We start from the raw sequence: 115,343 nt of genomic DNA, 5'->3' as shown, positions 1-115,343 counted from the left end.
AAATTCGTCGGGTTCCGATTTCATAAGCCAGTAGTTCATCTTGTTTCCTTTACTCATAGTTGCCGTTAAGCGCTTCAATACCGCTGAGTTTATCTGAATTTTGTCGAATACCCCAGTTCGTCACCCATATCAGATATTGTGAGTTTGATTAAGTTTCCGTTCAGATAACGTGGCTTAGCCTGTTGACAGCAATCTTATTTGGTATGCCTTATGCAAATTTTCGTTTCTAAGGCAAAGCGTCAAATTCGATCTCGGTTTGTGACTGGTGTCGTACAAGTTGTGGCAGCAGAGGCAACCAAAACCTGTGAGGTGTGTTATGGGGACTTCAACAATGACATCCGATTGTGGCTTATACACTAAATATCTTAAGGATTTTACGGCGGGTGATGTGATCTTAAGTCATGAGCGAATGCTGGAATTTATTAATGACCTGACAACGCAAGGTTGGTTATTGGCTAATTTCACTTGGGACTATTGGTATAACAACAGTTACTTAGTCGATAAACCTGCCTATATTCGTGATGCGAGCATCGCACAATGTAAGTTGCTGCTAACCGCCATGACGCGACTCGAGGTTTTTAGCCCCGGCGTGTTAGAAAATATGCGTCGCCAAGGGGTGTTACTGGCCATTGTTGAGCGGTTACAAAGCTTAAATGTGCCTAAGTCGAGTGCTCATTTTGAGTTTATCAGCCGTTAGCACTGGGCTTTAATGGATTGTTATCTAATAGTTTGTCTTACTCTTTAGTCTAATAAAGTGCTTTTTTACTTGTGACATGATCCGTGGATTGGTTAGTTTGGACCTCGCTAACCATAATAATAAATGCACGGAGGCCTTAATGTCAGTTCCTACAAGCCAAGTTATAAGCCCGCTCAACGTTAGCGAGTTTAGAGGCGAGTCATCACCGAAACTCGTTGAGAAGACCATAGGTCAATATCTTGATGAGATTGCGGCAACGTATCCCGACCAATTAGCTGTCGTCGTACACCATCAACATATCCGCTGGAATTACCGCCAATATCTTGCCCAAATCGATGCGCTCGCCACAGGACTATTAAAACTCGGCATTAAGTCTGGTGATAGGGTAGGGATTTGGTCGCCTAACAATATCGAGTGGTGTTTAACTCAATATGCGACCGCTAAAATTGGCGCCATCATGGTGTGTATTAATCCTGCGTATCGTCCTGAAGAGTTGCAATATGCGCTGAGTAACGTGGGGTGCCGCGCGGTAATTTGTGCCGACAAGTTTAAATCCAGTAATTACCTCGAAATGTTATACGAATTAGCGCCTGAGCTAACTTCTTGCCCTGCGGGTCAACTACAGGCGAAGGCCGTTCCTGAGCTCGAGTTTGTGATCCGTATGGGCGCTGAAAAATCCGTCGGCATGTTGAATTTTGATGACCTGCTCGTCGATGTGACCGCCGATGACAAGGCGGCACTCGAGAGTATCGGCAATGCATTAAGCCCGTATGATGCGATTAATATCCAGTTTACCTCTGGCACGACGGGTAGCCCAAAAGGTGCGACCTTATCCCACCATAACATTTTGAATAATGGTTATTTAGTCGCAGAGGCGATGAAGTTTACCTGTCACGATAAACTCTGTATTCCTGTGCCCTTATATCATTGCTTTGGCATGGTGCTCGGCAGTTTAGTTTGCTTAGCCAAAGGCGCCGCGGCTGTGTTCCCCGGCGAATCCTTCGATCCCTTGACGACATTGCAAGTAGTTGAACAAGAGCGGTGCACCGCTTTACATGGCGTACCGACCATGTTTATTGCCGAGCTTGAGCATCCTGAATTTACGCGTTTTGATTTGAGTTCTTTACGAACCGGCGTGATGGCGGGGGCTACTTGCCCAGAAGAAGTGATGCGCCGAGTACAAAATCTCATGTATATGAAGGAAGTACTAATTGGTTATGGTCAGACTGAGTGCAGTCCGCTCAATCATATTACCGAAATCGATTCGCCGGTTGAGAAACGGGTGCTTACCGTCGGCCGGGCTTTACCTCATACCGAAGTGAAAATAGTCGATGAATTTGGTGAAGTGTTACCAATTAATCAACCCGGTGAAGTCTGTAGTCGGGGATATTGCATAATGCAGTGCTATTGGAACGATCCCGAAAAAACGGCGGCGACCATAGACAGTGCGGGTTGGCTACATTCGGGCGATATCGGCCAAATGGATGAGCAAGGTTATGTGCAAATTGTGGGTCGCATTAAAGATATGATCATTCGTGGTGGCGAGAATATCTATCCCCGTGAGATTGAAGAGAAACTTTACACCCATAAAGATGTGCAGGATGCGGCTGTCTTTGGCGTTCAAAGCGATAAATACGGCGAGGAAGTGTGTGCTTGGATCAAAGTCCGCTCAGGAGGCGCGATTACAGAGGCAGATATTCGTCATTTTCTCACCGAGAAGTTCGCCTACTTTAAAGTGCCGCGCTACATCAAGTTTGTGGATCAGTATCCAATGACAGTGACGGGAAAAATTCAGAAATTCAAAATGCGCGAGCTGATGTATCAAGAGTTATATGAAGATATTAATGCTTAAGTGATGTGATTTTGCGAGTGCGCTTTTTTGACTTTCAAGCCGCGCAATGCGGCTTGAATTTTATTCTATCTAGCTATTTCGGTTAGCAGATAAACGAACAAGCTAATTGGCTAATGAAAAAGTCGGCGAGTCATACCATCAAGCCAAGCTGCACTTTGAGTTAGCTTTCGCTGCTAATATCATTATTCTAATTGTAATAAAACTTCACTTCCCCGCTGTGGCTTGATAGCTATACTAAAACTAGTCATAAAATCTAACCAGTCATAAAATCTCGGCAGATAAAAACGAAAGCGTTAAGTTGTCGATGATGTAGTCGTAAATCCATGCAGGCAAAGGAGTACTAAATGGTTCGATGGCGTTCAATGCTCCTTGTGTATTGTCTTTCCTTTATGGGATTAAGCGAAGCTAAAGCGGACACCTTAATGCTCACTTCTTTACTTTGGCCGCCTTATTCAGGAGAGCAATTAACGGAGCAGGGTGCCAGTATTGCCGTGGTACGGGCGGCGCTGAACGTTATGGGACATCAATTAGACGTGGATTTCTATCCGTGGAGCCGCGCTGTCAAACTTACGACTATGCCGAACTCTGACTACATAGGTTATTTTCCTGAATACTATGTAGAAACTGAAAAGTTTATCTTTTCAAAACCGATTGGCGAAAGTCCATTGGGGCTGGTGGAGCAAAAGTCCCATCCAGTAAGTTGGAATTATATTGAAGATCTTAATCGCTATACCTTAGGTGTGGTGAAAGATTATGTGAATACTCAGGCCTTAGATCGCATGATCGTTTCCGGTGTTCAGCGGACTGAAGCTGTGACTTCGGATGAGCATAATGTCAAAAAAGTTGCCGCGGGTCGGATTGATGCCGCGGTGATTGATGTCAACGTTTTGCACTATTTACTCAAGCAAAAGCCCTTACAGCCGCTGGCGACAAAGTTGCAAATCAATCGGCAAATTTTGGCGAATAAGCAGCTCTATATCGCGTTTCGTAATACAGAAGAGGGACGGCGTTGGCGAGATATTGTTGACCAAGGTTTAGCGCAGGTTGACGTAGAAACCATCATTGGAGAGCTACTTTATCGTGAAGATTAATGTAGGGTTTTAGGATAGTTTATTCTTTGTTTTACTCGCTATTTTTCCGCTTATTTCCCCGTAAAGTCACTTCTGATATGCAGTTTGTCATCATTTTGTCTTTGTTCACTATTAGTATCACTTTAACGGCATGAGTTGTTCTCTCATTTTATTGATTAAGGTGACATGAAGAAACTTCCTTTTGAGCTTCCATTTGAGTTAGATACGCTGCAGCAACTCATTGATACTCATCATCTTAAGTTGGATTATCAGATCCTTGCCGACATTCCATTCCGCCAAGAGCATTTCCCCCTTTACAGTGTTGAGTTAGGTGGTACAGATACGCCTTGTCCGACAGTACTCTTTGTGGGTGGCGTGCATGGGGTTGAACGTATTGGATCTCAAGTTATTTTGGCATTGTTAAACAGTTTATTGCAGCGGCTTGTTTGGGATAAACACCTACAACAGATGCTAACGGGCCTGCGGTTAGCTTTTGTACCTGTAGTGAATCCTGTTGGGTTATTCATGGGAACGCGGGGCAATGGTAATCAAGTGGATTTGATGCGTAACGCTCCGATAGAATCCCGTGAAAAAGTGTCCTTTATGGTGGGAGGACAGCGTATATCGTCACGGCTGCCCTGGTATCGCGGTATTGGGGGAATGGAGCTGGAAACTGCGGGCTTAGTGGCCTATGTACAACAACTGTTGAGTCGCAGCACAAGTTTGATTTCGCTCGATGCCCACTCGGGATTTGGCTTGAGTGATCATATCTGGTTCCCCTACGCCCATACCAGTACCGCCTTCGAAAATGCCAATTATATTTTTCATCTAAAACAATTATTTGAACAGAGTTATCCCCATCACGGCCATTATCGGTTGGCGCCGCAGAGCCAGTTTTATCGCACTCATGGTGATATTTGGGATTATCTCTATCGCCAGCACCAAGTGGCTGATCCTTCTGCTCAGGTGCCATTTTTACCTTTGACATTAGAGATGGGATCTTGGGCATGGATAAAGAAGAATCCTAGACAAATATTTAATTTTGCTGGCTTTTTTAATCCACAAAAAACACATCGTCACCACAGGATTTTACGCAGGCATACAGTACTCATGCAATTTATGATGGAAGCGGCCTATGCCCAATCGTTAGAGCAGTTAACACCTGAACGTTTGACTGAGCTGACAGAGTGCGCACGGCATTATTGGTATCGGGAGTCTCAGTCATGACAACTTGGGTGTTATTAAGGGGATTAATGCGTGATCAGCGCCATTGGAATGGTTTCGATCAGCGTCTGCGACAAAAGGGATTGCGAGTGCTGACACCGGATCTTCCGGGCAATGGGACGCTATCCCACGAATTAAGTCCGCTTAAGATTGCCGATTATGCCCATGCCGTGTGGCAGCAATTGGATGAGCAGGCACAGGAAGGGGAGACTATTTATCTCCTCGGCTTGTCTATGGGCGGTATGTTGGCGCTGGAAATGGCATGCCAGCGACCTTGGCAGATAAGGCATGCCTTTGTATTAAACAGCAGTGCGGCGAATTTATCGTATTGGTATCAAAGATTTAATCCGCTGAATGCATTGAAGGCTTTTTTCATGCGTGCTCGGGGTAACGCTTTACATCCAATCGAGTCGACTATAGTGCGTTTAACCAGTTTTCGTCATCGGCGAGACCGAGATTTAATTGTCAAGTGGAGTGAGTTTCGCCGCGATACCACACCAAGTAGACGCAATGTATGGCGACAACTTTGGGCGGCTTTTCAATACCAATGTCCATTGACAGTGGAAGTACCGATAACTGTGCTCTGCGGTGACCGTGATGCGCTGGTGAGTATGGCATCGAGTAAGGCGTTAGCACGGCATTTTTACACCGATTTGATTGTACTTGCGTATTGTGGTCACGATGTCGCTATAGATGCACCCGCAAAACTGGCGCATTATCTGTTGGACATTGTGGGGGCGACTAAGCCGCAAGTGCAGTTTTCTGTGGATAGTGAGCCTGCCAATACTCAATATGATTGCAACGATTTATTGGAGGAAGAAATAGCCTTAAACGAAGCGATATTTGCTGTATGGGATGACAAAGCGCTATCCACTCTTGAAACCAAATAATCGAGAGTGAATAGCGCAGTTAACACATTGTCTTATTAAGCTTTAGCCACTACGGTTTGGCCTATCGGTGTGAGGCTGAGTAAAGCTAACTTAAGATGTTGTATCCCAAAGGGAATACCGATAATCGTCACAAAACAGGCTAAGGCGTGGACCAAATGCCCTATGGCTAACCAGATCCCAAACAGTAAGAACCAAATGATATTTCCTACCATGCCTAATGCACCTGTGCCTAAGTCGTCACGTCCAGTTAAGTGGCGACGGTTCATTTGTTCTTGGCCGAAGGGCCAAAAGGTCATTTCGCCGATAACAAAACAGGCGCGGCCGAAGGGAATACCAATGATACTGATAAAACACAGGATACCTGCGAGCCACCAAGCGAGTCCCATTACAAATCCGCCGAGTACAAACCAAGCTATGTTGAATATTAAGCGTAATACAGCCATTGAAAACTCCTTATGTTTACCCTGTTAGCCTTTATCGTTAGCTTCGATAAATTGAATATATGTCAATGTCTAAGCGATAACTATGCCAACTATTTAAATTATTCATAATCAATGTGTTAATTATATGTATTCGAGATTCATGTGTCATTTTCACTAGTTTTTCGCCAAATTGATAATTTCTTAAGGGCGTAACAGGAAGGGCGGAGTTACACTAGCCATCCCTTAACTGGTTTAAAAACCAGATAATTTAATTGTTTGAGTCGCTTGATGTTTGCAAATTCCCCTGTTGATACGTTTGCCTTTGCTGGCAGAGACATATTCCTAAAACGTGATGATTTACTGCATCCGGCGTTTAGTGGCAATAAAGCTCGCAAATTCGGCTATTTTTTAGATCATGAGTTTGCAGGCATCAGCAAGGTGATAGGTCATGGCTCGCCATTAGCTAACTCACTGTATTCATTGTCAACATTAGCGAAGATGAAAGGCTGGCAATGTGATTTTTATGTAGATCATATTGCCAGTCAAGTGGTTAAACATCCTACGGGCAATTACGCTGCCGCTTTAGCGAATGGCGCTAATATTATCGATTTAAGTGTGTTAATAGCACAAAAGCAGGCGTGCACTCAGTCGCAATCTGAACCTCACGTTTTGTCAAATCTTAATGCTAGGCCTGACCCTACAGCGCAAGTGGGCGATGTGCGACTGAGTTGCCAAGATTATATCGAGGCTCAAGTACTCGTGAATGAGCCGACGGCGCTTTTTATCCCTGAGGGGGGTCGTTGTGCTTACGCCGAATACGGGGTTAATAGATTGGCGCAAGAGATAGTACAGTTTGCGAAGGCGAATGGATTGGTTGATTTAACGGTGTTTTTACCTTCGGGGACGGGAACGACTGCGTTATTTTTAAATCAGTATTTTATCCGTCAGCAAACGGATATTCGCGTCGTGACTTGTGCCGTTGTCGGTGGCGATGATTATTTGCGCTTGCAATTTTCCTTACTTAATTCCAATACCAGTGAGCATCCACAGATTGTTAATGTCGGCAAGAAATATCATTTTGGTAAACTTTATCCGGAATTTTATGCCATGTGGCAGCGGGTCTGCGCCTCAGGCGTGCAGTTTGAATTACTCTACGATCCCTTAGGTTTTATTGTGCTTGAGGAATATTTACAAGGCGGAGGCTCTCGTCCAGTGATGTATATTCACCAAGGTGGCTTACTCGGGAACGAGACCATGTTGCCACGTTATCAGCGTAAATTTGGGCGAAGTGGCTCATCCTGCGCCTCTGATCATTGACTTAGTGACGCTAAGACATAATATGTTTGAAGCTGTGTAATGCTAAGTTAAGCTGATGATTTGGAACGATGGGGAATATCAATGACTGAAGCGGAATATCTCGCCAATTACGATCCTAAGGTTTTTAAGGCTCAGCTACTGACAGTGGATGCCGTATTGTTTACCTATCACGATCAGCAACTTAAAGTACTCTTAGTACAACGCTCAAATCATCCATTTTTAGGTTTATGGGGATTACCTGGAGGGTTTATCGATGAAAATTGCGACCAATCCCTTGAGCAAACTGTATTACGTAAACTGCATGAGAAAACCGCGGTAGTGCCACCTTATATTGAGCAGCTATGCACTGTGGGTAATCGTGGTCGCGATGTAAGAGGCTGGTCTGTGACTGTGTGTTATACCGCCTTGATGAGTTATCAAGCTTGCCAAATTCAGATTGATTCAGTGAGTGATGTTAAGTGGTGGCCATTAGCGGATGTGTTGCAGATGCCCTTGGCGTTTGATCATTTGCAGTTAATCGAGCAAGCGCGGGAACGCTTAACACAAAAAGCCTTATATTCTTTAGTGCCAGGATTTGCACTGTCTGAACCTTTTACCTTGCCAGAATTGCAGCATGTACATGAGGTTTTACTGGGCAAGCCTATCCAAGGTAAATCTTTTCGTCGGCGGGTTGAACAGGCTGATTTATTGATCGATACGGGATTAAAGCGCACCGAACGTGGTCGTCCTGCTAATTTATACCGCTTGAAACCCAATACCGCATCGTATCGCTTCTTAAGAAATTTAGAATGTTGATCACAGTGAATATGGATTTAAGCAAGATATTCGCCTTGCTCAATATGAGTAACGGTGACTGCTTATGCCTTATTCATGGTGACTTTGAATCAGTAAAGACTGTTTTATTGCTGATTTTGCCCTAATGTCTCCGGTTCTTGTATTACTCGATACCCATATTGTAGCTTCTTAGTTGTCTTTCCCACTAATAGTGTCTAAAAGACACTATATGCCATTTAAGCATAACATTTCAGGTTGCTCCGTTTGAAATAGTCTAAAAATCAACTTTACACAATAATGTCTTTAAGACACTATTCTTCATGTAGACAACAAGGGCGCCGTCAATTTCGGCAATCGTGCCACAGACAGGAGGTTACTATGTCTCAACGTATTCAGACGTCTCAAGATGCTTCTCACGCTCAACGCTTGCAAGCTGATTTTTATCGGTTACCCGCAGCTAGAGATGAGACTCACTACCGCTTATTTCAATTTGGTGCGGGGGAAAACCATGTTCAACTACTGGTTCCTCCAGCGAAACGAGTAACGATCTTTTTCAGTTATCGGGGCGATCATTCCATCATGCAGCTCTTGTTGTTAACTGATGCATTGCGTCGCAGTGGTGCCGAGCAAATTGATCTGTTATTGCCTTATATGCCGGGCGCTCGCCAAGATAGGGTGTGTAATGCCGGTGAGGCCTTGTCGGTAAAAGTCTATGCTAGCCTAATTAATCAGCAGCAATATGCTTCGGTCACTGTATTTGACCCTCACAGCGATGTCACCGCAGCATTGTTAGACCGAGTTCAGGTAATAGATAACCACAGTTTTGTCGCAGCGATCGCAGCCCAATTAACGGGGGAGCTAGTGTTAGTCTCGCCCGATGCGGGGGCGAATAAAAAAGTATTCGGCTTAGCTAAAGCGTTACAGGGAATGCCGGTGATCAGGGCCGATAAACATCGTGATGTGGTCAATGGGCATATTATCGCTACCGAAGTGTTCTGTGATGACTTATCGGGTAAAACCTGCTTAATCGTTGACGACATTTGCGCGGGTGGCAGAACCTTTATTGAACTTGCCATCAAATTAAAGCAAAAGGGTGCCCAAAGCGTTATTTTGATCGTGTCACATTATGAAGATAAGGCCAGCGAGTTGGTACTGCGAGAGTCGGGCATAGACAGATTATTTTGTACCGATAGTTTAGGTGTCCCCACACATATTTCGAGCGAGTTCTGTCATTGCCATGCTGTTTTGAGTTATATGAATCATTAAGGAAAATATTATGTACTTGAATCCTGTTACCGCCATTGATGGCTACAAAGTCGACCACCGTCGTCAATATCCCGATAATACTCAGGTGATTTTTAGTAACCTGACTGCCCGTAAATCCCGTCGTGGTTACACTGACCAAATGGTGTTTTTTGGCTTGCAATATTTTATCAAGCATTTCTTGATTGACAGTTGGAACCGTGATTTCTTTCAACAACCCAAAGATCAGGTCATTCGTCAATTCTCCCGCCGTATCAATAACTATCTCGGGCCGAATAATGTTGGCACTCAGCATATTGAGGAGTTGCATGATTTAGGCTATTTACCAATTAAAATTATGGCATTACCTGAAGGCTCAGTGTATCCATTAAAAGTGCCTTGCTTGATTTTGTACAATACCGATGAGCGGTTCTTTTGGTTGACCAATTATCTCGAAACCATCCTTTCCGCTAATGTGTGGGGTATGTGTACCAGTGCCACTACCGCGCTGCAATACCGCAAAATATTTGAGACTTATGCGTTAGAAACCGATGGTGACATCGCGTTTGTTGATTGGCAGGGTCACGATTTTAGTTTCCGTGGCATGTATGGTGCGGAGGCCGCGATCATGAGCGGCGCCGCACATTTACTCAGTTTTACTGGGACTGATACCATACCCGCCATTGATTTTCTTGAGCAATATTACTGTGCCGATAGTGATAAAGAACTTGTCGGTGGCAGTGTGCCTGCAACGGAGCACAGCGTGATGTGCGCGGGTGGCATGGAGAATGAATTAGAGACGTTCCGACGTTTGATTGAAGATATTTACCCAACGGGCATTGTCAGCATTGTTTCAGATTCTTGGGATTTTTGGCAGGTGATGACAGAATTCACCTTAGCGTTAAAAGACCGCATTCTTGCCCGCGATGGCAAAGTGGTGTTTAGGCCTGATACGGGTTGCCCTGTGAAAATCATTTGTGGCGATCCACAAGCACCAATCGGGAGTCCTGAATATAAAGGCGCTATTGAGTGTCTGTGGGACGTCTTTAGGGGTAGCACAACTGCCAAAGGTTACAAAGCGCTGAATAGCCATGTTGGACTGATCTATGGCGATTCAATCACCATTGAACGTGCTGAAGCCATTTGTGCTGGCTTAAAGGCCAAAGGTTTTGCGTCAACCAATATTGTGTTTGGGATAGGCAGTTTTACCTATCAACACGTGACCCGAGATACTGACGGTTATGCCGTGAAAGCGACCTTTGCGAAAGTTGATGGTAAAGACAGAGAAATATTTAAAGATCCTAAAACTGATGATGGCACTAAAAAATCCGCTAAGGGTTTAGTAGCGGTATTTAAAGATGAGCAGGGTCAATTTTATCTTAAAGATCAAGCCAGCTGGCAAGATGTCAACAATTGCGAGTTTGTTCCCGTATTTGCCGATGGTGAACTATTAACGGAATATTCTTTAGCAGATATTCGCGCAAGGTTGGCAGAGTCTAGAAGTTGAGCCTATCGATTTATGATTTTTAACGGCTATCGACAATAGCGAAGATAAAACTGGCAATGTGATTTCTATTAGGGTCATATTGTCAGTTAAGTTTTGAATTTATTTTAAGTCGCGTAAGTAAAACGCCCCATAAATAGTCAAATGCAAATACAAGCGATTAAGACAGTAACTGGTTCCGTTTAAGAATTTTATAGGTACGACGGCCAATGTTTTCGAGGTTTTTTAAATCTTTTAGGCTAGGCGCCACCTCACTAAATTGCCAATAACTGATTTCGGCATCTAACATTTCCAGCATTTTCTTCGAACAACCTAAACATTGTCCCTGGCACAGTTGTGCTTCTTCTAAATTGAATGGAATAGTCTCTTTGATCTGGTTTATCAAGGTTTGCATGGCAATTTGAGTATTGGGTTTTGGCATAGATGATGTGCTGAACAGTATTCATGTGTATGAATATTAGCGGATGCTGCAATGGAAAGAGGTGATCTAACGCTGGATTTGACTCATTTGGTTCGGCAGGTATCTGTGTGAGAGAGATACAGCCTGAACCAAATGTGCTCGTCATAATGACGTAAAAAAGGATAGCGTGTTCGTGACATTCGGCTATCAGTCTACTTAAGTGCTCGGTACTGCGAAGATAATGGAAACCGATTAAATACACTTGAGTAAACGGGTACTGCGGTATTAATTTTTAACTTATCGTTTTACTTACTTTTTGACTTATTTGTTCGCGGACAATAACCATTTCATAAAGCTGATGGCTTCTGTACGTTTAGAAAAAGTCTGTCTGTTTTTACCTTGACGATCGGTAAAAGCAATTGAGGTTTTATTTACTGAGATTGAATCTACAGGGAAGTTCACTGTAATTTCATGTCCATTAATTTTGTATGACATATGCCACACTCCTTTTTGTTAATTCACCCATAGGTGAGATAGTTGTAACTATAAAATATCCTTAGCAATTGTGCGAAAGATTCGTTCTATTGAGTATCGAGGTTACCCCATCTTTGATTCATTAATCAAGAGATGCTTAATCGATAAATATTTCATGTTGTCGATTACGTCAATGGAATAACTCGATTCAACCAGTTGACCATAGCTTAATGACAATACTATGACAACAAGGAGAACGGTAAGTTCACAGACATAACCACATGATTTTAGTGATATCGAATGATTGAGCTTATGGGGTTTTGCTTGTAGTAGGCTTTCTTTATGAGGACCGAACTCTGATTGCTAAATATCAGGCTGGGTTAAAAAGGTAAACAACAAGGTGTATCTCAAAACGACGTGCAGTATATCAATAAAAATGGCTTATGCAAGTTTAATTTTTATTCGATGTCATTATTTATTTGCTAATGTTGAATTAAAGTGTATTTTTCGTGGCTATTTACTTGATTTAAAGAGGTATAGTTAGGTCTGTTTATGGGTTGTTTTTTATTTTTGTGGTAATTGACTAAGGTTAATATTGCCGTTTTATAGGTAAATGTTATAAAAAATCCCACTAAAATAGGTCATTTTAATGGGATTAATCGTAGTCAGTTATGTAATGGACTCATTAAACTGAATTTATAAATGAATCTATGCGTTTGCTGTTGTTTAAAAACTCAGTCAAAAGGTTTAATAAATCAGTTCACCTATGGGATTGAGTAGCTTACTCAGACCTTTGGTAAAATGCAGCGGTGCATCTAATACTGTGTAGCATAAGCAACCGTTAATGGTTTTCGGTGAGTGATGATGTTGGCCGTCAAGCACGATAAAATCACCTGGCACATAGTCACCATTAAGATCGGAAAACTCTCCGGCTAGCAATAGTGTTAGTTCATAACCTTTATGGGTATGTTGGGGGATTTCACCTTGGGCATCTATATGCAATAGGCTAGCGCGGGTGTTCGTTTCGTCGACATCAAAACGCATGCGACTGACTTTGCCTAATATTTGCCATGGACGGGCCAAATGCTGACGAAACACCGATGGCACAGTGTAATGCTGTTGCTTTATGTCGACATCGATAGGGGCGTTATTAGGCACATTTGTCGCTGCCGGTTGAGCCATGATTTGCGCCATCATAGCGTTAATGTCCAATGCCGATTCTTGATTGTCGCCAGAGTGTTGCACCTCAACATACTCTCTGTGCATCAACTCTTCGCCCGTATCATTTGCAGCATGACCGCCATCAGGATTTAATGCTAAATTTGCAGCTTGTTCTGTGAATAGGGCAAGCTGCTCTCGACAAGTCTCACATAGGTCGCAGTGTGCGGATATTGCTATCGCCATTGATAAAGGTAAGTTCCCATTGGCATGGCTGACGAGTAATTCTTGTTGAGGATGATGCTTAATCATTGTGTGTCTCCAAGAAGCTTTTCAACTTTTCTAGCCCTAATCTTAAACGGGACTTTATGGTCCCTATCGGTACCTTTAGGGCATCGGCTAGCTCTTGTTGAGTGAGTTCTTGCATGTAAATGCCTTGCACAACTTGTCTTTGTGCTATGGGAAGGGCATCAAGATGTTGGAGTAATTTAGCCGTCAACTTGTGATCAGTGAGTGTGTCCTGAGCCATGGTCGCATCACACAGCGGCCAAATATCATCACCGAAAGTATCTTCTCTATTGTGTTGTACCCGTCTAAGCATATCGAAACATTGATTACGCATGATGGTAAACACCCAAGTTGTCACTGACCCTTTTTCTGCATTATATAGATGAGCCTTAGTCCAAACGCTGGTCATGGTTTCTTGTACTAAATCCATCGCCAACCCTTGTTGATTCAGTCTTTGTAAACCAAAGGCTCGGATCTTGGGCATGAAATGCTGAAATAAGTGACCAAAGGCGGCTCTGTCTCGGTTGTCTGCTACTTGTAGCATAAACGTGATTAAAGCATCCGCTTGAGGCTCGCAGGTTTGGGAAGCTGGAATTTCGTTATCCATAGCCGAATTAGTCAGAGACGTGATTGGGACATGATACCGAGTTTGCCTGCTTTGTGATTGAATATTTTCCATTATTTTCGCTCTTATCCCAGTCGTGAGTGCTGAGTGTGATATCAGTAACGACAAAATTGAGAAGTGTGTTGCACTTCTGAGCCCAGTTTTGCTGTCAAACTTTCAATCAATACGAAGTGGCTTAAATAAAGGATCATTCACAGCATTATTTAATGACGGCCCGCAATAGATCTCGGGTCATAATATGATCTAAGGCATTAATGCAGGTGTACTTTTCGGATGCTTGTACGGGTAATATTTCTAGCCAGCGCTGGCAGACCCAAGCGATATCATCGAACTGTTCTGTTTGGTAGTGCTTGAGATGTTGCGGATATTCCTTAAGAATGTTTTGTAACATTTGACTCAAGTAACGTTCATCGGTCGCAATACGTACAGCAGGCCAATTGTCGATTAAACTGACGTCTCCGCGTTTTAAACCATCGGCTTCGACACTGATTTTATCAAGTTTAAAGCGTTTAGAACCTTGAATACTGATCCCTAATAGTCCGTCTGGTAAGGTTTCAAAATCAATAATATGCACTAAGGTGCCTATGGGCTGAATGGTTTTACCATCCTCTTCAAGCATACATAAGCCAAAGCCTTGGCCTGACTTTAATGATTCGGCGACCAAGCGCTTATATCTAGGTTCAAATACCCGCAGTTGTGTGTAACCTTCGGGCAATAAACAAATGGGTAATGGAAAAAGAGGTAATTTCATCGTGGCCTCTGGTGAACTTATGTTCCTATCATTACGTACCATAATGGCAGTTCGATCAGTAAAATTATCAACAGTAGTTTACCCATAGTGAGAGGATGGCATGAAATTAAATCCATTTGAGAAAAAGATCGTTCAGCATCCATTACGTTTTTGGTTACAAAATCATCTCGAAGCGCCCTTATTGACCTCTATGATGCCAAAACCTATGGCTTTGTGCGAACGCGCATTAGAAATAGGTTGTGGGTTTGGTAACGGCATTCAGTTGATCCGCGAACATTTTGGCGCGGGACATATCACGGCCGTGGATATCGACCCTGACATGGTTGCCTCCGCACAATCCCGCTGGCAATCTCGGCCGCAAGGGTTAAAAGGGCTGAGTTTCTCGGTTGCTGATGCAACATGTTTACCCTTTGGCGATGGCGAGTTTGATATTGTGTTTGATTTTGCCGTATTCCATCATATTCCAGAGTGGCAAGCGGCCATTAAGGAAGTTGCAAGGGTGCTGAAACCGAACGGATACTTTGTGATAGAGGATTTATATCGTGCCGCAATTTGTAATCCATTGAGCCGGCGCTTATTTGAGCATCCACAGCAGAATCGCTTTAATCATAGTGATTTGTTAACGGTATTGCGCCAGCTGGGATTTAAGATTGTCCGCGATAGAAATGCCTTTAATCTTGCGGGTATGGTGCTCGCCCAGAAAATATTGCGTTAACACTAAGACCAAATATTAGCAATGTCGCGTATTATCTGAAAATATAAGCTTAGGGATGCAGATATCTGAGATGCGCTAAACGAAGTTTATGGCCGAACTTTGCGAGAGTGGTTGTAATTTTTAGATAAAATAGACTCTCGGCATGGTTCTTCATGGGAGTTTACCGCTATAATTTGAGCTAATCCGTCGCATGTGGGGAAAGGATTTTCCTCAAGAGTAGAGAAGCAGCATTATGGCAAACGTACTTGCAACCGTAGATCAGCGTACCAAACTCGTTGGTGAGAACCGACTTGAGTTGTTGCTCTTTAGCATTAATTCCACGCAGTTATTTGCCATTAACGTCTTTAAAGTCAAAGAAGTTGTCAAGCTTCCTCCCTTGAATGCGATGCCGGGTAGTCATCCGCATATTTCTGGTGTTGCTAATATTCGTGGGATTTCTATCCCCGTGATTGATTTACGTTCGGCCATAGGGTTTAAGCCCGTGCCGCCTAACGAAGATGCCAATATGATCATCACGGAATACAACCGCAGTGTGCAGGGTTTCTTAGTCGGTAAGGTTGAACACATTATCAACATGACTTGGAGCGATATTATGCCGCCGCCGAAAACGGCTGGACGTAATAATTATCTAACGGCAATTACTCGCATAGAGCATCAAGGTCAGTCGCAGTTAGTGTCTATTATCGACGTAGAAAAAGTCTTGGCGGAGATCATTCACTACGATATCCGTTTATCAGAAGGTGTACTCGACGAAACCTTAGTCCATGAAATGCCTGGCAGAAAAATCCTGATTGTGGATGATTCGTCGACCGCCAGACGTCAAGTGCGTGAAACGTTAGGCCAACTGGGTATCGAAATTATTGAGGCATCTGATGGCTTACAAGCGCTGACGTTATTGCAGAAATGGCGTGATGAAGGTAAACAAGTTGCCAAAGAATTATTGATGATGATTACCGATGCCGAAATGCCCGAAATGGACGGTTATAAGCTCACTTCTGAAGTGCGTAGCGATAAAGCTATGTCGGATTTATTCATCACCTTAAATACTTCGTTGAGTGGCAGTTTTAACCATGCCATGGTTGAAAAAGTGGGCTGTGATAAGTTTATTTCTAAGTTCCAACCGGATTTGCTGGTGGAAGTGGTGCAAGAAAGATTAAGACAAGTGATCAATCACTGATCGCATTTTGAGATTCGAACTATCGGTGATTGACCTTGAGTCGATCATCGGTAGGTTTAGTGTTTTTAAGGAACGCTTTAATAACAGTTTTTAATACGGTCTTTGAATCACATTCTTTCAACTGCTACTTTTTTAACTGCTTTGCTGCAAACATCTGCCAACCCACTACCTATAACTCGCTCGATTATAACGCTAATTCGGCTGCTACATCTTGTAACACTTGGCGTTTCATTTCTTTGGCGGCGGCAATATGGATACGGGCGAGCCTTAAGGCATAGTTGAATCTTGCTCGGCCGACGAGGCGCACCAGTTCGGCAAAAAACTGTGGATCTAAGGTGAATTGCGTCGAGTAGTACTGGATTGCAGCATTAACTGAGTTAAAGGTCACGCCATCAAATTCGAAACCTGCGTTATAACCTTGGTCGTCAATTTCTTCGCCCTCTAAAACCAGTGGCCAGCCGGGTGCGTTGATACGGTCTCGTGCAATTTGGTACATCATCCAAGCACTTTTCTTAAAGCCTTCAAACACTTTGCAGGAAAATTCAGACTCGGCCAGTTCTTCTTCGGTCCAATTAATCCCAATCGCGAGGTGTTTCGCATAAATACGCATTAGTGCATCTTTGACGGCCATACGACAATCCCAAATGGAGCTAAGAGTATGTTGTTTGGCTAATCGCAAACATTCGCTGCAGGCGGGCACAGCTAACGAAGCATGTGGTGTATGTGTGTGTGCGATATATTCGAAGTGTTGATGGCTCGGTTCGCCACAAAACCAGCAAGTATGGCGTTTGTCGAAGGGAATATCGATAAGCGGAATAGCAGACATCAAGGAATGAGCACCTCAGTCCTTGATGTCATCAATGGCATACTGAAGCGATTAAACTTCTTCAACATCAACCAAATCTTTTGCTAAAACAATCGGATCAAGTTCAAGACAATCTTCATCGGTTTGCCAATCAACACCGATTAATACACCATCGTCGTTTAGATCTGAGACCCAATATTCTAGAAATTCTTCTAATGAAATAGAAACGGGTTGATAGTCGTGCCATTCGTCGCTGCAATGGGATTTTGCAGTAGTTTCATTTGACCATAATGGCATCACATCTGTATCTTCAAATTCTGAAGAATCACAAACGACCCAGCCTTCGCCAGTTTCATCCATTAGACCCCAAAGCGTCTGATGTTGTTTTACATTTTTGATAAAGCCAGCCAAAGCCGCATTGATTTCAGTCATGATAGGTCTCTTTGATGTGTGCTGTTAACTTATCCATTATACGGTAACGTGCTGCGATACCAAGGGATTCTTTGTTAAGATTTTTTTTGTGTTGGATAACTGAGCAATAAGCCTATGCCGCAAGGTATTTATGGCGATAAGGATTGTGTTACGTGTCACTATGGGTCAGGATTATTGGTAATGAGTCGCCTTGGTACAGGCTGTTTTACTGACTAAATGTGGCTCAGATAGGGGCTTTACGTGGCGGGGAAACGTGTCTTCTATGCTTTTGGCCGTTAAAGGTGTTTTGGATTCTAACCTTTAACTCGTTATGCCAAGGCGAATATCTCTCTAGGGCAATTCCCTCTTGAAGACGGAATATTGTCGTGTTTAGCCACAACAGTGTGATTACTGTGTCATTGTTGTGAGATCAAATATTGGAGTTGTTGATTTGATTAAAATTAAAGGGTTAACTTATCTGTTTGCGAGTATTGCCGCCTGTGTCAGTCTGAGTGCCTGTTCAAGTGCGCCAACGGCGAGTGCTAACGCAACCAGCACTAATGCAAGTGGCATTGCTGCTGAAGTCAATCAAATGCCCGATATCAGTGCTAGCGTACAATCTAATGCAGAGGCGTTTCCAATGTGCTTGACTGGACTGCAAGCGCGAGCACGTGCAGAAGGCCTGTCAGAGGCGACGATAAACTCTACCATTGCGAACTTGAAATTTGTCCCTCGAGTGATTGAGTTGGACCAACAGCAACCCGAATTCAGCCAGACATTTGATAATTATTTCAGTAAGCGCGCGACCGAATGGCGGGTCAATGAAGGCCGCCGTTTACTGCAAAAGCACAGTGTCTTACTTAATCAATTAGCGCAAAAATACGGCGTCCCACCGCAATATATCTTGTCTTTTTGGGGACTGGAAACAAACTACGGCTCCTATAAAGGCAAAATGTCGGTATTGAATTCGCTGGCGACTTTGGCCTGTGAGCCACGCCGTAGCAATTATTTCACCATAGAGCTGATGCAAGCCTTAAAACTGAAAGAAAAGTATCAGTTCGATGATGACACTATGGTGGGATCATGGGCTGGTGCTATGGGACATACGCAATTTATGCCTTCTGCGTATGCCAAATATGCGGTCGATGGTGATGGGGATGGTAAGGCCGATTTATGGAATAGCACTACAGATGCGCTCACTTCTGCCGCGAACTTTTTGCAGCACTTAGGTTGGCAGCGTAATCAGCGTTGGGGGCGTGAAGTCTTGTTGCCAAAGGATTTTAGTTACAGTCATTTAGGCGCGAAACAGCCCTTGTCGTTATCTGAATGGGCTGCGCTCAATGTAACGCAGTCGAATGGGCAACCTTTGCCTGCCGTCGATATTCAAGCTGCGCTGTATTTGCCTGCGGGACACACAGGCCCAGCCTTTTTAGGTTATGAGAATTTTAATGTGATCATGCGTTGGAATCGCTCCGAATTTTATGCCATTACGGTTGGGCACTTAGCCGATCGTATTAATGGTGGACAACCCTTGACGGTCAGTCCGCCTGAGCAACCACGCTTAAGCCGCGAGCAAGTAAAGCAACTGCAAACAAAACTGAACGAGGCTGGATTTGATGTTGGTAAGCCTGATGGTGTGTTGGGACGTAACTCTATGGCAGGGTTGCAAGCCTTTCAACGTAACAAACAGATGATTGCCGATGGCTTCCCAAGCCCAGAGGTGTTTACTGCTTTAGGACTATCACTTTAGTCACTGTAGCCACTGTAGCCAAAGAGCGCTCGCTGCAGGTTTTGAGTGCTTTGAGGCCGGATAAAAAAGTGGAGTGAAAAGCGCAGTTTTGTTAAGCTCGGCCCACAATTGAAATCGAAGAAAATCAAAGGATATTCGATGAGCATTAAAGACGATATGGTTGTGCAGTTTAACTACACACTGCGCGACGAGAAAGGTGAAGTGATCGAGACGAACGAAGGTCGCGATCCGATTGCCTATTTACACGGTCATGACAACATGATGCCAGGTGTAGAAAACGCGATAAATGGTAAGGCCATAGGTGAAAAGTTCACTGTGACTTTGCCTGCTGCTGAAACCTACGGTGAGCGTGTAGCGGATGCTGACGCACATCAACGTGTGTCAGTTAAGCACTTATTAGGCGCGACTGTGTGGAAACCAGGCATGACAGCAGTGGTTAATACCGACCAAGGTCAGCGCCAAGTGACTATCGTTAAAATGGGTAAGTTTATGGCGACTGTGGATGTAAACCATCCATTAGCCGGCCGCGAACTGACATTTGATATCGAAGTCGTTGGTGCCCGTGACGCGAGTGATGAAGAAATCGCCCACGGCCATGCCCATGGCGCTGGTGGTCATCACCACTAATCTTTAGGCTTCGGGTTCGGCTTCGAACTTGGCTTCTATTTGACTCAATGTGAGATGAGTATAAGTTCAGTATGAGTTGAATGAATCGAGGCTAAAGATTAAATAGCAAAAGCCCAAACCTAGGTTTGGGCTTTTTGTTTTTATGGTGCTAATGGCTTAATGATTGTCGCAACCGCTAATGGCTCCTTATCTCGCTAATGGCTATGTTCATGCTCGAGTGGTTTGTCGGCAAACATCATATCTAGGCTTGCTTGGGTTTGGGGATGATAGCCGCTGCGAGCCCTGAGATAGACGCTTTTGGTCCAGTCGTATTTATCTGAGCTTGCTAGCTTTTGATATAAAGGCACGATTAAGCGCATGCGGCCAATATGGGTTAAGTGTTGTTTTAATGCGGGTAGTACTGCGTAATAGCCGTTGTCTAGGGCGAGTGAATACCATGCGAAAGCAATTTCACTGTTGCCAGTGCCCGTAAAATGGAACGCCTTATCTAGCTCGGCAAGTTTGGTTTGATCTAGATTGATCCTTGGCATTTCATTGATGAATCTTAACCACTGGTGGACTGTCCAAGTGCTGGTTTTCAACTCGCTTGCACTGAGTTTACCCTCGAGCCAAGTTTGTCTTTGAGCATCAATATCATCGAAGGCATGGGAATTAGGCGGCACAAGAAATGACGGTAAACCTTGACCTTCAATCCAAGTATCCACTTCGCCTTCACTGACAAGATGGGGATATTTGTTTAATAGATTCAAAGATAAATATTCACGGAATTGCGCCGTAGTAATACTCTGAAATGCAAAATGATCGAAGTAGCTTTTTACAAAAGTGTCGAAGCGTTCACGGCCAAATTTTTGCTCTAAAAATATTAAGAACAACTGGCCTTTTACATAAGGGACACCGCTGAAGGCTTCGTCGGGCGAACGTTTACCGAGATTGAGATGTAGCACTGAATCGGCAGGAGTAAGTTCTGCAAGCTCGGCAAGCAATTCAGAGTAGCCGATGGTTTGCTCCATCAGCGCTCGGTCACGACCATAGAGATCTTCCATGATGCGGTTCTCAACATAGGTCGTAAAACCTTCATTAAGCCAGAGATCGCGCCAAGTGGCGTTGGTCACTAAATTACCCGACCACGAGTGCGCAAGTTCGTGGGCGATGAGGCTCACTAAGCTTTTATCACCCGCGATCACTGTGGGTGTAATAAAAGACAAACGCGGGTTTTCCATGCCGCCAAAGGGGAAACTTGGTGGCAAGATAAGCAAGTCATAACGTCCCCAAGGGTAATCGCCATAACGTTTAGCCGCGATTTTGATCATTTCTGGCGTGTCGGCAAATTCTTTGCTCGCTTTGTCGAGGATCTCTGGCTCAGCCCAAATGCCCGAGATGTTATCTAAGGGAGCAAACTTTAAATGTCCTGCCGCAATAGCAATCAAATAAGCTGGAATAGCCTGCGACATAGTGAATTGGGTCTGAGTGCTCGACAGGGTTTTGCGATCGGCACTCATGACCACAGTGATGGCTTTATCGGCCGTAATCGTTGCGCTATAGGTTTGGCGAACGGCTGGCGTATCTTGCAGTGGGATCCAACTGCGGGCGTGAATCGCCTGACTTTGACTGAACATAAAAGGCAACTGTTTACCTTGGGTTTGCTCAGGGGTTAACCATTGAATACCAGACGGATTATTCGACGTGTGATAATTGATTTTGACCTTTTGACTATTTTCATCAGCAAGTTTGATGGTCAGCGCGGCGCCTTTTACAGCGTCCGCTTTGGCTAACGTGAATGGCATGCTTTGCCATTTTCCCGCTGTATTTAAAGCACTTACGCTGTTAATCGTCAGATCTCGAGTATCTAAGATGAGTTCTTTCCCCACCTTATGCCAAGCTAAATCGAGGGTGGCTTCACCGGATAAGCGGTTTTGCTTAAAATCGACGGTAAGGGCTAGTTCCAAATGACTCACGCTGACTTCAGTGTAATTGGCGTAGGTCAGTGCATCTTGGTTCTGCTGCGTATCAGCTTGTACAACAGTGGCAGTAGGCTCAGTGGTTAAGGTATTTGGAGTGCTATTGGCATAAGCGCAGGGAAGTAGTTGCAGGGCAAAGACTAGGGTGCTGCAAAGGACGGTTCGGCGAAGTGAAAGCATTATTTATAGTAGCCTAATGATGAAGTATGTTAGTTCGAGTTTGGGGTGATAAGACCATCAATTCAGCTTGGTTTTCTGTTAACCCACTCTATATAGCACAAAAGATATAGCGCAAAAGTTTACCTGATAATTCACTGGATTTGTTATCTCACTGTTAGCTCAAATGTAATCAAACTTTAATGGCTTGGATGCTGGTCAGGAAATGCCATCGGTAAAAGAGCACAAGTTTGCTATGATGACGGCGTTTTCACATAGGGCGGTTATCATAATGGTGTTAGATTTTTCGCAGGGTAAGTTAATCGTTACTGAGTTTGAGGTTCAAGTGCGCCTCAACGTTGCCAGTATCGTACTGCAAGCGAGTGCTGAGGATATCGGCTTGAGACGTCAGCCTCCTATGCTGATCGCCGATGGTGGCGGTGTACGTTGGAGCTTAGTATTGGACTCAAATGCTCAGTTACGTGCGATTCAAGATGTGCTGGGCATGGATGCTGAATAACCTGTGCCCGAGTGGTGATGAGTGTTTAACGTATAGATTTATCATCATTTTTTAGTTGATGAGTGTTTAATATCGAATTGGGAATTTTTAGTATGTCAGTTTCTCTTGAGCGTATTGTTGTCGAACCTAAGACTCCTGCTACGGCTGTGGTTATTTGGTTACATGGATTAGGGGATTCGGGGGCCGGATTTGCTCCCGTAGTGCCTGCATTAGGCTTACCTGCAGATCATGCTATTCGATTTATTTTTCCCCATGCACCAGAGCAAGCCGTGACCATTAATGGTGGCTACATTATGCGCGCTTGGTACGATATTAAAAGCATGGATTTGCATGACAGAGCCGATATGCAAGGCGTGCTTGAGTCGGAGAAAATGGTTGCCGCATTAATTAATGAACAAATCGCGGCGGGTATTGCGAGCCAACGTATCGTATTAGCGGGATTCAGTCAGGGTGGAGTCATGAGTTTATTCTCTGGACTGCGTTTCCCTGAGCCACTTGCAGGGATTATGGCGTTGTCTTGCTATTTACCGACGGGTGATGTGTTACCCGCTGAATTAAGCGCGGCGAATCGCAATACACCCATATTACAGCAACACGGTCTACAGGATGATGTTGTACCATTTTCCGCTGGAATGTTAGCAAAAGAAGCCTTAACTGCGGGCGGCTATCATGTTACGTGGCAAACTTATCCAATGCCTCATTCTGTCATTCCTGAACAATTGAAAGCGATTTCTAAATGGTTATTACAGCGATTTGAAATGTAGATAAGTCTAATTGCTGATAAAAACAGCATGCGGTAAGTTGAAATTTACCCATGCTTGTTTTTTTAAAGGAACAATCGCGATGTTTTTTCATATTTCCTAAGTTATTTATAACAAACGATTAAAATCCATTTATTCCATTTTTATTTTGTATTCTCTAAATATATAAAAATCAGTCATTCAGCTTATTTTTTTATATGAAACAAATCCTTCTTAAAATGCCCGCCAAATTTCATATAAATGTCAAGTTTTTAATAAAAATGACACAATTTATCTTTATTATTTGCTATTATCCGTGACGCTGAACTTGATGGAGTTCACGGCAATCTTTCTATGATAAAATAATTAAAATCAAGGGGTTGATGTAATGAGACATATGCTTATTAAAGGATTAGTTGCAACTGCTGTTCTCGCTGCACTTGCGGGTTGTAATAATAGTGATGACGATAAAGTTCCAACAACGTGTGCTGAAGCGGGAAGTGCTTGTAAAACGTTTACCGTTTTACATACCAATGACAACCATGGCCGTTTCTGGGAAAACAGTGATGGTGAATACGGTTTAGCCGCTCAGAAAACTCTGGTTGATCAAATTCGTGCAGAAGTGAGTAAGAATGGCAGTCAAACCTTATTATTATCTGGTGGTGATATTAATACGGGTGTACCAGAATCTGATCTTCAAGATGCCATACCAGACTTTACGGGCATGAATAAAATTGGTTACGACGCCATGGCTGTTGGTAACCATGAGTTTGACAATCCGTTATCAGTACTTGATATGCAGCGTCGCCTTGCTGAATTCCCTATGTTAGCGGCGAACATTTACCGTAAAAATGCCGATGGTACTCTTGGTGAGCGTTACTTTGATGCCTATAAAGTATTTGACGTTAATGGTCTTAAAGTTGCTGTTATTGGTTTAACGACAGAAGACACTGCTAAGATTGGTAACCCAGAATACATTAGCGATCTAACATTCACCGATCCCAAGGTGGAAGTTGCTAAAGTGATTAAAGAAATTAAAGATGCCAAAGCGGCAGATATCATTTTCGCTACCACGCACATGGGTCATTACGCGGATGGTAAAAATGGTAGTAATGCCCCTGGCGATGTAGCTATGGCTCGCGCATTGAAAGAAGGGGATTTACAAGTTGTTATCGGTGGTCATTCACAGAATCCAGTGTGTATGGAACCGGGAACTGACAACAAAGCTTATGCAGCCTTTAAGCCTGGTGATGCATGTGCACCTGATAAACAAAATGGCACTTGGATCATGCAAGCCCATGAATGGGGTAAATATGTTGGCCGTGCAGATTTTGAATACTTTAACGGTGAACTCCATCTAGCGAGCTACAAGCTTGTCCCTGTGAATATGCGCAAACTGGATGATGCTGGTAAGAAAACTGCTGACTTAGCAGGCACTAAAATTGAACCGGATTCAGAGTTAAAAGAGCTGCTTTCTTACTATCAAGAGAAAGGTCAAGCTAAGTTAGACGAAGTCATTGCGACAACGGATGCCCTGTTAGATGGTGAGCGTGCAAACGTGCGTAATAAGCAAACTAACTTAGGCCGTATGTTAGCGATGGCACAAAGTGCTAAAGTGACTGCTGATTTTGGTGTAATGAACTCCGGCGGTGTACGTGCATCTATCCAACCAGGCAACATTAGTTACCGTGACGTGCTGACTGTTCAGCCATTTGGTAATATGGTTACCCTTAACGAAATGACGGGTACTGAAGTTGCGGTTTATTTAGGCGCAGTCGGCAGTCTTCAAGTTGGTTCTGGTGGTTATGCACAAATCACTGGTGTGAAAATGACCATTGACTGTGTGGCTAAAACAGCCAACATCAGCGACATTGGCGGCAAGGATTTTAGCCCAACAGCCACTTATAAGTTCACTGTACCTAGCTTTAATGCTGCGGGTGGTGACGGTTATCCTAAACTAACCAGCCCAATTCAAACGGGTTTTGTTGATGCTGATTTACTCTATTCTTTCTTGAAAGAGAAACAAGTGATTAAAGCTGCTGACTACAATCCTGTAGGCGATATTGTTTATGAGAACTCAAAAAGTGTTGAAGGTTGCCAACTTTAAGTAATCAATCATTACTCAGTGTTTCAATATTAATGCCACTCAAATGAGTGGCATTTTTTATGGTTAATTAATATTGAACTAAGTGTAAATTAATATTCAGCGTTTTATTTGGGATACACTTTGATTCATTTGAGGCGTGAGTTTCTCGGTGTTCTTTTGGTTAACAATTGAGATTTATTGTATCAAATTAAATATTTAATATATTCAACTGGCCTGTATTGCTTAACCCCATGATGTATATCCGGATATCTTATATTTAAGTTGATTTATTTTGTGTCAATTTGTTTTAATTTGAGATTAATTGTTTTTAATGGTTGACTTAGATGTTGCGCATTAACATTATCACTACGGCGAAACAAAGTTCGCTTGCCAAATATAAAAATAACAAACAAAGGGTTTTATTTACCTCAAGGAGAGATTAATGCGCTATTTAAGTTTAACGGCCAAAGCCGTTCGTACTAGTTTAATTACAGTGGCGACAAGCAGTGTGGTTTTTTCTGGAATAGGCTTTTCTGCAGCGGTAAATGCAGCAGAAGAAAATGCGAAAGTTGAACGCATTGAAGTGACGGGTTCTCGTATTAAACAAGTTGATATGGAAACTGTTTCACCCGTGACTGTCATTAATGCTGCGGATATTGCCATGACGGGTGAAAAAACCGTTGCTGACGTATTGAATAACTCTGCGATAAACAGCTTTGGTTCTTGGCGTGGTATTTCTGGCTATGGATCAGGAGCAAGCTCAACCAGTGATGTCAATTTACGTGGTTTAGGAGCGTCTGCGACATTAGTGTTATTAGATGGACGCCGTATGCCGGGCACGAGTTCGAGCTCTGGCTCTGTGGCCGATACATCTTCTATCCCTATGGCTATCGTGGAGCGTATTGAAATCCTGCGCGATGGCGCCTCGGCAGTATATGGTTCCGATGCGGTTGCGGGTGTGATAAACATTATCACTAAGAAAGAGTTTGAAGGGTTTCAGCTTGATTACAGTACTGAGCAACCAAGCGTGGAAGGAGGCGATGCCAACCGTTTATCACTTGCAACGGGCTTTAATACTGATAAAGGCAATATCACGCTAACCTATGAATATTATGATACTAAAGCGGTAATGGATCGTGATATTTGGCGAATGGACGATTCAAGTTATAATGCATATAGTGGATATAGCTCAGTACCAAACGGTAAATATGGACCAGGCAATGGTAGCTGGTATAGTAATTCAGATATATGTGAAAAAACGGAAAATACCATAGACTCAGGTGATGGTCGTTGTTTATATAATCATGGTAATGTCACTAAGTTATTTGGCGATCAAACTCGTAATTCGCTGTTATCTAATTTCTCCTATGAGATTTCAGAGAATATAAAATTCCGAGGTCGTGCTTCTGCTTCATTAGCAGAAACTGAAACCCGTTATGCGGGTACGCCAGTATCAACGAATACCCCTGTGATGAGTGCCGATAATAAGTTTAATCCAGTTGGCGAAGAATTAGTGATTTCTATGCGAGGCGCGCAACTTGGCGAGCGAGATACATTAACTGAAACCAACAACTTTGATATTCTAGGTGGCTTTGTTGGTACAATAGATTCAGGGAATGGTATCGACTGGGAATTAAATGCCCAGCACGCAACATCGACGACAAATAGTTTTAATTATAATTTACTGAACGACGATATTATTCAGCAAGAAATTGATTCAGAACAATATGATATTTTCAATACCTCTGGAATGAGTTATGAGCAGTGGGATCAACAGATGACAGATCTGTATCGTAAAGCAGCGCATACTGGGGTTTATCAGGGCAAATTTGAAAGTACTCAATTGGATGGTCTTGCTTCGACCTTACTGCTCGATGACGGTGATCTTTCGGTCGCTATGGTCGGTGGTCTTGAATATGAAATGATCAAGTTTAAGCAAACCAGTGATCCAGAATCGGCCGCGGGTATTATCTCCGGCGGTTCGGGGGGTGATGATGTGGATGCCACACGTGACCGTAGCGCCGCTTATTTGGAACTCCAAGTAGGCTTACCTGCCAATGTTGAGTTTTCTGCCGCAGTACGTTATGAGCGCTATGAGCAGGAAGGAACTCTCACAGGGCCTCAGGGGGAAGTCGTTAATTCATCGACCTTCGATGCCGTGGTGCCTAAGTTTGGTTTAAGCTGGCGTCCTATAGACACATTATTACTGCGTGCTAGCTATGGTGACTCATTCCGCGCGCCGAATATGAGCGAAATGTTCTCGTCTCAATCCTTGAGTTTTGAGAAGGGTGTTGATTCTTTATGGTGTAATGAACCTGGTAACGTGGATGCCATATATTGCGCGACTAATAATCAACATAAAACCTGGTATGGAGGAAATCCAGATCTAGAGGCAGAAGAGGGCAACTCGTTAACCTTTGGCGGCGTTTGGAATGTCACTGACGCATGGAACTTGGAGTTATCTTATTACTCAATCACCTATGACAACAAAATTGAGTCAATTGATGTGGATGATATCCTGCGTGATGAAATCAAGAATGGTTCTTCTCCCTATGTGACGCGCGGTCCAGATGGCAAGATTGAATATATTGAAGCCGGAGTTCGTAACTTAGCTACAGTTGAGACCTCAGGTATCGATTTTGTTACGGCTTATAACTTAGAAACAGGCTTTGGGGATTTCAATTTCAAACTGGATTTAACTCATGTGCTTGATTTTAAAAAGCAGGACAACGCTGAAGCAGACATGATCGACTACGCAGGGTCGACTGACTCGCCCGATTGGCGCGGTAACTTTGCGACCAGTTGGAAATACGATGATTTCTCTGCCGCATGGACAGTTGTTTATATTGGTAGTCAATCAGCAAGTTATTTCAATGAGTTAGAAGAAACCGACCGTTATGTTGATTACGATAATTACTTTAAACATAACATTCAGTTTGGTTATACCCATGCTTATAACGGCTCTATCACAGTAGGGGTGAATAATGTGTTTGATGCTGAAACACCAAACTATTACACCTACGCCGATTATCGCGATGTGAATGTGGGTTTATATGATGTGTTAGGTAGAACGTATTACCTGAGAATAAACCAGAAGTTTTAGGTTGTCCGCCCTCCCTGGATAACTCAAACCTCCGCTTGCGGAGGTTTTTTTGCTTATAAGGCAGTTTACTGGATGTCGAATGAGCGCTATCAATGCGTGAGGCGCAGTTCGTGGCGGTGTTCATGCTGATAATGCTCGGCGCAGGAGGTGCAGCGTTGTTCGGTGGGATCTTGGCTTAAGCGTTCGCTTTCAATTTCTGCCTCACAATCCGAGCAAAGACCGTAGAGACCTAAGTCGAGCTGGCAAAAGGCGGCATCAAGTTTATTTAATCGGCAAAATAGTGGGTGTTCAGCCAGTGGTGTCTGAGCCAATTTATCAATTAATTCTGCCAGACTCAGGCTAGCGTAATGCTCCCCTATGGCTTCGAGGAACAGAGGGAGCGCGCCGATTTCTTTCCTTAGATTAGCTTCAAGCTCTGACAATTCATGTCTGATATGGGTGGTGCTCACGTAAAATCGCCTATTTCATTTGACTCTAGGCGTCCAGTCTAATAGTTCCACTATCAACGACTATGATAAAGATCAAGTATCTGCCACATTTTCGGTTTTTTAGCCGTTAAAAATCGAAAAAGTACTTCATTCTTATCGCATTATATGTGCTACGGCAAAAGCCCTTTTATCACACATATCGTCGCGATTATTCGTCGCATAAGTTCCGTTGCGCCGTTTCTAATACGCGGACTATTTCTTCCGTTGTTTTAAAGACTCGCAGTTCCCTAAACAAGGTATCGGCTTCGGGATATTGACGGTTGAGATAGGTGAACCACTGTTTGATCCGGGCTGGATAATAGTCACTCTTACGGCTATTGAGTTCCCTTTGGGTATAACTGAGCATGAGCCCTAAGGTTTGCGCCCAAGTATAAGGAGTGGCTCCTGTCTTGATAGTATCAGCCAAGTTCGGCAATGAAATTGCCCCGCGGCCGATCATGATACTGTCGCAGCCCGTGACTTCGATACAACGCTTAGCATCGTCACTGTTCCAAATTTCACCGTTGGCGATCACCGGGATCGGCAAACGTTTGCGCACTTCGGTGATGTATTCCCAGTAGGCTGGCGGTCTGTAACCGTCGACTTTACTGCGCGCATGGATGGCAAGTTCAGTTGCACCGGCTTCATACACTGCAATGGCGTTTTCCATAAACAGTGACTTATCTTCGTAGCCCAAACGTATTTTGGCCGTTACGGCATGCTCTTTTGGTACTGCTTGACGCATGGCTTTGACAATATCGTGCACACTCTCAGGATATTGCAATAATACGGCGCCACCTTTACTGCGGTTAACAATTTTTGCTGGACAGCCAAAGTTTGCATCAACACCGTGTGAGCCTAGCTCAATGGCACGCAGGGCATTTTCGCCCATACATTGGGGTTCTTGACCAAGCAATTGTACTCGTACTGGCGTACCTGAAGGGGTGTTGCCGTTGTTGAGCAGTTCAGGACACAGTTTGAGAAAGACCTTTTCAGGCAGCAGTTGGTCTACCACTCGCACAAATTCGGTGACGAGCAAATCGTAGGGATTGATGGTCGATAGGATGTCACGCATCAAAGCGTCTACTACGCCTTCCATTGGAGCCAAAATCACACGCACTGCAGTAAACCCATATCTGTTGCAAAGGGCGAGCATTCTACCTTATCAGCTCTAAGTTACAAAGTGGCCTTGTGAAGGAGGATGAATAGGTACGCCAATAAATAAAATCCAAGCTAAACTGATTGTCCTAGCAGGATATTTTGACCATTTCTGTGACTTAGTGATATTTTTTGCAATAGAATCGAAATAAGGCAGGTCTTTTGCTGTAAGCCAGCTACTTAAACTGTTGTTGGTCATTATTACTCAATAAACAAGAAGGGATTATTTATGAATTCAGTTAAAAAAACAGCAGTTGCAGTCGCGTTAGGTTCAGTTGTGATGAGTTCAGCTTTTGCTGTCAATGCACAAACTAACCCATTTGGTTTTGAAGCTATGGATGCGGGCTATCAAATTGTCGGCTCAGAAGGCAAATGTGGTGAAGCCAAATGCGGCGCAGACATGAAGAAAGCCGCCGCTGAAAAAGCCAAAGAAGGTAAGTGTGGTGAGGCTAAATGCGGTGCTGAGATGAAAAAAGCGGCTGCAGATAAAGCTCATGAGGGGAAATGTGGCGAAGCGAAATGCGGTGCTGACATGAAGAAAGCCGCTGATAAGGCCCATGAAGGTAAGTGTGGTGAAGCGAAATGTGGCGCTGATATGAAGAAAACCGCCGAAAAAGTGGATGCTAAAGTCGAAGCCGTTAAAAAAGAAGTGAAGTAAAGCGGGTTTGTTTTATCCCTGCAGTTATTGGGATAATTGAGCCTAAAGAGGCCAGCCAGCGCTGGTCTCTTGTGTTTTATTCTTAAGCGATTACAGGTTAGCGTTCGTGAGGTTCTATGAATGATCAAAAAAATACGGCACAGGTAGGGCTGGGATTAAGACGAGAAATGCTCAGTGAATTTTGTTTACAGGTGCCTGATGCTATTCATTTTTTTGAAGTGGCGCCTGAGAATTGGATGACCTTAGGTGGTAAATTTGGCCGCCAATTTCGTGAGTTGACTGAGCAACATACTTTCTACTGCCACGGTTTGAGTTTATCCATTGGTAGCCCTGAACCTTTAGATCTCGCGTTTATAAAAAATATCAAAACCTTTATGGATTTACACCAAATCCAAGTCTATTCCGAACATTTAAGTTATTGCTCAGGGCAAGGTCACTTATATGATTTAATGCCTATCCCTTTTACCTGCGCTGCGGTGAAGCATGTGGCGGCGCGGGTCAAGCAAGTAGAAGATATTCTAGAGCGGCCGCTTATTTTAGAAAATGTGTCTTTTTATGCCGCTCCAGGTGCGCAAATGACAGAACTTGAATTCGTTAATGCCGTGCTGCAAGAAGCCGATTGTAAACTGCTACTAGATGTGAACAACATCTATGTGAACTCGATAAACCATCAATACGATGCCGATGCCTTTTTACAGGCCATGCCGACAGAGCGCATCGCTTATCTGCATATTGCTGGGCACTACAAACAAGCTGAAGATCTGCTCATTGATACCCATGGCGCAGCCATTAACGATCCCGTCTGGACATTATTACAGCGCTGTTATGCTTTGCATGGGGTAAAACCGACTTTGCTTGAGCGTGACTTTAATTTGCCGACAACCGCTGAATTGTTGCTCGAGATAAATCAAATTCACGGTTATCAAATGGCGGCGTCCAGCTCCCATGCTCAAAATAGCGCTCATGCCGTAAAGAGGAGCGCCTAATGGATTTTAAGCAAGTGCAGCAATCCTTTATCGATTATATCCGCGATCCCTCTTCGCCATTGCCCGCGGATACTGATGTCCGGCGTATGCAGGTTTACCGCGAGTTATTTTTTAATAATGTGCTGGGATTTGTGTCGAACGGCTTTCCCGTGCTTAAAAGTTTGTATTCTGAGGAGGAATGGCTGACTTTGGTGCAACGTTTTTTCAGTCAACATGATTGCCAATCGCCCATTTTTATCGATATCGCGGGTGAGTTTTTAGATTTTTTACAGCAGGAATATCAGCCCACGGCAAATGATCCTGTTTTTATGCTCGAATTAGCGCACTATGAATGGCTAGAGTTGGCCGTTGCGGTCGCACAGGCGAGTGAGGATGAATCTCAACTCAGCTCAGCGCAAATGTCGACGCAGGCTTTATGTTTGTCGCAGACGGCGAGGGTGGCGCAGTATCATTTTGAGGTGCAGCACATTCGTCAGGATTATCGTCCGCAGCAACAACTCGATACGCCAGTGTTTTTTTGTCTCTATCAAGATGCCGATTGCGAAGTGTGCTTCTTACAGTTAAATCCCTTAAGCGCACAGGTGCTGGCATTTCTTCAAGCCCAAGGCCAAGCGGGTTTTAAAGAGATAGTTGATTGGTTAACAATCACTTACCCTCAAATGGCGCCAGAGATTATTGAGCAAGGTTGTATGCAGTTACTCGAGCAATTAGCGGCCAAAGGGATAGTGCGCGGACGTCAGTCTTAAGGTTGGGATTATTGCCGAAATAAATGTAATAACCCTACATTTAGAGGGTTTTTATTAATTTGACAAACCGCTACAATGTCGGCCGTTTTGTGATCTCAATCACTGTACGATTCCTGCGCACTTATACTTGCACATACTAGAGGAGCTGTAATGAGTAGTCAGCCGTTCAAAGACCCATTTAATTTTTTGTATTTTATTGGTTTTATTTTAGTTTTACTGTTGCCGACTCTGCCAGCAAGTCTGTCTTGGTTAAAGCATTTAGGTTTAATTTAAGCGAGCGTTAATCTCTAGCGCGTAGCCTATTGGCCACTCTTCGAGTGGCTTTTGTTTTTCCGATAAAGGGCATTTAAACCTATGGTATTAAAGCGCGGATTATTTTTACTGTTAGGCTTAACCGCTTTAGTCTTAGGTTTAGTCGGTATCGTGCTACCGATATTGCCGACCGTGCCTTTTATCTTGCTTGCTGCCTTCTGCTTTGCCCGCTCGAGTGAACGTTTACACCATTGGTTGATGACACATCCCTGGTTTGCCGATGCCTTAACCCAGTGGCAAGAGCAGCGAGCAATGCGTACGGGATTGAAACGCAAAGCCATGATAGTTAGCGCACTCAGTTTTAGTGTCAGTATTATTGTGGTCCCCATCCTTTGGGTAAAAGGTCTGCTGTTTGTCATGGCATTGGTCCTACTTTGGTATCTTAAAGGTATACCTGAAATAGAGGGATGATTGAGTGATTGAATGGGCTCAAGTGCTGTGACTGAAAGTTTAGTCGTGTTCTTGTTGAGGCTATTTAACTGAGTGCCAACAGGGTTTGATCTAAGGCACAAATTGATAACCTTTCCATCACTTGTGCATTGTGATTGTTGCAACTAAAACTAAAGCGGCATAAGCTTTGTCCGACTTTCGACAATGCGTCCACCCAGTGTGGACGTTTTGTTTTATACCGCCACCGCTAGGTTGGTGAATTGATTAAGTAACTTATTAAGCAAATATGATGGCTATGAATACAGAAACCTTATCCTTGATAAAGCAAAGCATTAAAACGATTCCTAATTATCCTAAGGAAGGGATTTTATTTCGAGATGTCACCAGTTTGCTTGAGAATGCAGCAGCCTATAAAGCGACCATCGACTTGTTAGTTGAACATTATCGTGGTCAAGGCTTTACCAAAATTGTGGGCACTGAAGCCCGTGGTTTCTTATTTGGTGCACCGTTGGCTTTAGAATTGGGTATCGGTTTTGTACCTGTGCGTAAACCCGGTAAATTGCCGCGTGCAACCATCAGCCAAAGCTATGAACTAGAATACGGTCACGATAGCCTAGAAATTCATACTGATGCGATTAGCGCAAATGACAAAGTGCTCGTTGTTGACGATTTACTCGCCACTGGCGGTACTATCGAAGCAACCGTTAAACTCATTCGCCAACTCGGCGGTGAAGTTAAACATGCGGCCTTTGTGATCTCATTACCTGATTTAGGCGGTGAAGCCCGTTTAACCGCATTAGGGCTTGAGTTGGTTAAACTTTGTGAGTTTGAAGGCGAATAAATCTGCAGCTAAAGGCGCCTTGGGATAGTTTGATGGCATGTCAAATCATGGCATGTTATCTTTCAAAGTTCTCGGGGCGCATGCTCCCGCTTTTGTATCACATACTCTGGGGAGTTCCATGTCATATCAGGTGTTAGCCAGAAAATGGCGCCCTGCCACATTTGATCAAATGGTTGGCCAAAGCCATGTTTTGCATGCCTTGACCAATGCGTTAAGCCAGCAGCGCTTACACCATGCTTACCTGTTTACGGGAACACGCGGTGTCGGTAAAACCAGTTTAGCGCGACTCTTTGCCAAAGGCTTAAACTGTGAACAAGGTGTGACAGCGACTCCCTGCGGTGTTTGCGGCAGTTGTATGGAAATCGCCCAAGGTCGTTTTGTCGATTTGATTGAAGTCGATGCCGCATCTCGCACTAAGGTCGATGATACCCGTGAGCTGTTAGACAATGTGCAGTATCGTCCGACCCGTGGCCGTTTTAAGGTTTATCTCATCGACGAAGTGCACATGCTGTCGCGCAGCAGTTTTAACGCACTGCTAAAAACCTTAGAAGAACCCCCCGAGCACGTTAAATTTCTTTTGGCGACAACCGATCCACAGAAACTGCCCGTGACTGTGTTATCCCGTTGTTTGCAATTCAATTTAAAAAGCCTTACCCAAGGCGAAATTGGCACTCAGCTCAATCATATCTTGACCCAAGAGCAGTTTCCCTTTGATGCTGAAGCCTTAAAGCTTCTTGCCAAAGCCGCCAATGGCAGTATGCGTGATGCCTTGAGTTTGACCGATCAAGCGATCGCCTTTGGTGGCGGCAATGTGATGCTCACTCAAGTGCAAACTATGCTGGGCAGTATTGATGAGCAGCATGTAGTTGCCTTGCTTAAAGCCTTAACCGATGCCGATATTGGTGTGTTAATGCATACCTGTGCCCAAGTGCTCGCGTACGGCGCAGATGCCCAAGAAGTGCTACGCAGTTTACTTGAGTTGTTACATCAAATTACCTTGACCCAATTTGCCCCCGCTTGCGCGCAGCAATCCTTGTATAGCGCACAAATTCGCGCCTTTGCCGAACAGCTTAAGCCGGAACAAGTGCAGCTTTATTATCAGATTTTATTAACCGGCCGCAAAGACTTACCCCATGCACCGGATCCTAAATCGGGTCTTGAGATGGCGCTATTACGCGCTGTGGCGTTTGTGCCGGAAAAGCCAGTAAAGCGCTGGCAGCCTGATGCTGTCGCTGAGATCAGTTTACCCGCAGGGCAAATGCCAGTTGCGGCAACTGCTGCAGCGCAAGCTCTTGATGTAAATGAACAACAGTTTGCTGAAACACATACTGCTGAATCACATACAGCTGAAAAAAAAACAGCATTAATTGAGCCTGCCGATACCGCAGAGCAGGCACTTGATGCTGAGCTCGAAGCGGATGCGGCATTAATTGTCGAACAGGCGGTGATTCTAAGTCAGGCGCAGAGTCAGGGATTTAACGCTGGCAGCTTAAACGTTGAGATAGTGAATGCTGAGGTCGAGCCACAAACTCAAACAGTATCAACCGCTCAAGCGTCTCTTATACACACTTCAGAATCTGTTGCTGGTATCGAGGTATCGGTCGCTAGTATTGATACTCAGAATATTCAAGGAATTGAATTAGTCACAACAGCTTCCGAACCGAGTCTAGTGAATACGGCAGAGCCTGAAACTGCTGTCAATTCAACAGTTGTTGAGTGTGGTGACAGTGTAGATAAAGCTCTTTTTGATAAAGACCTTGCTGCAGAGAACATCTTCGATAACAACATCGATAACAACGCGTTTGAGCTAGGGCATGATGCTAATCGCATTCATGGAAATGAAGCTGAGCATTCATATTCAGCGATGGAGGATTATGCCCTAGAGTCAGCTCCACTTGATTCCTATCAAGACGTTTATGCTGATTTTTCCTCTGGCGCTTATAATGATGATAACTTTAACCATGGCTTTGATTCGAAAGAGGCTATAAATTCTGTTGATGTTCAAAGTTCTGTAGGTGTTTCAAACGCTGCAGGCATGCAAGCTTCTGCTGATCGTCAGTCAGCACCTGTGGCTCAAGTCTTCACTCAATCACAGACCTCAGTATCAGATTCAATACAAGAGCAAGCGCTACAACAAGCCGCTTCTGCATCCTTAGCCGATGATGATATTCTCTCAGCTGTGTTGGCGGCGCGGGATTCACTGTTATCGGATCTTGACGCCTTAAGTGCTAAGGACGGTGATGAAAAAAAGTCGTCATTGGACTCAAAACTTAAGACGCCAAACACTAAATCACATGGTGTAACCTTACCTAAATCGGTTACTAAAATTGAAGCGAGTCAGCCAAGTGTGGCATTTTCTGTTGATCCAGCATCTGATTTAGACCCTGATTTAGCGATAGATTTTGATGATGACTTCGACTTAGATCTTGAGCCTATCGATTTGCACCAAGCAGTATCTTCAGTCGTCATCTCAACTGGAATTGTCTCTGAGAAGCCTGTCAAACCGTCCGCTGCAGATGATCGTCCGCCTTGGGAGGCAGCGCCTGAAGCTGAATCTATCGAAGTGACGCAAGTCGATAGCAATAAGACTGACAGTGTTCAGCCGGTGAGCGCGCAAGCTGCTGATATAAAGAATGTTCAAGCCAGTCATGCTCAAGAGCTTTTAGGCGTGAGTTACGCACCTAATCATGCACAAGATGACACTCTATCCCTGAGTGACGGGCAGGTCGCAGCATCAAGTTTGAAGTCGGAAATACTTCAAAATCAGGCTGTACGTCAAGAAGAAATACCCGCCTCAGAGTTTGCTTTGGCTAGCACAACAGCACTGACAAATGCGTCAAATACAGTGGAACACACGCAGGAGACACAAGTCGCGCTCAGTTCGACTCAACCTATTAGCGGTCATCCATTAGATTTACATTGGTACAAGTTGATGGCGAGCTTAGAGATCGGCGGGCGAGTGCGGCAACTGGCGGTTAATTCTGTCTGCCAAACCTTGAGCGATCCTTTGCCGTTGCTGCTTAAACCAAACCAGAAGCATCTAGCGGCCGATGTTGCCATAGTGCAGCTTGAGCAAGCCTTAACTACCGCGCTCGGGAACCCAAGACGGGTACAAGTGGTCATAGGAATCGATGAACAGCGGGAAACGCCCTTAGAGTTACGTAAGCGTTTCCACCAAGAGTTGCTGCAACAAGCGCATCAATCATTGATTCATGATGACAATGTGCAATGGTTGATCCAACGTATGGGCGCCGAACTCGATGCCGATAGTCTAGTATATCCGCCAGAGTTGTTGAATTTACGCAGTCAGCAAATACAAGCGTTACCTGAGTTAACTGAGGCTGCGAGTTAGCCATTATTGGCGAGTCTTTGGGTAAAATTTTCATCGTTAATTTGTAACGCTGTGGTTTAAATTTAGGCTTCGAGTGCATATTTATAGTGATGCTGCTGAGAAACTCTGCATCGAGATCATAAGTTTATTAACAAGATAACGGCATTGATTGCCAATCCCATTTATTTAAGTAAGATTAGCCGCGTTAATGCTTGCGACTAACCCTAATAGAAGAGAAATGACTATGTTTGGAAAAGGCGGTATGGGCAATTTGATGAAACAGGCCCAGATGATGCAAGAAAAAATGGCCAAAATGCAGGAAGAAATCGCCCGTATGGAAATGGTGGGTGAATCTGGTGCTGGTTTGGTGAAAGTGACTATGACAGGCGCGCACACAGTGCGTAAAGTCGAAATCGACCCAAGTCTGATGGAAGACGACAAAGAAATGCTGGAAGATTTGATTGCTGCGGCCTGTAATGACGCTGCTCGTCGAATCGAAGAAAACCAAAAAACTAAAATGGCCGAAGTCACTGGTGGTATGCAATTACCTCCAGGCATGAAAATGCCATTTTAATTGAGATAGCCGATGAAATTTAGTCCACTGTTAGATGAGTTAATTCAGTCCCTGCGTTGTTTACCTGGGGTTGGGCCTAAATCGGCGCAACGTATGGCGTTTCAGTTACTCGAGCGTGACAGAAAAGCAGGGCTTAAATTAGCCAGTGCGCTGTCCAGTGCTATGAGTGACGTCGGTCATTGTCAGTCTTGCCGAACCTACACTGAAGAAACCCTCTGTCCGATTTGTGCTAGCCATAAACGCGGCACGTCTTCCACCATCTGTGTGGTGGAAACGCCGGCCGATGTGTTAGCCATTGAGGCGGGTGGACATTTCACTGGTCGCTACTTTGTGCTTTTAGGTCATTTATCGCCACTCGATGGCGTGGGGCCAGAAGAGTTAGGCTTAGCGTTACTCGAGCGCCACTTGGCTTCGGGTGATGTTGCCGAGTTGATTTTAGCGACCAATCCGACGGTAGAAGGCGAGGCCACAGCGCATTTTATTGCTGATATGGCCAGACGCCATAAGGTGATGATCAGTCGCATCGCCCACGGCGTACCCGTTGGTGGAGAGCTTGAATACGTGGATAGCACAACGTTAGCCTTGTCATTTAATGGTCGTTTACCGCTCTAATTAAACAGTTTATATTAGATCCATACTATTGATTGTATTGGATTAATTGAAGGTTGAAGTATTCAACTCGATTATCACCTTAGTGCCTGAATCTTATAAACCCGCCAAGATCCTATCTTGAGCGGGTTTTTATTTGCCCAGAGTTGCAACCTAGGTGTTGAGGCTGGGTTATGGAGACAGGGCGGTGGTTGATTCAATTCCTATATTGATTGATATCTATATAAAATCCAGGTTTATCAATAGTTTTTTAAATTTCATACTTGTCTTATGTGAACTTCATCCGTAAAGTCGGTTTAATAATAATCGGGTTGAGTTGCATAATCACAGTGATCCACAGCATGCCTAAGTCAATTCGTTGGGCTTAGACCTGTGTGCTTAGCTTTGTGTACGTTGAATTGGTCACGTCTTTTTTATTTGAAAACCAGGGAGGGGACTCATTGGGAAATATTACGATTAGGCATGCAGAGAAGAGTGACGCTGCAGCCATTCAAGCAGTATATGCCTGTCCAAATGCCTATGCCGGCACCTTGCAATTACCTTTGCCATCGACCGATAAATGGGAGGCGCGTCTTGCAGCAACATCGAATCATGTTCATCGTTATGTCGCAGAGATTGAAGGTGAAATTGTCGGTGAGTTGGGTTTTGAAGTGTATGAGCAACCTCGCCGTAGGCATGTTGCCTCCTTTGGTATGGGTGTAAAAGACAGTTGGCAAGGCCGCGGTATAGGCAGTGCCTTGATTAACGCGATGCTTGAGCTTACCGATAAATGGATGAATATAAAACGAATTGAATTAACGGTTTATACCGATAATCATGCCGCCATTGGTCTATATAAAAAGTTTGGCTTTGTAATGGAAGGTGAGTCGAAGGATTTTGCTTTTAGAAATGGTGAGTTTGTCAGTGTGTATCATATGGCGCGGTTAAAATAACATGCTGATCTCTATGTATTTTATCTATTGCTTAAGGCTCTCACTCTAAGTACTAACTTTAAGAATTTGCTCTAAGCGCTGAATTTAAGAACTTACTTCAAGATCTCACTTTACGAACCGAGGTCTTGGAATAGCATTAAGCGCTCATTTTCAGAGTTCGCTTTAGGTGCTAAGTGTATGTCTATCCTAACTTTTAAGGATAAAAATGGGACTCATTTTATTGCCGCTGCTGATACTTTGGTTGGGTGTCGGTATTTATGCCATACGTATCGGCTATCAAGTATTGGCTGGGGCTTCTCAATTAAGCTATGCACTCAGTGTTTGCACTCTCGCTATAGTGGCATTACTGCTTTATCTCTATTTCGGTTTCGCTCAATTTAAGGAAAATAAAGCGTTGTGGGCGTTCGAAATTCCGATGTTTTTTGCTGCAAATAAGCTCGCTTTTGGCGTCATGATCCTTGGTCTGTTGCTGCACTGGTTCGGTCAAGGTGTTCTCACTTCCGCTTATTTGAAACCTCTACCTTTCATCATGATTTTCACCGTTTCCTTTGGTGCTATGGCAGGAGTCATATTGTCCGACACCTTCATGGCGAAATTTGAAATCCAAAAAACGCATTGATGTCAGCTAATCAGTTTAAATCTTATTTTGGACGCTGTTGTTGAAGATGATTTGAACTGATGGCTTTCATCGGTTGTTTATAGGTCGTTGAATCCGATGAGCGCTACCATGGTGATCTGGTTAGGATTTTACAGAGGGTTATTACGAATTTTAGATACAAAAAAACCAGCTTGTGCTGGTTATTTTCTCTTTAATAAAGAGAAGTGGTTGCGGGAGCCGGATTTGAACCGACGACCTTCGGGTTATGAGCCCGACGAGCTACCATGCTGCTCCATCCCGCGTCCGATTGTTGTTAATAACTGTTTTAATTCTGTCATCAAAGAATTGGTTGCGGAAGCCGGATTGCTAATGTTAAATCAGCGACTACCTTCGCCTGTTGTTTATAAGGAGTTGAGCCCGATAAGCTGTTTCTCTTTATAAACACATATAGAAAGTGGTTGCGGGAGCCGGATTTGAACCGACGACCTTCGGGTTATGAGCCCGACGAGCTACCATGCTGCTCCATCCCGCGTCCGATTATTGCTGTTAATAACTGTTTTAATTCTGTCATCTAAGAATTGGTTGCGGAAGCCGGATTGCTAATGTTAAATCAGCGACTACCTTCGCCTGTTGTTTATAAGTAGTTGAGCCTGATAAGCTGTTTCTCTTTATAAACACATATAAAAAGTGGTTGCGGGAGCCGGATTTGAACCGACGACCTTCGGGTTATGAGCCCGACGAGCTACCATGCTGCTCCATCCCGCGTCCGATTGTTGCTGTTAATAACTATTTTAATTCTGTCATCTAAGAATTGGTTGCTGGAGTCGTATTTTAACTGACTACCTTCGCCTGTTGTTTATAAGGAGTTGGGCCCGATAAGCTGTTTCTCGTTATAAACACATATAGAAAGTGGTTGCGGGAGCCGGATTTGAACCGACGACCTTCGGGTTATGAGCCCGACGAGCTACCATGCTGCTCCATCCCGCGTCCGATATCTATCTGTATTACTTTACTATTTTGCTTTTAAATGGTTGCGGGAGCAGGATTTGAACCTACGACCTTCGGGTTATGAGCCCGACGAGCTACCATGCTGCTCCATCCCGCGTCCGTCTTCAAAGCGGGGCAGACTATAACGGCAGCGCCTTGGCATTGCAAGGACGAAGATCGAAAAAGGTGGTGAACGCTTAAATATAAAGCGGAGTGGGGGGCTTTCATACAATTTAAACATAAGTTAGGGATTTTTCGTTGATTATCTTAAGTCGAGGATGAGACTAAATGGGGTTTCGACTAATAACTGTTTATCTTTTATGTATTCGAGCAGGTATAATGTCGCTTTGATTTTGACTGCGTACTGATTATCCCATGCTTAATTTTTTTGCCGCCGCCCCTAAGGGCTTTGAATATAGCTTAGCCCAAGAGCTGACAGAATTTGGTGCGACTGAAGTAAAAGAGAGTGTTGCTGGTGTGTATTTCACTGCCCCCTTAGCTTTAGCGTATCGGATTACTTTATGGACACGTTTAGCCAGCCGTATCGTGTTGGTTATCTATAAAGGTAGCTGCGAGTCGGCAGAGCAACTTTATAATGCCGCCTATTGTGTCGATTGGCCGGCGCATTTTTCCAATAAAAGCACTTTTAGTATCGATTTTCATGGTACGGGTGGTTTTATCAATAATACCCAGTTCGGCGCACTCAAGATTAAAGACGCGGTTGTGGATAGATTCCGGGACGATGACGTTGAGCGCCCAAATGTGTCACGCGTCGATGCTGACTTTAAAGTTGATGCCCATTTTCGTAATGGCGTAATCACGATTGCGATGAACTTCTCTGGTCCATCACTGCATCAACGTGGCTATCGTTCTACTACTGGTGAAGCACCACTGAAAGAAAACTTAGCCGCCAACATGTTAGTACGCAGTGGCTGGCAAGCAGCGCCTTCGACCTTGCTCGATCCTTTCTGTGGTAGTGGAACTGTGCTGATTGAAGCGGCTTTAATGGCGGCCGATATTGCCCCAGGCTTACAGCGTAGCCGTTTTGGGTTTGAACATTGGCGTCGTCATGATAAAGCTGTGTGGCAAGAAATCGTTGAAAAAGCGAAAGCGCGTGCCTCATTAGGCGTGAAACGTTGCGAGATTAAATTCTACGGCTCAGATATCGATTCTCGCTTAGTTGCGTTAGCCAAACGTAATGCCGAAAATGCCGGTGTACTCGAGTTAATTGAGTTTCAAGTTGCAGATGCGTTGACGATAACACCGCCTGCAGAAAGTGGATATTTGATCACTAACCCACCTTATGGTGAACGTTTAGGCAATGTGTCTGAGTTATTGCAGCTTTACTATCAGCTAGGCGACAAGTTTAAGAAAGAATTTGGCGGCTGGAAAGTGGCCATGCTGTGTAGTGATATCGAGCTGGTATCATCACTTAAGCTTAAAGCCGACAAACAGATGAAGATGTTCAACGGCGCCCTAGAATGTGCCTTTAACATTTATACCTTGCATGCGACCAGTACACGTCGCGATACACCAGTGCTGCCAGACGGCGTCGACATTGCCGATATCGCCCCTGCTTTTGCTAACCGCATTAAGAAAAATGCCAAGTTATTAGAGAAATGGGCCAAGAAAGAAGGCATCGACAGCTATCGTATTTATGATGCCGACATTCCTGAATATAACGTCGCAGTAGATAAATACTTAGATTACGTGATTATTCAAGAATATATGGCGCCAGCAACTATACCTGAAGCCGTAACCAAGCGTCGTTTAAGCGATGTTTTGTTAGCACTGCCGTCGGCCATTGGTATCAATCCGAATAAGATGATCATGAAGACGCGTGAGCGTCAAAAGGGCACGAGTCAGTATCAAAAGCTGGATGAGCGTAAGTTAGAGCTTATCACTACCGAATATGGCGCTAAGTTCAAACTGAACTTAACCGGTTATTTGGATACAGGTTTATTCCTCGATCACAGATTGACACGCCGTTTAGTCGGTCAAAAATCTAAGGGACGCCGGGTACTTAACCTGTTCTCTTACACAGGTTCTGCTTCTGTGCATGCGGCGCTTGGTGGGGCTAAATCGGTGACGACGGTGGATATGTCAAATACCTATATTGCTTGGGCGAAGGACAACTTTGCACTCAATGGACTGCAAGGTAAGCAGTATGAGTTTGTTCAATCTGACTGCATGCAGTGGATCCGTGATTGCCGTGAAAAGTACGATCTGATTTTTATCGATCCGCCGACCTTCTCAAATTCTAAGCGTATGGAAGATTCATTCGATGTGCAGAGAGACCATGTGAACTTACTGGCATCCTTAGTGAAACTGCTCAGCCCAACAGGCGAGCTAGTGTTCTCTAATAATAAACGTAAGTTTAAGATGGACATAGAGGCACTGACAAAGATGAACATTAATGTGAAGAACATTGATGACGTGACTTTGCCTATGGACTACAAACGTAATCCACATATCCATAATACCTGGCTTATCACCCATGCCTGAGTTGACTCAAGCAGAATTAGATAACAGGCATTATCTGCTATATCACACAGAGGGATGTCATCTGTGTGAACTGGCCGCGGCCTTACTGGACGCGGCTGACATTGGCTATCGGGCCATAGATATTTGTGACGATGAATACCTCGCGCAGCGTTATGGCGTATCGATCCCTGTGCTTAAAGCTTGGGATGGTAGAGAATTACATTGGCCATTTAACGCAACGCAATTACAAGAGTTTACAGGAGCTTAGTTTGAGTCTGGTTCGTATCAATAGTGGCTCTTTAGCCTATGGTTACACTCCGTTGTTACAAAAAGCGGATTTTACTATTCAACGCGGTGAGCGCGTGTGTATTGTTGGCCGTAATGGTGCTGGCAAGTCGAGTTTATTAAAAGTGTTATCTGGTGATGTACTGCTGGATGAAGGCGAATTCAACATCGCTGGTAATGTGACCGTTAGCCGTCTACAACAAGATCCGCCAAAGGCTGAGCAAGGCACGGTATACGCTTATATTGCTGCGGGATTAAAGGAAGTGGGCGAGGCGCTTGAGCGTTATCATCAACTGTCCCACGATGTGGCCCATGCCGATCCTGAGCAAATGGATCGTATGCTGAATGAAATGCAAGGTCTGCAAGAAACCTTAGACCACTATAATGGATGGCAGCTAGATTCTCGCATCCAACAAAACTGCGAATTATTAGGACTCGATCCTGACAAATCCTTGAGCGAGTTATCGGGTGGTTGGCAGCGTAAAGTGGCGTTAGCCAGAGCACTGGTGAGCGAGCCAGATCTGTTGTTACTTGATGAACCGACCAACCATTTAGACATAGACACTATCGAGTGGCTTGAAAAGTTTTTACTCGATTATCAAGGCGCTATCGTCTTTATCAGCCACGATAGGGGCTTTATTGCCCGTATGGCGACGCGGATTGTCGATTTAGACCGTGGTGTGGTGACCTCATGGCCGGGCAACTATCAAATGTATCTTGATGGTAAGCAAGAATGGTTGCGCGTCGAAGCCGAGAAAAATGCCTTGTTTGACAAGCGTCTCGCCGATGAAGAAGTATGGATCCGTCAAGGTGTTAAAGCCAGACGTACCCGTAACGAAGGTCGAGTTCGCGCACTTAAGGCTTTACGTGAAGAGCGAAGTGAACGTCTGAATCGTCAAGGCAATGCTAAAATGGCAGTATCGGATACTGAACGTTCTGGTAAGTTAGTCTTTGATGTGACCGATCTTAACTTCAATCTGCCCGATAAAAATCTGGTTAAAAACTTTAATACGACGGTTATCCGTGGTGACCGTATTGCGCTGATTGGGCCAAACGGTTGTGGTAAATCAACCTTGATCAAGCTGTTAATCGAGAAGCTGCAACCGCAATCGGGCGAAATTAAAGTCGGTACTAAGCTCGAAATCGCTTATTTCGACCAATATCGTGAAGCGTTAGATCCTGAGCAAACCGTTGAAGATAACGTTGGTGAAGGTAAAAAGACCATCACGATCAATGGTCAAGACCGCCACATTTTAAGTTATTTGCAGGACTTCTTGTTCTCGCCTATGCGCGCCAGAACGCCAGTGAAAGCGCTGTCGGGTGGTGAGAAGAACCGTTTGTTATTGGCTAAGTTATTAATTCGCCCTGCAAACTTAATCATTCTCGATGAGCCAACTAACGATCTTGATATTGAGACCTTAGAATTGCTAGAGTCGTTGCTCACTGAATACCAAGGTACGTTATTGCTAGTGAGCCATGACAGGGCATTTATCGACAATACTGTGACCAGTAGCTGGTGGTATGCGGGTAATGGCCATTGGAGCGAGTATGTAGGTGGTTATCAAGATGCTGTGAACCAAGGGGCAAAGTTTTATTCTGAGGAACCTAGTTCACAAAAGGTGGTCGAAGCTCCTGCGGTTGAAACTAAACCCGTCGAAGTTAAAACTGCAGAACCAGTGAAAGCGGTAAAAAAACTGTCGTATAAGCTACAGCGTGAGTTAGAGTCGCTACCTAATGTGATGGAGCAATTGGAGGCAGAAATTCTCGCATTGCAGACCACTATTGGACATTCAGACTTTTATAGTCAGGCGCAGGATAAAGTCAATCAGGTATTGAGTCAGTTGGCTGATAAAGAAAAGCAATTGGAAGTTTGCTTCGAGCGTTGGGAAGAGCTTGAGTCACTGAAGTAAACCAATAATAAAAATGGGAATAGAATTAATGAAGTCAAAGTTGGATAAAGCCCTTTCCTTGGTTGCCTTAGGTGTCCTTGGTGTATTAAACAGTGCCCATGCTGCACCTGTCTACGAGATTGTTAATCTTGATGATTATGATCTGCCACTTTCTGATAGCTTCAAAGGAACTCGTAATGGTTATGCGTTAGGTGTTAACGCCAACGACGAGTTAGTCGGTATCATCAAAGGTAAGAAAAAACTTAGCACATCAGATGTGGAAGGTGGGGTTATTGATATAGAAGATGGTATAGCCAAAGAGGAAACTATCACCTATTCAATCACTTCGGCGATTATTGCCAATAACTTTGCCTTTATAGCGGCGCAAAATGGTGCCGATGGTGCATGGAAGACAACCTTTGATAGTATCAATGGCACTACGCCACCGAGTGATACTTCGGTTGTTAACTCAGTCGATACTTTTTATTACGGCATCAATGATGCGGGCGTGAGAGTGGGCAGCATGACTGCGCCTGAAAAGAAAACAGAAAACACTGCAACTACTGATGTTACTGATGATTATTGGTATTACCGCGACTATGAGTTCCGCGGTGTTGTAAAAGTGGGCAGCACTGAAATTCCATTAGTTCCTCCCTACACGCAATTTGTTAATGCTGATAAGACTAAAACCGCAGAGTTAGGTGGATGGTCTGCTGCTACAGCTATTAATAATAATAACTTAGTGACCGGTTACGCCAGTACTGCTATCAGTAAATATGGTAGTGATCGTGTTAATTATTGTTTAGGCTCGGATAATACTTTGCCGTTGGATATTTGTGTACAACGTGAGCAATATCCGAATACGACGGGTACGCGTAACATTCAGTACCAGACGCGTGCCTATGTATGGCAAATCGACAATAATATTGCTACGGGAATTGAGTTGCCTTTAGGGTTAACGCCTAAAGCTGATAACACTTTAACCTTTACTGCTCAGGCGCTCGGCGTGAATGATAACGGTGTGGTTGTTGGTCGTTCGCACGTTTATCGTAATAACAATACAGATAAGTTACACCAAGATGCGGCTTATTGGGCTAAGGATGTCGAAGGTAATTATAAATACCACTGGATCCCAATGGGCGAATCGATTTCAAGTTCCATTGCCTATGACATCAACGATAGTGGTATTCTTGTCGGTAGTTATCGTAGCTATATTCAAGGTTATTTGCGCGACAAGTTTTTCTATTTTGATACTAATACACCTGATGTTGGCTATGTAACCCCTAATGATTTTGCCTCAACGGCAACGGATCTTTCGAGTAAACCCAAGGATATTAACAATAAAGGTCAAGTCGTAGGTTATATAGAAACCACCTATGATAAGGAAAAACCACGTCCTAAGGCGGGCTTCCTGTATGAGAAATCTACCGGTGAATTTAGTAACCTTAACAACCTGTTGACCTGTGAATCTAAGGGCTATGAAAAGGGCTCTGATGGCAATTGGACCCGTCATAAGGTTGAATTTACGGATGGTACTGGTAAAGTACTGACTTATGACAGTGATATTCTCGTTGTTGAAGCGACCAGCATTAATGAAGATGGCACCATCGTGGGGACTGCCTTTATTCGTAAGCCTTCTTTCCAGTTAGACTCTAATGGTAATATTATTGTTGGTGAGAATGGTGTACCACTATTTGAACTCAGTGGTAATGGTAACCCTGTAACGGCTTATGTTCCACGTATGGTTGTACTTAAACCGGCTACCAGTGGTGAAGCTTGTACTGTTGAAGATAGCACCGATACCGGTAATTTTGAGCGTTCTGGTGCGGCAACGTTAGCTTGGTTATTTGCTTTGCCATTGGTGTGGTTCCGTCGTCGAATTCGTTAAGTTTTAAGCTTCAATTCAGACTAAAAAAATCGAGGCGAAATGCCTCGATTTTTTTTCGCTAGGATCTCAATAGTTTAATAAATAGTCAGTATAATAGCCGATTTTTTGATTGATCTTGGCGTCAAAAAGCACTATTTCTATGGGTGAAGCTTTTGCTTCTATTTTATGTAGAACAGAGGACGCTTGCATGAAAAGACAAAAACGAGATCGTTTAGACAGAGCTTTTTCAAAAGGATTCCAAGCTGGGGTTGGTGGACGCTCTAAGGAGCTCTGTCCATATGCAAATCTTGATTCGCGATCGCAGTGGTTAGGCGGTTGGCGTGAAGGTGTGGATGGCCGAGTTAATGGGCTATTTAATAAATAATTGAGTTTTACTCATTAATTAAATAGCCCAGAACAAGCAAAGTAATGCAGCATATTGCCCTCAGATGAGGGCATTTTTATATCTGTAGTACTGATATCTTCAGTGTATTGGAGTAAGACTGATCAGAATGTAGACGTATCGCTAAAGACACCGACTTTAAGATCGGTTGCACTGTAGATTTGACGGCCATCAACTTCAAGGATTGCATCGGCAATACCCATCACCAGTTTACGGTGAATAGTACGCTTGATATTGAGTTTATAAGTGACTTTCTTAGCGCCTGGTAATACTTGACCAGTAAACTTTACTTCACCTACACCCAGAGCACGTCCTTTGCCTTCTGCGCCTTCCCAGCCTAAATAGAAGCCAACGAGTTGCCACATGGCATCAAGCCCTAAACAGCCAGGCATTACCGGGTCGGTAATAAAGTGGCAGTCAAAAAACCATAAGTTTGGATTAATATCGAGTTCAGCGACAATTTCACCTTTGCCAAACTCACCGCCATTATCATTGATAGTAACGATTCTATCTATCATCAGCATGTTATCGACAGGCAGACGAGGTGAGTTTGGACCAAATAATTTCCCATGGCCACAGGCGATGAGTTCTTCTTTATTGAAACTGTTTGCTTTGTTCATTGTTTTACTACTCCAGCAATAAGAGCCGCCAAGATTAGCGAACACGTGTAAGCTAAACAACTCCGATCAGCTAATTAGCGGCGAAAAAATCCCAATTTTGCGAGTAATCTCGTGATTATGCCGATTTCCTCCTCGCCATTTCCTGCGAGCTTGTCTAATCGTTCCTGCACAAGGCCGTATAATGAATCATGTGGAAAATCATTATCTTCATCGGCTACACCCGCAGGCATTTGCATTAATAGCTCAACAGCTTGGTCCATATGCTCGATTGCATAGAGGTGAAATAAGCCTTTGCCTACAGCTGTAATCACTTTGGGATTGAGGTTAAGCTGTAACACGTTCGATTTGGGCATGATGACGCCTTGTTCTCCCGTGAGACCACGACGTTCACACAGATTAAAAAAGCCTTCAATTTTCTCGTTGATGCCACCAATCGCTTGCACATTACCAAATTGATCCAATGCACCAGTTATTGCCAGTGACTGAATAATGGGTTGTTCAGCAATCGCTGACATCAAACAGCAGTATTCGGCGAGTGATGCGCTATCACCATCAATTTCTTGATAGGATTGCTCGAAAACGATATTGGCATTTAGGTGTAATGGTGCATCTCGCCCAAAGATACGGTACAAGCAGGCAGAAAGGATCATCATTCCTTTGGCATGTATATTGCCACCAAGTTCAGATTTTCTTTCGATATCGGCGACTTCACCATCACCATAGTGAACAGATGCCGTGATCCGCGCAGGCTCACCATAACTGTAATCGATTGCATCAATGACAGTTAATCCATTGATCTGACCAACCATAGCACCCGAAGTTGGCAGATTTATGAAGTTGTCATCGAAGCTTTGACCTGAATACTCTTCCGAGCTGTTATGACGATAGTTGGCTTGGGCTAACGCGAGCTCAATACTGCTCGCATTGATACTCGGTTTACCACAATAGGCTTTAGCTTGTACCATCAGTTGGGCAAACTCGAGCATAGACAAACTGAGGCGGCGCTGATGTTCGGTTAACCGTGCACTATAACGAAAAAGTGGCGCTAGGCTTGATTGTTCTAAAGTGACCTCGACACTTTGTGCAACCGCTTGCAACCATGCGACGTATTGTGATTCTGTATAACGGACCAAGTCGATTTCGCTAGCGAGTTCTGCTAGTAGGGTAAAGTGACGTTGAAATTGCCAATCCTCAGTTCTGACTTGGCTATAAATCATTCCTGCACCGATAAGGACAATTTTACAATTGAGCGGGATAGGACTTAAGTTATTGCTAATCTGATACGCTTTATGGGTGAGGATTTGCATCACTAATTCCCATAAACCTTCACGTTTCCACAGTGACTCGGCGCAAATAAATACATAATGACATTCGGCCAGAGCACCAGCTTGATACTGACTTGTTGTTCCTGTTTGTGCCATACGGCCAATGAGGTCTACACGGCGAATATTGCCACTGAGGTAGCGATAGCGAGTCGTTTTTTCGGCAATACTGATCTGATTTTCTAGTGGTTTCTCTGATTGCCACTGAAATGTTACCGCTTTATCAGTCGGGCGTGTTGCCACTAAATAAGCTGGAGATAACGGCGCTAGGCTATCAATACAGGCTTGGATCATTAATTGGCGGTCAATGCTCGGGAAATCAGCCAGATACAAGTGCTGATCGACAATAGCTTGGTGGAGTTTAAACGCATCCACAGCACGCTCTTGTCCTAAGAGTAATGCGCTTAGATTGTCAGCCGTTTCGGGAAGGGTTGGCAGGCTAAATTCAGGTGCGAGTGAAGACGTGGGTATCAAGAGTGAATTCATATAAGCATTTACCGTGAAAAGTTGCAGTGATTTTACCATACCAAGGCGACAAGTCTCTCACTGTATAGGTGTTTTTACGTCTGTTTACTCGATTATTCGTTGAAACTGGCCATGTATTTGTTGTAAAAAACATCGGGGTGAACATAAGTTGAGCATTTGACTCGATATTTAAAAATTGAGGTTTACAAGTTAGCGGTATACTTATATTATTTTTGGCGTTCGGAGGGGTGGCAGAGTGGTTTAATGCACCGGTCTTGAAAACCGGCGTGGGTTTATAGCCCACCCAGGGTTCAAATCCCTGCTCCTCCGCCATTTTTAGTCAAAAAGCCGCTAAGCAATTAGCGGCCTTTTGCATTTATACAGTTTGAACCCTTGGGTTCCTGATTTGAAGCGCAGCTCCTGCGCCATATTCACGAGAAAGGCCATCAGTAATGATGGCCTTTTTTGTTTGTGCTATTTCCGCTCTTAGGTTTTGACCTTAAACGTGGCGTCAGTGCCATGCTTTAGGGAAAGACTATCTGTCATGATTGTTCATTGTGTTAACCCTAGATTCTTCATTCTGATATCAGTGACTGCTACTGATTAATGGGCTTTTTTATCCGCGCTTCTCGTTTATGGTCTACACTAAGTTTGTGGCCAAGTTAATGGTTTTTATGGCCTTTAAAATTTGCACTAGGATGGTGCGACGTATGATTCTCGACAGTCTTGGACCATACGGCCGAACAATTCTCCCATCAGGGTGACTTATTTTAAGTAGAGAAAGCTATGTTGTTACCTACACGTATTTCGCAGCGGCTCACAATGGGCAGCGTAGTGCTGCTTCTACTGACTGGGCTCGCGGTTTTTGGTGTGATGTCACTTCGAGGGCAGCCTCGAGTGGTGGCGGCGAGTCAAGAGTTAATTGAGCAAACGGGGAGCAGTATCGTAAGGCAACTCGCACTTAAGTTGGCAAGCATTGAGGGGATTACTTTAAGCCTTGCACACCTCGCAGAAGTGCTACCCCATGAGCAAGCTCTATATCTTAACTCCTTACCTAATTTGATTGATAACAATGGCGATCTCACTATCGCTGGGGGCGGGATCTGGCCTGAGCCAGATAAATTCGTCGCTGGGAGTATCCGCCACAGTTTTTTCTGGGCCCGTGGTAGCGATAATCTACTGGCATATTCGGATGACTATAATGCGCCATCTGGCCCTGGGTATCATAATGATCCTTGGTATACGGGCGCGCGGACTAGCTCAGTATCTCAATGTTTATGGTCAGAGGCTTATCAAGATCCGGTTACAAAGGTGGCTATGGTGACATGCAGTGTGCCATATCGTCTCACGGGTACATTTGCAGGGGTCGCAACGATAGATTTAAAACTTGATGATTTAGCCAAATTTTTAACAGAACATGGCAATGTGACTGACGGTTATGCTTTTGCTTTAGACCAAGCGGGTAATATCTTACATTTTCCTGAAACGAATAAGTCCGACACTATGTTGCGTTTTACGGATCTCGTCGGGCAGTTACCTTGGCTCTCCCCCGTTGAAGCTGCACTTAAGCAAACCTCAATCAACAAAGTGGTGTCTGTAAGCTTAAATAAGGATGGAAGACTTAATCAGGCGAGTGAGGTGAGTCTTTTTGTGATGCCTGATACCGGATGGGTGATTGGCCTTGTGACGCCTAAAACGCGAGTCACAGGGCTTGCCCGTGAGCTAACATTTGATATTTTATTGTTTTTATTACCATTACTCGCCATTTTACTTTCTCTGGCTTGGTTATCGGGTAAAAAACTGTTGGCGCAACTTGAGGAAACCACAGATCAAATTGCTTCCCTTGGGAACGGTAGTTTGGGGGCGAATGTTGAACTGCAAATTCAGCGGGATGATGAGATTGGCGCTTTGCGCCGAGCCGTAAACACCTATGCAGGGACGTTAAGGGCAATGTTAGATCTGATCACTCAAGAAGCGAAGAAAATTCAATTTGAGGCAACGCAATTAAGCGGACTTAGCCGTAAGTTAGCTCAGCGCGCAGAGCAACAGCGGCTGGAGAGTGCACAATTAGCCGCTGCGATAACGCAAATGTCTTCAAGCGCCATGGAAGTCGCGAATAATACCAATGACTGTGCTGCAACTGCGCAATCGTCTTTGATTGTAATGCGAGAAGGGCAAACCCGTGTTGCAGCCAGCAATACTTCCATCGAGGCATTATCAGGAGAAATTGCCAACGCAACTAAGGTGATATCCCAATTGGCCCAAGACAGTCAAAAGGTGGGCGCTGTATTAGATGTGATTAAGGCGATTTCTGAGCAGACTAATTTGCTCGCTCTCAATGCGGCAATTGAGGCGGCTAGAGCGGGCGATCAGGGTCGTGGTTTTGCAGTCGTTGCTGATGAAGTTCGAACCCTTGCGGGGCGAACTCAAGATTCGGCCAATGAAATTAGTACCATGATTAACGCTTTGCAATCGGCTTCGAGGCTCGCTGTGCAAGCAATGCAAGCTGGGGAGTCCCGCACTGTCCATGCGGTTGCGGAGGCCGAGGGCGCTGCCAATTCTCTATCGAGTACCGTACAAAGTTTCGATGATATTTCACAGCGTGCCCAACAAATCGCGTTAGCTGCTCAGCAGCAAAGCCAAGTCACTCAAGAGATTAATGAGTTGGCAGTGCGAATAAATAGCATTAGTGAAGATAACTCCCTCGATGCAACGGCGCTTGATGTGTTAAGCCTTGAGATGCAGAAACTATCTGACCGTTTAATCAATATCAATCGAGCTTAGTCTTAATATAGTGTGAAGTGTGCCACTTTAAAATGGCGCTTCAACTGACAAGGGGGTCAAAGATAAGTTGAATAACGCGATATTTTTAAGCGGATTGGATGTAGATTGACCATGTAGATTGCTTCTTTAAATTAAGGGTTTACAGCAGAGTAGTAGATAGCTATTATCTCGCTCGTTCGGAGGGGTGGCAGAGTGGTTTAATGCACCGGTCTTGAAAACCGGCGTGGGTTTATAGCCCACCCAGGGTTCAAATCCCTGCTCCTCCGCCATATTTATGAGAAAGGCCATCAGTAATGATGGCCTTTTTTGTTTGTGCAATTTTCATTTCAATTTTCTCATCCTAAGTCCTTTGTTGTTCACGGCTTTCGATTTAAGTGAATATGAAATAGTCAATCAACACTATTAACCATAAATTTAAGTTTACAGTGGCGACAGAGATAGCTATTATCTCGCTCGTTCGGAGGGGTGGCAGAGTGGTTTAATGCACCGGTCTTGAAAACCGGCGTGGGTTTATAGCCCACCCAGGGTTCAAATCCCTGCTCCTCCGCCATATTTTACAAAAAAGGCCATGTTTATTCATGGCCTTTTTTGTGTGTGAAATTTGAACTAGGGTTCTCCATTCTAAGCGCAGTTCTTGCGCCTTTTTGCATTTAAGCTATTTAAAAACCTTAGGTTCCTGATTCTAAGCGTATCTCTTCTGCTATTTTCACGTGAAAGGCTAACAGTAATGATGGCCTTTTGTTTTTCTTGAACTGAAAAATTGCCTATATTTTCTGGATACTTTGATATCGATTTAACAGGGATTTTAGGCTGGTCATTCTGGGGTTATTGCTTCGTTTTTAAACGCTTTTTATTGGTATGCTATTCTGGAATCCTTCCTTTAAATATCATCTAGTTAACAATGTTGAATTTATGCTTTGCGAAATGGGGTTGTTGGGCTAAATTAGCCTTATGAACTCGTTATCCGTTTGCCATGTTGCTTTTTCTAACACACGGATCGAGCTGTAAATTGTAAAAGGTGGGTTAAGTTGATTTCGATATATTTGGTTGACGATCATGAGCTTGTGAGAACTGGGATCCGCCGCATCTTGGAAGATGAACGTGGGATCAAAGTCGTGGGCGAAGCCCCTGATGGTGAGACTGCGGTGCAGTGGGCTCGCCAAAATGAAGCGGATGTGATCTTAATGGATATGAATATGCCTGGGATGGGCGGATTGGAAGCCACTCGAAAAATTTTACGATATCAACCCCATGCAAAAATTATTGTATTAACTGTACACACGGAAGATCCGTTCCCAAGTAAGGTGATGCAGGCTGGCGCTTCGGGCTATTTAACAAAAGGAGCGACGCCGCCAGAAGTACTGCAAGCGATTCGTCAGGTCTCTCGCGGACAACGTTATTTGTCCCCAGAAATTGCCCAACAGATGGCGCTGAGTCAGTTTAATCCTGCCGATGAAAACCCGTTTAAGTCTTTGTCCGAGCGAGAGTTACAGATCATGTTGATGATCACTAATGGCGAGAAGGTTAACGATATTTCTGAGCAACTGAACTTAAGTCCTAAAACCGTTAACAGTTACCGTTATCGTTTATTTGCTAAGCTGGGGATCAGTGGTGATGTCGAACTAACGCGGTTAGCTATTCGCTATAAGATGTTGGATGCTGGCCATTTTTAATGGAAAGTGGATTGCGTTGGTCGATGACTTTAATCTAGCGAGTTCTTGGGTTATATGTTCCTATGTTGTTTGTGTTAAGTCTCCAAAACTGTGGGTGTGAATGATGTCTAATGAATTTAACGCCCAAAGTTTCTTACGTACTGTTTCATCCTCCGCTGGAGTTTATCGCATGTATGACGTCAAAAATGACGTCATTTATGTGGGTAAAGCCAAAGATCTTAAAAAACGGCTCACCTCGTATTTTCGTAAAAACCTCGGTAATGTTAAGACCCAAGCCTTAGTTTCACATATTCACCATATTGATGTGACGCTGACCCACAGTGAAACGGATGCTCTGTTGCTTGAGAATGATTACATCAAGCAATACATGCCAAAATACAATGTGTTGTTGCGTGATGACAAATCTTACCCTTACATCTTATTAAGCCAGCATGAGCACCCAAGGCTTGCCTATCATCGTGGTCCGCAGCGGGAAAAAGGCCACTATTTTGGTCCTTATCCCAATGGCGGTGCTGTGCGTGAAAGCCTGCATTTGATGCAGAAGCTGTTTCCTATTCGTCAATGTGACGATCTTTACTACAAATCGCGCTCACGCCCTTGTTTGCAATATCAACTGTCTCGCTGTAGCGCGCCCTGCGTGGGCAAAGTCAGTAACGCTGATTATGATGAGCAAGTGAAATTAGCCAGCCTGTTTTTAAAGGGGAAAGATCAGCAAGTGATCAGCGCCTTGGTTGATAAAATGGAACTTGCGGCTGAGCAGCAAGCCTATGAACAGGCTGCACGATTTCGCGATCAGATCATGGCGCTGCGTAAAGTTGCCGAGCAACAGGAAGTCTCTAATAATAAAGGCGATATGGATGTTATTGGGGTGCATTATGCGTCGGGCATCGCCTGTTTCCACCTGCTATTTATCCGCGAAGGTAAAATTTTTGGCAGTCGTAGTTATTATCCTTCAGTGCCAGCCCAAACTGATATGGATGAGGTGCTACGCTCCTTTATCCTACAGTTTTATTTAAATGCAGATATTCAACGCACTATTCCAAAAGAAGTGGTGATTAGCCATAATTTTGAAGAATTACATGAACTTGAAGCGGCAATTTCAGAGGCGCTAGATAAAAAGTTTTCGATTAAGACCAATGTTCGCGCCGACAGGGCGAGCTTCTTACGTTTAGCCGTGACCAATGCGACGAATGCAGTAGTTACGCGCCTGTCCCATAAGAACACCGTCGAACAGCGTTTTGTGTTACTCGAAGAAATCTTAGAGTTGAGTGGGCCTATCCAGCGGATGGAATGTTTCGATATCAGTCATACCATGGGAGAGAGCACCGTTGCCTCCTGTGTGGTGTTTAATCGAGAAGGGCCGCACAAAGGCGAGTATCGTCGTTATAATATTGACGGTATTACACCGGGTGATGATTATGCGGCGATGAAGCAAGCGGTGAGCCGCCGTTTCGATAAGATTGAGGCAGGCGGTAAAATCCCTGACATTCTGTTTATCGATGGTGGACTCGGGCAGTTGCGTATTGCCCAAAAGATAGTGGATGAAAAGTTTGTCCATTTAGATAAAGCGCCGCAGCTTATTGGGGTGGCGAAAGGTGAGGGCCGTAAACCTGGGCTTGAAACCTTGATCTTAGGGGATACTGAAACCAGCTTTTCCCTCGAAGGGGATTCGCCAGCACTGCACCTTATCCAGCATATTCGTGATGAATCCCATCGATTTGCAATCACTGGCCACCGTAACCGTCGCCAGAAAACCCGTAATACTTCAACACTGGAATCGATTCCTGGTATTGGTCCTAAACGTCGTAAAGCTTTGTTACAGCATTTAGGAGGCTTGCAGGAAGTGAAAGGGGCAAGTGTGGCGGAATTAGTCAAAGTACCAGGGATCAGCATAGAAATGGCACAAACCATTCATGATGCATTGCGAGGGTGATAAAATTAAGGCAAGATTGGCGCTGCTTTTGACTAACTGGTTTGATCATGCCGTTTAACTTACCTATAGCATTAACTCTTTTCAGGCTTTTTTTACTGCCCATTTTTGTGGTGCTGTTTTATTTACCCTATGACTGGACCCCTTTTGTTGCCGCATTTACCTTTTGGCTTGCGGCGTTAACGGATGCATTAGATGGTTATGCTGCCCGTAAATTGAAACAATTAACTCGTTTTGGCGCTTTTCTTGACCCAGTCGCTGATAAGTTGATGGTGATTACAGCTTTAGTTTTGTTGGTCGATCAATACGCGAATATCTGGCTGACGTTGCCCGCCCTGTTTATGATAGGTCGCGAGATTGTCATTTCAGCGTTGAGGGAATGGATGGCTGAAATTGGTAAACGTGGTACTGTCGCCGTGTCTTGGATTGGTAAATATAAGACGGCTGCGCAAATGGTGGCAATTATTGGGCTGATTTGGCAATACAATCCTTTAATGACGAATGCCGCATTTGTACTGTTATATATCGCCGCTGTATTAACGTTTTGGTCAATGATGAGTTACATTTTAGCCGCTTGGAAAGATCTTACCGCTGAATAGTGCAATAAAAAATCAAAGAGATTATTTAGTGTGCAAGCAGTAAGTTATCGATAAAACAGCGGTTGACACTGGGTGGTAAATCGGTAGAATGCCACCCCGTAGACAAGAGGCAATGTGAAAACAAAGTCTTAACGTTACCAAATATTGACGTTTGATATTAGCTAGATAATAAAGTGAAATGCTTTGCTTATCTTAGTCAATAGTAAAACAAGATGCGACATTAGCTCAGTTGGTAGAGCGATACCTTGCCAAGGTATAGGTCATCGGTTCGAACCCGATATGTCGCTCCAATATTTTTAAAGTCTAATTCTCTCAACATGAGTTAGCAACTATGGCGCGATGGCAGAATGGCTATGCTGCGGATTGCAAATCCGTCGATCTCGGTTCGACTCCGGGTCGCGCCTCCATAGATTAAAGTATTAATGACACGATTCCCGTTGTTAATATCAAGAGTTTGCCCGAGTGGTGGAATCGGTAGACACAAGGGATTTAAAATCCCTCGCTGGTAACAGCGTGCCAGTTCAAGTCTGGCCTCGGGTACCATTATTTTGATAGTGATGGTAAAAATAAAGTCAGAATTTTAAATCGGCTTTTATTAAAAATTTGATTGTTGTACTAAGCGTTAGCTACATAGAGTTAATAATATTTTTGACATGATTCCCGTCATGAATATTCAGAGTTTGCCCGAGTGGTGGAATCGGTAGACACAAGGGATTTAAAATCCCTCGCTGGTAACAGCGTGCCAGTTCAAGTCTGGCCTCGGGTACCAAAAAAGAAAAAGCCTCGATATTTATATCGAGGCTTTTTTGCATTTAGATTTCTACTTTTAGTCGGCATTCTTTGTGAGGGGTTTAAGGTCAAACTTGACTGACGCACTTAACGTACTGCTTACTTTAGTTCGCAGAGGTCCTTGCGGCGACGCACATCAGGAGAGGCTAATAACCCTAAAATCACACAATAGTGCTACGTTTTAAGCTGATAGTGTCATTTGAATTAAGCCTGTAGTTATGCTGGCAGAGAAGTCGAGCGATAAGGTATGGGATTATGTTTGCTGAAAAGCAGGTCGTGAGTTTTTAGCCTTGGCTTGTTCTATTTATGCTAGAGATAAAACCTATAAATAGTAAGCCTATAAATAAAATCCTAGGTATAAAAAAGCGCCAGTAAAAACTGGCGCTTTTATTCATTTACTCGGTCAGTTTATGCTTGTTAGACAGTGATACTCGTGAATATCAGCTTATTGCCAATCATCGCTATTCCAGCGGTACAGCCAAGTCGCTGCAAGTGGTTTATCGTCTTTCTTAAGCTGTATTCTCAGTTCGGCTACATTGGTACTTTCTGGTTCGAAGCTGATAAATACTCGAGCGCCATTGATGTCCGGGTGGGCGACAATCCGAGACGACAGGATTTTACCTTTGCTGATGCTGGCATCGATGATAATTTTATCAATATCTTGCGGCTTGATGTTACTGAAATCGATAAGTAATTCTTTGCCTTTTGCTAAGACTTGCCCCTTAGTACTGCGGACAACACGTGCTTTTGACGCCGTAGAAGGGCTGTCGTTTGAGGCTGTTATGCGATAGGAGTATTTATAGGGCTGATCCTTTTTCAGTCCGCCTTGCGGCTCCCAATAGGCAACTATGTTGTCGTTGGTTTCAGCATTAGAGGGAATTTCAAGCAACACCAGTTGGCCTTTGCCCCAATCATTGAGGGGTTCAATCCATGCTGAAGGTCGAAGTTGATAGTTTGCACTCAGATCTTGATAGTCTTCAAATTTACGATGGCGCTGGATAAGACCAAACCCCTTTATATCTTCATCGCCAAAAGCACTGATCTGCAGTTTGTTAGGATTATTTAATGGGCGCCATAGGCGCTCGCCATTACCGCGATCGATTTGTAGGCCGTCGGAGTTATGTACTTGTGGGCGGTAATCGGGTTTATCTGAGTTATCGAGTCCGCCAAAGAGGAACATAGAGGTCAGCGGTGCAAGACCCACATGCTGGATATCTTTACGTGGGAATAAGGTTACATCCACTTCGACACGTGATGGTGCACCGGGATAAATACCAAAACGATAGGCGCCAGTGACACTTTGGCTATCTAGCAGAGCATGAACCACAATTGCCGTCTGATATTTAGATGGGCGCTCGACCCAGAAACGCTTAAACAGGGGATATTCTTCACCTTTTGGCTGAGCGACATCAATCGCTAGACCACGATTAGACAAGCCATAGGTTTGCCCTTTAGAGAGCACGCGAAAATAGCTCGCACCTTGAAACATGATGAATTCATCTTTTATTTCATCATCATTGATAGGGTAATGTAAACGCACACCCGCATATTGGCCCACTTGAGTGATGAGTTTTTCAATGGTGTCGTTAGGGACATCGAATGAAGCTTCTGTTAGCTCAATTGGAATAGCTTTGCTGTTTTCAACCACGTCGATATCGACAAGGTTTTTATAGAGAAAGCCTGGAGCAAAAAGTTGTACCGAAAATTTGGTCGGTGTTCCGCCCCAAATTGCGGCATTTTCTTGGTAATTGATTTTGCCATAGGTCGCGAAATCGAGATCAACCAGTTCTTTAGGTGCTTTTTTCGCTTCTTTAAATGGTTTTTGCGACAGTTGTTGAGCGAGTTCAATGACTGTGTCTTGGGAGAATTTTTTGGATTTCTTCTCTGGTGCAGGCGTTGGTGTTGTCTCTGCCGCTGCGGCATTGACGTTGTTTATGCCGACGACATAGACGATGGCGGTCAAGATGACAAAAGGTAGTTTTTTGAGTAATGCCGGATAACCGGTAGGGTAATTCATCATAAGATTCATTCGCAAAATGGAAACTCCTTACTAAAATGACGCTGATTCATAGGCACAATGTATGCTTCAGTCTATCTAATCCCTAAATATTAATAACTTGTCTGCTATAAAATCCTCAGTCGTGGGATTCGAGTAGCTGAGGTGAGGGATAATTTTACCTGCGTAGCTAGAGATTTGTAACATAAATTATGCTTGGCGCTATTTTAGGTGCCGTTCTCAATACTTTGCGGTGTGATTTTACGATAAGTAATAGCAATTGGTACTGCAGTAAAAACTGTCTTGGCTGAGCTAACACTGTTCTCATTGAATTCAGTGGCATTTTTACACAAAATTGGCACAGTTGAATCGAGAGTGTTAATTAAAAACTTACAATATCAAATGGTTAATCTTAACTATTGCTAATGAGTGATTCAGGCTCACGGTGTTAACTGTGAGCCCATTTAGATATGCTAACGTGGATATTAGGACTTGAGTAAGTGCGATAGGTCACTGCCCACAGGAATTAGGATCTCTTGCTGCTCGCCACAGAATAAATACGCAGGTTTGTCACCTAAGAGTGATAGTGTGTCTCCTTGTCGCCACAAAGCTGAGCCTTCAACTATGCCGATTACTGGGGTTAATGGGTCTACTTTAGTGAATTCTAATAACCGTTGGGCACGGGTTTCACCATTGTGGCCCGGTGCTTGGTAATTGGAATAGTGTGGATTGAGCTGGAACGGCACTAAGTTTAATGCCTTGAACGACGGCGGCTCGATGATCGGCATATCATTAGTGGTGCGAATACTCAGTCCCGATACGTTAGAACCCGCACTCCAGCCGATATAAGGTTTACCAAGGGCGACTTGCTCACGAATAAGCGCGACCAGATCATAATGATATAGTTGGTGTAACAGGTGAAAGGTGTTACCCCCACCGATTAAAATTCCATCGGCATCTTTTATTGCTTGTTTAGGGTCTGGATGCTGATGAATACCACTGATATCGAGTTCAAGCTCAGCTAACCCAGTCACGACAGACGCTAAATAAGTGTCATAACTCATGCTAACCCCTGCATAGGGGATAAAAATCCATTTTTGTGCGTTGGCGGTGAGCGGTTTAATAAAAGGGAGCGCGTGGACAAGATAAGGCGTATCACCGACACGAGAGCTGCTCAGTAGTAGGGCGTTGATTGTCATTTTGTATCCTGAAATCTCGGAGTGTATTGGTATGTTAACAAAGATTAATTCCGATAAACATAGAGAGTTAAAGCAGAATTGCGCCATAGCACGGCTAGCGGTGGTGTTTTTCAAGATAGTGATCCCCACCAAGATGGAGCGTTCTGGGCATTCTACTTCTGTGTGGCATCAATGCAAAAGTCAGTGATTGATGCGCCTTGAATTAAAGCTCTCAGAACGCGATGAAACTCGTCTCTTGAGGTTGCTTGGGCATAAGTTTAAGTTTCGATTAATATACTGTCCCTAGACTCTCGGCCATGAAAGGCAGTGTCTATATACGAGAAAGATAACCTATTTTAAAAACTCTTTTCTTTTACCACTTGAATTTCGATGATTTGGACATATTATGTCTTTGAACAAAGTTAAATGGCCTATTCTTGCCCTAAAGGAGCTGAAATGAAGCGTATATTTCTATTGATTGCGACTAACCTAGCTGTGTTGCTAGTAGCCTCAATTGTGATGTCTATTCTAGGCGTGAACACGTCTACTATGGGTGGACTGCTGGTGTTCGCTGCCATTTTTGGATTCGGTGGGGCCTTTATCAGCTTAGCCATTTCAAAATGGATGGCGAAAAAGACCATGGGTTGTGAAGTCATCACCACCCCACGTGACAGTACCGAACGTTGGTTAGTGGAGACGGTTGCCCGTCAAGCTAAGCAAGCGGGGATTAAAATGCCAGAAGTGGCGATTTATCAATCGCCTGACATGAATGCGTTCGCTACAGGCCCAAGTAAAGACAATTCATTAGTGGCTGTCAGTACGGGTCTATTATATGGCATGAGCCAAGATGAAATTGAAGGCGTATTAGCCCACGAAGTTAGCCACGTTGCTAACGGTGATATGGTGACCTTGACACTGATCCAAGGTGTGGTAAATACCTTTGTGATCTTCGCGGCCCGCGTAGTTGCTGGCATTATCAACAACTTTGTATCGAGCAATGATGAAGAAGGCGAAGGTTTAGGCATGTTTGCTTACATGGCCGTTGTTTTCGTACTGGATATGTTATTCGGTATCTTGGCTTCAATTATCGTCGCTTACTTCTCACGTATTCGTGAGTATAAAGCCGATGAAGGTGCGGCACGTTTAGCGGGTAAAGGTAAGATGATTGCTGCGCTTGAGCGTTTACGCCAAGGCCCTGAAAGTACGGCAATGCCTGCACAAATGTCAGCCTTCGGTATTAACGGCAAACGTTCAATGGCGGAAATGATGATGAGTCATCCTCCATTAGAGAAACGTATTGCTGCGTTAAGAGCGAGCTAATAAAGAGTGAGTTAACTCTTAACTCTTAAATGTTAAATCTGAGTCTTTAAGACTCACTTGATATTAGATTGAAGGCTTTTAACATCGGGCTCAAACTTTGGTTTGAGCCCGATTTTTTATGCCTGCAGCAAATTATGCTGCGCGGTTGCCGCAAGGGCACGGTAAACCAGTGTCGTTTGTTTTGCTTTGATATTCCAATGCTGCCAAAACAGCGGCACGCGCATGCGCCGTTCTGGGGTGATCTCAATCAGTATCCCTTTATAGATTAATGGTTTAGCTTGTAAATGCCCAACGAGCCCATAACCTAAACTCAAGTTAATCGCTTCTAAAAAGCTCTCGGAAGAGGGGATAGTATGTTGCCACCATTGCCCTGGCGTCATATTGAAATACTGGGCGAGAAACTTCTCATGCAACTTATCTTTGGTGGAGAACACTACCGCTGGCGCCTTTGCTAACTGAGCTTGGTTGATGGTGTTGAATGACGAGGTGTCACTAAATGATGGAGTGTCGCTCAGGTCGCCAAAATAGCGCGCAGCAAATTCGGGTGTGGCCACACACAAATATTCCATGGTGCCTAAAAACTCACTGCTGCAACCCGCCATCGGCACTTCGGTTGTGGTGACACATCCGACCGCTTCACCATTTTTCAATAGATGATGGGTGTAAGACTCATCATCGACAATTAATTCCAATAACCAAGCGTGGCGACTGAACATGCCTGCTAGCGCAGGTAAAAACCACGTGGCCAAACTGTCGGCATTCACAGCGATGCGCACTGTGGTTGGATGGTTGGGATCGTCGGCGTCCATCTCAGCTCTTAATTCACTCTCTAGTAATTGTACCTGTGAATAGTGGCGCAGCAGGCGCTTACCTGTGGGCGTTGCGACCACAGGATTGGAGCGAATAAGCAGTGACTGACCAACTTTTTCTTCAAGTTGTCGAATGCGCTGTGATACCGCCGACTGGGTGATGTGCAGCACTTTGGCAGCGCGGTCGAAGCCGCCTTCCGAGACCACAACGGCGAGCGCTTTGAGATTCGCGTATTCCAGCATAGTCATCCTCAAATGAGTGTATTTGGACGGTTATTAATTTTACTTATGATACATAAAAAACATTAGTTATATTAATTTTGTTGTTTTGACTATGCTAGCGCCTTCTTTGAACATGAGAGGTGGTTATGCAAGCGGCATTTATACAGGGTATGGGGATTGGTGGGAGTTTGATTATTGCTGTGGGCGCGCAAAATGCCTTTGTGCTCAAGCAAGGCATCAAGCGCTCATACCCGTTACCGATTGCCTTGCTCTGCTCTATCATTGATGCGCTGATGATCACTGCGGGTGTGGCGGGGCTGGGGCACATTATTGAATCTTTCCCGACCATTAAGCATGTGGCGAGTTTCGGTGGCGCCGCGTTTCTACTCTGGTATGGTGCGAATGCGCTAAAGGCGTCGTTTGTGGCTAAGGGCATTGAGATGGATCAGGCCGATAATGCGGACACATTTAAGAAAGCCGTACTGACGACGCTTGGGATCAGTTTGCTTAATCCGCATTTGTATCTTGATACTGTGGTGTTGCTCGGCAGCATTAGCACTCAATTTGATGATTTTGATCGACCTTGGTTTGGCGCGGGTGCCGTACTGGCATCATTTATTTGGTTTTTTGGCTTAAGTTTTGGTGCGCGTTTGTTAGCGCCCATTTTTACTCGCCCAGCGGCATGGCGTTATCTTGACCGTTTTATTTGGTTAACCATGTGGAGCATTGCCGCTGCGATTATTTGGCCCTATGTGGCAGGATAACCGGTGTTGGGATGCCATCGAATACGGGCATAGCTGAATACTTTTGCGGTTTTTTTGCTCGGTTAGAACGTATCTTGTGATATGAAAGTGAAAATTTTTCATGAAAAAGGTCCTGATTTCAGGACCTTTTCGTTATCGATTGCCGATTATTTATTCAGGCTACCAAGACCAACTGACAACGTTTACACTTTTGTGCCGATTAAAGCAGCAGCTTGAAGCCTTGTATTCGTCGTCATATTAGTCATTAACCCGCGATTTGCGCGAGTACGACTTCATGGTGATCTTTGGTTTTAAACTTATCGAATACGTGGGCGATGGTGCCGTCAGTATTGATAAGGAAGCTTAATCTGTGGATGCCATCATAGGTTTTTCCCATGAATTTCTTTTCACCCCAGACCCCAAAAGCGTCGGCGACACTGTGGTCTTCATCGCTCAACAAAGTGAAGTTGAGTGCTTGTTTCTCTGCAAATTTAGCCAGTTTAGCCACAGGATCTGGGCTAATGCCAAATACAGTGACATTTTGACTATCGAGCTCGGCTTTACTGTCACGTAGGCCGCAGGCTTGAACTGTGCAACCCGGGGTTGATGCTTTTGGGTAAAAATACACTAAAACAGGGCCTTGCTTAAGGCTGTCTGCCAGCGATACTGAGTTGCCATGTTGATCTTGCAGTGTAAAGTGAGGCGCTTTTGCCCCAGCCGTTAAGGTATTCATCTATTATCCTCTGTCCTCTAAGATGGCAGTGCCTTCCATACGACGAATAGTACAATCTAAGGTCATATCTTGGGCGAGCTGATAGATACTCTGTTCGAGCTTTTCTAGTTCAACTTTTTCAGGAATATTAATAGTTAGCGACACATTTTGCGTTTGTTCACCACCGGGGAGTTCCTCAGAAAATGAACGTACTGCGGCAAGATCTAATGACCTGTCAGCAAGGAACTGGGTAATGCGTTTAATGGTGCCGCGTTGGTCTTTACCCGTGAAGCGTACTTCGAGGCGAGAAAGGTAGTTTTGTGGTGTGTGTTTAGAGGTGCGTTTCATCACCGTCAGCAGTTCTAACTCAACGCTGAGACTGGGGAACATACTTTCAATTTTCGTTATTGATGCCCACGAGCCAGACAACATCATGATCAGGGTAAATTCGTTACCAAATAATGCCATACGGCTGTCGACGATATCGCAGTCACAGTCACTGGCAAGTCGAGCTAGTTTACTTACAAGTCCAGGACGGTCGAGACCCATCGCTGTTACGACCAGGAAATTGGTCATGAATTTTCCTCACTTTTTCGATATCATAGAGCGAAAACTCAGGGTTAAAGCTGAGTTTTTGTGCGGGATGTAATGCTACCATAACTAATTCAATTTGAGAGCCCCGTTAATGCTTGTCATTAGTGGTTGGCATCAGTACCATAGCGAATCCTGAAATCTTGGGGAAAGTCAGATGATAAACGGAAGCATCGTAGCCTTAATCACGCCAATGAACAGTGATGGCTCAGTAGATTTTGCAAGTCTTGAAAGGTTAGTCGAATTCCATATTGACCAAGGCACAGATGCCATTGTGGCCGTTGGTACTACTGGCGAGTCAGCGACTCTGCCTATGCCTGAGCATGTAGCGGTCGTTTCACAAACCGTTAAATTTGCTGCAGGACGTGTTCCTGTCATTGGTGGCAATGGCGCCAATGCCACATCTGAAGCCGTTGAGCTCACCAAGTCCTTATCTAAGGTGGGTGTTGCCGCTATGCTTGGTGTAACGCCATATTATAATAAGCCAACGCCTAAGGGATTGATTGCGCATTATAAAGCCGTGGCCGCTAGCACAGATATTCCACAAATTCTTTATAATGTTCCAGGCCGTACTGCCGTTGATATGCTGCCAGAAACCGTTGCCGAGCTTGTTAGCGTGAGCAACATTATTGGTGTAAAAGAGGCGACCGGTGACTTATCCCGTGTAAAACGTCTGCGCGAACTGTGCGGCGACGATTTCCTCTTGTATAGCGGTGATGATGCCACTGCCAGAGAGTTTTTACTCTTAGGTGGAAATGGCGTAATTTCTGTGGCTAACAACATAGTACCAAAGGCTTTTAAAGCTATGTGTGATGCGGCGCTCGCTGGCAATGCCGAGTTGGCTCAGAGCATAGATACCCCGCTGCGCGGTTTGTATAGCACACTGTTTTGTGAAGCCAACCCTATCCCAGTAAAATGGGCTGCCCATCGTATGGGGTTGATTAAATGTGGCCATATTCGTTTACCTTTGACTGAACTTTCTGAGCAATGTCATGGTCTGTTGATAGAAGCAATGACTCGTGCCCAGATAGAGGTTAAATAATTAATGTTAAAGAAAGTCACTCCACTGATCTTAGTTGCTGCGGTTGCAGCCTGTAGTTCGCCACTTGATCGCCGCCAAGCGAACGGTAACGACGACTATGTTCAGGCCGAGCAAGCGCCTTTGCTTAAGATCCCCGCGGGATTAAAAACGCCACCCTACAATAAAGAATTCGATGTACCAGCACTGGGTTCTAAAGTGAATGCTTCGCTGTATGGCAAAAACTTAGATATCCGTCCGCCACTGCAAGTACTGCCAATGGCGGAAGGTACTCATGTGGAAGAGGGCAGTGACAACATTAAAATCGTGGTTGAATCCATCGACAATGCTGTGGATTTGAAACAAGAAATCTTCACAAACTTAGATGGTTTCTTTGCTCAAAAAGGTATTGCTGTTCGTAGCCGTGATTTTGACAAAGGCAACATAGAAACCGATTGGATTGAAAGCCGTGAAGTGATTGAATCGAGCATGTGGGGCTCGGATAAAGTTTATCTGTTGCGCCAACGCTATCGTTTTGACGTGGAAACGCGTCCACATGGTCGTACTGCCAATATCGTTATTCACTTAGTTGAACACGAAGAGTTCTACGACGATAAAGCGCAACAAGTTTTATTAAGCGGTGAAGATAAGCAAAGATACACTATTGATATGCTGAACAGCGCCATTGCGTATATCAGCGTTAAGCGCGACCAAGCAATCCAATCGAATCGTTTGAAGCAAACCTTAGGTATTAATGTTGATCTCGTGACGCCTGAAGAAGGTAAAGCTTACTGGTCTGCTAAAGCCTCTTACAAGCAAGTGTGGGATCGTCTACGCATAGTGCTACCAGAAATGGGCTTTGAAATTGCCGATATGGATAGTGCTAAAGGATTGTACTTTATCAAGTTTGACGATAACTCTGGTTTCTGGAGTTCATTGTGGGGCGAAGATAAGTTAGCACTGAAAGAAGGTAGCTACCGTTTACTGCTTGAAGATGGTGATACTCCAGAAGAAACGAAAATCTTCCTTCGCGATGGCGAAGATCAGCCATTAAGCGATGAAGTGGTTAGCAATGTGTACCAGTCACTGTCAAACCTGATGAAAGAAGAACGTCAAATACGTTAATTTCAGCAGTTGACTAGAAAAGGGCGAATTATCGCCCTTTTTTATTGGCTGCGATTTGAGTTTTAAGCTGGGAGTTGTCGATTATCTAGGCGATCTGTGTTTCAGGATTTAATTATCTATATACCAATTTTTTTCAAATGGTTTTAGTGATAAATGTTGATTTAGTGGTGATAAGTAAAATTAATCACTTAACAACCTTGTTATCGTACTGCATTCTGGCAACTCAACCATTGATATCGCCAAAGACACTTAATCATACATATTTTGCGCTATCAGCGTAATTTGTAAGAAAAAGTAAAACGTATTGATGCGATGATGTGAGTGAGTAAACTAGCCGTCATTAATGCGAGTCATTCCTTGGAAGCCCGATGAAAAAAATTATTCTAATAATCGCCATATTGGCCGCGGCATGGTTTGGATACCAAGCCATGCAACCGCAAGAGATTGCTGCAGCCCAGATTAAACTCATACCTAATGTAGTGATTGCCACTGCAGCTATGGCGCCCATTCGCGATGAAGTTGAAGCTATTGGTAGCAATAAAGCCGCAGAATCTGTAACGATAACGCCTAAAGTCACCGACATGGTGATAGCGCTTAAATTTGACGACGGCGATATCGTTAAAAAGGGCGAGTTATTAGTCCAACTGCAAAATGCTGAGCAGATCGCTAAGGTTAAAGCCGCGCAAGTCAAAGTCAGTGATAATCAACGTGAATTAGCTCGGATCAGTTCGTTGGTGACTAGCCGCACTGTGGCCGAGTTAGAGCGCGACAGATTACAAACCCTTATTGATACCACCCGTGCCGAGCTCGAACAGGCGCAATCATCACTCAATGATCGCAGTATTCTGGCGCCTTTTAATGGCCGTTTAGGCTTACGTCAAATCAGTGTGGGCAGCTTAGTGTCGCCCGGCACTGTGATTACGACATTGGATGATATTTCTACCATTAAGCTCGATTTTTCAGTGCCAGAGCGCTTTATTCAAGATTTAGAGCCAGGTAAAAAGGTTGAAGCCAAAGCGGTCGCTTTCCCTGATGTGACTTTCAAAGGTGTGGTGACATCGATTGATAGCCGCGTGAATCCAACCACGCGCACAGTGATCGTTCGCGCCGAAATCCCCAATCCTGAGCTGCGTTTATTACCGGGCATGTTGATGAAGGTCAAACTCATCAAGCGTAGCCGCGAGGCCTTGATGTTGCCTGAATCTGCCATTATCCCGATCCAAAACAGCCATTATGTTTATAGCGTCAATGCCGACAAGGTGATTGAACGTAAACAAGTCACTATTGGTATTCGCACCCGTGGCTGGGTGGAGATCTTAGACGGTTTAGCCTTGGGCGAAAACGTGGTGATCCGCGGCTTACTGAAAGTTCATCCTGGGGATAAAGTGCAAACTGAGTTCGCGGAAAAGTTTAGTTATCTTGCCGATACGAACGCGGAGCCAAGTGTATGATCCTTACTGATCTCTCGGTCAAACGTCCCGTATTTGCCTCAGTGATCAGCTTGCTGCTGGTCGCTTTCGGGCTTGTCTCCTTTGATAAATTGCCCCTGCGCGAATACCCAAACATAGATCCGCCAGTGGTATCTATCGACACGAATTACCGCGGTGCCAGTGCTGCCGTGGTGGAAAGCCGCATTACCCAATTGATTGAAGACAGGATCAGTGGCGTCGAAGGCATTCGTCACGTGAGTTCATCGAGCAGTGATGGCCGCTCATCGGTTACCTTAGAGTTTGATATTAGTCGTAATATTGAAGATGCAGCTAACGATGTGCGCGACAGGATCTCAGGTTTACTCGACAATTTACCCGATGAAGCTGATCCCCCAGAAGTACAAAAGGCCAATGGCAGTGATGAAGTGATCATGTGGCTCAATCTTGTGTCAGATCAAATGACGACCCTAGAATTGACCGATTACACCAACCGTTATTTGTCGGACCGCTTTTCGGTGGTCGATGGTGTGGCGCGGATGCGTATTGGTGGTGGTAAGGTTTACGCCATGCGCGTTTGGCTTGACAGACAAGCCTTGGCCTCTCGCAGTTTAACGGTTGCCGATGTTGAGGCCGCGCTCAGAGCTGAGAACGTCGAGTTACCTGCAGGTTCGATAGAGTCGAAGGAGCGGCACTTTACAGTGCGACTGGAGCGGGGTTATCGCACTGCCGAAGATTTCGCAAACTTAGTGATCACCCAAGGGGAAGACGGTTATTTAGTCAAACTGAGCGATGTCGCACGGGTAGAAATTGGCTCTGATGAAGAGCGGATTATGTTCCGTGGCAACAAAGAGGCAATGATAGGTTTAGGCGTGTCTAAACAGTCAACCGCCAATACGTTAGAAGTGGCGCGCGCAGTGAACGCGCTGGTTGACAAAATCAACCCGACCTTGCCAGCGGGCATGTCGATTAAACGCAGCTACGATAGCTCAGTGTTTATCGAAGCCTCGATTAAAGAAGTGTATCAAACCCTGTTCACAGCGATGATTTTAGTGATTATCGTGATTTATCTGTTCCTTGGCAGCGTGCGCGCTATGTTGATCCCCGCGATCACTGTGCCTGTGTCTCTGCTCGGCACCTTTATTGTGCTGTATGCGCTAGGTTATACCATTAACCTCTTGACCTTATTGGCGATGATCCTCGCCATCGGTATGGTGGTGGATGATGCGATTGTGATGCTGGAAAACATCCATAGACGTATCGAAGAAGGAGATTCACCACTCAAAGCTGCTTTTCTCGGTGCGCGTGAAGTGGCTTTTGCTGTCATCGCGACCACACTCGTGTTGGTCGCGGTATTTATGCCAATCACTTTCCTTGAGGGTGACTTAGGTAAACTCTTTAAAGAGTTTGCCGTGACCATGAGTGCGGCGGTCCTGTTCTCTAGCCTAGTGGCGCTCACACTCACGCCCATGATGTGCTCTAAGTTGCTTAAGCCGAGCTCGCAGGATTCTTGGTTGGTGCGTAAGGTCGACGGCATAATGACAAAAGTGTCAAACCGGTATCAATTGTCCTTAAAATCCGCCATGGCTCACCCGATATTGGTGTCGATTCTGGTGTTAGTCGCATTAGGCTCTAGTGTCTATTTAGTCCAAAAAGTACCGCAAGAATTTGCGCCACAGGAAGACCGTGGTTCGTTATTCTTGATGGTCAACGGGCCACAGGGCGCGAGTTACGAATACATAGAATCCTATATGAATGAAGTGGAAAACCGCTTGATGCCATTGGTCGAAACGGGTGATATCAAACGTCTGCTCATTCGTGCCCCCCGTGGCTTTGGCCGCGCGGCGGATTTCTCTAACGGTATGGCAATCATAGTACTGGAAGACTGGGGCAAACGTCGTCCAGTAAAGGAAGTTATCGTCGACATTAATAAACGTCTTGCTAATCTCGCCGGGGTGCAAGCGTTCCCTGTAATGCGCCAAGCCTTTGGTCGCGGCGTAGGTAAACCTGTGCAATTTGTGATTGGTGGACCTAGCTACGAAGAGCTTGCCCGCTGGCGCGATATCATGATGCAAAAGGCGGCACAGAATCCCAAATTATTGGGATTAGATCACGATTATAAAGAGACTAAACCTCAACTTCGTGTCGTCATTGACAGAGATAGAGCCGCGAGCCTTGGAGTGTCGATTTCAAACATTGGCCGTACGTTGGAATCCATGCTGGGCTCACGCTTAGTGACGACGTTTATGCGTGACGGTGAAGAATACGATGTGATCGTTGAAGGCGAGCGCGATAATCAAAATACTGCGGCGGATCTGCAAAATATCTATGTTCGTTCCGAGCGCAGTCAGGAGCTTATTCCGCTGTCTAACTTAGTGACTGTGGAGGAGTTTGCCGACGCCAGTTCGCTTAATCGCTATAATCGCATGCGCGCGATCACCATAGAAGCCAGTTTGGAAGATGGTTATAGCTTAGGTGAAGCCCTTGATTATATGAATCAATTGGCGCGTACCTATTTGCCAGCGGAAGCGGTGATTAGCTACAAGGGCCAATCCCTCGATTATCAAGAGTCGGGTAGCTCTATGTACTTCGTATTCATCCTTGCACTGGGGATTGTATTCCTCGTGCTCGCGGCGCAGTTTGAGAGTTATATCCACCCTGTGGTGATCATGCTTACTGTGCCGCTGGCTACCGTCGGCGCCTTAATTGGTTTGTGGCTTACGGGGCAGAGTCTTAATATTTACAGTCAGATAGGCATTATTATGCTGGTCGGGTTAGCCGCGAAAAATGGCATCTTGATTGTCGAGTTTGCTAACCAATTGCGGGATAAAGGCGTTGATTTTGATAAGGCCATTATCCAAGCGTCAGCGCAGCGGTTACGACCTATCTTAATGACAGGGATCACCACTGCCGCTGGTGCCGTGCCATTGGTATTGGCGGTAGGCGCGGGTGCTGAAACTCGTTTTGTGATTGGTGTAGTGGTGTTGTCGGGGATTTTACTGGCAACCCTATTCACTATCTTCGTGATCCCCGCCGCTTATGGACTCTTTGCCCGCAACAGCGGATCGCCCGAAGCCATCGCCCAACAGTTAGAAAAAGAATTAGCCCAAGACTAGCGCCTAACACCGGCTGATGTTGAAAGCACACGAAAGTCCACATATATAGGCGCTTGGTATTCATCAAGCGCCTTATTTTTCGCCATTCGAACCTCGTTTTAGCCCTTGCCCTTGAAAAGCAAATTTGGAGCCCCATTTAGTAAACACTAAGCGTTACTTTTACCAAATTGCGTAACAAATAAAGGAAAATTTCATGTCACAACAAGAAACTCATGGTTTTCAAACAGAAGTCAAACAGCTGTTGCATTTGATGATCCATTCTTTGTATTCCAACAAAGAAATTTTCTTGCGTGAACTGGTCTCCAACGCTGCGGATGCGGCGGACAAGCTGCGTTATCTGGCGTTGACCAATGACGCACTCTATGAAGGCGACGGTGAACTGCGAGTCCGTATCAGTGCCGATAAAGAAAAAGGCACTGTGACCATCGAAGATAACGGCGTGGGTATGACCCGCGACGGCGTGATTGAGCATTTAGGCACAATCGCAAAATCAGGCACCGCTGATTTCTTTAAGAATCTATCGGGCGAATCCTCAAAGGATTCACAGTTAATCGGTCAGTTCGGTGTCGGTTTCTATTCAGCCTTTATCGTGGCGAAGAAAGTCACTGTTCGCACTCGCGCTGCCGGTCATAAGGCCGATGAAGCCGTATTGTGGGAATCAGAAGGCGAGGGTAACTTTACCGTTGATACCATCACCAAGGCGAGCCGTGGTACTGAAATTACGCTGCACCTGCGTGACGAAGAAAAAGAATTTGCCGATGATTGGCGCCTGCGTTCGATCATCACTAAATACTCAGATCATATCTCTGTGCCAGTCGAAATGTGGCAAGAAGGCTCGCCAGAGCGTGATGGTCCTGATGGCGAAAAAATTCCTGCGACCGAAGGTCAATGGAAAGTCATGAACAAAGCCACGGCTTTGTGGATGCGCAATAAAGCTGACATCAGTGACGAAGAGTATCAAGAGTTTTACAAACACATTTCCCACGATTATACCGATGCACTACTGTGGAGTCATAATCGGGTAGAAGGTAAGCAAGAATACACTAACCTATTGTATATTCCTGCAAAAGCGCCTTGGGATATGTGGAATCGCGACCGTAAACACGGCCTAAAACTGTTTGTGCAACGTGTGTTCATCATGGATGACGCTGAGCAATTTATGCCATCTTATCTGCGCTTCGTGCAGGGCTTAATTGACTCAAACGATCTGCCGCTGAACGTATCCCGCGAAATTCTGCAGGATAACCACGTGACCAAAGCGATGCGTACTGGTATCACCAAACGTGTGCTTGGCATGCTGGAAAAACTGGCGAAAGACGATGCGGAAAAATATCAACAGTTCTGGGCTGAATTTGGTCAAGTGCTGAAAGAAGGACCTGCGGAAGATTTCGCTAACCGTGAACGTATCGCGGGCTTATTGCGTTTTGCATCGACCCACACAGGCAGTGCTGCGCCGACTGTGTCACTTGATGACTACATCAGCCGCATGAAAGAAGGCCAAACTAAGATTTATTACATTGTTGCCGACAGCCATGAAGCCGCCGCTAACAGCCCACATTTAGAGTTGTTACGTAAGAAAGGCATTGAAGTCTTACTGATGTCAGAGCGTATCGACGAGTGGCTAATCAACCACTTAACTGAGTACAAAGAGAAACAACTGCACTCAGTGACCCGTGGTGATTTAGAACTTGGCGAGCTGGAAGATGCATCTGAAAAAGAAGCGCAAGAAAAGCTTGAGCAAGAATCGGTAGCTTTAGTTGAACGCATTAAAGCGGCATTAGGCTCAACCGTTGCGGATGTGAAAGTCACGTCACGCTTAACTGACACCCCAGCCTGTGTGGTGGCGGGTGAAGGCGAAATGTCGACTCAGATGATTAAGCTGATGCAAGCTGCGGGTCAACCTGTGCCAGAAGTGAAGCCGACATTTGAGATCAACCCAGCGCACCCATTAGTATCGCGCTTAAATGATCTTCAAGATGAAGCCGCCTTCGCGGATTGGTCAAATCTGCTGCTGCAACAGGCGCAATTATCTGAAAAAGGCAGCCTTGCGGACCCATCGGCCTTTATCAAGCTGATGAACCAAATGTTACTGGCTAACATGAAGTAAATGACTATCGGGGCCCTTCTTTGAACGGCCCCGATATTGTTTCTAGTGCAGGAAGAGTGGTTTGCGCCTAGCCTGTCACTCAATTCATTAGCGATAACACAAGCTGTTAAGACAACGATTTTAAAATAGCGCGTTGAAACTGAGTGCTAACACTTAGTTTTAAAAGAATAAGGCCTCCTATGATTGAGGCCTTAAACGTTAAGGGAATACTATGGACAATATCCTTAGCCTGACTAAAGACAATATTCAGCAAGTGGTTGACGCCTCGATGCAACAGATCGTGGTGTTAGCATTTTGGGCACAGCCGCAGGAACAAAGTGTGGCTATGCTGCATACCTTAGAGCAAATTGCCGCGCAAAATGCGGGTCGATTCGTGCTCGCTAAAGTCGACTGTGAAGCCGAATTAGAAATCGCCAATTACTTTCGCATTCAAAGTCTACCGACCACGTTAGTATTGGATAAAGGTCAGCCTGTCGATGGTTTTGCTGGCCTGCAAGATGCTGCGCAAGTCACGGCTATGCTGGATAAATATTTACCACCTATGTGGCAGTTACAGTTAGAACAGGCCAAAGCATTGCTCGCCTTGAGTCAAGTAAGTGCAGAAGATCTTGCTACAGCGGCTGTGTTGCTTAAAGACGCGCATGCGGGGTCAAATCAAGCGGGTGAGGTGAGTCTAGTGCTTGCCGATGTGTATCTTATGCAGGGCGAATTAGTGTTAGCACAAGCCATGCTTGAGAAGGTAGGGCTTGCTGACCAAGATGGTTACTACCAGAGTTTAAAAGCTAAGCTCGCACTTGCCTTAGATGCGGCGGATACCCCTGAAATTCGCGATTTGCAGCAAAAGTTTGAGCAAAATCCAACAGATTTAGTGTTATTACTCGAGCTGAGTAAGGCATTGCATGCCGCCCACCGCGATGATGAAGCATTAGAACTGTTATTCGGTGTGCTCAGTAAAGATTTAGGTGCTGAAAATGGCACAGTAAAACAAGTATTTATGGAAGTATTAACGGCACTTGGCCAAGGTAATCCCATAGCCAATAAATACCGCCGTAAGCTCTATACTTTGCTCTATTAATGAAAAAAATCGCTTAGTAACCGCAGTTTATTTGCGGTTTCTGAGGCTAAAGTCGAAGCTAAAACCCTTCTCAATGGCGGCCAGATGTGCGAAGATCGCCGCCCTAAGAAGAATATCAATGCGAAAAGAGGACTCTTGAGATGCGCATTATCCTATTGGGCGCCCCAGGTGCCGGTAAAGGTACCCAGGCCCAGTTCATTATGGAACAGTATGGTATCCCACAAATTTCCACTGGTGATATGTTACGTGCCGCGGTAAAAGCGGGTACTCCACTGGGTTTGGAAGCGAAAAAAGTGATGGATGCAGGCCAACTGGTTTCTGATGATCTGATCATCGGTCTGGTTAAAGAGCGTATCGCACAGGAAGACTGTGTTAAAGGTTTCTTGTTAGACGGTTTCCCACGTACCATCCCACAGGCGGATGCGATGGCAGCAAACGGTATTAGCATTGATCACGTGATTGAAATCGACGTGCCAGACGAAGAAATCGTTAAGCGAATGAGCGGTCGCCGTGTTCACCCAGGTTCTGGCCGTGTTTACCATGTGGTTTTTAATCCACCTAAAGTGGAAGGTAAAGACGACGTGACGGGCGAAGATTTAGCTATTCGTCCAGATGATGAAGAAAGCACAGTGCGTAAACGCCTCGCGATCTATCACGAGCAAACTAAGCCGCTGGTTGAATACTACGGTAAAGTGGCTGCCGCTGGCCAAACTCAATACAACAAGTTTGACGGTACTCAATCGGTTGCGGCCGTGAGTGAGCAGTTAGCTAGAGTGTTGAAATAACCGAATAAAGGTTAATTTACGAGAACAAGTTCTCATATTAAGAAAAAGCCTGCCCATGCAGGCTTTTTTTATGGGTATCGCAATGTTAGCCTCCAAGTGAACTTCATTAACCATGAGCCTAACGTTGAATCCTTCCCCTGCTTTTGGTGTGTTATTGGTTAACCTCGGCACGCCTGATCAACCTAGTCCTAAGGCCGTTAAACGCTTTTTAAGGCAGTTTTTAAGTGATCCGCGTGTCGTCGATTTATCGCCGTGGATTTGGCAACCGCTGCTGAACGGTATTATTCTCAACACCCGTCCGGCTAAAGTCGCGAAACTTTACCAAAGCGTGTGGACGCCGGAAGGCTCGCCCTTGATGGTGATAAGTGCACGCCAAGCACAAAAGTTGGCGGTGGACTTAAGCGCAACCTTTAACCAGACCATTCCGGTTGAACTGGGTATGAGTTACGGCAATCCCTCCATCGATGCGGGATTTGAACGCCTGAAAGATCAAGGAGCAGAGCGTATTATTGTGCTGCCTTTGTATCCCCAATATTCCTGCTCGACGGTGGCAAGTGTGTTCGATGCCGTTGCCCGTTATCTTAAAACCGTGCGTGACATGCCGCAGGTTCGCTTTAATAAAGACTATTTTGACCATAGCGCTTATATTGCTGCGCTGGCACACAGTGTGACGCGCCACTGGAAAACCCATGGGCAGGCCGACAAGTTGCTCTTGTCATTTCATGGTATTCCACTGCGTTATGTGAAAGAAGGCGATCCATACCGCGAGCAGTGTTTTGTCACGGCTAAACTGTTGGCGCAAAAACTTGAGCTGAGCGAGTCGCAATGGCAAGTGTGCTTCCAATCGCGCTTTGGCCGCGAAGAATGGTTAACGCCCTACGCCGATAAATTACTGGCCGAGTTACCTGCGCAAGGGATCAAAAGTGTCGATGTGATTTGCCCTGCGTTTGCGACCGATTGCCTCGAAACCTTAGAAGAAATCTCCATTGGTGCTAAGGAAACCTTTTTACATGCGGGTGGCAGCGACTATCGGTTTATCCCTTGTTTGAACGACGATGAGTTACACATTGAATTATTACGGCAATTAATCCAAGAACAAGCGGTATCTTGGGTATAGGAGCACTGGCTTCGAACTGATTTTGTGATAGAATCTGCGCCCTTCCGGCTAAGGGGTGGTTTTTTTGTCTCGCTAGCCTAGACTCAATATTTTTAGGATGCTGCTTGGCTTGACCGCCTCGGCAGACGCCAATTAGCATGGATGCCAGGAAAAGAGAGCCACTATGAAGTTTCCCGGTCAGCGTAAATCTAAACATTATTTTCCGGTTAAGACCCGAGATCCGCTGCTTGAACAGCTGACTCAACAGCCTCAGCCGTATGCGACCTATATCAGCGGTATTGATCAAACCTTAGTGGATATCGAAGCGAAAGTGGAAGACGAATTGCTGAGCCGTTATGGCTTGCCCAAAGGCAATTCTACCTTGATCAATGATGAACAGGCCCACAGACTCTACACTGAGTTAAAAATTCATGGTTTGATTAGCGATGAATTTGCTGGTGGCACGATTGGCAACACAGTGCACAATTATTCTATTCTGGCCGATGACCGTTCAGTGCTGTTTGGGGTAATGAGTCAGAATATCGAAGTGGGCAGTTACGCCTACCGCTATTTATGTAATACCTCTTCTAAAGTCGACCTTAACTTTCTACAACCTGTAGATGGTCCTATCGGTCGCTGTTTTACCCTGATTTCTGAGTGCGGCGAGCGAACATTTGCGATCAGCAAAGGCGCTATGGATAAACTCACACCTGAATTTATCGATAAAGACGTGGTGCAGGGCAGTTCAGCCTTAGTGTTGACCGCGTATTTGATGCGCGCCAGTGATGGCGACCGTATTACCGATGCGGCCATGTGCGCTATCGAATATGCAAAAGCCGCCGAAGTTCCCGTGGTATTAACCTTAGGCACGCGTTTCTTGATTGAAGAAGATCCACAATGGTGGCAAAACTTCATCAAAGAACATGTCACCATTTTGGCGATGAATGAAGACGAAGGTGAAGCCTTAACGGGTTCACGGGATCCTCTGCTTGCCAGTGAAAAAGCCTTGGAATGGTGCGACATGGTATTAACCACAGCGGGTCCAATCGGGCTTTATACTGCGGGTTATACCGAGGACTCAGAAAAACGCGAAACGACTCACACGCTGTTGCCGGGTGCTATCCCTGAATTTAATCGTTATGAATTCTCCCGTCCAAAGCTTAAAAGTGACTGTGAAACACCAATCAAAGTCTTTGCCCACATTTCACCTTACATGGGCGGCCCTGAAAAAATCGGTAACACTAATGGCGCTGGCGATGGCGCATTATCGGCGTTATTGCACGATCTGGCGGCCAATACTTTCCACAAGACTAACGTGCCAGGCTCAAGTAAACATAAGCGCGATGGCCTGTGTTATTCTTCGTTCTCTCAAGTGTGTAAGTATGCTAACCGCGTCGCCTATGAAGTCTTAGCTCAGCATAGCCCGCGTTTATCCCGCGGTTTACCTGAGCGCGAAGACAGCTTAGAAGAATCCTACTGGGAAAGATAAGTCGGTAGCTGTATTGGTATTAAGCTGACTGATTTACGTTAGGGCAATAACGGCAAACCGTTGTTGCCCTTATTTTTATGGCGTTTATCAATAATCAATTAACTAAGCATTAATTTTAACTACAGGCAGTTGCGAATAAATGTTAACGTTAGTCGGGTTCAGGTAGTCCAAATACAGCGATAATTTAAGGTGGAATTTTCGGTGAAAGCGCAAATCTTAAGAGAAATGAAGGTACTCACGGCCATAGAGCCTGAGTTCGAAGTGCAACGTCGTGTCGCGTTTATTAAAACCAAACTAAAAGAAGCGCGTAGCAAGGCATTGGTATTAGGGATCAGCGGTGGGGTGGATTCTTCTACTGCTGGGCGTTTGTGTCAGTTGGCGGTGGACAGTTTAAACCAAGAAAATGGCCAAGGCGGTTACCAGTTTATCGCTGTGCGATTACCCTATCAGATCCAAAAAGATGAGCATGAGGCGCAATTAGCCTGTCAGTTTATTCAGCCCTCTAAGTTGGTCACTGTGAATGTGCATCAAGGTGTTGATGGCGTGCACAGCGCTACCGTTGCCGCGTTAGTCGAAGCTGGATTGCCTTTGCCCGATGTGGCGAAAGTGGATTTTGTGAAGGGTAACGTTAAAGCCCGTATGCGGATGATCGCCCAGTATGAACTCGCCGGACTCGTAGGCGGGCTTGTGGTGGGGACAGATCACAGCGCCGAAAATATCACAGGTTTTTACACTAAATGGGGCGATGGTGCCTGCGATTTAGCGCCATTATTTGGTCTTAACAAACGCCAAGTTCGCCAACTCGCCGCGTATCTTGGCGCGCCAGAATCGTTAGTCTATAAAGCGCCGACCGCGGATTTAGAAGACAATAAACCGTTACTCGAAGATGAAGTCGCGCTTGGCTTAACCTATGCGCAAATCGATGATTTCCTTGAGGGTAAAGACGTCGGCAAGGCGGTTGAAGACAAGTTGATTGGTATTTATAAGGCGACGCAGCATAAACGTCAGCCTATTCCAACCATTTACGACTAACCCTGAATCGTCCTTGAATATGCACTCGTTTGAACTCTGTTCACGAGTGCTTTTTTATGCCTTTGTTATTTGGTGACTAATGCTGTGGTGACAGCCGTTACCACAATCATAATGGGATTATTCACTGTGTTGGGGCTCTGGCGTTGCTAAGTGTTGGCGTGTCAGGGCGATCAGTTGGTTTGGGTATTGGCGATAATCCAAATAGGGCGTGAGTACACAATGCTGTCCTGGCGAAGATGGCAGCTTAAGTGCGGTTATGGATTTATTTTGGGCAGTTAAATGCTGCGCACCGGAATCGTTCACGGACATGGTGAGCCCTAAAGCATTTGCAGCTACTTGCCCCGCAATGAGATGAATCTTAGAATTTGCCATCAGCTCTATAGCGCCTATGCAGAGCAGTTCATTTTGCTTAAGTAACACTTGGTCACGATAGCTGCGCCAATCTTCTCCAACCGCGCTGACTTTTGCCATAATAGTGAAGATCTTACGCCAATGATTGCCATTGAGAGCTATAAGAGTCGCGACAGCATCTGGCTGAGTGTAATGCCAGCTCTCAGGTACCAGCGGCGCAGTAGGAAGATAGTAGGCGAAGCTAGCGTGTGGATTACCGATTATCATCGAGAGTGTATAAGTTTCGTTGGCATAAGACTATTTTCGATCCTAACCCGATTAAGGCCTATGCAGTTAATAAAATTGCGAGATGAGTAAATTGGGGTGACTAAATTGAAGTGACTAAATTGGAGTGATTAAATTGTACTGTTTAAGTGGTTTTTATCGCGGTAAAACGTTTGAAGGATGTTTTTATCTACCCGTATAATCTAGTTGCACATTTTATCTTCATATAGGAACAGCGATGAAGGCTATCATCATAGGTTCGACAAAACACCTATTTTTAGCTGCAGTGTATGCGAGTATTGGCATAGTGGTGGCGTTACTCGCGACAGGGATCTATTTTCTTAATGCGCGCCCTGAGCTGTCACTTTGGCATACGGTTGAGCTAAAAAATGAGTTCCATTACAATACCAAACTTGCCAATTTTAATGAGTACTTAGCGCTAGAAGACCGCTTATTCGCCGAAGTTGAGCGCAAAGTTGTACAGAAGATTCCTGCCTCTGAACTATCTCCCGTGAACCGCTATGTCAAAAATAGCTTATCCGATCCTGCTCACTGGCCACAAAATTGGAATCGCAGTTATGAATGGCCTGTGGCTAATGCCGAATTTGGAGTATTACTGCTCCACGGTATGTCGGATTCGCCTTATGCTCTATCCAATGTGGCAGTACACTTTAAAGGTAAAGCCCATGTGCTCGGTTTAAGATTGCCAGGACATGGCACGATTCCAAGTGGATTGACTGAGCTTTATTGGCAAGATCTGGCCACAGCAGTGAATTTAGCCACAGCGCATATGCGGCAAACTCTGAAAGATAAACCGTTATTTGTGGTGGCTTTTTCGACGGGTGCTGCCGTCGCGCTGAACCATGAGTTAGAACGTATAAGCCATGATAAAGCCCCTGATTATGATGGAATGATTTTTATCTCTCCCGCGATAGGGCTAGCGCCATCTGCGGCGGCTGCACGCTGGCAGAGTTGGATAGGACGATTGTTGGAGCTGGATAAACTGCAATGGAACAGTATTCAAGTTGAGTACGATCCCTTTAAATACACCTCTTTTGCGGTTAATGCGGGCGATGTAGTTTATCAATTAGCCCTGCGTAACCAAGGTTTATTGGCAGGATTAACGCCGAAGCAACGGGCGCAAGTTCCGTCGATACTCACCTTTCAGTCGGTAGTGGATGCAACCGTTTCAACCGCGGCGGTGGTGAATAATCTGTATCAAACATTGCCAGAAAAAGGTCATGAGCTAGTGCTGTTTGATATGAACCGACTCGATGTGAATGCCAAGATGGTATCCAATGATCCGCTTGCGGGCTTATTGGCGAACATTAATAACCCTGAGTTACATTATCGCGGCACTGTGGTGGAAAATATCAGTAATGAAACCACGCAGGTTCAGGCGCGCAGCTTTGGTTTAGATGCGCTGGGTAACGTGGTCACAGAAGGCAAGGAACAAGCGCGTGCATTAGATTTGTATTGGCCAGCAGGTGTGTATTCTTTATCCCATGTTGCGCTCCCCTTTGGTGTGGATGATGGCCTCTATGGCGCTGTTATTCAGCCTGATTTACATCGGATCCAAATTGGTGCCTCAGCTTCGCGGGGGGAGCGCGGCTTGTATAGTGTGTCAGCATCTGAAATGTTACGACAGAAATGGAATCCCTTTTTCCCATATCTACTCGAGCGCATGGATGAGTACCGACTCGCCCATATGCACTCGCATTGAATGATGATTTAGTAAACGGGTGTCATTATGTCTGTTCTGCAGCTAAATCCTGTTTGAGTATGGACGTAATCAGTATCGATCAATCATTATCGACGAAAATTGTGTCATTCAGAACATAAACTAAGCAGTTGATCAAAGAGATGTAATGAAGCCCTTGCGCAGTTGCGAGGCAATTGCTACAGTTCTGGCTCGCTTAAGATAAACCCCATAAACAGTATCTTAGGTGATAAGTAATTGAGCAAAAGCCGTAAAGATTATTGCTAAACTATATTTAGCTAAGTCAGCACAGGTATGCAATATACTTAAAAATTCGGTATGTAGCGCAGCCCGGTAGCGCACTGTCATGGGGTGTCAGGGGTCGGAGGTTCGAATCCTCTCATACCGACCAAATTCCTCTTTTTATAAGAGTTAAAAAGCCTGCAAACTTAATCGTTTGCAGGCTTTTTTATTTTTATGCGATTTTTAAGTTCTATTTAAGCATGCCAAAAGACTTCGTTATATGCATGGTAAAGTGTCCTAGCTTGAATCATGAAAAAACATAACAAATATGGGCAGGCTGCGCGTAGCTGCGACTTTATCCCAGTGTTGAATCACCCCGAGGTTTGATTGATTGGGGGGGTAATGGATAAGTTGTATCGTTAAATAGAAATTTGCTGAAAGCTTTGGGTAGTGCTTTGAAGATTCAGGAGTGGCATTTATTGGGAGCAAAAAAATTAGTTGGACACACTTTTTGTTCCCATCTTATGGTTGAATAAACTGCATTAAAAAACCAAAATACCATGCCAACAAAGACGCCCAAGTATAACCCCAAACTGCCATCAATAAAGCAGCGGAAACCAGCCTTGGGTGAAAAGCGCTGGCGATAACTGGTGCAGAAGCCGCACCACCAATATTACACTGACTCGCGATCGCGAAGTACATGATAGGTAATCGAAAAAATACAGTAAAAATAAATAAGATAATAATGTGTATAGAGAACCAAATAAGAGCGATACAAACGTAATAGGGCGCGGCGCTCAATGCGCTAATATCAAAGTTCAACCCCATCAACATTATCATGATATAGATAAAAAAAAGAGCTGCCTGCTGAGTTTTCTTGACTAACACATGTCTTGCATTTGTTAATGAAAATAATAATCCTAAAAAAGTTGCAATTAATACTGACCAAAAAAATTCAGAAGTAAGATTGTATTTAAATAAGTGTGGGAAACTATTAGCGATTCTTGTTGCAAGGAAGGATGATAATTTTTCACTAAAGAGAATTACAATGAAAAAAGTCAAGCTCAATATCAGGATCCAATAATAGCTTGTTTGTTTTCCTATCACTTTACGTTTGATGTCAGTGCAAAATATCGGTCTATAGCTTTTATCAGCTTTCAGGAAATCATCGATTTTATCTTGGCGTTCTGCAATGAAAAGTAATATAACCATCCATATACCGGAAAAAAGAATATTAATAGCCATCATTACCGCAAATACGGCATCACCGACACTGTGGATTTCTTTTACAGCCAATTGATTGGCGGTTCCGCCAAGCCAGTTTGCCATCAGTGTTGACATGCCTTTCCAAGCAGCATCATCTCCCTGCCAGACGAGTTCATTCGGAAAAAATATAGAGCCTAACCATAGGCTTAATGGACCACCAATACAGATGCTCACAGCACCTAGCACGTACATGCCGAGAAGTTTTTTTCCCACTAAACTGAGAGCAAAGAAATCGGTACCTAAAATCAACAAAAATAAACAACCGGGCATTAAGTGTGTTTTTGCCATTTCGCTAAGTTGACTATTACTTGCATCAATAATATTTAGCGAGCTAAAGATGGCTGGTAAGGTGTAGCACATTAGCATCAGTGGAAAAATACGATAAAATTGCTTAAAAAGTGTAATAGAGGATGTGTGTGTATAAAATAAAGTACATAGTAAAAAGACTAAAAAAAATCCTATTCCAAGATCTGATGATATCAATTTAATTCACCTAGTAAGAATAGCTGGTATACATTATTATATTTTACAGTAGCTTACTAAAGGCTAGGAAACTCATGCTTAATGCAGATAATTCTTCTCCTTCACGCTGAATTGACCAATAAGTTCGTTTATAATCCCATCCATCCACAGATAATAAAATAAGGTCTTTTCTTGCTAATTCAGCGTCAATCGCTAACAGGGGTAATACACTCAAACCTATACCTGTTCCAATTGCCCTTTTAATTGAACCAATGGTTGACATGCAGATTTCATCACGAACGTGAATATTTAAGCTTTTTAATAACTGAATTGCACGAATTCGAGAGAACGATGATTCATGGTCGAATATCCACAATTGTTCACTAAGCCAAGATTTTGTATTTAAACCATTCGCAGCAGGATGAGTTACGCCACTCACAATGCAAAGATTATCTTGTAACCAATGCTCACAAATGAGATTTTTACTCGCGGGTTTAGCATCAATAAAGCCTAAGTCTAGTTCTTTTTCTGAAACCATTTTTTCAATAATTAAACTATTATCAATGACTAGTTTTATTTTTACATCGGGATATTGGTTCTTAAATAATGGAATTTTTTTAGATAATACATAGTTACCAGCAGTCTTACTGCTCCCAATGGTTAACGTCCCCTTAATGCCATGCTCAGGGAATGAAAATATATTTTCTAACTCTTTTCCCTTGGATAGCATTTCATTAGCATAAGGTAATATTATTTCTCCATGCGCATTTACAACCAAACCTCCCGCCACTCGCTCAAATAATCTGCAGCCTAAAGACCCTTCTAATTCTTTAAGTGCCATACTTACAGCAGGCGTTGACATATGAAGCACTTTTGCCGCTTTTGAGATCTGCCTCTCAGAATGTATGGCTTTAAAGATCATCAATTGTCTTAATGTTATCCGCATCAAATGCTCCGCGAGGGGAAAATCAATTATACTAGCAGTATAATAGTTTAAAACGATAAATAATTAACATGATAAATATCTGATTTTTATAAAGCGGCTATTTAGCCGCTTTATCTATAGAGGTTAAAATAGATATCTTGTAGATACAAAAATGAGAGTATCATCAAACTCAGTATGTCCTTTGGCGTCAGTATAATCACCATCAAAATAGGAAATACCTACTCCAAAAGTCAAATCCTTTTGAGCCTTAAAATCAACGCCTACTGAATATTGACTTGCATCACTCTCTCTTAGTGTTTTTAGATCTGCTCCGGCATTTTTTGTCACTTTACCCAGCCCAGCATCATCTTTTAAATATTGAAATTTTATATCATATTTATTAATAGGAACAACCATACTTAACAGGTAGGAGTTACCTTTAATATTATCATAAATACTTGACTCAGAGCGCTGGTACATAGCCCCCAATTTTACGGATGAAATAGCAACACCACCCACCAGTCTTGTTGCCTCTAACTGGTTCAATCCATCAGCATAGGCTATTGAAATATAGTGACTATTCTTTTTAAATGCAGCATCGCCTAGGGAAAAACTAATTGCATAATTGTTTTGTTTATCAGAAAGTTCTGGATTTTTTTGATTAAAATCCTTTTCAAAAACATAACTAATACCCATAGTAACACCTGCGACCTTAGCGCTATTTAATGTTACCGAATCGCCTAATCTATCGTTACCTGCAATGATCATATTCATATCGCTTGAGGTAATATTAAATAAATCCACTTTACCTTCAGCACTTTTAAAAACGGTATCATTTCTTCCGAAAACAGCTGAACCATAGTTAGTTTTAAAACCTAAGTATGAGTTTCTCGGTTTGAAAATATTAGAATCATCGTTATCAAAGCTTTCTATCCCTGCTTCAAATTTATATAACAAGCTAAAATTATCATATACACTATACTCACCTTTAACGCCTAAATATGATGCATAATTTTCAAGGGAAAATCCATCAACTTTTTCGTTACCAGAAAGACCATTACTTGAGTTGGCCACACCAAGCCACAGTCTTCCATAAAAATCTAGTGGCTCAGATAAAGCTGGAGTTGAACAAATTAAAATTAAACTAAAACCAATATATTTAGTGTTTTTCATCGACATCACCTTTTTAGAATGTAAAAGCAATGCCATATTAGAGATTTAAGCAAACACATCTCCGCTTTAGATCACATCTAATCAACAAAAATATCGAGTTAAGCATAACTTAAAGTGTGTTAAGTTATATTTAATAATTTCAATTTATTGCTCAATGTCACTATTTAAAAAAATTAAGAAACTATCATCACGCCAAATCTTACCAAAATAAAAACTGGAGAATTGCATGAGGATAAAATACTTGAGTATTATTGTCTGTTCGATTTTAACGGCGTCATCATGGGCTGCTGATAATAAAAATGATTTAGCATCATTCCATAAAGATGTTAATGGTTGTAAAACCTGCCATACAGCACCCAATAAAGTGAGCGATAGCGAGACATTTGAAAATAAACAATGTAAATCCTGCCATGGTGATTATGGAAAACTAGCAAATCCCAAACTAGAAATTGACCCACATTCTTCACACTTAGGTGATATTAATTGTACGTCTTGTCATAAAGGACATGAACAACCAAAGTTATATTGTAATGAATGTCATTCATTTAAAGGGCTCGACATGCCTTTTAATAAAGCCAAATCTAAAGAACCGTGGGACAAAGGTTGGGATAATGAAGCAATAAATAAAGCGATAGCTGCAGGTCCTAAAGAAACAACGGATGTGATTGTTGTTGGAGCCGGTAGTGCTGGATTTAATGCTGCGATTGCAGCTAAAAAGGCTGGGGCTAACGTTATATTGCTTGATAAAGCACCATTTAGTGGTGGTAACTCTATGCTCGCCGCTGGCGGGTATAATGCTGTGGGTACAGTTCAGCAAAAAGATCATAAAGTCGATGATAAAATCGAATGGTATGTCGAAGATACAATGAAAGGCGGTCGATATGCTAACGACCCTAAATTGGTACAAATATTAGCGGAGCAATCGGCTGATGGCATTAAATGGTTAGAATCTTTGGGCGCCAATATGGATGATTTAAAACGCTCTGGCGGCGCTAGAGTCGATAGAACACATCGTCCATCTGGTGGTTTAAGTGTTGGTCCACATATTATTGATGTACTAAGAAAAGCATCGGATAAAGAAGGGGTTGATACAAGACTCAACTCCAAAGTTGTTAAATTGGTTGTTGATGATGAACAAAAAATTGTGGGTGTTGTCATCCACGGTAAACACTCTGGTCACTATATGGTTGCAGCTAAGTCGGTTGTTTTAGCCACAGGTGGTTATGGGTTTAACAAAGAAATGATTGCTTTTTATCGCCCTACATTTAAAGGCATGACAAGTTCAAATAATATCACTTCAACTGGGGATGGTATTGAACTTGCTAAAGCAGTCGGTGCAAGTATGACTGATATTGATTGGATCCAGACACATCCAACAGTCGGAAAAGATAGCCGTATATTAATTTCAGAAACGGTTCGAGGTGTCGGAGCCATAATGGTTAATAAAGAAGGCGATCGCTTTATCAATGAATTAACAACTCGAGATAAAGCCTCCGATGCCATTCTAAAACAGCCTGAACAATATGCTTGGCTAGTATTTGATAATGAATTATATAAAAAAGCTAAAATGGTTCAGGGGTATGATCATTTAGAAATGCTTGAAAAGGCCAATACTGTTGCAGAGCTTGCAAAAATAACAGGAATGACTCCAAGTGTTTTAGACAAAACTATCACAAACTACAACCATTATTTCAAACAGGGTAAAGATGAGGCATTTAACCGTGAGCAGATGCCGCTATCAATAGAAAAATCTCCTTATTATGCCGTAAAAGTTGCTCCTGGCATCCATCATACTATGGGGGGAGTTGCCATTGACACTAAAGCTGAAGTACTCGATATACAAAGCCAACCGCTTAAAGGTTTATTTGCGGCGGGAGAGGTGACTGGTGGTGTTCATGGGTATAATCGACTGGGGGGGAATGCTGTCGCTGATACTGTGATTTTCGGTAAAATCGCAGGGACAAATGCTGCTAAACATGCTCTAAATACAAAGTAACGCTAAATCAGTGAGAGACTCGTTATTGTCTCTCACAACATCTCAAGTTTTATTCATCGTAAATATAAGGAATAAAATTATTGCTTGAGTTAAAGTACTCCCCTGCTATTTTTTGAGAGGCTAATGTAGCCTCTCTTTTTTTATTTTTCGGCAGAATTAGATATCAGGGATTTTGCTAACTCTTCGATCGTTTTCATCTTCTTTATATCGCGTGGTATATGGGTTAAAAGTACTCACTTTTCCATAAAGCTAATCGTTCCCTGTGGGCGAGTTCGGCATTACATTACTATTTGATTGGAGTGTTCACAGACTTGATTAAGTGCCTCATAAGCTGAAACTATTGTGATTACTGAACCTATATTTCCAGCTTTTTAAATGATGACAGATATATTGACTAGCGCTAGCGCTAGTGCTCTGTTGGCTCGTGTCACGAAACTCCTACAGAGCATTAGCGAGGCGTCAGCTCATTTCCTGAGGCTGTTTGGCTGTATTATGCCGCGCAAGCCAGGCACTCAAGCGCTCTTGTGTGCCGATGACAAAGACAAAAAACGCCGGTACGAAGAATATTGCCAGCAAGGTACCACTGAGCATGCCACCGAATACGCCAGTACCGATTGCATGCTGAGTTTCGGCGCTGGCGCCGCTCGCAAGCATTAAGGGTACCACTCCGAGAGTAAATGCCAGTGACGTCATCAGAATTGGCCGTAGACGCAGGCGTGCTGCGGTCACTGCAGCATCTATCAGCGTATGGCCCTCGGCGTGCAGTTGGCGGGCGAACTCGACGATGAGGATAGCGTTTTTGCCGATAGGCCGAGGTGGTGGCTAGGGTGCAGGCGGTATTGCGACGCGATCGCACTAACACGCCTATAAATACCCAAATGTTGCGCGTCGGCCCGTTCCAAATCGACTTAGACAGTCACGAGGCTAGCGTAATCTGTAACGGTCAGCAGCAGGCACTGGATCTGACTTTGACCGAGTTCAAAATGCGCGCCAGCATGCAGAACCTGGCACTTTGACTGTACGATTTTACCGCTCGGGGGCAAGCTATTATCTTTGCGTCGAAGATGAAGGCCCTGGTATCCCTGATGAGGCAGCAAGCTACGTATTCGAAGCATTTCGCCGAGTTGATCCGTCTCGCTCTCGAAAAAGTGGTGGCAGTGGACTCGGTCTCGCAGTGGTTAAGACAATTGCTGAAGCTCACGGCGGCCACGTGGTTTGCCAGCCATCGGGTCGTGGAGGAACAATATTCGTTCTTTCTTGGCCTGTTAAGGCAAGTTAAGGCCCCCCCTTAACTATGTCCTGATACTGGAATTATCTATATGAACGGTGACGTGCTTAGTGATTCCTGCACGTACGGTCACTAAGTCAGAGCACATTGCTGAATCGGGAAAATGCAGGGATTGTAGGTATTCCCTAGATCCAACTGGTTGTTATCCGATATTGATTACAACTAATGGGATGTTATTTTGTTTGAATACGCTCAATTTGTTGTACTTGTAGCCTTGATATCGCATTTGCGTGTAACTGTACATAAATTGTTGAGGTAATTAAAACGTGCAAAATTACATGATTTATGTTTAAATTTAGCAGGTTATGATTAAACGGTTCACTGTTATAGATTGTCAGGGGGCGGAGGTTCGAATCTTCTCATACCGATCAAATTAGATGCTTAATTGTTAGTTTGTTTTAATCATTAAAATAACCAGCAGTTAAGTTAAACAAAACCCCGTGTTAGCATTGCTATACGGGTTTTGTTTTTTATACGTTTTCGCTGCCGATATGACTAACGCTGCTTGCGACTAAGGTTCAAGTTCGAGTGATTAGGCTGGCTTTGGCACAGCAAAAGGCAAAAATTTTCAAGGCGAAATCGTCAATTTCACAAATTATATGCATCCGCCATTTAGCATTTAAGACATTATTGAGTAGGACATTTACCTATGCGCGCGTTTGTTTTACGAGCAAGATCAGCACCTACTGACAGTCAGTTGTTTTTGGCTTCTGTCGGCCAAGAGGCGCATACCGAGATTTTAGCTCATACCCTGATGAACACTATCTTTGTGGCTCAGTCCCATCGAAACGATGTTGTCGTTTATTTGGTGCTAGAAAGTACCCATGATTTTTCCCGCACTATCTGCTTCGATACTCGAAATATTTGCCATATTGGTGGTTTTCACGAGCAAGCTTTGCTCACTAAAATTGCCAAAGCCTTAGATATTTCTCGGGGCATGACGAAGGAGCAAACCCGTGTTGTTGACGAGGGCATCAGTGTCAGTACCACCAGTTTTGAAAAGCTGGTACAGGACCTCGCGGTGGATTATCAATTGTTTATGATGGATAAGAAGGGTACATCAATCCGTGAGCAAGAATTTGTGGGTAATCCGTGCTTTTTACTGACCGATCATATTCCTATGCCGAAGAAAAGTTTTAATACCTTGAAACGACTCGGTGCGCAAAAGATCAGCTTAGGGCCAAAGATGCTGTTTGCTTCTCAGTGCGTGGTATTGATCCATAATGAATTGGATATCAATCAATAGCCTCTGAGTCTTATGTATCCGTTGCTAACGCTGACTATTCCTGTGTGGCAACGTGTGTGTCGAGCCCTATTTTTTAATGGGGGTTTTATATTTTCCCCTTTAAAAATGTAATCGCTTTTTGGGCTCTGCGTGACAAGGGCCATTCCGCGCGGTGGATAAGCCAAATGGTGTCTACAACTTGGCTGCCACATTCCACAACATAGATATCTTCTTGTCGTTCAAAGGCTTTGCGGGCGTATTGCGGGATAACCGTAAATCCTAGCCCTTTTGCTACAGGTTCGAGAATGAGGCTGATTTGGTTGGTAAATCCCTTGCAGGGGATCTCTTGAATGCCGGGGTGAGTTGGATATTTACGGCTAAGCAGCCGAGTCGCCATAGCCTCACCATCGGGATGGGAGATAAACCCTAGCCGTTGTAAATCAGTCCATTCATGTTGTTTATGGCTCGCCGGTACCACAAGTTCAAGTGGCTCTTCGGTAAAATGTGTGCTGTGAATACGAGGATCGGAAGGTTTTAAGGTGACCATGCCGATTTCATGTTCATTGGCCAACACTGAGGCCACTATCTCACTGTCAGGTGCAAAACGGTGGCGAATGCTTAACGCCGGAAAGGCTTGTTGTAATTCGATTAATAGCGGAAAGAGCGTTAAACCAATGCTACCTGGAGTGATAAGGCTAATATCACCGACATTGGCGTCATCATGGATCAGTTTTTGCTGTAAGCGCTTTTGCGCACATTCAACTTCTTTGACGTAGGTCAGCAGGTTTTCCCCAATGGGAGTGATTTCAAGCTGGCGGGTGCGTCGTAAAAACAGTGTGCCGTAGGTTTCTTCTAAGCGACTGATATGCTGACTCACGGCCGCTTGGGTGATACCTATGGCTTCGGCGGTGCGGGTGAAATTCCCTTTCTCGACTAGCACGCTAAAGGTGTGTAACCACTGTGGATTTATCATAAGTAAAATTTATCAAATCTATAATCTGTATGTGCTTTTAATTATGGCACGATAAGACTAGTCTGTCGTCATTCAGTATTCAAATACCTTTTGATCTTAATAGACACAGGAAACACCATGGCCGATCTATTTTCATCCTTTAAACTTAAAGACATTACTCTCAAAAATCGTATTGCCGTTGCGCCCATGTGCCAATATCAAGCCACTGATGGACTTATCAACGACTGGCATCAGGTGCATTACACTAGCCTTGCCCGTGGCGGTGCCGGTCTTGTTGTGGTTGAAGCCACTGCAGTTTCTCCTGAAGGACGTATTACCCCCAAATGCCTTGGGTTATGGAATGACGAACAAGCACAAGGCTTAGCAAAAGTGGCTAGTGCGATTAAAAATGCGGGTGCTGTTGCAGGCATTCAGATTGGTCATGCAGGCCGTAAAGCGAGTGCCAATATCCCGTGGGAAGGGGATGACCATATTGCCGATGATGATGCGCGAGGTTGGCAACCGATTGCACCATCAGCCGTCGCCTTTGGGGCAAATTTACCTAAAGTGCCTACCGCTATGACAATTGAAGATATTGAGCGGGTTAAAGCCGACTTTGTGGCGGCGGCAAAGCGTGCTTTAGCGGCAGGATTTGAATGGTTAGAACTGCATTTCGCCCACGGTTATTTAGCCCAAAGCTTCTTTTCAACCTATGCTAATCAACGCACCGACCAATACGGTGGCAGTGCGGAAGGACGCGGACGCTTTTTGTTAGAAACCATTGCCGCGGTAAGAGACGTTTGGCCATCGCATTTACCCTTAACGGCGCGATTTGGTGTGATTGAATTCGACCATAAAGATGAAGAAACACTGACGGAATCGATAGCCTTGGTGAAGCAATTTAAGCAAGCGGGGCTCGATATGCTGAACGTCAGCATTTGCTTCTCGACCCCAACGGCAAATATTCCATGGAGTCCTGCATTTTTGGCGCCTATTGCAGCGCGGGTTCGTCAAGAAGTGGGGTTCCCCGTTGCGACTTCTTGGGGTATGGATGATCCACATCAAGCCAATGCGGCCATTGAAGATGAACAAATGGATTTAGTGATGATAGGTAAAGCGTTTTTAGCGAATCCACATTGGCCATATCAAGCGGCGCAAACCTTGAAAATTGCGCGCCCATCTTGGGTATTACCCGCTTCTTACGCCCATTGGTTAGCACGCTACTCTACGGTTAAAGCCGATTGATTGTAGCGTGACTTGAGTTGATTTAAGCCTAAGCCTTAAAAAGCCGTTATCTAGAGATAGCGGCTTTTGGCTTTAGTGGCTGGTAAGGTCCATCATTAGAGACTAGCTACAAGAGACTAGCTTCAAGATAATGGCCACGCAGCCCCCACGCAGTTAAATCCAAGCTTCGTGCATTTCGTATTCATCCAGTCGCCAGGGAATAAAAAAGCCCCAATCCTGTAGGAATGGGGCTTTCTTAACTAAGATGATGAAGTTCAGTGGTTATAGAAACGTCGACCTTCACGCATCACTTCAATCAATTCAGGCGCGCTCATTTTTTTATTGAGCCTATGTTCATAGTTTTCATCGTAAATACGATATTTACCGTGGCGGTCAATCACTGTCACTTCTGCTTCTTGATAGATAGCAAAAATACGGCTATCACCTATATAGATCCACGTTTCTTTGTCAGGTTGTAATAGGCTGCGGCCAGCGCTGTAATCTGTCGTGTTATTGGTGCAACCTAGCACGTGGGTCATTAAAGTCGGCGCAATGCCGTAATGGCTGGTGCGGTATTTGACCTTAGAAGCGCCCGTATTCGGCCAGTGGATCACTAATGGCACTTTGACACTCTGTGGTGACAGGTTGCGATTAGCTTCATCACTATTGCTGGTGAACATTTTGCCATTGACCCCAGTGATAATCACTAAGGTGTCGTTGGACACATTGGCCAGCATCGCCTTGAGTTGTTGATCGACAAAATACAGAGATTGGCGATATTGATTAAACAGTACTTTTTGCGCTGGCATAAGGTCGGTATTGGCTTTCACTGTTTCGATACCCAGAAAACCCACGGGAGTATCAAAATTTTCTGGCGCTTTTAAGTTAACGAGCGCAAACCAAGGTTTATGTTGAATGCTGTGCCACTCGTTAAAACTGGCCACTGTGTGCAAATCGGCATCGGCACTGCCATTGGTTTCTTTGGCTATGACAGGATTAAAGTCATTAAACATCGCCTGTGATGAACGCAAATTGAGATTGGTTTCAGGGAGGAAAAGCCCCAATTCATAGCCTGCTTGTTGAAAACTTCTGGTCAGTAAAGGACTGGTGCTATTAAAAATTCGCGCATCGCCATAACTGCCTTGCAGGCCATAGAGTAGCGAAAACATGCCTGTTCTAAATTGGTTGCCGCCGCTGAAATGCTGGGTAAAAGATTGATTATTTTCAGTGTATTGTTGTAGGAATGGCATGCTTTTACCATCGACCATATCCGCCCGCAAACTGTCGATGGTAATCATCAACACGTTGATTTTCGTGTCGGCCTGGCAGGTGAGTGGCTGCTCTGGATAGCTGAGTACACTGGTGTTGTGATTGACGTCATCGCCTTGGTATGAACCATCGATACCGTGACTTTCCATAAAGGAGCGAGCAGTCGCGGGATAAGATAAAGGATAAGTATCGTCGAAACGGGTAATTTCTGTGATATCGGCGGCATCGGCCCAAATGTGGATCAAGTGGCTGCTGATAAAACAGATACACACTAAGGTGATAACTTTATTGCCTAAATTGAGTTTTTGGATTTTCTCTATGCGTTTCCACAAAAAGTTCGCCATGGTCAGTTCAATGGCGATGATGGCCAGCGGGGTGACGATATAAGAAGTACCACGGAGCAGGGCATTGAGATCCGCCCAAGCTAAATCGAAGGCGAAGGGGCTCAAGTGCATGCCGTAATCGGCGTAAACAATGGTATCGTACAATAAGATACAAAGACTTAGGGTCGCGATCACCGCCGCGACACCTCTTAATATCTTTGAATAGGGCAATATCAAGGTTAGTGGAAATAGGCAGATCAAATAGGCGATAAAGGCGAGAAAGCTAAACTGACCAATAGTGCTGACGCTCAGATAAAACCAGCCATACCAAGTTTCTGGATAACCCACGCTGCCAAGGTATCGGCTTCCGACTATCATGGCTAATAAGCCATTGAAGAAGGCGAACCAATGCCCCCAGTTGATGAGCCGGGAAACCCGATCGCGGCTCATTTGCTTTTTTCGCTCGACCATAGTGATCCGCTTATTCCTAAAAGGCCTTGTATCTTATATTCTTTTGATGATTATTACCCAGTTAACTTACTGGGATTTAACCGATTGTGCGAGTGCTTTTGCAAATTGTTCGGCCACGGCTTGGCGCGATTCGCTGGGCACTTTACGTTCTAGCAGGTTAGTCACGCAGTTACCCAATGCCATCAGGCTCAGGTCAGTCGGTGCTTTATGCTTTTCTAACACAGCCAATATTTCGGCGATTAATGATTCAACTTGGGTGTTTGAGTATTTCGATTGGATTGCCATAATCAAAAAATGTTTCACTTTGGAATGGATTAGCGGCATATAATAGCGGATTTATCCCAGTATCACTATCAGGGCTTATGAGTATTAACATCGAACACGCAATTATTCACGAGATTTCTCAGGACAGTCAGGGGCAATTACGCTGCCGTTTGCGTCCTCAACCTCTGCTGAACGGTCAGGCGGTCGAGGTGATGCTCGACGAGTTGCATCAGACATATACGGGAAAGGCCGGTAAAGGTTTTGGCTATTTTGGTATCCATGGTGACGACGGTGAGGCGAACCCCGCCTTTGCCAATGCGCTAACTCAATACCGTGGCGGTGATTTAGGGTTTGTGGAGTTTTCCGGTCAAGCCAGTAAATTACTGCAAGAAGAATTGTCAAAGTACGACTTCAGTCAAGGCGGTTTCCTGTTGATGTCTTGCTATACCAGCATCACCAGCGATTATTTGTTTGTGGCTTTATTAAGTGCGAAGTCGTCAATGACAGTATTAGACGATATGGAACTGTCGCAAAATAACCATTTGGATTTAAATAACATCCAACTCGCGGCGCGTATCGATTTAACTGAGTGGCAAGCCGATAAGGATTCTCGCAAGTACATCTCCTTTATCCGTGGCCGTGCGGGACGTAAAGTCGCCGACTTTTTCCTCGACTTTATGGGCTGCGTAGAAGGCGTCAACACTAAGGCGCAAAACAAAACCTTAATGAATGCGGTTGAAGATTTTGTTGCCAGTAGTGAGTTGACGAAAGACGAGCGTCAGCAGTGCCGTAATAAAGTGTTTGAATACTGTAGTGAGCGTTTCGATGAAGGCGCTGACATTGAGATCAAAGACTTGGCCGATGAGTTAGCCGATCAAGGTATGGACTCCTTCTATGATTTTGCCCGTGGCGGCAGTTATGATCTCGATGAAGAGTTTCCGGCCGATAAATCGACCCTGCGCCAATTGAAGAAGTTTTCTGGTACAGGTGGCGGCGTAACGTTAAGTTTTGATGGCGGCCACTTAGGTCAACGGGTGATTTACGATCCCATCTCGGACACGATTTTAATCAAAGGTGTGCCAGCAAACTTAAAAGATCAGCTTGATCGTCGTCTTAAAGGCGAATAGCACTTAATTCATCCATCGTTTTTTAAGCGAACGAATAACCAAAGGCCGAGAGTTTTACTCTCGGCCTTTTTGCAGTGCTAAGTCGCGCTGACTTAGTGTCTATGCTAAGTGAGTACAGCTAAGTGAGTACTTCTTAGTCAGTGACTCGTTGCCTATGTTAGTTATTGGAACTAAATGGCACAGGACGTGGCGTATCTTTATTCGATGGTGGCAAAATAGGTAGCGTGATTTGCGGCTGTTCGCCCGTTAAGGACTCAAGGAAGGCGACCATTTCTTTCACTTCTTGGTCAGAGAGTTTTTGCCCTAATTGAATGTCTGCCATGGTATTCACCGCTTCTTCCAAGGTCCAGACGCTGCCATCATGGAAGTAGGGGTAGGTGAGTTCAATATTGCGTAGTGTCGGCACTTTAAACACATATTTATCAGCTTCTTTACCAGTGACGCCCTTACGACCTTCTGCTGGGTTATTGGTGTGGAACGGTTTGATGAGTCCCATTTTCATATACATGGTTCCACCGACAGCGGGGCCGTTATGGCAACTCACGCAACCTTTATCCTTGAAGAGTTGGTAACCCGCTTTGGCATTTGTGCTGATGGCATCTTGCTTGCCCAGAAGATATTGATCGAAGGGGCTATTAGGGGTTACTAAGGTTTTTTCAAAGGTGGCAATCGCATCGGTTAAACGGTCAATTGTGACTTTTTCATCGCCATAGACCTTGGCGAAGTGCGCTCGGTAGGCGGGCATAGAGGCGATAGTTTCAGTTGCGAGTTCATGGGTAAAGCCCATCTCTTTCGGGTTGGCGATAGGGCCCGCAGCTTGTTCTTTCAAATCACTGGCACGACCATCCCAAAATTGAGCCAGCATAAAGTCGGCATTAAGCACTGTGGGCGAGTTAATTGGGCCTTCCTGCCAATGATGACCAATGGACGTTGGCAGAGCATCGACACCACCAGTGGATAAATTATGGCAAGAGTTACAAGAGATAAAACCAGATTTAGACAGTCTGGGTTCGAAGAACAGCATTTTACCTAATTCAACTTTTTCAGGCTCAGTGATCTTGGCTGCTGTAATGACTTCGATGGGTTCTGCACTGATAGCATGGGTACTGGCTAACATACCTGCGATGAAAATGGCGATAGATGTAAGTTTGGTCATCTTATTTCTCCCTGTATAACCTTGGTTTTTGTATGGTTTAACAGGGATGCTAGCGGTTAATAATGCTGAGTGATAATGCTTTGTTTCGATTGGGTCTATCGCTGTTGCGGATTAAGCTTTTGCGATCTAATTCGCTGTTTTTACGTTGTTATTTTGCTAGGTTGAGTGGTATTTCTATTAAGGTTTTATCTGTTAATCGACAAGGTCGATGCATTGTTGCTTTCTGCCTATCGGTACCTGATGGTTGCAATGAGTCTAATTGCTGGATTTTAGAAAACCTGATACAAACATCTGATACAAAATATTAGGCCGAGTGGATTCATTTGTCGCGACAATAGACGGAATTGATTAGAATCTCCATTCATGTTGAGTTAACTCGTGTTGAGTGCCTCAAGTTAGCATGCTCGGCCATCGCCAAGCGGTGCTATAAAATTACATAGGCGGACTGTTTTTCTGCCGAGGAGCGTTAATGCAATTGTTTGTCAAAGATTTAACTGTGATCGATTTTTCCTATTTGTGCCCAAAGCGCGGCATGGTGGGGGAGAGTTGGATTGTTGATGTTCTGCTAGAGGGCGGATTAGACGAGCAAAACATGGTGCTCGATTTTGCTAAAGTCAAACGCACGATCAAGCAAACCATAGATGCGGTGGCCGATCATCGTTTATTAGTGCCTACGGCCTGCAGCAGTGTGCGATGGCAACAGCAGGGCGATAGAGTATGGATGGATTTTGATAGTCAGTTAGGTGAAATTCATTTGGCCTGTCCTTCCCAAGCCTTTGCCTTAGTGCCGACCGAAGAGATTGATATTCCCAGTGTGAATGCCTTTTTACAGAAAGCGTTGCGCGAAGCTTTACCTAAGAATGTCGAAGGGATCACGCTCACCTTGAGACACGAAATCCTCGATACGCCTTATTACCATTACAGCCATGGTTTACGTAAACACGATGGTAATTGTCAGCGTATCGCCCATGGGCATCGTAGTCCTATTCATGTTTATGAAAATGGCAGCCCAGCACCAAAGTGGGATGAGTATTGGGCCAAACGTTGGCATGATATTTATTTAGGCAGTGAAGAGGACTTGGTTTCAGTTAAGACTCTTAATCTTTCGCCGCAAACGCGGATAACCGATGACAGCCACTATGGTTTTCATTACCAAGCCCCCCAAGGGGATTTCCAATTGGCAATGCCAAAGGAATGCTGTGATTTAATTCCCCACGACACGACGGTTGAGTTGTTAGCCGATTATATTGCCACGACATTAGTCGCTAAAGTGCCAGGAAATCAGTTTAAAGTGGTGGCGTTTGAAGGTGTTGGCAAGGGCGCGATCGTCGTTAAGGGATAGGCACTACGAGCTGATATAAGTGAATGGACTTAAACTATTCACCTTTTAATCACGGATTTAATAGGCCTCGGTAGATTATCGGGGCTTTTTTGTGTGTTTTGAGCATAGGCTGAACTGAGATTACGACAGGGATGTGGGTTTGCAGAATCGATTTTTATGGTGCGTTAGGTTAACGTGGCATTGATTGAATTCGGCTGCGTTTTGTGTCGCGATGAATGTATTTAGTGGGTCTTGATCCCTATTGCCCATCGATAAGGATTTTTTGAAGATGTTGGAAACTAGGATATTGGAAACTAAGATGCTGGAAAATAATAAGATGTTGAGAAATAAAGTATCGCAATTTTTATCTCACGGTGGAGCCCCCCTAAGTTCAAATCCAGTGCGCTGCTTATCGGCATTATTCACTTTGGGCCTAGTGCTCATTGCGCCTCAGGTACAAGCTGAGGTGAGTTTACAGGGTAAGTTAGAGCAAGGCGCATTAATGCGGGGTCAAGCGCCTGCGGGCACTCAGATTAGCTTAAATGGTGAAGCTATCAAGGTCACGCCTGACGGTCATTTTGCCTTTGGTTTTGATCGCGACGGTGAATTGAGCCAGCAGCTAACCTTGGTTTATCCCGATGGTTTGACTGAGGTTAAGCCTTTAACCTTAACCAAGCGAGAGTACGATATTCAAAGTGTAAAGGGCATTAGCTCGAAGATTATGAAGCCCGATCCTGTCGCGCAGGAAAGAGCGGCGAAAGACACGGCGCAGGTGAAAGCGGCGCGGGCAACATTTAGTGAGCAAACTGCATTTTTACAGGCGTTTATTTGGCCTTTGACGGGGCGTATTTCAGGGGTTTACGGTAGCCAGCGTATCTATAACGATGTACCCGGTAATCCACACTTTGGGGTGGATGTGGCGGCGAAAACTGGCACTATAGTGGTCGCCCCCGCCGATGGTGTTATTAGTCTTTCTGTGCCTGACATGTTTTATTCGGGCGGGACTATGGTGATCGACCATGGTTATGGCGTGAGTTCGAGTTTTTTGCACTTGAGTAAGCTGTACGTCAACGCGGGTGAAGCGGTTAAGCAAGGACAAGCTGTTGCAGAGGTGGGCGCAACAGGCCGTGCAAATGGTCCACACTTAGATTGGCGAGTGAACTGGTATCAAATGCGTCTCGACCCTACAACCATAGTGCCGCCAATGGCAACAGTGCTGGCGAATGAAAAAGCCAACAAAGCGGCCAAAAAGGGCTAGGTTCGATATCCAGTTCTGGCTCACTTAAATGGCGCAATGATGCGCCATTTAATGGTGATCCTTATCGTGAACACTTAGTGAGTTGGTTTCTTTCTAGGCTAACTTCAAATGTCCGCTTGCCAATAATCATTTTTAACCGAGTCGTCTAAAAAGATTACTTCAACAGTGGATGATCAGCAGGCAGTTGGCGGGTGATCCATAAAATCAGTTTGTGTTTCATGTTTGGCCCATCTTCTTTATCTTTGGCCAGTGGCTGGATTAAGTTGTCGGTGACCAATAAACGGTAAATGCATTCCACTTTGTCTTTGGGTGAGATGCCTTTGTCAAAGTCTGCATATCCGCGTTTTTTGGCATAGCCCACGCCGATTTCCATGGCGAACTTCAATATTTGTGCTTCGTTCTTGTGTGGCTTCATTGGCGATCCTCTGTTTGCACATAGCATCCATCTACTGGACACGATAATTTGTGCCTGATGGCATCTGCGAGTTATATGTCCTAAGTTACGCTAAATATGCTGTTTTTTAGATTTAATTTTGGCGATTTTTGACAAAACCACCAAAAAACTAACCTAAAAATAACGAGAATATTGAATCTGATTAAATTGTCATCAACTCAGATGTTAACTCAGGTACTGTCGTAGGTTTTAGCTAAGGCAAGTGCAGATGAAAATCTAAGCTCAGTTTTATCTGCTTGAGTTTAAGCCTGACTTAACATTCAGATACTTGTTCGCTCGCGATGACCACTTTTATGCCATGGGGATGCACTTTAATGCACACATTGCCGCGTTTAAAGGCGATAGTTGGATTGGCTAAACGTTCTTTATCGCCTTTGGGCGAGCTCATCTTGACCTTAATCTCAGCAAGGGATGGCAAGTCTGGTAATCTTGACTGCTCTGATTCAACTGTCTGCTCAGATTGCGGCAATGAACTCAGTCCTAGGTTGAGTAAAGGGCGGAGTGTTGGACATAAGACCAGTAAATCTTGGCTCAAGGTATCGCAATCTTTGGCTTTAGAATCAATAACTAATTCTATGTGCTCCCAGCCTTCCTGTGGATAAACTTTATCACTAGGATAGGGAAGCTCGACGCAGGCAATGCTAAATTGACCGAGTGTGAGTGGCGTGTCTAGCTCGATGATCAGAATCGTACGGCCATTGATGATGTTGTCTGAAATGATTTTACCTATGCGGCTAAAGGCGTCGCGCATGGCATCGGCACTGGCGATGGAATTGACGCGCAGCGCGACATGGTCGCAAACCAGTGCTTTATCTGCTAAGTCTAAGGTTTCAAGCAAGGCTAAAATCTGTGCTTCGAAGGCTGGCCAGCCTTGGATTAATTGCTCATAGCTGAGGTTTGTACTGTGCGACGCAACAGGCTTGTTGAATTTAGGCATAAATACTCCAAGGCATTTCTATTGGCGTTAGTTTTATCCCTTAAGTAAATGACTGAGACTATTACAACTAACATCATGCTTTAAAAGGTTAAATAAAAACGCCCATTAAGCTGGGCGTGTTTGATATCGTTCAATGATCTATTTAGCATTTTGCCATCTGGATATTGGCTAAGATTAAGGCCAAATCTCAATCGGCGTTCCTTCATCGACCACTTTCCACACTTCATCCATTTCGGCGTTGGTAATCGCGATACAGCCGTCAGTCCAGTTGTATTGCTGGGCTTGTTCTGGCGGCAGTGACGACTTAGGGTTTTGGCCGTGGATCATGATCATGCCTCCGGGTCTAATGCCTAAGGCTTTGGCTCTGAGTTTATCCTCTTCATTAGGATAGGAAATATGGATTGATTTATAATAAGCACTATCTGGCTTTTTATAATCTAGGGTATAACGCCCCTGTGGTGTGCGTTGATCGCCTTCCTTTAATTTGTGTCCAGCGGGTAGGTCACCCATGGCGATGCGATATTGTTTGAGCACTTTGCCATCGCGTAATAAAGCCATACTGGATTCGGATTTAGTGATCACCACCAGATCCACTTTACCCATGCCAGAGGCATGTAATTCGGGTGAAACGAGAGCCGCGATAGTCACAGTGAGAGATGTCAATGTGGAAAGTAGGGTGGCGCGCATGGAGTCCTCGAAAATAAACACAGGTTGTTGGCTTTTTTTCGGCATCATACCGCAATTTTATCCTACTGTGAGTAGATAATTTTGAGCTAGGTGCAATTGCATGGCAGACTCGTGGCATATTTATGCTGTAATCCCTGTGTTAGTCAGTTTGTTGCAAGGAAGTAAAAGCTTTTATGTCTGAGAATATCGAATCCGAAAGTCCGTTAAAACGTCAATTACGTACCATTATTTTTGGCACTGATACTCCCGCTGGCCGCTATTTTGATATCGCCCTCATGGTGTGTATTGTGTTGAGTGTCGGCTTAGTGTTCCTCGACACAGTAGAGATATTCCATCGCGAATACGGCCAGCTTATTTCTGTGTTGGAATGGGTATTTACCATTATTTTTACGATTGAATATGGCCTACGTTTGTACTGCGCGACTCATCCTGTGTTATATGCTCGCAGCTTTTATGGTTTAGTGGATTTGTTATCGGTATTGCCAAGTTATCTAGCGTTGCTGATCCCTGGTGCTAACTTTACCTTAGTTATCCGGATACTTAGGCTGTTTAGGATTTTCCGTGTACTCAAATTACTGCGTTATTTGAGTGAAGGAAATGTTCTACTTAGGGCGATGATGCAGTCGAGTCGTAAGGTTTTTTTGTTTTTCTTCTCGGTCAGTTTGATCGTTATGGTACTGAGTTCAGCAATGTATGTGGTTGAAGGGCCTGATAATGGTTTCAGTTCAATCCCTAAATCTGTGTACTGGACAATTGTGACTATTACTACAGTCGGTTACGGCGACATTACCCCGAAAACCGGATTAGGTCAGGCGATTGCGGCTTTTACTATGCTGATTGGTTACTCGATTATCGCAATCCCAACGGGGATTTTAACCGCCGAGATATCCCAAGAAGTAGGGCGTCATCGAGATTTACGCTCGTGTAATCAATGCCATAAGACAGGTCATGATATTGATGCCATGTATTGTAGTCGTTGTGGATGTGAGTTAGATAGTCTAGATGTGCCCGTTGATAAAGGCGTTTCATGATGACTTCGGCGAACACTTTTTATTTTTTGTAGGTAAAAGACACGTATGACGCAAGCCAAGTTTGTTGAAGGCCCCATATTACGCCATATCCTAGTGATGAGTTCGACCGCAGCGGTAGGGATTTCTGCCTTATTTGTCGTGGATTTACTGGATATCTTTTTCCTGAGTTTATTGGGGGAGCATGAGCTTGCTGCTGCTGTAGGTTATGCGGGCAGTATCTCCTTTTTCACTACGTCCATTGGGATAGGCTTATCAATTGCTTTAGGCGCTTTAGTGTCTCGCTCGATTGGCGCAAAAGAGGTGGTGTTGGCAAAGCGCTTATTACTCAATAGCGCGGTTGTGACGACACTGATCAGTGTGCTGGTGGCGGCAGTGGTCACCATCTTCATTCCTGAGCTAGTTGCCTTAGTAGGCGCGAGTGGTCATACGGCAGAGCTTGCTGCGAGCTATTTGTATATTCTCGTGCCTTCCTTGCCTTTTATCTGTCTTGCGATGGCGCTCGGCGGAGCTTTGCGCGCCGTGGGTGATGCAAAGTTATCTATGATGTCGACCTTAGCGGGGGGCGGCGTTAATGCTGTACTCGATCCGATTTTTATCTTCATGTTCGCCATGGGGATTGAAGGCGCTGCATTGGCATCCGTTTTAGCGAGGGTGGCGGTATTTGTGATTGCCGCTCGCGGTGTGGTGGTTAAGCATAAGTTGTTAGGCCATTTCGATAAGGCACATTTTGTCGCCGATCTTAAGCCCATCTTTGCCATTGCAGGCCCTGCGATGTTAACCAATGTGGCAACTCCCATCGGAAATGCCTTTGTGACCCGAGCGATCGCCGATTTCGGTGACGCTTATGTGGCAGGCTGGGCAGTATTAGGGCGTTTAATCCCTGTGGCTTTTGGGATGATCTTTGCACTGTCCGGCGCGATTGGACCTATTGTTGGGCAAAACTTTGGCGCAGGTCAGTTTGACCGAGTACGTGAGAGTTTAACGCGAGCGATTCAGTTTTGTACTGTGTATGTGCTGGTAATGTCTTTGCTGCTGTTTATGCTTAAGTCACATTTGGTCAGTGTGTTCGATATGAAGGGCGACAGCGCTGATCTTATTCACTTTTTCTGCAGTTATATTGCGGTATTCTTTATCTTTTCGGGGATTTTATTTGTGGCGAATGCGTCCTTTAATAACCTTGGCAAGGCCAAATATTCCACGCTATTTAACGTAGGTAAAGCCACTTTAGGCACTGTGCCCTTTGTGTATTTTGGTGCACTTTGGGGCGGTGTTTACGGTGTATTGATTGGGCAAATTTTAGGATCTATTTTGTTTGGTACATTAGGTGTGTGGGTTGCCTATCGTTTAGTGGATAAAGTGGCGGCGCAGGCACAGTTTTCAGCCGCGCCTAATCTTGATGCTGCGAATGCTATCCCCCGCAATGTCGTACTGAGTGAGGAAGAGGAAATCGCTAATTGTGTTGCACAGAACTTACCGAGTGCGACCAATCCGCTTTCATCCTCTTGCGTGCAGATGGCGCAATTAACGGAGGAGCAAGAGAATGAGCCCGTATTGCCTTATTTAGACGAGGGTAAAAAGCCTAATTGACGTTATGTGGCTTAGCTGTGCCGTGTAGAAGCTGTGGGCAAGAACGCAGATAAAAATGAGCTCTTAATAATGAGGAGCAGTCAGAAAGCTGCTAATGATAGGTATGCTGAAAAACAAAATGCCACAAGATTGCTTGTGGCATTTTGTTTGAAACGGCGTTTGCACTTCATTTAGTTAAGCTAACAATGCCAAAATACGCCGCTAAAAAACTATTCTGCTGAGCTTCTTATTCTTCGGTACTGCTTATTCTTCAATACTTGGCGTGTCTTGTTGGCCTTCGACTTGTTCAGTCGCGGCTTCTGATGCCGCCATTTTTGCGCGATCAGCCTTAGAGATGTAACCTGATTTTGCAGGTGAGCCGATAGTCACTGGGTCGACTTTATTCAGTCTGGCCTTAGCGCGTTTAGCTATTTTCTTGATGATCTTTTGTTTCTTGTTCATGACGTCTCTAATTTCGTTTCGCACCCGCTACGCGCAGGAATATGAGGCCAAGGGCTCAATTGAGGCGGGATTCTAACTCAATCTGAGCGAACTGACCATGTTTTGCTGAATTTTGTCGAAAACAACGGCCACTCTTTGGGAACTAGTTTTGCTAAATGGCGTTAGCATAACAATTTGACTTAAACGGCGCTGTTAGTATTTCACACGACAAATGCTGCAAATTCTGCGGTATAGGCTGTCAGTGTGGATCAAAAGCCATTATATTGCCTAGCATTATGAGTTTGAAAAATTGACTCTACTGTTATTTTATTGCTCATATTCTGAGCCGAGGAAGATGTGTGTTATTAACTAAAATCACTTTTTTTGAGCGCTTTGAGCACGATATATTAAGTGGCACTAAAACCATTACATTGCGTGATGAAACGGAATCCCATATGATTGTAGGTCAAACACTTCCCGTTTCAACCTTCGAAACCGACCGCTGGTTTTGTGATATCCATATTATTGATGTCGTGCCAGTGACCTTAACTGAGCTCTCAGACATTCATGCTAAGCAAGAGAATATGACGTTGCCGCAGCTACGTGATGTGATTGCAGAAATTTATCCCGGTCTTGAGCAATTGTTTATGATCCAGTTTAGGGTTTTACCGCAGTAAAAGTATAGAGCGTAATTTTGTAAAACAAAAAAGGCCGCACAGCAGTCTTTTTATTACAAATTCAATGGCATATTAAGTTGTCGAAGATTGCTGAACTGTTCAAGAACATCAGCTATCCAAGACAACTAAACCGTCCAAGGTAACAGTTTTTTGGCAAAGTGATCGGCTTGGCCTAAGCGAATCGCTGCGCGGTGACGCATCCGATAAAATGCTTGATAGCACAGGGGGACTAAGTACAAGCTAGTCACTGTCGAGAACGATAAGCCACCGATAATGGCGATTGCCATGGGGTAATATGGCGGGCCGCCGCCACCGATTTGGGTATCACCCATTGCCAGTGGGACTAATCCCAGTACTGTTGTACCTACTGTCATTAACACAGGCCGCAAACGGGTGATACACACCTCCCGAATGGTGTCAGACAATTTGTCGAGATCCGGTGTCATCTGATTGATTTGATCCACTAGAACGATACCGTTGTTCACCACTATCCCCATTAAAATCAAGATACCTATCATTGCCATCACTGAAATAGGGGTGCCTGTGATAAACAGCGCCCAGAATACACCTGTGATGGAAAATAGGATCGAGGTAATAATCGCCGTTGGTAACAGTAGAGATTCAAACAACGCCGCCATAACAATATAAATCATCGCGACAGCCAAGAGCATATTAGTCACCATCACGTTCTGATCTTCATCTTGGCGCTCGAAGCCACCACGGAGTGAATAGTCGTAACCATCGGGGAAACGGATATTTTCCATCACTTGCTTGATCTTAGTTTGCGCCTCTTCTGTGGTGAGGTTTTCTAAGTTAGCCCCAATCGACAGCGAGGTTTGGCGATTGAAGTGTTTGATAGTATCGAAGCGGGGTTGGATCTCAATCTTCGCCAGATTATCTAAGGTGTACACTCTTTGGTCGAGGCGTACTATGGGTAACTGTTTGAGTTTCTCAAGTGACTTTTGCCATTCTTTCTCGTAGGCCATTTCGATGCGCAGCTCGCCATTAGGATCGTGGCGGAAGGATCGTAGCGGTGAACCGCGCAGTGCCATGGAGATACTTGAGGCAATTTCATTGAGTTTTAAATCTAACCGCGCCGCCATTTGTCTATCAATGCGGATAATCACTTCTTGCTGAGCGCCATTAAGCTCGGAGCGAACATCTTGCAATCCTTTGATGTTTTGCAACAAAGGAATAACTTGCTCGCTCAAATTAATCAGCTCAGAGGTTGAGCGCCCTGTGAGCGTGACTCGCACGCCAGAGTTGTCATTGCCCCAGCCAAATTGCGGTTTGGCGATGGAATACTTAGGGAAGCCACTGCGGATTTTCTTTTTTAACTCATCCACTGACATAGGCAAATCTTTCTTTAGGAGGATCACTGATGAGCCATCGTCAGAGGCATAATAGCTGTAGACAGAATCAATATGGAATTCCTCTTTATTGTTATAAAGATACTCTTCCATTTGGTTGACCATTGCCTCAGTGACATTGAGATTATGTCGACCTTCTACTTGGTAGTTAATGTAGATTCGTTCATTGCTCTCGCTGTCTTCTTGATCCTGTTTAACCATAGATAGCGGCAGGGCGGTGGATGCGAGTATCGCTACAGCAATCACGCCTGAACGCCAAGGTCTGAGCAATACCCAATCTAGGGTATTATTGTAAAAACGTTGTAATTTACCCGCATCCTTTTCGGGGGCGATGTTGAAGTGAAACTTAGTCAACATCAAAGGGATTAAGGTTTTTGCGACCAATAGCGACGCGGCGAGTGAAATACAAATCGCAATAGCAACATGCTCTAGAAAAATAGTGATCTCGACTTTTACGCCAAAAATATTAGGTAAAAATACAATGGCGGTTGTCATTGTGCCTGCCAATACCGCCAGAGACACTTTATCAACCCCCGTCATGACTGACTCTTCATTGTCCTTAGGGTGTTTACCCTGTTTTTCCTGCAGTACGCTCTCAGTGACAACCACAGCGTTATCAATCAGCATACCGACGGCGAGCAGGAGTCCCATCATAGACAGAATATTCAAGCTGTAACCGAGTAGATACATAGCGGCGAGCGTCATACCGATTGAAATAGGCACGGATGACACAACCACTAAAGTCATTTTCAAATTACGCAGGAATAAGTACAGCACTACAAAGGACAGCAGTGCACCGATTAACCCTGAAAGCAGCAAATCCATTAGTGAAGATTTTACTCCAGAGGCTTGATCTTCCATGATAAACAGGCGAATACCTTGGAACTGTTGGTCCTGCTTAGCAAGTTCAATCACCTTCATGACACGGTCTGACACTTCGACTAAGTTAGCGCCAGATTCCTTAAAAACATCCAAACCCACGGCATAGTGCTTATCTAAATGTCGACCTTCGATACGTTCAGGTAGGGCAAATTGTACATCGGCGATATCGCCTAAGGTCAATCCGGGGATCAGTACTAGTGCTTTGATATCTTCAAGGTTTCTAAACTCACCCTTAGGTGAAACTTGATAAACGATATTACTGGCCCTGAGTGTACCTGCGCTCAGCACAAAGTTCTCTCTGCCGAGACGTTGTTGCAAATCTGTGGCTGAAAATCCACTGGCGGCAAGGCGGTCGGCATTGATGCGTACCTCAATTTGCTTTTGCTCAACGCCGTACAGGCTGACCTTAGAGACACCTTCAACACGTTCAAGTGGACGCTTGAGCTGTTTATCGAGTAGATCGAATGCACCTGAAAGCTCACGATCACTTGAGATGCGTATGGTGAGCACAGGCATGTCGGCGGTGGAGAATTGTCGGATAAAGACCCGCTCCACATCCTTGGGCAGTAAATGCCGCACAGCATCGATTTTTTCCCGCGCTTCTAAGCTCTTAGTAGCAACGTTTTCCCCCCACTTCATGTTGATTTCGATTTCGGCGCCTTCTTGGGAGGATTCTGATTCAAGCTCATCAATCCCCCCCATAGTCGCGAGGGATTCCTCCAGCACTTTGGTAATATCGCGCTCCACTTCAGCAGGGGTCGAGCCTTTGTAAGGCACTTCCACCACTATCTGTGGGATATCGATACCGGGGAACATTTCCAGCGGTAATAGGCGACTCGAGGCGAGACCAAACAGCAAGATAGCAAAGAAGAACATGCTGGTGGTTACGGGGCGCTTAATGGCTAAACGGGTGAGGTTCATGGGCGAGCCTCCTCTACGTTTACATGTGAGCCTGTTGCTGCGTATTCTTTACGGTCGAACAGGGCATAGAGCACTGGGAGCACAATTAAGGTCAGTAGTGTTGATAAACTCAGACCAAAGATCACCGTAATCGCCATCGGTGCGCGCACCTCTGAGCCATCACCTAGACCTAGCGCCATCGGCAATAAGCCTAAGGTCGTGGTGAGGGTTGTCATCATAATCGGGCGTAGGCGCGATTTAGCTGCATCGCGAATGGCATCAAGTTTTTGAGCACCTTCGCTACGCAGTTGATTGATCCGATCCACAAGCACAATCGCGTTGTTCACGACGATCCCCGCCAACATGATAAGGCCAATAAATACCACCACACTCAAATGAGTTTGGGTGATATAAAGCCCAAGTACACTGCCACCTAATGCCATAGGTACGGCAAAGAGGATAAGCAAGGGGTGCAGTAGTGATTCAAACTGACTCGCCATGACTAAATACACTAAGAAAATCGCTAAGATAAGGGCAATTTTGAGTGATTGGAACGAGTGCTCCATTTCCTCATTTTGACCACCAAAACGGGCCTGGACCGATGCGGGTAACACTTGTTGCGATAGTATCTGCTGCGCCTGTGCCACCGCATCGCTTAAATCACCATAGGCGAGGTTAGCTGATACGAGAGCCACACGTTGTTGGCTGATGCGGTTAATCGCAGATGGGCCTAATTGCAATGAAACTTCTGCAACTGCGCTTAATGCAATAGGCTGACTGCTATTCGGATTGATGATTAAGGCATCGATATCGCTGATTTGATCCCGCTCCGCGAGTTCACTGCGCACCAGAATATCAATCTTACGGTCACGCACTGTGTATTGACTGGCAACAGTACCACCAACACGTTGGGCAATACGGTTCGCAACCGTTGGTGCATCCATTCCTAGGGCCGCTAACCTTGCATGATCGAAACGGATACTTAGCTCAGGTTGACCATCACGTAGACTGGTGTTCACGTCGGCAAAACGCTCCGATGCGGATAATGCTTTGACGAGACTATCTGCGCTGCGTTTGAGTAAGTTTAAATCGTAACCTGTGAGTTCAATCTCCAGTGGCGTTTTAAAGCTGAATAACTCAGGTTGCTCAATTTTCGCTTCAAGTTCAGGAATGCGGCGCGCAGTATCACGTAATACTTGAGTGACTGCGTTATAGGCACTGTGGTCGTTAAGCACCACTTGCAAGCGGCCCCAGTTTTCACCCCCGCGGGCAGTATCCGAAGTCATCAAACCGCCGCTACCAGCTTGGCTATAAGCATGTTTAACTTCGGCTCTGTCTTTAATGGACAGTGCAAGTTGCTGTAATATCTTGTCGGTTTCGCTCACTGCCGTACCCGGCGGTAGCAAGATCTCCACATAAAACTCACCCTGATTCATTGGCGGAATAAGCTCCATACCAAGTCGCGGTAACAAGCTAATACAAGCGCCTGTTATTGCAATCGTGAGTAACAGTGTTGCTTTTTGTTGGCGCAGCGCCGAGGCCAGAAGTTTGTAATAAACCTTCTCAATACTGTGGTAGACAAAGTTAAATGCTGAGCTTAACGGGCGCATCACTAGACCAATAAGCCATGAGAAGAAGCGGCCTAAAATCAACACTAAGGTCAGTAGTGCACTGGGTAAGTAACTAACAATTAATAGAATAGGAAAGGAAAACACAGTCGCACTATAGTGTTTAAGCTTGCCCATTCTAGTGGTGGGTTTATCCTTAGGTGTCGTTTTTATCAGCGCGGGTAAGGTTTTAAAGCCTTCACGTGATGCCAGCATTGGGATGGACGTTAACGCGACTAATAGCGATGCTAACAGTGCAAAAGTGACCGTTAGCGCTTGGTCTGAGAAGAGGGCGCCGGCAATCCCATCCACAAATACTAGCGGCACAAACACCGCAAGAGTGGTGAGTGTTGAGGCAAAAATTGCGCCTGCCACTTCTTTAGTCCCCGTCACTGCAGCTTCTAATTTACTCATGCCTTCGCTACGGCAGCGGTCTATGTTCTCTAATACCACAATGGCGTTATCGACCAAGAGACCGATGGCAAGGGCAATACCACCTAATGACATGATGTTTAAGCTGATATCGGCAAAATACATCATGTTAAAGGTGGCGATGACTGAGAAGGGAATCGAGATAGAAATAATCAGTGTCGGGATGATATTACGCAAGAACAGGTAAATCACTAGCATAGATAACAAGCTGCCCATCAGCGCAGAAGAGGTGACTTCGCTGACCGCACTTTCGATAAACTCAGACTGATCGTAAATCACTTCGAGCTTATTTTGCTTAGGGTCTTGATTGATTTTGACGAGTTCATCGCGCAGTTTTTTGGCGACAGCGACAGTATTTGCATCACCTTCTTTATAAATGGCCAGTTCAATCGATTCTTGACTGCCAATGCGGGTGATATCACTACGCTCCTTGTAGGCATCTGTGATGGTAGCAACTTCGAATAAACGGACTAAAGCTTGCTCATCGCGATAGACGATCACTTGGCCGAGTTCATCTAATGAGTTGAATTGGTTTAGCGTTCGTACTAAGTATTCGCGATCACCTTGGATCACTTTACCCGCAGAGAGGTTGATGTTTTCCTCATTAATACGACGTTTAATATCATCGGCATTGAGATTGAGCTGCGACAGTTTTTCTTGATTGAGCTGAATATGCACTTCTTGCTCTAGGCCGCCAGATAAACGCACGGCGGCGACCCCAGATAGCGCCTCTAAACGACGCTTAAGCTCTTCCTCTGCATAGGTGCGCATTTGTTTGAGATCGGCTTCTGAGGCATTGGGCACAGACAGCGCAAGACGCATAATGGGGTCGAGATTGGGGTTAAAACGCAGTAATAAGGGCTTTTTAACATCAAGTGGCAGAGCGATAGTGTCGAGCTTTTCACGTACATCTAAACTCGCCATATCCATTGTTGTGCCCCATTCAAACTCAAGCACCACATCTGACATGCCGGAGCGCGAAATAGAGCTGATTTTACGTAAGCCTTTGACCACGCCAACGGCTTCTTCAATCGGTTTAGAGACGAGCTGTTCAACTTCTACTGGCGCCGCACCGTCATACATAGTGCGAATGGTTAACGTGGGATAGCTTAAGTCTGGCAGTAACTTCACCGCTAGGCGGGAAAATCCCACCATACCGAATAAAATCACTGCCAGCATGAACATCCATACCGTGACTGGCCGTTTAACGGAAGTGCTGATAATTGACATGAAAGGCTCCTATCAGTTCTTAGCGGAAGCAAGATCGAGTGGGGTGATCACTTCGACTAAGGATTGGTCTTTCAAGTTTTGCTGGCCACGGGTAACGACTTGCTCACCGGGGTTAATACCTGTAATCACTTCTACCGAATCACCTTCACGGTAGCCAATTTCGACTTCACGACGGTTCGCATTGGTACCATCAATAACATAAAGCGCTTGTTTGTTGTCTTGGTTAATCAAGGCGCTGTAGGGAACAGTAATCACGTTCTCGTGGGTATCGTATTTGAGCTCAACCCGGGTAAACATGCCAGCTTTAAGGCGCGCCTCTTGATTCGGCACAGCAAGTGTCACCTTAAAGGTGCCACTTTGTGGGTCCACAATCGGGCTTATGCGCAACACTTTGGCGTGGATAGCATTCTTGCTATGTTGATTACTAAACACTTGTGCTTCTTGGCCGAGTTTTAAGCTGGCAAGCTGTTGCTCTGGGAGATGAACTATACCGTGGAGTTCATCTTGGTTGACTATATAAAACAAGTCGCCAAATTCCTTCGCCATATTGCCAGCTTTAACATAGCGTTTAGCAACGACGCCGCTGATAGGGGAAAGGACGCGGCTTTCTTTTACTTGCAGTTCGGCGAGATCTTTTTTAGCAATAGCGGCTTGCAAGTTATATTCAAGTTTGGCCATTGAATCCGCGCTGATAAATTCTCTGTTGCTCATTTTCTTCAGACGATTCAATTCCTGCTCGATGATTTTGACTTCGGCTTCTGAGCGGTCTAAATCGTATTGCTGTCTTTTGGCATCAATAACAGCCAGCACTTGGCCCTTTTGAACGCGGTCACCTTCTTCAACAGCGAGAGATTCAATGAGTCCTGATATACGACTCACTACATTGGCTTCCTGTGGCGCTTCTAAGGTGGCAGTTGTACTGTAAAAAGAAGAAACGTTTCCTTGCATCACTGTAGTGGTTTCGACGGGAATGGCATATTTTTCTTCTTTTTTGACCACTTCTTCCTCACCACAGGCTGCTAGCATCGAAATCATTAGCAGTGGCAGGGTGAATTGAGCAATTTTTGACTTTTCCATAAGAATGTTACCTGTTGTCTTTATTGTGATGTCAGTTGACAGCAGAAACCATGCCAATGTTTAAATTTGTTTAATTTCAGTCTATTAGTCGTATTTTTGGCTAAGTGTGATTTGTGATTCTTACCAAATGTAGCCAAAAGGTTTAAAAAGTGATGAGAATAACTAAACGTGGTTAATTAAGATTACACAAGTGCGCAATTGCAACAATGTATTTTGTCAGGAGAGGTAAGTTTAAAAGAGGATTATTTGAAATGAAAAAAGCGCCCTTAGGCGCTTTTTAATGCGTAAGTCGTGGGACTTAGCGTTTGTCTTGTGCGACGAAATCACGCGCAGTTTCACCAGTATATAACTGACGTGGACGGCTGATTTTGTGGCCTGGTTGATCTAACATTTCTTTCCAGTGAGCAATCCAGCCTACAGTACGTGCCAGTGCGAACAGCACAGTGAACATACTGGTTGGAATACCAATGGCTTTCATAATGATGCCAGAGTAGAAGTCGACGTTTGGATACAGCTTTTTAGAAATGAAGTATTCGTCTTCAAGTGCAATGCGCTCAAGCTCCATTGCCACATCCAAGAGTGGATCTTGTACTTTCAGTTCTTTCAGCACTTCATGACAAGTTTCACGCATCACTTTGGCTCGTGGGTCAAAGTTTTTGTAAACACGGTGTCCAAAGCCCATCAGACGGAAAGGATCATTTTTATCTTTAGCGCGTTCAATGAATTCAGGAATACGGTCTACTGAACCGATTTCTTCTAACATTTGCAAACAGGCTTCGTTAGCGCCGCCGTGTGCAGGGCCCCAAAGAGATGCGATACCTGCTGCGATACACGCAAATGGGTTTGCACCTGAAGAACCGGCTAAACGTACTGTTGAAGTCGATGCATTTTGCTCATGATCTGCATGTAAAATGAAGATCCTGTCCATTGCACGTTCAACAATAGGGTTCACGACGTATTCTTCGCACGGTACAGCAAACATCATGCTTAAGAAGTTGCCTGCATAGCTTAAGTCATTACGTGGGTACACGAATGGCTGGCCTGAAGAATACTTGTAGCACATGGCTGCTATCGTAGGCATTTTTGAGACTAAGCGATAAGCGGCGATTTCGCGGTGACGTGGATCGTTAACATCCAGAGAGTCTTGGTAAAATGCAGATAATGCACCCGTCACACCACATAACATGGCCATAGGATGAGCATCACGACGGAAACCTCTAAAGAAGAAGGCTAGCTGCTCGTGAACCATAGTGTGGGTTTTAACTGTATGTACAAACTCAGTATATTGCGCTTTGGTCGGCAGTTCACCGTAAAGCAGCAAATAACACAGGTCTAGGTAATCGGAGTCAACGGCAAGTTGATCGATTGGATAGCCACGGTGTAACAATATACCTAGATCACCATCAATATAGGTAATTGCAGATTCACAGGAGGCAGTCGCAAGAAAACCTGGATCAAAAGTAAAGTAACCTTTGTTGCCAAGTTTACTGATATCGATTACGTCAAAACCAGCGGTTCC

Annotated in this window: 96 protein-coding genes, 13 tRNA genes and 1 pseudogene (2 of these 110 running past the window's edge); 68 read left to right on the top strand and 42 right to left on the bottom strand. The window is 44.5% G+C overall.

The window, feature by feature from the left end:
• A protein-coding gene (locus tag L5L91_RS08195) for an EVE domain-containing protein (protein WP_263163027.1) crosses the window boundary here: on the bottom strand, positions 1–39 show its 5' end (the start). Its footprint begins 423 nt before the window's first position; 39 of the gene's 462 nt are visible here — the first part of the coding sequence; the start codon lies at positions 37–39; the stop codon falls past the left edge of the window.
• A 277-nt stretch (positions 40–316) separates the two neighbouring features.
• On the opposite strand from L5L91_RS08195, the gene L5L91_RS08190 reads away from it, so the two are divergent.
• The 5 genes from L5L91_RS08190 to L5L91_RS08170 all read left to right on the top strand — a co-directional run bounded on the left by L5L91_RS08190 (position 317) and on the right by L5L91_RS08170 (position 5,733).
• Positions 317–697 (top strand): DUF6508 domain-containing protein, encoded by a 381-nt coding sequence (locus L5L91_RS08190; protein WP_168827411.1) that lies wholly within the window; start codon positions 317–319, stop codon positions 695–697.
• Between the two features lie 139 nt (positions 698–836).
• Positions 837–2,549, top strand: coding sequence for an AMP-binding protein (locus L5L91_RS08185; protein WP_263163026.1), 1,713 nt, complete (start codon positions 837–839; stop codon positions 2,547–2,549).
• Between the two features lie 344 nt (positions 2,550–2,893).
• Positions 2,894–3,640 carry a substrate-binding periplasmic protein gene (locus tag L5L91_RS08180; RefSeq protein WP_028759599.1) on the top strand — a complete coding sequence of 249 codons (747 nt, stop codon included), beginning with the start codon at positions 2,894–2,896 and terminating at the stop codon, positions 3,638–3,640.
• A 165-nt stretch (positions 3,641–3,805) separates the two neighbouring features.
• A complete protein-coding gene (locus tag L5L91_RS08175; RefSeq protein ID WP_263163024.1) occupies positions 3,806–4,846 on the top strand; it encodes a M14 family metallopeptidase in 1,041 nt (346 codons plus the stop codon).
• Positions 4,843–5,733: an alpha/beta fold hydrolase gene (locus L5L91_RS08170; protein WP_263236075.1), complete on the top strand. Its 891-nt coding sequence runs from the start codon at positions 4,843–4,845 to the stop codon at positions 5,731–5,733. The genes L5L91_RS08175 and L5L91_RS08170 overlap by 4 nt, the downstream gene beginning before the upstream one ends.
• Positions 5,734–5,768: 35 nt before the next feature.
• Here L5L91_RS08170 and L5L91_RS08165 read toward each other — a convergent pair whose 3' ends face one another.
• Positions 5,769–6,176, bottom strand: coding sequence for a YccF domain-containing protein (locus L5L91_RS08165; RefSeq protein ID WP_263236073.1), 408 nt, complete (start codon positions 6,174–6,176; stop codon positions 5,769–5,771).
• A 267-nt stretch (positions 6,177–6,443) separates the two neighbouring features.
• On the opposite strand from L5L91_RS08165, the gene L5L91_RS08160 reads away from it, so the two are divergent.
• The 4 genes from L5L91_RS08160 (at position 6,444) to L5L91_RS08145 (ending at position 10,995) form a co-directional block, all read left to right on the top strand.
• The gene (locus L5L91_RS08160; RefSeq protein WP_219251657.1) at positions 6,444–7,472 is read left to right on the top strand and encodes a pyridoxal-phosphate dependent enzyme; all 1,029 of its coding nucleotides are present in this window, start codon (positions 6,444–6,446) and stop codon (positions 7,470–7,472) included.
• 81 nt (positions 7,473–7,553) lie between these two features.
• Positions 7,554–8,267, top strand: coding sequence for an NrtR DNA-binding winged helix domain-containing protein (locus tag L5L91_RS08155; RefSeq protein WP_131525016.1), 714 nt, complete (start codon positions 7,554–7,556; stop codon positions 8,265–8,267).
• A 357-nt stretch (positions 8,268–8,624) separates the two neighbouring features.
• Positions 8,625–9,512, top strand: a complete 888-nt coding sequence (gene prs / locus L5L91_RS08150) for a ribose-phosphate diphosphokinase (protein ID WP_263236071.1) — start codon at positions 8,625–8,627, stop codon at positions 9,510–9,512.
• Between the two features lie 10 nt (positions 9,513–9,522).
• Positions 9,523–10,995 carry a nicotinate phosphoribosyltransferase gene (locus L5L91_RS08145; RefSeq protein WP_263236069.1) on the top strand — a complete coding sequence of 491 codons (1,473 nt, stop codon included), beginning with the start codon at positions 9,523–9,525 and terminating at the stop codon, positions 10,993–10,995.
• A gap of 157 nt (positions 10,996–11,152) precedes the next feature.
• On the opposite strand, the gene L5L91_RS08140 is transcribed toward L5L91_RS08145, so the two are convergent.
• From L5L91_RS08140 to L5L91_RS08120, 5 genes are all read right to left on the bottom strand, one after another.
• Entirely contained in the window at positions 11,153–11,413 is a 261-nt protein-coding gene (locus L5L91_RS08140; RefSeq protein WP_263142482.1) for a hypothetical protein, read from the bottom strand.
• Between the two features lie 300 nt (positions 11,414–11,713).
• Positions 11,714–11,887, bottom strand: coding sequence for a hypothetical protein (locus L5L91_RS08135; protein ID WP_006082106.1), 174 nt, complete (start codon positions 11,885–11,887; stop codon positions 11,714–11,716).
• A 726-nt stretch (positions 11,888–12,613) separates the two neighbouring features.
• Positions 12,614–13,336 (bottom strand): ChrR family anti-sigma-E factor, encoded by a 723-nt coding sequence (locus L5L91_RS08130; protein WP_173244241.1) that lies wholly within the window; start codon positions 13,334–13,336, stop codon positions 12,614–12,616.
• Positions 13,329–13,991 carry a sigma-70 family RNA polymerase sigma factor gene (locus tag L5L91_RS08125; RefSeq protein ID WP_028759609.1) on the bottom strand — a complete coding sequence of 221 codons (663 nt, stop codon included), beginning with the start codon at positions 13,989–13,991 and terminating at the stop codon, positions 13,329–13,331. The genes L5L91_RS08130 and L5L91_RS08125 overlap by 8 nt, the downstream gene beginning before the upstream one ends.
• Before the next feature lie 145 nt (positions 13,992–14,136).
• On the bottom strand, positions 14,137–14,688 hold the full coding sequence (locus L5L91_RS08120) for an LON peptidase substrate-binding domain-containing protein (protein WP_028759610.1): 552 nt from the start codon (positions 14,686–14,688) through the stop codon (positions 14,137–14,139).
• A gap of 100 nt (positions 14,689–14,788) precedes the next feature.
• Between L5L91_RS08120 and L5L91_RS08115 the strand changes: the two genes are divergently transcribed.
• Positions 14,789–15,403 carry a class I SAM-dependent methyltransferase gene (locus L5L91_RS08115; protein ID WP_263163016.1) on the top strand — a complete coding sequence of 205 codons (615 nt, stop codon included), beginning with the start codon at positions 14,789–14,791 and terminating at the stop codon, positions 15,401–15,403.
• Between the two features lie 232 nt (positions 15,404–15,635).
• Entirely contained in the window at positions 15,636–16,580 is a 945-nt protein-coding gene (locus tag L5L91_RS08110) for a chemotaxis protein CheV (protein ID WP_105252200.1), read from the top strand.
• Positions 16,581–16,764: 184 nt separating this feature from the next.
• Here L5L91_RS08110 and L5L91_RS08105 read toward each other — a convergent pair whose 3' ends face one another.
• Entirely contained in the window at positions 16,765–17,406 is a 642-nt protein-coding gene (locus tag L5L91_RS08105; protein WP_263163014.1) for a hypothetical protein, read from the bottom strand.
• 51 nt (positions 17,407–17,457) lie between these two features.
• Entirely contained in the window at positions 17,458–17,817 is a 360-nt protein-coding gene (locus tag L5L91_RS08100) for a DUF2750 domain-containing protein (protein WP_263163013.1), read from the bottom strand.
• A gap of 430 nt (positions 17,818–18,247) precedes the next feature.
• Here L5L91_RS08100 and L5L91_RS08095 point away from each other — a divergent pair, with 430 nt between their 5' ends.
• Complete coding sequence (locus L5L91_RS08095; RefSeq protein ID WP_263236066.1) at positions 18,248–19,546, top strand: lytic murein transglycosylase; 1,299 nt, start codon at positions 18,248–18,250, stop codon at positions 19,544–19,546.
• Positions 19,547–19,684: 138 nt separating this feature from the next.
• Positions 19,685–20,173, top strand: coding sequence for a peptidylprolyl isomerase (locus L5L91_RS08090; protein WP_105252202.1), 489 nt, complete (start codon positions 19,685–19,687; stop codon positions 20,171–20,173).
• Between the two features lie 194 nt (positions 20,174–20,367).
• Here L5L91_RS08090 and L5L91_RS08085 read toward each other — a convergent pair whose 3' ends face one another.
• Positions 20,368–22,311, bottom strand: coding sequence for a M1 family metallopeptidase (locus L5L91_RS08085; protein WP_263236064.1), 1,944 nt, complete (start codon positions 22,309–22,311; stop codon positions 20,368–20,370).
• Between the two features lie 268 nt (positions 22,312–22,579).
• Between L5L91_RS08085 and L5L91_RS08080 the strand changes: the two genes are divergently transcribed.
• The 4 genes from L5L91_RS08080 to L5L91_RS08065 all read left to right on the top strand — a co-directional run bounded on the left by L5L91_RS08080 (position 22,580) and on the right by L5L91_RS08065 (position 28,736).
• Positions 22,580–22,807, top strand: coding sequence for a DUF3389 family protein (locus tag L5L91_RS08080; protein WP_006082094.1), 228 nt, complete (start codon positions 22,580–22,582; stop codon positions 22,805–22,807).
• Positions 22,808–22,899: 92 nt separating this feature from the next.
• Positions 22,900–23,571 carry an alpha/beta hydrolase gene (locus L5L91_RS08075; protein ID WP_263163007.1) on the top strand — a complete coding sequence of 224 codons (672 nt, stop codon included), beginning with the start codon at positions 22,900–22,902 and terminating at the stop codon, positions 23,569–23,571.
• A gap of 364 nt (positions 23,572–23,935) precedes the next feature.
• A complete protein-coding gene (gene ushA, locus L5L91_RS08070) occupies positions 23,936–25,654 on the top strand; it encodes a bifunctional UDP-sugar hydrolase/5'-nucleotidase UshA (protein WP_028759619.1) in 1,719 nt (572 codons plus the stop codon).
• Between the two features lie 421 nt (positions 25,655–26,075).
• Positions 26,076–28,736 (top strand): TonB-dependent receptor, encoded by a 2,661-nt coding sequence (locus tag L5L91_RS08065; protein WP_173244258.1) that lies wholly within the window; start codon positions 26,076–26,078, stop codon positions 28,734–28,736.
• A gap of 89 nt (positions 28,737–28,825) precedes the next feature.
• Here L5L91_RS08065 and L5L91_RS08060 read toward each other — a convergent pair whose 3' ends face one another.
• The 3 genes from L5L91_RS08060 to L5L91_RS08050 all read right to left on the bottom strand — a co-directional run bounded on the left by L5L91_RS08060 (position 28,826) and on the right by L5L91_RS08050 (position 30,560).
• On the bottom strand, positions 28,826–29,185 hold the full coding sequence (locus L5L91_RS08060) for a TraR/DksA C4-type zinc finger protein (RefSeq protein ID WP_028759621.1): 360 nt from the start codon (positions 29,183–29,185) through the stop codon (positions 28,826–28,828).
• A gap of 187 nt (positions 29,186–29,372) precedes the next feature.
• The gene (locus tag L5L91_RS08055) at positions 29,373–30,323 is read right to left on the bottom strand and encodes a tRNA-dihydrouridine synthase (RefSeq protein ID WP_263236062.1); all 951 of its coding nucleotides are present in this window, start codon (positions 30,321–30,323) and stop codon (positions 29,373–29,375) included.
• A 51-nt stretch (positions 30,324–30,374) separates the two neighbouring features.
• Positions 30,375–30,560, bottom strand: coding sequence for a hypothetical protein (locus L5L91_RS08050; RefSeq protein WP_263236060.1), 186 nt, complete (start codon positions 30,558–30,560; stop codon positions 30,375–30,377).
• Positions 30,561–30,590: 30 nt separating this feature from the next.
• Between L5L91_RS08050 and L5L91_RS08045 the strand changes: the two genes are divergently transcribed.
• The 11 genes from L5L91_RS08045 to L5L91_RS07995 all read left to right on the top strand — a co-directional run bounded on the left by L5L91_RS08045 (position 30,591) and on the right by L5L91_RS07995 (position 40,359).
• Positions 30,591–31,019, top strand: coding sequence for a hypothetical protein (locus tag L5L91_RS08045; RefSeq protein WP_028759624.1), 429 nt, complete (start codon positions 30,591–30,593; stop codon positions 31,017–31,019).
• Positions 31,020–31,135: 116 nt separating this feature from the next.
• Positions 31,136–32,005 carry a DUF692 domain-containing protein gene (locus L5L91_RS08040; protein ID WP_263236058.1) on the top strand — a complete coding sequence of 290 codons (870 nt, stop codon included), beginning with the start codon at positions 31,136–31,138 and terminating at the stop codon, positions 32,003–32,005.
• Positions 32,005–32,751, top strand: a complete 747-nt coding sequence (locus tag L5L91_RS08035; RefSeq protein WP_263236056.1) for a DUF2063 domain-containing protein — start codon at positions 32,005–32,007, stop codon at positions 32,749–32,751. Before L5L91_RS08040 ends, L5L91_RS08035 begins: the two co-directional genes overlap by 1 nt.
• A 150-nt stretch (positions 32,752–32,901) precedes the next feature.
• Complete coding sequence (locus tag L5L91_RS08030; RefSeq protein ID WP_006082086.1) at positions 32,902–33,024, top strand: hypothetical protein; 123 nt, start codon at positions 32,902–32,904, stop codon at positions 33,022–33,024.
• Between the two features lie 81 nt (positions 33,025–33,105).
• Complete coding sequence (locus L5L91_RS08025; RefSeq protein WP_263163000.1) at positions 33,106–33,474, top strand: YbaN family protein; 369 nt, start codon at positions 33,106–33,108, stop codon at positions 33,472–33,474.
• Positions 33,475–33,742: 268 nt separating this feature from the next.
• Positions 33,743–34,294 (top strand): adenine phosphoribosyltransferase, encoded by a 552-nt coding sequence (gene apt, locus L5L91_RS08020; RefSeq protein ID WP_105252212.1) that lies wholly within the window; start codon positions 33,743–33,745, stop codon positions 34,292–34,294.
• A 118-nt stretch (positions 34,295–34,412) separates the two neighbouring features.
• Positions 34,413–37,646 (top strand): DNA polymerase III subunit gamma/tau, encoded by a 3,234-nt coding sequence (dnaX, locus tag L5L91_RS08015; protein ID WP_411569325.1) that lies wholly within the window; start codon positions 34,413–34,415, stop codon positions 37,644–37,646.
• 223 nt (positions 37,647–37,869) lie between these two features.
• Positions 37,870–38,199 (top strand): YbaB/EbfC family nucleoid-associated protein, encoded by a 330-nt coding sequence (locus L5L91_RS08010; RefSeq protein ID WP_028759630.1) that lies wholly within the window; start codon positions 37,870–37,872, stop codon positions 38,197–38,199.
• Positions 38,200–38,211: 12 nt separating this feature from the next.
• Positions 38,212–38,811 carry a recombination mediator RecR gene (gene recR, locus L5L91_RS08005; protein WP_006082081.1) on the top strand — a complete coding sequence of 200 codons (600 nt, stop codon included), beginning with the start codon at positions 38,212–38,214 and terminating at the stop codon, positions 38,809–38,811.
• 437 nt (positions 38,812–39,248) lie between these two features.
• On the top strand, positions 39,249–39,740 hold the full coding sequence (locus L5L91_RS08000) for a GNAT family N-acetyltransferase (protein ID WP_028759632.1): 492 nt from the start codon (positions 39,249–39,251) through the stop codon (positions 39,738–39,740).
• Between the two features lie 205 nt (positions 39,741–39,945).
• On the top strand, positions 39,946–40,359 hold the full coding sequence (locus L5L91_RS07995) for a hypothetical protein (protein ID WP_220776085.1): 414 nt from the start codon (positions 39,946–39,948) through the stop codon (positions 40,357–40,359).
• 204 nt (positions 40,360–40,563) lie between these two features.
• Here L5L91_RS07995 and L5L91_RS07990 read toward each other — a convergent pair.
• From L5L91_RS07990 to L5L91_RS07970, 5 genes are all read right to left on the bottom strand, one after another.
• Positions 40,564–40,640 (bottom strand) — tRNA-Met (locus tag L5L91_RS07990).
• Positions 40,641–40,793: 153 nt separating this feature from the next.
• Positions 40,794–40,870: transfer RNA gene (locus L5L91_RS07985), tRNA-Met, on the bottom strand.
• 156 nt (positions 40,871–41,026) lie between these two features.
• A tRNA-Met gene (locus L5L91_RS07980) sits at positions 41,027–41,103 on the bottom strand.
• Between the two features lie 145 nt (positions 41,104–41,248).
• A tRNA-Met gene (locus tag L5L91_RS07975) sits at positions 41,249–41,325 on the bottom strand.
• A 41-nt stretch (positions 41,326–41,366) separates the two neighbouring features.
• Positions 41,367–41,443, bottom strand: a tRNA-Met gene (locus tag L5L91_RS07970).
• Positions 41,444–41,700: 257 nt separating this feature from the next.
• On the opposite strand from L5L91_RS07970, the gene rlmKL reads away from it, so the two are divergent.
• The 5 genes from rlmKL to rmf all read left to right on the top strand — a co-directional run bounded on the left by rlmKL (position 41,701) and on the right by rmf (position 48,235).
• Positions 41,701–43,830, top strand: a complete 2,130-nt coding sequence (gene rlmKL / locus L5L91_RS07965) for a bifunctional 23S rRNA (guanine(2069)-N(7))-methyltransferase RlmK/23S rRNA (guanine(2445)-N(2))-methyltransferase RlmL (protein ID WP_263236054.1) — start codon at positions 41,701–41,703, stop codon at positions 43,828–43,830.
• Positions 43,823–44,077: a glutaredoxin family protein gene (locus L5L91_RS07960; protein ID WP_168827464.1), complete on the top strand. Its 255-nt coding sequence runs from the start codon at positions 43,823–43,825 to the stop codon at positions 44,075–44,077. The genes rlmKL and L5L91_RS07960 overlap by 8 nt, the downstream gene beginning before the upstream one ends.
• Position 44,078: 1 nt before the next feature.
• Positions 44,079–46,004, top strand: a complete 1,926-nt coding sequence (locus L5L91_RS07955; RefSeq protein WP_263176579.1) for an ABC transporter ATP-binding protein — start codon at positions 44,079–44,081, stop codon at positions 46,002–46,004.
• Between the two features lie 28 nt (positions 46,005–46,032).
• Entirely contained in the window at positions 46,033–47,871 is a 1,839-nt protein-coding gene (locus L5L91_RS07950; RefSeq protein ID WP_263208033.1) for a DUF3466 family protein, read from the top strand.
• Between the two features lie 187 nt (positions 47,872–48,058).
• On the top strand, positions 48,059–48,235 hold the full coding sequence (gene rmf / locus L5L91_RS07945; RefSeq protein WP_006082074.1) for a ribosome modulation factor: 177 nt from the start codon (positions 48,059–48,061) through the stop codon (positions 48,233–48,235).
• Positions 48,236–48,357: 122 nt separating this feature from the next.
• Here the strand turns inward: rmf and fabA are convergent, their stop codons facing one another.
• Together fabA and L5L91_RS07935 are read right to left on the bottom strand one after the other, a co-directional pair.
• Positions 48,358–48,873, bottom strand: coding sequence for a bifunctional 3-hydroxydecanoyl-ACP dehydratase/trans-2-decenoyl-ACP isomerase (gene fabA / locus L5L91_RS07940; protein ID WP_263236053.1), 516 nt, complete (start codon positions 48,871–48,873; stop codon positions 48,358–48,360).
• Between the two features lie 74 nt (positions 48,874–48,947).
• Positions 48,948–50,681 carry an AAA family ATPase gene (locus L5L91_RS07935; protein WP_263236052.1) on the bottom strand — a complete coding sequence of 578 codons (1,734 nt, stop codon included), beginning with the start codon at positions 50,679–50,681 and terminating at the stop codon, positions 48,948–48,950.
• Positions 50,682–50,902: 221 nt separating this feature from the next.
• On the opposite strand from L5L91_RS07935, the gene L5L91_RS07930 reads away from it, so the two are divergent.
• The 11 genes from L5L91_RS07930 (at position 50,903) to L5L91_RS07880 (ending at position 58,415) form a co-directional block, all read left to right on the top strand.
• Positions 50,903–50,993 (top strand) — tRNA-Ser (locus L5L91_RS07930).
• Positions 50,994–51,446: 453 nt separating this feature from the next.
• Positions 51,447–53,444, top strand: coding sequence for a methyl-accepting chemotaxis protein (locus L5L91_RS07925; RefSeq protein ID WP_263236051.1), 1,998 nt, complete (start codon positions 51,447–51,449; stop codon positions 53,442–53,444).
• A 178-nt stretch (positions 53,445–53,622) separates the two neighbouring features.
• Positions 53,623–53,713, top strand: a tRNA-Ser gene (locus L5L91_RS07920).
• 190 nt (positions 53,714–53,903) lie between these two features.
• Positions 53,904–53,994, top strand: a tRNA-Ser gene (locus L5L91_RS07915).
• A gap of 478 nt (positions 53,995–54,472) precedes the next feature.
• The gene (gene uvrY / locus L5L91_RS07910) at positions 54,473–55,117 is read left to right on the top strand and encodes a UvrY/SirA/GacA family response regulator transcription factor (protein ID WP_006082070.1); all 645 of its coding nucleotides are present in this window, start codon (positions 54,473–54,475) and stop codon (positions 55,115–55,117) included.
• 103 nt (positions 55,118–55,220) lie between these two features.
• Positions 55,221–57,050, top strand: coding sequence for an excinuclease ABC subunit UvrC (uvrC, locus tag L5L91_RS07905; protein WP_263181527.1), 1,830 nt, complete (start codon positions 55,221–55,223; stop codon positions 57,048–57,050).
• Positions 57,051–57,097: 47 nt separating this feature from the next.
• Complete coding sequence (pgsA, locus tag L5L91_RS07900; protein ID WP_028759642.1) at positions 57,098–57,646, top strand: CDP-diacylglycerol--glycerol-3-phosphate 3-phosphatidyltransferase; 549 nt, start codon at positions 57,098–57,100, stop codon at positions 57,644–57,646.
• Between the two features lie 214 nt (positions 57,647–57,860).
• A tRNA-Gly gene (locus L5L91_RS07895) sits at positions 57,861–57,936 on the top strand.
• 43 nt (positions 57,937–57,979) lie between these two features.
• A tRNA-Cys gene (locus L5L91_RS07890) sits at positions 57,980–58,053 on the top strand.
• Between the two features lie 49 nt (positions 58,054–58,102).
• A tRNA-Leu gene (locus tag L5L91_RS07885) sits at positions 58,103–58,189 on the top strand.
• Positions 58,190–58,328: 139 nt separating this feature from the next.
• Positions 58,329–58,415, top strand: a tRNA-Leu gene (locus L5L91_RS07880).
• A gap of 465 nt (positions 58,416–58,880) precedes the next feature.
• Here L5L91_RS07880 and L5L91_RS07875 read toward each other — a convergent pair.
• Positions 58,881–60,464, bottom strand: coding sequence for a glucan biosynthesis protein G (locus L5L91_RS07875; protein ID WP_249195627.1), 1,584 nt, complete (start codon positions 60,462–60,464; stop codon positions 58,881–58,883).
• A 452-nt stretch (positions 60,465–60,916) separates the two neighbouring features.
• Positions 60,917–61,630, bottom strand: a complete 714-nt coding sequence (pepE, locus tag L5L91_RS07870) for a dipeptidase PepE (RefSeq protein ID WP_263236050.1) — start codon at positions 61,628–61,630, stop codon at positions 60,917–60,919.
• 435 nt (positions 61,631–62,065) lie between these two features.
• Here pepE and htpX point away from each other — a divergent pair, with 435 nt between their 5' ends.
• On the top strand, positions 62,066–62,929 hold the full coding sequence (gene htpX, locus L5L91_RS07865; protein ID WP_006082065.1) for a protease HtpX: 864 nt from the start codon (positions 62,066–62,068) through the stop codon (positions 62,927–62,929).
• Between the two features lie 116 nt (positions 62,930–63,045).
• Here the strand turns inward: htpX and L5L91_RS07860 are convergent, their stop codons facing one another.
• The gene (locus L5L91_RS07860) at positions 63,046–63,981 is read right to left on the bottom strand and encodes a LysR family transcriptional regulator ArgP (RefSeq protein ID WP_263236048.1); all 936 of its coding nucleotides are present in this window, start codon (positions 63,979–63,981) and stop codon (positions 63,046–63,048) included.
• A gap of 125 nt (positions 63,982–64,106) precedes the next feature.
• Between L5L91_RS07860 and L5L91_RS07855 the strand changes: the two genes are divergently transcribed.
• Positions 64,107–64,724 (top strand): LysE/ArgO family amino acid transporter, encoded by a 618-nt coding sequence (locus L5L91_RS07855; RefSeq protein ID WP_028759646.1) that lies wholly within the window; start codon positions 64,107–64,109, stop codon positions 64,722–64,724.
• Positions 64,725–64,968: 244 nt separating this feature from the next.
• On the opposite strand, the gene bcp is transcribed toward L5L91_RS07855, so the two are convergent.
• Positions 64,969–65,436 (bottom strand): thioredoxin-dependent thiol peroxidase, encoded by a 468-nt coding sequence (gene bcp, locus L5L91_RS07850; protein ID WP_263162992.1) that lies wholly within the window; start codon positions 65,434–65,436, stop codon positions 64,969–64,971.
• A 3-nt stretch (positions 65,437–65,439) separates the two neighbouring features.
• Entirely contained in the window at positions 65,440–65,991 is a 552-nt protein-coding gene (locus L5L91_RS07845; protein ID WP_028759648.1) for a glycine cleavage system protein R, read from the bottom strand.
• A gap of 172 nt (positions 65,992–66,163) precedes the next feature.
• Here L5L91_RS07845 and dapA point away from each other — a divergent pair, with 172 nt between their 5' ends.
• The 10 genes from dapA to nadE all read left to right on the top strand — a co-directional run bounded on the left by dapA (position 66,164) and on the right by nadE (position 80,276).
• Positions 66,164–67,048: a 4-hydroxy-tetrahydrodipicolinate synthase gene (gene dapA / locus L5L91_RS07840; RefSeq protein WP_263162991.1), complete on the top strand. Its 885-nt coding sequence runs from the start codon at positions 66,164–66,166 to the stop codon at positions 67,046–67,048.
• A gap of 3 nt (positions 67,049–67,051) precedes the next feature.
• A complete protein-coding gene (bamC, locus tag L5L91_RS07835) occupies positions 67,052–68,149 on the top strand; it encodes an outer membrane protein assembly factor BamC (protein WP_263162990.1) in 1,098 nt (365 codons plus the stop codon).
• Between the two features lie 368 nt (positions 68,150–68,517).
• Positions 68,518–69,600 (top strand): efflux RND transporter periplasmic adaptor subunit, encoded by a 1,083-nt coding sequence (locus tag L5L91_RS07830; protein ID WP_198572356.1) that lies wholly within the window; start codon positions 68,518–68,520, stop codon positions 69,598–69,600.
• Positions 69,597–72,692 carry an efflux RND transporter permease subunit gene (locus L5L91_RS07825; RefSeq protein WP_131523289.1) on the top strand — a complete coding sequence of 1,032 codons (3,096 nt, stop codon included), beginning with the start codon at positions 69,597–69,599 and terminating at the stop codon, positions 72,690–72,692. The genes L5L91_RS07830 and L5L91_RS07825 overlap by 4 nt, the downstream gene beginning before the upstream one ends.
• Before the next feature lie 193 nt (positions 72,693–72,885).
• Positions 72,886–74,799 carry a molecular chaperone HtpG gene (htpG, locus tag L5L91_RS07820; protein WP_028759653.1) on the top strand — a complete coding sequence of 638 codons (1,914 nt, stop codon included), beginning with the start codon at positions 72,886–72,888 and terminating at the stop codon, positions 74,797–74,799.
• A 211-nt stretch (positions 74,800–75,010) separates the two neighbouring features.
• Positions 75,011–75,874: a tetratricopeptide repeat protein gene (locus L5L91_RS07815; protein ID WP_263236047.1), complete on the top strand. Its 864-nt coding sequence runs from the start codon at positions 75,011–75,013 to the stop codon at positions 75,872–75,874.
• 140 nt (positions 75,875–76,014) lie between these two features.
• On the top strand, positions 76,015–76,659 hold the full coding sequence (gene adk, locus L5L91_RS07810; protein WP_028759655.1) for an adenylate kinase: 645 nt from the start codon (positions 76,015–76,017) through the stop codon (positions 76,657–76,659).
• Positions 76,660–76,771: 112 nt separating this feature from the next.
• The gene (hemH, locus tag L5L91_RS07805; RefSeq protein WP_263171946.1) at positions 76,772–77,776 is read left to right on the top strand and encodes a ferrochelatase; all 1,005 of its coding nucleotides are present in this window, start codon (positions 76,772–76,774) and stop codon (positions 77,774–77,776) included.
• Positions 77,777–77,939: 163 nt separating this feature from the next.
• Positions 77,940–79,244, top strand: coding sequence for an inosine/guanosine kinase (locus L5L91_RS07800; protein ID WP_263236046.1), 1,305 nt, complete (start codon positions 77,940–77,942; stop codon positions 79,242–79,244).
• Between the two features lie 201 nt (positions 79,245–79,445).
• Entirely contained in the window at positions 79,446–80,276 is an 831-nt protein-coding gene (gene nadE / locus L5L91_RS07795; RefSeq protein WP_168825281.1) for an ammonia-dependent NAD(+) synthetase, read from the top strand.
• Between the two features lie 117 nt (positions 80,277–80,393).
• Here nadE and L5L91_RS07790 read toward each other — a convergent pair whose 3' ends face one another.
• Entirely contained in the window at positions 80,394–80,894 is a 501-nt protein-coding gene (locus tag L5L91_RS07790; protein WP_263162982.1) for a DUF6942 family protein, read from the bottom strand.
• Positions 80,895–81,129: 235 nt separating this feature from the next.
• Between L5L91_RS07790 and L5L91_RS07785 the strand changes: the two genes are divergently transcribed.
• Together L5L91_RS07785 and L5L91_RS07780 are read left to right on the top strand one after the other, a co-directional pair.
• Positions 81,130–82,614 carry an alpha/beta hydrolase gene (locus L5L91_RS07785; RefSeq protein ID WP_263162980.1) on the top strand — a complete coding sequence of 495 codons (1,485 nt, stop codon included), beginning with the start codon at positions 81,130–81,132 and terminating at the stop codon, positions 82,612–82,614.
• A gap of 311 nt (positions 82,615–82,925) precedes the next feature.
• Positions 82,926–83,002: transfer RNA gene (locus L5L91_RS07780), tRNA-Pro, on the top strand.
• A 353-nt stretch (positions 83,003–83,355) separates the two neighbouring features.
• Here L5L91_RS07780 and L5L91_RS07775 read toward each other — a convergent pair.
• From L5L91_RS07775 to L5L91_RS07765, 3 genes are all read right to left on the bottom strand, one after another.
• A complete protein-coding gene (locus tag L5L91_RS07775; protein ID WP_263236045.1) occupies positions 83,356–84,582 on the bottom strand; it encodes a DUF819 domain-containing protein in 1,227 nt (408 codons plus the stop codon).
• Positions 84,583–84,625: 43 nt separating this feature from the next.
• Entirely contained in the window at positions 84,626–85,507 is an 882-nt protein-coding gene (locus tag L5L91_RS07770; protein ID WP_263236043.1) for a LysR family transcriptional regulator, read from the bottom strand.
• A 123-nt stretch (positions 85,508–85,630) separates the two neighbouring features.
• Positions 85,631–86,659 carry a porin gene (locus L5L91_RS07765; protein WP_263162834.1) on the bottom strand — a complete coding sequence of 343 codons (1,029 nt, stop codon included), beginning with the start codon at positions 86,657–86,659 and terminating at the stop codon, positions 85,631–85,633.
• 226 nt (positions 86,660–86,885) lie between these two features.
• On the opposite strand from L5L91_RS07765, the gene L5L91_RS07760 reads away from it, so the two are divergent.
• Complete coding sequence (locus L5L91_RS07760; RefSeq protein ID WP_173244433.1) at positions 86,886–88,655, top strand: flavocytochrome c; 1,770 nt, start codon at positions 86,886–86,888, stop codon at positions 88,653–88,655.
• 459 nt (positions 88,656–89,114) lie between these two features.
• Here L5L91_RS07760 and L5L91_RS07755 read toward each other — a convergent pair.
• Positions 89,115–89,456, bottom strand: a pseudogene (locus tag L5L91_RS07755) (efflux RND transporter permease subunit); the annotation flags it as partial.
• Positions 89,457–89,667: 211 nt separating this feature from the next.
• Here L5L91_RS07755 and L5L91_RS07750 point away from each other — a divergent pair.
• Together L5L91_RS07750 and trmY are read left to right on the top strand one after the other, a co-directional pair.
• Positions 89,668–89,934 (top strand): ATP-binding protein, encoded by a 267-nt coding sequence (locus L5L91_RS07750; RefSeq protein WP_263236042.1) that lies wholly within the window; start codon positions 89,668–89,670, stop codon positions 89,932–89,934.
• A 658-nt stretch (positions 89,935–90,592) separates the two neighbouring features.
• Entirely contained in the window at positions 90,593–91,189 is a 597-nt protein-coding gene (gene trmY / locus L5L91_RS07745; protein ID WP_263162830.1) for a tRNA (pseudouridine(54)-N(1))-methyltransferase TrmY, read from the top strand.
• An 85-nt stretch (positions 91,190–91,274) separates the two neighbouring features.
• On the opposite strand, the gene L5L91_RS07740 is transcribed toward trmY, so the two are convergent.
• Entirely contained in the window at positions 91,275–92,141 is an 867-nt protein-coding gene (locus L5L91_RS07740; protein WP_219235218.1) for a LysR family transcriptional regulator, read from the bottom strand.
• Between the two features lie 117 nt (positions 92,142–92,258).
• Here L5L91_RS07740 and L5L91_RS07735 point away from each other — a divergent pair, with 117 nt between their 5' ends.
• Positions 92,259–93,365, top strand: coding sequence for an NADH:flavin oxidoreductase/NADH oxidase (locus L5L91_RS07735; protein WP_263148935.1), 1,107 nt, complete (start codon positions 92,259–92,261; stop codon positions 93,363–93,365).
• 254 nt (positions 93,366–93,619) lie between these two features.
• Here the strand turns inward: L5L91_RS07735 and L5L91_RS07730 are convergent, their stop codons facing one another.
• Positions 93,620–95,407, bottom strand: a complete 1,788-nt coding sequence (locus L5L91_RS07730; RefSeq protein ID WP_028759685.1) for a DUF3413 domain-containing protein — start codon at positions 95,405–95,407, stop codon at positions 93,620–93,622.
• Between the two features lie 66 nt (positions 95,408–95,473).
• Positions 95,474–95,692, bottom strand: a complete 219-nt coding sequence (locus L5L91_RS07725; protein ID WP_011847036.1) for a YejL family protein — start codon at positions 95,690–95,692, stop codon at positions 95,474–95,476.
• 77 nt (positions 95,693–95,769) lie between these two features.
• Between L5L91_RS07725 and yejK the strand changes: the two genes are divergently transcribed.
• Positions 95,770–96,798: a nucleoid-associated protein YejK gene (yejK, locus tag L5L91_RS07720; protein ID WP_006081997.1), complete on the top strand. Its 1,029-nt coding sequence runs from the start codon at positions 95,770–95,772 to the stop codon at positions 96,796–96,798.
• A 157-nt stretch (positions 96,799–96,955) separates the two neighbouring features.
• Here yejK and L5L91_RS07715 read toward each other — a convergent pair whose 3' ends face one another.
• Positions 96,956–97,954: a cytochrome-c peroxidase gene (locus tag L5L91_RS07715; RefSeq protein ID WP_263236040.1), complete on the bottom strand. Its 999-nt coding sequence runs from the start codon at positions 97,952–97,954 to the stop codon at positions 96,956–96,958.
• 469 nt (positions 97,955–98,423) lie between these two features.
• Between L5L91_RS07715 and L5L91_RS07710 the strand changes: the two genes are divergently transcribed.
• On the top strand, positions 98,424–99,296 hold the full coding sequence (locus L5L91_RS07710) for a 6-carboxytetrahydropterin synthase (protein WP_263236038.1): 873 nt from the start codon (positions 98,424–98,426) through the stop codon (positions 99,294–99,296).
• 298 nt (positions 99,297–99,594) lie between these two features.
• Complete coding sequence (locus tag L5L91_RS07705; RefSeq protein ID WP_411568910.1) at positions 99,595–100,533, top strand: M23 family metallopeptidase; 939 nt, start codon at positions 99,595–99,597, stop codon at positions 100,531–100,533.
• Positions 100,534–100,687: 154 nt separating this feature from the next.
• Here the strand turns inward: L5L91_RS07705 and L5L91_RS07700 are convergent, their stop codons facing one another.
• The 3 genes from L5L91_RS07700 to L5L91_RS07690 form a co-directional block, all read right to left on the bottom strand.
• Positions 100,688–100,948 (bottom strand): DUF5062 family protein, encoded by a 261-nt coding sequence (locus L5L91_RS07700; RefSeq protein WP_006081993.1) that lies wholly within the window; start codon positions 100,946–100,948, stop codon positions 100,688–100,690.
• 292 nt (positions 100,949–101,240) lie between these two features.
• A complete protein-coding gene (locus tag L5L91_RS07695; RefSeq protein ID WP_263138492.1) occupies positions 101,241–101,924 on the bottom strand; it encodes a VOC family protein in 684 nt (227 codons plus the stop codon).
• Between the two features lie 174 nt (positions 101,925–102,098).
• A complete protein-coding gene (locus tag L5L91_RS07690) occupies positions 102,099–102,611 on the bottom strand; it encodes a murein L,D-transpeptidase family protein (protein WP_028759690.1) in 513 nt (170 codons plus the stop codon).
• Between the two features lie 173 nt (positions 102,612–102,784).
• On the opposite strand from L5L91_RS07690, the gene L5L91_RS07685 reads away from it, so the two are divergent.
• On the top strand, positions 102,785–103,642 hold the full coding sequence (locus tag L5L91_RS07685; RefSeq protein WP_263138493.1) for an ion transporter: 858 nt from the start codon (positions 102,785–102,787) through the stop codon (positions 103,640–103,642).
• A 45-nt stretch (positions 103,643–103,687) separates the two neighbouring features.
• Positions 103,688–105,229, top strand: coding sequence for an MATE family efflux transporter (locus L5L91_RS07680; protein ID WP_198572334.1), 1,542 nt, complete (start codon positions 103,688–103,690; stop codon positions 105,227–105,229).
• A gap of 243 nt (positions 105,230–105,472) precedes the next feature.
• On the opposite strand, the gene L5L91_RS07675 is transcribed toward L5L91_RS07680, so the two are convergent.
• Positions 105,473–105,670: a DUF2986 domain-containing protein gene (locus L5L91_RS07675; RefSeq protein ID WP_028759693.1), complete on the bottom strand. Its 198-nt coding sequence runs from the start codon at positions 105,668–105,670 to the stop codon at positions 105,473–105,475.
• Between the two features lie 338 nt (positions 105,671–106,008).
• Here L5L91_RS07675 and yqfB point away from each other — a divergent pair, with 338 nt between their 5' ends.
• Positions 106,009–106,326, top strand: coding sequence for a N(4)-acetylcytidine aminohydrolase (gene yqfB / locus L5L91_RS07670; RefSeq protein ID WP_263236036.1), 318 nt, complete (start codon positions 106,009–106,011; stop codon positions 106,324–106,326).
• Between the two features lie 125 nt (positions 106,327–106,451).
• Here yqfB and L5L91_RS07665 read toward each other — a convergent pair whose 3' ends face one another.
• The 4 genes from L5L91_RS07665 to L5L91_RS07650 all read right to left on the bottom strand — a co-directional run.
• Complete coding sequence (locus tag L5L91_RS07665) at positions 106,452–109,499, bottom strand: efflux RND transporter permease subunit (protein ID WP_263236035.1); 3,048 nt, start codon at positions 109,497–109,499, stop codon at positions 106,452–106,454.
• On the bottom strand, positions 109,496–112,747 hold the full coding sequence (locus L5L91_RS07660) for an efflux RND transporter permease subunit (protein ID WP_263236033.1): 3,252 nt from the start codon (positions 112,745–112,747) through the stop codon (positions 109,496–109,498). The genes L5L91_RS07665 and L5L91_RS07660 overlap by 4 nt, the downstream gene beginning before the upstream one ends.
• Before the next feature lie 12 nt (positions 112,748–112,759).
• Positions 112,760–113,824: an efflux RND transporter periplasmic adaptor subunit gene (locus tag L5L91_RS07655; RefSeq protein ID WP_105252698.1), complete on the bottom strand. Its 1,065-nt coding sequence runs from the start codon at positions 113,822–113,824 to the stop codon at positions 112,760–112,762.
• A 298-nt stretch (positions 113,825–114,122) separates the two neighbouring features.
• On the bottom strand, positions 114,123–115,343 hold the 3' portion of the coding sequence (locus L5L91_RS07650) for a citrate synthase (protein WP_263236031.1). Its footprint extends 66 nt past the window's final position; only the last 1,221 of its 1,287 coding nucleotides appear in the window; its start codon lies off the right edge, out of view — the gene reads right to left on this strand; the stop codon is at positions 114,123–114,125.

The sequence above is a fragment of the Shewanella sp. SM55 genome (assembly GCF_025654025.1).
Taxonomy (GTDB): Bacteria; Pseudomonadota; Gammaproteobacteria; order Enterobacterales; family Shewanellaceae; genus Shewanella; species Shewanella oncorhynchi.
The sequence above is the reverse complement of the archived record's forward strand: the minus strand, read 5'-3'. Positions and strand labels throughout refer to the sequence as shown.

What these genes read in the sequence shown, in the direction of transcription:
- L5L91_RS07950 (WP_263208033.1), top strand. Translation starts at nt 46,033, where the DNA reads ATGAAGTCAAAGTTGGATAAAGCCCTTTCCTTGGTTGCCTTAGGTGTC.
- L5L91_RS07995 (WP_220776085.1), top strand. Translation starts at nt 39,946, where the DNA reads ATGGGACTCATTTTATTGCCGCTGCTGATACTTTGGTTGGGTGTCGGT.
- L5L91_RS07825 (WP_131523289.1), top strand. Translation starts at nt 69,597, where the DNA reads ATGATCCTTACTGATCTCTCGGTCAAACGTCCCGTATTTGCCTCAGTG.
- L5L91_RS07765 (WP_263162834.1), bottom strand. Translation starts at nt 86,659, where the DNA reads ATGAAAAACACTAAATATATTGGTTTTAGTTTAATTTTAATTTGTTCA.
- L5L91_RS07800 (WP_263236046.1), top strand. Translation starts at nt 77,940, where the DNA reads ATGAAGTTTCCCGGTCAGCGTAAATCTAAACATTATTTTCCGGTTAAG.
- dapA (WP_263162991.1), top strand. Translation starts at nt 66,164, where the DNA reads ATGATAAACGGAAGCATCGTAGCCTTAATCACGCCAATGAACAGTGAT.
- L5L91_RS07675 (WP_028759693.1), bottom strand. Translation starts at nt 105,670, where the DNA reads ATGAACAAGAAACAAAAGATCATCAAGAAAATAGCTAAACGCGCTAAG.
- L5L91_RS08170 (WP_263236075.1), top strand. Translation starts at nt 4,843, where the DNA reads ATGACAACTTGGGTGTTATTAAGGGGATTAATGCGTGATCAGCGCCAT.
- L5L91_RS07685 (WP_263138493.1), top strand. Translation starts at nt 102,785, where the DNA reads ATGTCTGAGAATATCGAATCCGAAAGTCCGTTAAAACGTCAATTACGT.
- adk (WP_028759655.1), top strand. Translation starts at nt 76,015, where the DNA reads ATGCGCATTATCCTATTGGGCGCCCCAGGTGCCGGTAAAGGTACCCAG.
- L5L91_RS08155 (WP_131525016.1), top strand. Translation starts at nt 7,554, where the DNA reads ATGACTGAAGCGGAATATCTCGCCAATTACGATCCTAAGGTTTTTAAG.
- L5L91_RS07705 (WP_411568910.1), top strand. Translation starts at nt 99,595, where the DNA reads ATGCTGGAAAATAATAAGATGTTGAGAAATAAAGTATCGCAATTTTTA.
- L5L91_RS08030 (WP_006082086.1), top strand. Translation starts at nt 32,902, where the DNA reads ATGAGTAGTCAGCCGTTCAAAGACCCATTTAATTTTTTGTATTTTATT.
- L5L91_RS08125 (WP_028759609.1), bottom strand. Translation starts at nt 13,991, where the DNA reads ATGGAAAATATTCAATCACAAAGCAGGCAAACTCGGTATCATGTCCCA.
- pepE (WP_263236050.1), bottom strand. Translation starts at nt 61,630, where the DNA reads ATGACAATCAACGCCCTACTACTGAGCAGCTCTCGTGTCGGTGATACG.
- bamC (WP_263162990.1), top strand. Translation starts at nt 67,052, where the DNA reads ATGTTAAAGAAAGTCACTCCACTGATCTTAGTTGCTGCGGTTGCAGCC.
- L5L91_RS08175 (WP_263163024.1), top strand. Translation starts at nt 3,806, where the DNA reads ATGAAGAAACTTCCTTTTGAGCTTCCATTTGAGTTAGATACGCTGCAG.
- yejK (WP_006081997.1), top strand. Translation starts at nt 95,770, where the DNA reads ATGAGTATTAACATCGAACACGCAATTATTCACGAGATTTCTCAGGAC.
- htpG (WP_028759653.1), top strand. Translation starts at nt 72,886, where the DNA reads ATGTCACAACAAGAAACTCATGGTTTTCAAACAGAAGTCAAACAGCTG.
- L5L91_RS08180 (WP_028759599.1), top strand. Translation starts at nt 2,894, where the DNA reads ATGGTTCGATGGCGTTCAATGCTCCTTGTGTATTGTCTTTCCTTTATG.
- L5L91_RS07845 (WP_028759648.1), bottom strand. Translation starts at nt 65,991, where the DNA reads ATGACCAATTTCCTGGTCGTAACAGCGATGGGTCTCGACCGTCCTGGA.
- L5L91_RS07655 (WP_105252698.1), bottom strand. Translation starts at nt 113,824, where the DNA reads ATGGAAAAGTCAAAAATTGCTCAATTCACCCTGCCACTGCTAATGATT.
- L5L91_RS07815 (WP_263236047.1), top strand. Translation starts at nt 75,011, where the DNA reads ATGGACAATATCCTTAGCCTGACTAAAGACAATATTCAGCAAGTGGTT.
- L5L91_RS08065 (WP_173244258.1), top strand. Translation starts at nt 26,076, where the DNA reads ATGCGCTATTTAAGTTTAACGGCCAAAGCCGTTCGTACTAGTTTAATT.
- L5L91_RS08105 (WP_263163014.1), bottom strand. Translation starts at nt 17,406, where the DNA reads ATGTCTGCTATTCCGCTTATCGATATTCCCTTCGACAAACGCCATACT.
- L5L91_RS08140 (WP_263142482.1), bottom strand. Translation starts at nt 11,413, where the DNA reads ATGCCAAAACCCAATACTCAAATTGCCATGCAAACCTTGATAAACCAG.
- ushA (WP_028759619.1), top strand. Translation starts at nt 23,936, where the DNA reads ATGAGACATATGCTTATTAAAGGATTAGTTGCAACTGCTGTTCTCGCT.
- L5L91_RS08025 (WP_263163000.1), top strand. Translation starts at nt 33,106, where the DNA reads ATGGTATTAAAGCGCGGATTATTTTTACTGTTAGGCTTAACCGCTTTA.
- L5L91_RS08190 (WP_168827411.1), top strand. Translation starts at nt 317, where the DNA reads ATGGGGACTTCAACAATGACATCCGATTGTGGCTTATACACTAAATAT.
- L5L91_RS07660 (WP_263236033.1), bottom strand. Translation starts at nt 112,747, where the DNA reads ATGTCAATTATCAGCACTTCCGTTAAACGGCCAGTCACGGTATGGATG.
- fabA (WP_263236053.1), bottom strand. Translation starts at nt 48,873, where the DNA reads ATGAACAAAGCAAACAGTTTCAATAAAGAAGAACTCATCGCCTGTGGC.
- rmf (WP_006082074.1), top strand. Translation starts at nt 48,059, where the DNA reads ATGAAAAGACAAAAACGAGATCGTTTAGACAGAGCTTTTTCAAAAGGA.
- L5L91_RS08035 (WP_263236056.1), top strand. Translation starts at nt 32,005, where the DNA reads ATGGATTTTAAGCAAGTGCAGCAATCCTTTATCGATTATATCCGCGAT.
- L5L91_RS07875 (WP_249195627.1), bottom strand. Translation starts at nt 60,464, where the DNA reads ATGAATCTTATGATGAATTACCCTACCGGTTATCCGGCATTACTCAAA.
- L5L91_RS08085 (WP_263236064.1), bottom strand. Translation starts at nt 22,311, where the DNA reads ATGCTTTCACTTCGCCGAACCGTCCTTTGCAGCACCCTAGTCTTTGCC.
- rlmKL (WP_263236054.1), top strand. Translation starts at nt 41,701, where the DNA reads ATGCTTAATTTTTTTGCCGCCGCCCCTAAGGGCTTTGAATATAGCTTA.
- L5L91_RS08135 (WP_006082106.1), bottom strand. Translation starts at nt 11,887, where the DNA reads ATGTCATACAAAATTAATGGACATGAAATTACAGTGAACTTCCCTGTA.
- L5L91_RS08165 (WP_263236073.1), bottom strand. Translation starts at nt 6,176, where the DNA reads ATGGCTGTATTACGCTTAATATTCAACATAGCTTGGTTTGTACTCGGC.
- L5L91_RS07680 (WP_198572334.1), top strand. Translation starts at nt 103,688, where the DNA reads ATGACGCAAGCCAAGTTTGTTGAAGGCCCCATATTACGCCATATCCTA.
- L5L91_RS07925 (WP_263236051.1), top strand. Translation starts at nt 51,447, where the DNA reads ATGTTGTTACCTACACGTATTTCGCAGCGGCTCACAATGGGCAGCGTA.
- L5L91_RS07855 (WP_028759646.1), top strand. Translation starts at nt 64,107, where the DNA reads ATGCAAGCGGCATTTATACAGGGTATGGGGATTGGTGGGAGTTTGATT.
- L5L91_RS08075 (WP_263163007.1), top strand. Translation starts at nt 22,900, where the DNA reads ATGTCAGTTTCTCTTGAGCGTATTGTTGTCGAACCTAAGACTCCTGCT.
- L5L91_RS07935 (WP_263236052.1), bottom strand. Translation starts at nt 50,681, where the DNA reads ATGAATTCACTCTTGATACCCACGTCTTCACTCGCACCTGAATTTAGC.
- L5L91_RS08160 (WP_219251657.1), top strand. Translation starts at nt 6,444, where the DNA reads ATGTTTGCAAATTCCCCTGTTGATACGTTTGCCTTTGCTGGCAGAGAC.
- L5L91_RS07735 (WP_263148935.1), top strand. Translation starts at nt 92,259, where the DNA reads ATGGCCGATCTATTTTCATCCTTTAAACTTAAAGACATTACTCTCAAA.
- uvrC (WP_263181527.1), top strand. Translation starts at nt 55,221, where the DNA reads ATGTCTAATGAATTTAACGCCCAAAGTTTCTTACGTACTGTTTCATCC.
- L5L91_RS08185 (WP_263163026.1), top strand. Translation starts at nt 837, where the DNA reads ATGTCAGTTCCTACAAGCCAAGTTATAAGCCCGCTCAACGTTAGCGAG.
- L5L91_RS07695 (WP_263138492.1), bottom strand. Translation starts at nt 101,924, where the DNA reads ATGCCTAAATTCAACAAGCCTGTTGCGTCGCACAGTACAAACCTCAGC.
- hemH (WP_263171946.1), top strand. Translation starts at nt 76,772, where the DNA reads ATGAGCCTAACGTTGAATCCTTCCCCTGCTTTTGGTGTGTTATTGGTT.
- L5L91_RS08130 (WP_173244241.1), bottom strand. Translation starts at nt 13,336, where the DNA reads ATGATTAAGCATCATCCTCAACAAGAATTACTCGTCAGCCATGCCAAT.
- L5L91_RS08100 (WP_263163013.1), bottom strand. Translation starts at nt 17,817, where the DNA reads ATGACTGAAATCAATGCGGCTTTGGCTGGCTTTATCAAAAATGTAAAA.
- L5L91_RS08040 (WP_263236058.1), top strand. Translation starts at nt 31,136, where the DNA reads ATGAATGATCAAAAAAATACGGCACAGGTAGGGCTGGGATTAAGACGA.
- L5L91_RS07740 (WP_219235218.1), bottom strand. Translation starts at nt 92,141, where the DNA reads ATGATAAATCCACAGTGGTTACACACCTTTAGCGTGCTAGTCGAGAAA.
- L5L91_RS07715 (WP_263236040.1), bottom strand. Translation starts at nt 97,954, where the DNA reads ATGACCAAACTTACATCTATCGCCATTTTCATCGCAGGTATGTTAGCC.
- L5L91_RS07830 (WP_198572356.1), top strand. Translation starts at nt 68,518, where the DNA reads ATGAAAAAAATTATTCTAATAATCGCCATATTGGCCGCGGCATGGTTT.
- L5L91_RS08010 (WP_028759630.1), top strand. Translation starts at nt 37,870, where the DNA reads ATGTTTGGAAAAGGCGGTATGGGCAATTTGATGAAACAGGCCCAGATG.
- L5L91_RS08115 (WP_263163016.1), top strand. Translation starts at nt 14,789, where the DNA reads ATGAAATTAAATCCATTTGAGAAAAAGATCGTTCAGCATCCATTACGT.
- L5L91_RS07790 (WP_263162982.1), bottom strand. Translation starts at nt 80,894, where the DNA reads ATGATAATCGGTAATCCACACGCTAGCTTCGCCTACTATCTTCCTACT.
- L5L91_RS07770 (WP_263236043.1), bottom strand. Translation starts at nt 85,507, where the DNA reads ATGCGGATAACATTAAGACAATTGATGATCTTTAAAGCCATACATTCT.
- htpX (WP_006082065.1), top strand. Translation starts at nt 62,066, where the DNA reads ATGAAGCGTATATTTCTATTGATTGCGACTAACCTAGCTGTGTTGCTA.
- L5L91_RS07730 (WP_028759685.1), bottom strand. Translation starts at nt 95,407, where the DNA reads ATGGTCGAGCGAAAAAAGCAAATGAGCCGCGATCGGGTTTCCCGGCTC.
- L5L91_RS08045 (WP_028759624.1), top strand. Translation starts at nt 30,591, where the DNA reads ATGAATTCAGTTAAAAAAACAGCAGTTGCAGTCGCGTTAGGTTCAGTT.
- L5L91_RS08110 (WP_105252200.1), top strand. Translation starts at nt 15,636, where the DNA reads ATGGCAAACGTACTTGCAACCGTAGATCAGCGTACCAAACTCGTTGGT.
- L5L91_RS07960 (WP_168827464.1), top strand. Translation starts at nt 43,823, where the DNA reads ATGCCTGAGTTGACTCAAGCAGAATTAGATAACAGGCATTATCTGCTA.
- L5L91_RS07690 (WP_028759690.1), bottom strand. Translation starts at nt 102,611, where the DNA reads ATGCGCGCCACCCTACTTTCCACATTGACATCTCTCACTGTGACTATC.
- recR (WP_006082081.1), top strand. Translation starts at nt 38,212, where the DNA reads ATGAAATTTAGTCCACTGTTAGATGAGTTAATTCAGTCCCTGCGTTGT.
- pgsA (WP_028759642.1), top strand. Translation starts at nt 57,098, where the DNA reads ATGCCGTTTAACTTACCTATAGCATTAACTCTTTTCAGGCTTTTTTTA.
- L5L91_RS07710 (WP_263236038.1), top strand. Translation starts at nt 98,424, where the DNA reads ATGCAATTGTTTGTCAAAGATTTAACTGTGATCGATTTTTCCTATTTG.
- L5L91_RS07700 (WP_006081993.1), bottom strand. Translation starts at nt 100,948, where the DNA reads ATGAAGCCACACAAGAACGAAGCACAAATATTGAAGTTCGCCATGGAA.
- L5L91_RS07725 (WP_011847036.1), bottom strand. Translation starts at nt 95,692, where the DNA reads ATGGCAATCCAATCGAAATACTCAAACACCCAAGTTGAATCATTAATC.
- dnaX (WP_411569325.1), top strand. Translation starts at nt 34,413, where the DNA reads ATGTCATATCAGGTGTTAGCCAGAAAATGGCGCCCTGCCACATTTGAT.
- L5L91_RS07860 (WP_263236048.1), bottom strand. Translation starts at nt 63,981, where the DNA reads ATGCTGGAATACGCGAATCTCAAAGCGCTCGCCGTTGTGGTCTCGGAA.
- apt (WP_105252212.1), top strand. Translation starts at nt 33,743, where the DNA reads ATGGCTATGAATACAGAAACCTTATCCTTGATAAAGCAAAGCATTAAA.
- L5L91_RS07665 (WP_263236035.1), bottom strand. Translation starts at nt 109,499, where the DNA reads ATGAACCTCACCCGTTTAGCCATTAAGCGCCCCGTAACCACCAGCATG.
- L5L91_RS08050 (WP_263236060.1), bottom strand. Translation starts at nt 30,560, where the DNA reads ATGACCAACAACAGTTTAAGTAGCTGGCTTACAGCAAAAGACCTGCCT.
- L5L91_RS08120 (WP_028759610.1), bottom strand. Translation starts at nt 14,688, where the DNA reads ATGAAATTACCTCTTTTTCCATTACCCATTTGTTTATTGCCCGAAGGT.
- L5L91_RS07785 (WP_263162980.1), top strand. Translation starts at nt 81,130, where the DNA reads ATGAAGGCTATCATCATAGGTTCGACAAAACACCTATTTTTAGCTGCA.
- bcp (WP_263162992.1), bottom strand. Translation starts at nt 65,436, where the DNA reads ATGAATACCTTAACGGCTGGGGCAAAAGCGCCTCACTTTACACTGCAA.
- trmY (WP_263162830.1), top strand. Translation starts at nt 90,593, where the DNA reads ATGCGCGCGTTTGTTTTACGAGCAAGATCAGCACCTACTGACAGTCAG.
- L5L91_RS07760 (WP_173244433.1), top strand. Translation starts at nt 86,886, where the DNA reads ATGAGGATAAAATACTTGAGTATTATTGTCTGTTCGATTTTAACGGCG.
- L5L91_RS08145 (WP_263236069.1), top strand. Translation starts at nt 9,523, where the DNA reads ATGTACTTGAATCCTGTTACCGCCATTGATGGCTACAAAGTCGACCAC.
- prs (WP_263236071.1), top strand. Translation starts at nt 8,625, where the DNA reads ATGTCTCAACGTATTCAGACGTCTCAAGATGCTTCTCACGCTCAACGC.
- L5L91_RS08080 (WP_006082094.1), top strand. Translation starts at nt 22,580, where the DNA reads ATGGTGTTAGATTTTTCGCAGGGTAAGTTAATCGTTACTGAGTTTGAG.
- L5L91_RS08090 (WP_105252202.1), top strand. Translation starts at nt 19,685, where the DNA reads ATGAGCATTAAAGACGATATGGTTGTGCAGTTTAACTACACACTGCGC.